103 protein-coding genes and 1 tRNA gene are annotated in these 115,343 nt (G+C 37.9%); 46 read left to right on the plus strand and 58 right to left on the minus strand.

Going from position 1 to position 115,343, the window contains the following annotated elements:
- The 9 genes from C3K47_RS14130 to infB form a co-directional block, all read left to right on the plus strand.
- On the plus strand, positions 1-1,548 hold a 1,548-nt coding region (locus C3K47_RS14130), incomplete at its 5' end, for an Ig-like domain-containing protein (protein ID WP_133159391.1).
- Between the two features lie 121 nt (positions 1,549-1,669).
- Positions 1,670-2,020 carry an aspartate 1-decarboxylase gene (gene panD / locus C3K47_RS14135; RefSeq protein WP_042481578.1) on the plus strand — a complete coding sequence of 117 codons (351 nt, stop codon included), beginning with the start codon at positions 1,670-1,672 and terminating at the stop codon, positions 2,018-2,020.
- A 4-nt stretch (positions 2,021-2,024) separates the two neighbouring features.
- Positions 2,025-3,047, plus strand: a complete 1,023-nt coding sequence (locus tag C3K47_RS14140; RefSeq protein WP_133159392.1) for a lysylphosphatidylglycerol synthase transmembrane domain-containing protein — start codon at positions 2,025-2,027, stop codon at positions 3,045-3,047.
- Positions 3,048-3,448: 401 nt separating this feature from the next.
- Positions 3,449-4,588: an acyl-CoA dehydrogenase gene (locus tag C3K47_RS14145; protein WP_103789808.1), complete on the plus strand. Its 1,140-nt coding sequence runs from the start codon at positions 3,449-3,451 to the stop codon at positions 4,586-4,588.
- A 240-nt stretch (positions 4,589-4,828) separates the two neighbouring features.
- Complete coding sequence (locus C3K47_RS14150) at positions 4,829-6,076, plus strand: peroxiredoxin family protein (protein WP_103789950.1); 1,248 nt, start codon at positions 4,829-4,831, stop codon at positions 6,074-6,076.
- A gap of 117 nt (positions 6,077-6,193) precedes the next feature.
- Entirely contained in the window at positions 6,194-8,344 is a 2,151-nt protein-coding gene (locus C3K47_RS14155; protein WP_103789809.1) for a M1 family metallopeptidase, read from the plus strand.
- A gap of 122 nt (positions 8,345-8,466) precedes the next feature.
- A complete protein-coding gene (locus C3K47_RS14160; RefSeq protein ID WP_103789810.1) occupies positions 8,467-8,931 on the plus strand; it encodes a ribosome maturation factor RimP in 465 nt (154 codons plus the stop codon).
- Positions 8,932-8,981: 50 nt separating this feature from the next.
- On the plus strand, positions 8,982-10,220 hold the full coding sequence (gene nusA, locus C3K47_RS14165) for a transcription termination factor NusA (RefSeq protein WP_103789811.1): 1,239 nt from the start codon (positions 8,982-8,984) through the stop codon (positions 10,218-10,220).
- 215 nt (positions 10,221-10,435) lie between these two features.
- On the plus strand, positions 10,436-13,582 hold the full coding sequence (gene infB, locus C3K47_RS19745; protein ID WP_103789812.1) for a translation initiation factor IF-2: 3,147 nt from the start codon (positions 10,436-10,438) through the stop codon (positions 13,580-13,582).
- An 88-nt stretch (positions 13,583-13,670) separates the two neighbouring features.
- Here infB and C3K47_RS14175 read toward each other — a convergent pair whose 3' ends face one another.
- The 3 genes from C3K47_RS14175 to C3K47_RS14185 are packed head-to-tail and all read right to left on the minus strand — an operon-like array spanning position 13,671 to position 16,331.
- The gene (locus C3K47_RS14175) at positions 13,671-14,408 is read right to left on the minus strand and encodes a DUF268 domain-containing protein (protein ID WP_207765308.1); all 738 of its coding nucleotides are present in this window, start codon (positions 14,406-14,408) and stop codon (positions 13,671-13,673) included.
- Positions 14,409-14,420: 12 nt separating this feature from the next.
- Positions 14,421-15,281 (minus strand): alpha-1,2-fucosyltransferase, encoded by an 861-nt coding sequence (locus C3K47_RS14180; protein ID WP_165784704.1) that lies wholly within the window; start codon positions 15,279-15,281, stop codon positions 14,421-14,423.
- Between the two features lie 30 nt (positions 15,282-15,311).
- Complete coding sequence (locus C3K47_RS14185; RefSeq protein WP_103789814.1) at positions 15,312-16,331, minus strand: glycosyltransferase family 2 protein; 1,020 nt, start codon at positions 16,329-16,331, stop codon at positions 15,312-15,314.
- Between the two features lie 65 nt (positions 16,332-16,396).
- Here C3K47_RS14185 and C3K47_RS14190 point away from each other — a divergent pair, with 65 nt between their 5' ends.
- Entirely contained in the window at positions 16,397-17,353 is a 957-nt protein-coding gene (locus C3K47_RS14190; RefSeq protein ID WP_165784705.1) for a glycosyltransferase family 2 protein, read from the plus strand.
- Between the two features lie 66 nt (positions 17,354-17,419).
- Here the strand turns inward: C3K47_RS14190 and C3K47_RS14195 are convergent, their stop codons facing one another.
- The 3 genes from C3K47_RS14195 to C3K47_RS14205 form a co-directional block, all read right to left on the minus strand.
- Complete coding sequence (locus C3K47_RS14195; protein ID WP_103789816.1) at positions 17,420-19,699, minus strand: glycosyltransferase; 2,280 nt, start codon at positions 19,697-19,699, stop codon at positions 17,420-17,422.
- 72 nt (positions 19,700-19,771) lie between these two features.
- Positions 19,772-20,716, minus strand: coding sequence for a glycosyltransferase (locus C3K47_RS14200; RefSeq protein ID WP_103789817.1), 945 nt, complete (start codon positions 20,714-20,716; stop codon positions 19,772-19,774).
- Between the two features lie 9 nt (positions 20,717-20,725).
- Entirely contained in the window at positions 20,726-22,561 is a 1,836-nt protein-coding gene (locus tag C3K47_RS14205; RefSeq protein WP_103789818.1) for an ABC transporter ATP-binding protein, read from the minus strand.
- A 275-nt stretch (positions 22,562-22,836) separates the two neighbouring features.
- Here C3K47_RS14205 and meaB point away from each other — a divergent pair, with 275 nt between their 5' ends.
- A complete protein-coding gene (meaB, locus tag C3K47_RS14210) occupies positions 22,837-23,745 on the plus strand; it encodes a methylmalonyl Co-A mutase-associated GTPase MeaB (protein WP_103789819.1) in 909 nt (302 codons plus the stop codon).
- 23 nt (positions 23,746-23,768) lie between these two features.
- On the opposite strand, the gene C3K47_RS14215 is transcribed toward meaB, so the two are convergent.
- Positions 23,769-25,058, minus strand: a complete 1,290-nt coding sequence (locus C3K47_RS14215; RefSeq protein ID WP_103789820.1) for an aminopeptidase P family protein — start codon at positions 25,056-25,058, stop codon at positions 23,769-23,771.
- A 156-nt stretch (positions 25,059-25,214) separates the two neighbouring features.
- Here C3K47_RS14215 and C3K47_RS14220 point away from each other — a divergent pair, with 156 nt between their 5' ends.
- The 8 genes from C3K47_RS14220 (at position 25,215) to C3K47_RS14250 (ending at position 33,561) form a co-directional block, all read left to right on the plus strand.
- On the plus strand, positions 25,215-26,471 hold the full coding sequence (locus C3K47_RS14220; RefSeq protein ID WP_103789821.1) for an OmpA family protein: 1,257 nt from the start codon (positions 25,215-25,217) through the stop codon (positions 26,469-26,471).
- A 76-nt stretch (positions 26,472-26,547) separates the two neighbouring features.
- Complete coding sequence (locus tag C3K47_RS19840) at positions 26,548-26,688, plus strand: DUF6728 family protein (RefSeq protein ID WP_317043035.1); 141 nt, start codon at positions 26,548-26,550, stop codon at positions 26,686-26,688.
- An 80-nt stretch (positions 26,689-26,768) separates the two neighbouring features.
- Positions 26,769-27,149, plus strand: coding sequence for a RidA family protein (locus tag C3K47_RS14225; protein ID WP_103789822.1), 381 nt, complete (start codon positions 26,769-26,771; stop codon positions 27,147-27,149).
- A 5-nt stretch (positions 27,150-27,154) separates the two neighbouring features.
- Positions 27,155-28,075 (plus strand): EamA family transporter, encoded by a 921-nt coding sequence (locus C3K47_RS14230; protein WP_103789823.1) that lies wholly within the window; start codon positions 27,155-27,157, stop codon positions 28,073-28,075.
- Between the two features lie 11 nt (positions 28,076-28,086).
- A complete protein-coding gene (gene recG / locus C3K47_RS14235) occupies positions 28,087-30,198 on the plus strand; it encodes an ATP-dependent DNA helicase RecG (RefSeq protein WP_103789824.1) in 2,112 nt (703 codons plus the stop codon).
- Positions 30,199-30,236: 38 nt separating this feature from the next.
- Positions 30,237-30,713 (plus strand): hypothetical protein, encoded by a 477-nt coding sequence (locus C3K47_RS14240; protein ID WP_103789825.1) that lies wholly within the window; start codon positions 30,237-30,239, stop codon positions 30,711-30,713.
- Between the two features lie 119 nt (positions 30,714-30,832).
- Positions 30,833-32,203 carry a M20/M25/M40 family metallo-hydrolase gene (locus tag C3K47_RS14245; RefSeq protein WP_103789826.1) on the plus strand — a complete coding sequence of 457 codons (1,371 nt, stop codon included), beginning with the start codon at positions 30,833-30,835 and terminating at the stop codon, positions 32,201-32,203.
- A 77-nt stretch (positions 32,204-32,280) separates the two neighbouring features.
- Positions 32,281-33,561, plus strand: a complete 1,281-nt coding sequence (locus C3K47_RS14250; protein ID WP_103789827.1) for an MFS transporter — start codon at positions 32,281-32,283, stop codon at positions 33,559-33,561.
- 15 nt (positions 33,562-33,576) lie between these two features.
- Here the strand turns inward: C3K47_RS14250 and C3K47_RS14255 are convergent, their stop codons facing one another.
- The 13 genes from C3K47_RS14255 to pyrH form a co-directional block, all read right to left on the minus strand.
- Positions 33,577-34,188, minus strand: a complete 612-nt coding sequence (locus C3K47_RS14255) for a DUF4136 domain-containing protein (RefSeq protein ID WP_103789828.1) — start codon at positions 34,186-34,188, stop codon at positions 33,577-33,579.
- 332 nt (positions 34,189-34,520) lie between these two features.
- Positions 34,521-35,141 (minus strand): response regulator, encoded by a 621-nt coding sequence (locus C3K47_RS14260; RefSeq protein ID WP_103789829.1) that lies wholly within the window; start codon positions 35,139-35,141, stop codon positions 34,521-34,523.
- Positions 35,142-35,152: 11 nt separating this feature from the next.
- Entirely contained in the window at positions 35,153-38,047 is a 2,895-nt protein-coding gene (locus tag C3K47_RS14265) for a sensor histidine kinase (RefSeq protein ID WP_103789830.1), read from the minus strand.
- A 164-nt stretch (positions 38,048-38,211) separates the two neighbouring features.
- On the minus strand, positions 38,212-39,966 hold the full coding sequence (locus C3K47_RS14270; protein ID WP_103789831.1) for an ABC transporter ATP-binding protein: 1,755 nt from the start codon (positions 39,964-39,966) through the stop codon (positions 38,212-38,214).
- Positions 39,967-40,106: 140 nt separating this feature from the next.
- Positions 40,107-40,982: a helix-turn-helix domain-containing protein gene (locus C3K47_RS14275; protein WP_243392558.1), complete on the minus strand. Its 876-nt coding sequence runs from the start codon at positions 40,980-40,982 to the stop codon at positions 40,107-40,109.
- Between the two features lie 94 nt (positions 40,983-41,076).
- Complete coding sequence (locus C3K47_RS14280; RefSeq protein ID WP_103789833.1) at positions 41,077-41,580, minus strand: YeeE/YedE family protein; 504 nt, start codon at positions 41,578-41,580, stop codon at positions 41,077-41,079.
- 1 nt (position 41,581) lies between these two features.
- Entirely contained in the window at positions 41,582-42,157 is a 576-nt protein-coding gene (locus C3K47_RS14285; protein WP_103789834.1) for a YeeE/YedE family protein, read from the minus strand.
- Between the two features lie 152 nt (positions 42,158-42,309).
- Entirely contained in the window at positions 42,310-43,719 is a 1,410-nt protein-coding gene (locus C3K47_RS14290) for an MBL fold metallo-hydrolase (RefSeq protein ID WP_103789835.1), read from the minus strand.
- 67 nt (positions 43,720-43,786) lie between these two features.
- Positions 43,787-44,419 (minus strand): methyltransferase domain-containing protein, encoded by a 633-nt coding sequence (locus tag C3K47_RS14295; protein ID WP_103789836.1) that lies wholly within the window; start codon positions 44,417-44,419, stop codon positions 43,787-43,789.
- Between the two features lie 2 nt (positions 44,420-44,421).
- A complete protein-coding gene (trxA, locus tag C3K47_RS14300) occupies positions 44,422-44,718 on the minus strand; it encodes a thioredoxin (protein WP_103789837.1) in 297 nt (98 codons plus the stop codon).
- 151 nt (positions 44,719-44,869) lie between these two features.
- Positions 44,870-45,664 (minus strand): sulfite exporter TauE/SafE family protein, encoded by a 795-nt coding sequence (locus C3K47_RS14305; protein ID WP_103789838.1) that lies wholly within the window; start codon positions 45,662-45,664, stop codon positions 44,870-44,872.
- Between the two features lie 197 nt (positions 45,665-45,861).
- Positions 45,862-46,425: a ribosome recycling factor gene (frr, locus tag C3K47_RS14310; protein WP_103789839.1), complete on the minus strand. Its 564-nt coding sequence runs from the start codon at positions 46,423-46,425 to the stop codon at positions 45,862-45,864.
- A 190-nt stretch (positions 46,426-46,615) separates the two neighbouring features.
- On the minus strand, positions 46,616-47,323 hold the full coding sequence (gene pyrH / locus C3K47_RS14315) for a UMP kinase (RefSeq protein WP_103789840.1): 708 nt from the start codon (positions 47,321-47,323) through the stop codon (positions 46,616-46,618).
- A gap of 183 nt (positions 47,324-47,506) precedes the next feature.
- Between pyrH and C3K47_RS14320 the strand changes: the two genes are divergently transcribed.
- The gene (locus C3K47_RS14320; RefSeq protein ID WP_103789841.1) at positions 47,507-47,749 is read left to right on the plus strand and encodes a type II toxin-antitoxin system Phd/YefM family antitoxin; all 243 of its coding nucleotides are present in this window, start codon (positions 47,507-47,509) and stop codon (positions 47,747-47,749) included.
- A gap of 7 nt (positions 47,750-47,756) precedes the next feature.
- Positions 47,757-48,011, plus strand: a complete 255-nt coding sequence (locus C3K47_RS14325) for a Txe/YoeB family addiction module toxin (protein WP_103789842.1) — start codon at positions 47,757-47,759, stop codon at positions 48,009-48,011.
- A 78-nt stretch (positions 48,012-48,089) separates the two neighbouring features.
- Here the strand turns inward: C3K47_RS14325 and tsf are convergent, their stop codons facing one another.
- The 4 genes from tsf to rplM all read right to left on the minus strand — a co-directional run bounded on the left by tsf (position 48,090) and on the right by rplM (position 50,748).
- The gene (tsf, locus tag C3K47_RS14330) at positions 48,090-48,932 is read right to left on the minus strand and encodes a translation elongation factor Ts (protein WP_103789843.1); all 843 of its coding nucleotides are present in this window, start codon (positions 48,930-48,932) and stop codon (positions 48,090-48,092) included.
- Positions 48,933-49,075: 143 nt separating this feature from the next.
- Entirely contained in the window at positions 49,076-49,888 is an 813-nt protein-coding gene (rpsB, locus tag C3K47_RS14335; protein ID WP_103789844.1) for a 30S ribosomal protein S2, read from the minus strand.
- Positions 49,889-49,909: 21 nt separating this feature from the next.
- Entirely contained in the window at positions 49,910-50,296 is a 387-nt protein-coding gene (rpsI, locus tag C3K47_RS14340; protein WP_103789845.1) for a 30S ribosomal protein S9, read from the minus strand.
- 11 nt (positions 50,297-50,307) lie between these two features.
- Positions 50,308-50,748 (minus strand): 50S ribosomal protein L13, encoded by a 441-nt coding sequence (rplM, locus tag C3K47_RS14345; protein ID WP_103789846.1) that lies wholly within the window; start codon positions 50,746-50,748, stop codon positions 50,308-50,310.
- A 261-nt stretch (positions 50,749-51,009) separates the two neighbouring features.
- On the opposite strand from rplM, the gene C3K47_RS14350 reads away from it, so the two are divergent.
- Positions 51,010-52,182 (plus strand): flavin monoamine oxidase family protein, encoded by a 1,173-nt coding sequence (locus tag C3K47_RS14350; RefSeq protein ID WP_103789847.1) that lies wholly within the window; start codon positions 51,010-51,012, stop codon positions 52,180-52,182.
- A 102-nt stretch (positions 52,183-52,284) separates the two neighbouring features.
- On the plus strand, positions 52,285-53,544 hold the full coding sequence (locus C3K47_RS14355) for a pyridoxal phosphate-dependent aminotransferase (protein ID WP_103789848.1): 1,260 nt from the start codon (positions 52,285-52,287) through the stop codon (positions 53,542-53,544).
- Between the two features lie 256 nt (positions 53,545-53,800).
- Here C3K47_RS14355 and C3K47_RS14360 read toward each other — a convergent pair whose 3' ends face one another.
- A complete protein-coding gene (locus C3K47_RS14360; RefSeq protein ID WP_103789849.1) occupies positions 53,801-54,517 on the minus strand; it encodes a hypothetical protein in 717 nt (238 codons plus the stop codon).
- Between the two features lie 162 nt (positions 54,518-54,679).
- Here C3K47_RS14360 and C3K47_RS14365 point away from each other — a divergent pair, with 162 nt between their 5' ends.
- Complete coding sequence (locus C3K47_RS14365; protein WP_103789850.1) at positions 54,680-55,393, plus strand: SAM-dependent methyltransferase; 714 nt, start codon at positions 54,680-54,682, stop codon at positions 55,391-55,393.
- A 31-nt stretch (positions 55,394-55,424) separates the two neighbouring features.
- Here C3K47_RS14365 and C3K47_RS19890 read toward each other — a convergent pair whose 3' ends face one another.
- From C3K47_RS19890 to C3K47_RS14400, 7 genes are all read right to left on the minus strand, one after another.
- Positions 55,425-55,511, minus strand: coding sequence for a type II toxin-antitoxin system HicA family toxin (locus tag C3K47_RS19890; RefSeq protein WP_394341689.1), 87 nt, complete (start codon positions 55,509-55,511; stop codon positions 55,425-55,427).
- A gap of 112 nt (positions 55,512-55,623) precedes the next feature.
- A complete protein-coding gene (locus C3K47_RS14375) occupies positions 55,624-55,851 on the minus strand; it encodes a type II toxin-antitoxin system HicB family antitoxin (protein ID WP_103789851.1) in 228 nt (75 codons plus the stop codon).
- 78 nt (positions 55,852-55,929) lie between these two features.
- Complete coding sequence (gene hflX / locus C3K47_RS14380) at positions 55,930-57,132, minus strand: GTPase HflX (RefSeq protein WP_103789852.1); 1,203 nt, start codon at positions 57,130-57,132, stop codon at positions 55,930-55,932.
- Positions 57,133-57,242: 110 nt separating this feature from the next.
- Positions 57,243-58,037 (minus strand): indole-3-glycerol phosphate synthase TrpC, encoded by a 795-nt coding sequence (gene trpC / locus C3K47_RS14385; protein ID WP_103789853.1) that lies wholly within the window; start codon positions 58,035-58,037, stop codon positions 57,243-57,245.
- A 15-nt stretch (positions 58,038-58,052) separates the two neighbouring features.
- Positions 58,053-58,622 carry an anthranilate synthase component II gene (locus C3K47_RS14390; protein ID WP_103789854.1) on the minus strand — a complete coding sequence of 190 codons (570 nt, stop codon included), beginning with the start codon at positions 58,620-58,622 and terminating at the stop codon, positions 58,053-58,055.
- 71 nt (positions 58,623-58,693) lie between these two features.
- Entirely contained in the window at positions 58,694-60,106 is a 1,413-nt protein-coding gene (locus C3K47_RS14395; protein WP_103789855.1) for an anthranilate synthase component I family protein, read from the minus strand.
- Positions 60,107-60,344: 238 nt separating this feature from the next.
- A complete protein-coding gene (locus C3K47_RS14400) occupies positions 60,345-60,788 on the minus strand; it encodes a cytochrome B (protein ID WP_103789856.1) in 444 nt (147 codons plus the stop codon).
- Positions 60,789-61,064: 276 nt separating this feature from the next.
- On the opposite strand from C3K47_RS14400, the gene C3K47_RS14405 reads away from it, so the two are divergent.
- Entirely contained in the window at positions 61,065-64,121 is a 3,057-nt protein-coding gene (locus C3K47_RS14405) for an amidohydrolase family protein (RefSeq protein WP_103789857.1), read from the plus strand.
- A gap of 12 nt (positions 64,122-64,133) precedes the next feature.
- A complete protein-coding gene (locus tag C3K47_RS14410; protein WP_103789858.1) occupies positions 64,134-65,411 on the plus strand; it encodes an amidohydrolase family protein in 1,278 nt (425 codons plus the stop codon).
- A 249-nt stretch (positions 65,412-65,660) separates the two neighbouring features.
- On the opposite strand, the gene C3K47_RS19580 is transcribed toward C3K47_RS14410, so the two are convergent.
- Positions 65,661-65,773, minus strand: a tRNA-Asp gene (locus C3K47_RS19580).
- A 163-nt stretch (positions 65,774-65,936) separates the two neighbouring features.
- On the opposite strand from C3K47_RS19580, the gene C3K47_RS14415 reads away from it, so the two are divergent.
- Together C3K47_RS14415 and C3K47_RS14420 are read left to right on the plus strand one after the other, a co-directional pair.
- The gene (locus C3K47_RS14415) at positions 65,937-66,419 is read left to right on the plus strand and encodes an Lrp/AsnC ligand binding domain-containing protein (RefSeq protein WP_103789859.1); all 483 of its coding nucleotides are present in this window, start codon (positions 65,937-65,939) and stop codon (positions 66,417-66,419) included.
- Positions 66,420-66,432: 13 nt separating this feature from the next.
- Complete coding sequence (locus C3K47_RS14420; RefSeq protein WP_103789860.1) at positions 66,433-66,702, plus strand: outer membrane protein assembly factor BamE; 270 nt, start codon at positions 66,433-66,435, stop codon at positions 66,700-66,702.
- Between the two features lie 101 nt (positions 66,703-66,803).
- Here C3K47_RS14420 and C3K47_RS14425 read toward each other — a convergent pair whose 3' ends face one another.
- The 4 genes from C3K47_RS14425 to C3K47_RS14440 all read right to left on the minus strand — a co-directional run bounded on the left by C3K47_RS14425 (position 66,804) and on the right by C3K47_RS14440 (position 72,672).
- Positions 66,804-67,307: an O-acetyl-ADP-ribose deacetylase gene (locus tag C3K47_RS14425; RefSeq protein ID WP_103789861.1), complete on the minus strand. Its 504-nt coding sequence runs from the start codon at positions 67,305-67,307 to the stop codon at positions 66,804-66,806.
- 38 nt (positions 67,308-67,345) lie between these two features.
- Positions 67,346-68,134: a CPBP family intramembrane glutamic endopeptidase gene (locus tag C3K47_RS14430; protein WP_103789862.1), complete on the minus strand. Its 789-nt coding sequence runs from the start codon at positions 68,132-68,134 to the stop codon at positions 67,346-67,348.
- Positions 68,135-68,264: 130 nt separating this feature from the next.
- Positions 68,265-69,302 carry a pyruvate dehydrogenase complex E1 component subunit beta gene (locus tag C3K47_RS14435; protein WP_262508183.1) on the minus strand — a complete coding sequence of 346 codons (1,038 nt, stop codon included), beginning with the start codon at positions 69,300-69,302 and terminating at the stop codon, positions 68,265-68,267.
- Positions 69,303-69,510: 208 nt separating this feature from the next.
- Positions 69,511-72,672, minus strand: coding sequence for an ATP-dependent DNA helicase (locus C3K47_RS14440; protein WP_103789864.1), 3,162 nt, complete (start codon positions 72,670-72,672; stop codon positions 69,511-69,513).
- Between the two features lie 161 nt (positions 72,673-72,833).
- On the opposite strand from C3K47_RS14440, the gene C3K47_RS14445 reads away from it, so the two are divergent.
- Positions 72,834-73,334, plus strand: coding sequence for a thioredoxin family protein (locus tag C3K47_RS14445; RefSeq protein ID WP_103789865.1), 501 nt, complete (start codon positions 72,834-72,836; stop codon positions 73,332-73,334).
- A 45-nt stretch (positions 73,335-73,379) separates the two neighbouring features.
- On the opposite strand, the gene C3K47_RS14450 is transcribed toward C3K47_RS14445, so the two are convergent.
- Both C3K47_RS14450 and C3K47_RS14455 read right to left on the minus strand, forming a co-directional pair.
- The gene (locus C3K47_RS14450; RefSeq protein ID WP_103789866.1) at positions 73,380-74,567 is read right to left on the minus strand and encodes a hypothetical protein; all 1,188 of its coding nucleotides are present in this window, start codon (positions 74,565-74,567) and stop codon (positions 73,380-73,382) included.
- Positions 74,568-74,700: 133 nt separating this feature from the next.
- A complete protein-coding gene (locus C3K47_RS14455) occupies positions 74,701-76,428 on the minus strand; it encodes a glycoside hydrolase family 3 protein (protein WP_103789867.1) in 1,728 nt (575 codons plus the stop codon).
- Between the two features lie 270 nt (positions 76,429-76,698).
- Between C3K47_RS14455 and C3K47_RS14460 the strand changes: the two genes are divergently transcribed.
- A complete protein-coding gene (locus C3K47_RS14460) occupies positions 76,699-77,301 on the plus strand; it encodes a porin family protein (RefSeq protein ID WP_103789868.1) in 603 nt (200 codons plus the stop codon).
- A gap of 65 nt (positions 77,302-77,366) precedes the next feature.
- Here the strand turns inward: C3K47_RS14460 and C3K47_RS14465 are convergent, their stop codons facing one another.
- Complete coding sequence (locus tag C3K47_RS14465) at positions 77,367-77,990, minus strand: hypothetical protein (protein WP_103789869.1); 624 nt, start codon at positions 77,988-77,990, stop codon at positions 77,367-77,369.
- Between the two features lie 235 nt (positions 77,991-78,225).
- Between C3K47_RS14465 and C3K47_RS14470 the strand changes: the two genes are divergently transcribed.
- A complete protein-coding gene (locus C3K47_RS14470; RefSeq protein ID WP_165784706.1) occupies positions 78,226-78,822 on the plus strand; it encodes a porin family protein in 597 nt (198 codons plus the stop codon).
- Between the two features lie 112 nt (positions 78,823-78,934).
- On the opposite strand, the gene C3K47_RS14475 is transcribed toward C3K47_RS14470, so the two are convergent.
- The 3 genes from C3K47_RS14475 to C3K47_RS14485 all read right to left on the minus strand — a co-directional run bounded on the left by C3K47_RS14475 (position 78,935) and on the right by C3K47_RS14485 (position 84,589).
- Positions 78,935-82,234 carry a vitamin B12-dependent ribonucleotide reductase gene (locus C3K47_RS14475; RefSeq protein WP_103789871.1) on the minus strand — a complete coding sequence of 1,100 codons (3,300 nt, stop codon included), beginning with the start codon at positions 82,232-82,234 and terminating at the stop codon, positions 78,935-78,937.
- A gap of 402 nt (positions 82,235-82,636) precedes the next feature.
- Positions 82,637-84,064 (minus strand): pyruvate kinase, encoded by a 1,428-nt coding sequence (gene pyk / locus C3K47_RS14480; protein ID WP_103789872.1) that lies wholly within the window; start codon positions 84,062-84,064, stop codon positions 82,637-82,639.
- A gap of 108 nt (positions 84,065-84,172) precedes the next feature.
- Entirely contained in the window at positions 84,173-84,589 is a 417-nt protein-coding gene (locus C3K47_RS14485) for an IPExxxVDY family protein (protein WP_103789873.1), read from the minus strand.
- Positions 84,590-84,725: 136 nt separating this feature from the next.
- On the opposite strand from C3K47_RS14485, the gene C3K47_RS14490 reads away from it, so the two are divergent.
- The 8 genes from C3K47_RS14490 to nadD all read left to right on the plus strand — a co-directional run bounded on the left by C3K47_RS14490 (position 84,726) and on the right by nadD (position 91,267).
- Positions 84,726-84,962 carry an acyl carrier protein gene (locus tag C3K47_RS14490; protein WP_014681634.1) on the plus strand — a complete coding sequence of 79 codons (237 nt, stop codon included), beginning with the start codon at positions 84,726-84,728 and terminating at the stop codon, positions 84,960-84,962.
- 24 nt (positions 84,963-84,986) lie between these two features.
- Positions 84,987-86,240, plus strand: coding sequence for a beta-ketoacyl-ACP synthase II (fabF, locus tag C3K47_RS14495; protein WP_103789874.1), 1,254 nt, complete (start codon positions 84,987-84,989; stop codon positions 86,238-86,240).
- Positions 86,241-86,336: 96 nt separating this feature from the next.
- Positions 86,337-87,065 (plus strand): ribonuclease III, encoded by a 729-nt coding sequence (gene rnc, locus C3K47_RS14500; protein ID WP_103789875.1) that lies wholly within the window; start codon positions 86,337-86,339, stop codon positions 87,063-87,065.
- Positions 87,066-87,210: 145 nt separating this feature from the next.
- On the plus strand, positions 87,211-87,969 hold the full coding sequence (locus C3K47_RS14505; protein ID WP_103789876.1) for a lysophospholipid acyltransferase family protein: 759 nt from the start codon (positions 87,211-87,213) through the stop codon (positions 87,967-87,969).
- 73 nt (positions 87,970-88,042) lie between these two features.
- Positions 88,043-88,939 carry a DMT family transporter gene (locus C3K47_RS14510; RefSeq protein ID WP_103789877.1) on the plus strand — a complete coding sequence of 299 codons (897 nt, stop codon included), beginning with the start codon at positions 88,043-88,045 and terminating at the stop codon, positions 88,937-88,939.
- A gap of 76 nt (positions 88,940-89,015) precedes the next feature.
- On the plus strand, positions 89,016-89,894 hold the full coding sequence (locus C3K47_RS14515; protein WP_243392559.1) for a YicC/YloC family endoribonuclease: 879 nt from the start codon (positions 89,016-89,018) through the stop codon (positions 89,892-89,894).
- A gap of 104 nt (positions 89,895-89,998) precedes the next feature.
- The gene (gene gmk, locus C3K47_RS14520) at positions 89,999-90,595 is read left to right on the plus strand and encodes a guanylate kinase (protein ID WP_103789879.1); all 597 of its coding nucleotides are present in this window, start codon (positions 89,999-90,001) and stop codon (positions 90,593-90,595) included.
- Between the two features lie 84 nt (positions 90,596-90,679).
- Entirely contained in the window at positions 90,680-91,267 is a 588-nt protein-coding gene (gene nadD, locus C3K47_RS14525; protein WP_103789880.1) for a nicotinate (nicotinamide) nucleotide adenylyltransferase, read from the plus strand.
- A gap of 7 nt (positions 91,268-91,274) precedes the next feature.
- On the opposite strand, the gene C3K47_RS14530 is transcribed toward nadD, so the two are convergent.
- The 5 genes from C3K47_RS14530 to C3K47_RS14550 all read right to left on the minus strand — a co-directional run bounded on the left by C3K47_RS14530 (position 91,275) and on the right by C3K47_RS14550 (position 95,835).
- Positions 91,275-92,099 carry a DUF1835 domain-containing protein gene (locus C3K47_RS14530; RefSeq protein WP_103789881.1) on the minus strand — a complete coding sequence of 275 codons (825 nt, stop codon included), beginning with the start codon at positions 92,097-92,099 and terminating at the stop codon, positions 91,275-91,277.
- 45 nt (positions 92,100-92,144) lie between these two features.
- Complete coding sequence (locus C3K47_RS14535; RefSeq protein ID WP_103789882.1) at positions 92,145-93,011, minus strand: glucosaminidase domain-containing protein; 867 nt, start codon at positions 93,009-93,011, stop codon at positions 92,145-92,147.
- A complete protein-coding gene (locus C3K47_RS14540; RefSeq protein ID WP_103789883.1) occupies positions 93,012-93,734 on the minus strand; it encodes a glucosaminidase domain-containing protein in 723 nt (240 codons plus the stop codon).
- A 158-nt stretch (positions 93,735-93,892) separates the two neighbouring features.
- Positions 93,893-94,528, minus strand: coding sequence for an O-methyltransferase (locus C3K47_RS14545; protein ID WP_103789884.1), 636 nt, complete (start codon positions 94,526-94,528; stop codon positions 93,893-93,895).
- Positions 94,529-94,602: 74 nt separating this feature from the next.
- Positions 94,603-95,835: a M16 family metallopeptidase gene (locus C3K47_RS14550; RefSeq protein WP_103789885.1), complete on the minus strand. Its 1,233-nt coding sequence runs from the start codon at positions 95,833-95,835 to the stop codon at positions 94,603-94,605.
- A 138-nt stretch (positions 95,836-95,973) separates the two neighbouring features.
- Here C3K47_RS14550 and hpt point away from each other — a divergent pair, with 138 nt between their 5' ends.
- Positions 95,974-96,507, plus strand: a complete 534-nt coding sequence (gene hpt / locus C3K47_RS14555) for a hypoxanthine phosphoribosyltransferase (RefSeq protein ID WP_103789886.1) — start codon at positions 95,974-95,976, stop codon at positions 96,505-96,507.
- 74 nt (positions 96,508-96,581) lie between these two features.
- Here the strand turns inward: hpt and C3K47_RS14560 are convergent, their stop codons facing one another.
- The 8 genes from C3K47_RS14560 to C3K47_RS14595 form a co-directional block, all read right to left on the minus strand.
- Positions 96,582-97,031 carry a hypothetical protein gene (locus C3K47_RS14560; RefSeq protein ID WP_133159393.1) on the minus strand — a complete coding sequence of 150 codons (450 nt, stop codon included), beginning with the start codon at positions 97,029-97,031 and terminating at the stop codon, positions 96,582-96,584.
- Positions 97,032-97,164: 133 nt separating this feature from the next.
- Positions 97,165-97,638 carry a hypothetical protein gene (locus tag C3K47_RS14565; RefSeq protein ID WP_103789888.1) on the minus strand — a complete coding sequence of 158 codons (474 nt, stop codon included), beginning with the start codon at positions 97,636-97,638 and terminating at the stop codon, positions 97,165-97,167.
- Between the two features lie 217 nt (positions 97,639-97,855).
- The gene (locus tag C3K47_RS14570) at positions 97,856-98,362 is read right to left on the minus strand and encodes a hypothetical protein (RefSeq protein ID WP_103789889.1); all 507 of its coding nucleotides are present in this window, start codon (positions 98,360-98,362) and stop codon (positions 97,856-97,858) included.
- Between the two features lie 115 nt (positions 98,363-98,477).
- Positions 98,478-100,097 (minus strand): S8 family peptidase, encoded by a 1,620-nt coding sequence (locus tag C3K47_RS14575; RefSeq protein WP_103789890.1) that lies wholly within the window; start codon positions 100,095-100,097, stop codon positions 98,478-98,480.
- A 165-nt stretch (positions 100,098-100,262) separates the two neighbouring features.
- A complete protein-coding gene (gene mfd, locus C3K47_RS14580; protein ID WP_103789891.1) occupies positions 100,263-103,643 on the minus strand; it encodes a transcription-repair coupling factor in 3,381 nt (1,126 codons plus the stop codon).
- A gap of 111 nt (positions 103,644-103,754) precedes the next feature.
- Positions 103,755-104,510, minus strand: coding sequence for a ParA family protein (locus C3K47_RS14585; RefSeq protein ID WP_103789892.1), 756 nt, complete (start codon positions 104,508-104,510; stop codon positions 103,755-103,757).
- A gap of 319 nt (positions 104,511-104,829) precedes the next feature.
- Positions 104,830-106,251: an L-serine ammonia-lyase gene (locus tag C3K47_RS14590; protein ID WP_103789893.1), complete on the minus strand. Its 1,422-nt coding sequence runs from the start codon at positions 106,249-106,251 to the stop codon at positions 104,830-104,832.
- A 118-nt stretch (positions 106,252-106,369) separates the two neighbouring features.
- Complete coding sequence (locus C3K47_RS14595; RefSeq protein WP_103789894.1) at positions 106,370-106,735, minus strand: hypothetical protein; 366 nt, start codon at positions 106,733-106,735, stop codon at positions 106,370-106,372.
- A 120-nt stretch (positions 106,736-106,855) separates the two neighbouring features.
- Here C3K47_RS14595 and C3K47_RS19585 point away from each other — a divergent pair, with 120 nt between their 5' ends.
- From C3K47_RS19585 to prfB, 5 genes are all read left to right on the plus strand, one after another.
- A complete protein-coding gene (locus C3K47_RS19585) occupies positions 106,856-107,062 on the plus strand; it encodes a hypothetical protein (protein WP_165784707.1) in 207 nt (68 codons plus the stop codon).
- A 452-nt stretch (positions 107,063-107,514) separates the two neighbouring features.
- Positions 107,515-108,609, plus strand: coding sequence for a Nif3-like dinuclear metal center hexameric protein (locus C3K47_RS14605; protein WP_103789896.1), 1,095 nt, complete (start codon positions 107,515-107,517; stop codon positions 108,607-108,609).
- A gap of 25 nt (positions 108,610-108,634) precedes the next feature.
- Positions 108,635-109,378: a zinc ribbon domain-containing protein gene (locus C3K47_RS14610; RefSeq protein ID WP_103789897.1), complete on the plus strand. Its 744-nt coding sequence runs from the start codon at positions 108,635-108,637 to the stop codon at positions 109,376-109,378.
- 137 nt (positions 109,379-109,515) lie between these two features.
- Entirely contained in the window at positions 109,516-110,991 is a 1,476-nt protein-coding gene (locus tag C3K47_RS14615) for a tetratricopeptide repeat protein (protein WP_103789898.1), read from the plus strand.
- Positions 110,992-111,012: 21 nt separating this feature from the next.
- Positions 111,013-112,090 (plus strand): peptide chain release factor 2 gene (prfB, locus tag C3K47_RS14620; RefSeq protein ID WP_114324636.1). Its coding sequence is split into 2 segments (ribosomal slippage): positions 111,013-111,072 and positions 111,074-112,090, totalling 1,077 coding nucleotides; the frame shifts between segments, so codons are not numbered across the junction.
- A 144-nt stretch (positions 112,091-112,234) separates the two neighbouring features.
- Here prfB and C3K47_RS14625 read toward each other — a convergent pair.
- Complete coding sequence (locus C3K47_RS14625; RefSeq protein WP_207765309.1) at positions 112,235-113,110, minus strand: transglutaminase-like domain-containing protein; 876 nt, start codon at positions 113,108-113,110, stop codon at positions 112,235-112,237.
- A gap of 107 nt (positions 113,111-113,217) precedes the next feature.
- Between C3K47_RS14625 and C3K47_RS14630 the strand changes: the two genes are divergently transcribed.
- The gene (locus C3K47_RS14630; RefSeq protein ID WP_103789900.1) at positions 113,218-114,003 is read left to right on the plus strand and encodes an O-methyltransferase; all 786 of its coding nucleotides are present in this window, start codon (positions 113,218-113,220) and stop codon (positions 114,001-114,003) included.
- An 8-nt stretch (positions 114,004-114,011) separates the two neighbouring features.
- On the opposite strand, the gene C3K47_RS14635 is transcribed toward C3K47_RS14630, so the two are convergent.
- Positions 114,012-115,328, minus strand: coding sequence for a threonine/serine exporter family protein (locus C3K47_RS14635; RefSeq protein ID WP_103789901.1), 1,317 nt, complete (start codon positions 115,326-115,328; stop codon positions 114,012-114,014).
- Positions 115,329-115,343 lie beyond the last annotated feature (15 nt).

The raw sequence follows: 115,343 nt of genomic DNA on the forward strand, positions 1-115,343 counted from the left end.
GTGGACGCTACGGGAGCGATCAGTGGTATGGCGCTCGGCACCAGCTATACGGTAACAGCGGATAATGGCAGCTGCAGTTCGGTGGCTTCGGCTTCGTTCAGCAATGCAGCGATGCTGACGGTACCAACGGTATCGTTCACCCATACAAAAGACGCTACCTGTTCGTCGGGTAATGACGGTAAGGCTACTTTAACAATAACAGGAGGTTCTTCTCTAACTGTATCATGGACAAAAGATGGAGGGCCAATTGTTGCGCCTAACTTGAATGCTTTAAGTGCTGGTGTTTATCAGGTAACTGTATCAAGTGCTTGTGGTTCAATAACTCGAAGTATTACTATTAATACAATAAATCGTACACCATTAGCTTCTAATGATAGCTTCACAGGTACGTCGGGTGTGGTAGTAAATGGTTCGGTTATTAGCAATGATTCTGATCCAGATGGGGACGCATTGACTTATACAGTTCAGGCAAATTCGAATTCTGGAACATTAGTAATGCAGACGAATGGAACCTTTGCTTATACTCCTGTTGCAGGATTTAGTGGAACAGTTATTTATAACTATACAGCATCTGATCCATGCGGGGCAAGTGCTACTGCAAGTCTTACTATTGTTATCAATCCACCAGCGGTTAATCGTGCTCCAGTTGCAGTAAATGATAATTACACCACAAATGAAGGAGTGGCTTTAATAGTTCAAGCTCCAGGAATTATGGTTAACGATACCGATTTGGATGGAAATGCCTTAACCGCTCAACTGGTTTCTACTACAACAAATGGCACGTTGGTCTTAAATGCAAATGGTTCATTTACTTACACTCCAAATGCTGGTTTCTATGGTAATGATAGCTTTACCTATAAAGTTTATGATGGTAGTTTAAGTAGCAATGTAGCAACAGTTGCAATTACAGTAAATCGTATAATTACGGATCTGGCTGTTACCAAAGTTTCGCAGGGCGTTAATGTAAAACGAAATGAAGTGTTTGAGTATCAAATTGTAGCCGAAAATAAAGGTACACATGATGCTACGGGTGTGAAAGTTGTTGATGTGTTTCCTTCTCAACTCGAATTAGTTGAGGTGGTAACAAACATAGAATCGGTTTCATTTAATCAATCGAATAAAACCCTTACCTGGAATGTAGGTAATTTGAGTGTAGGAAGTAGTCAAACCTTAATATTTAGGGCTAGATCAACTAAAGGAGGAACGGTTCAAAATTCAGCATTAATTGTAGGTAATCAGTATGATCCTATACAAGTGAATAATTTCGCAATCGACAAGCGTTTAATATTCGGCTTTATGATTCCGAATGTATTTACTCCTAATGGTGATGGTGTTAATGATTTCTTTGTGATTGATGGAATCACTGATTCTGAAAATTCACTATTCATTTACAATCGTTGGGGTAACGAGGTATATCATTCCTTAAACTATAAAAATGATTGGAATGGCTCTGAATTGCCTTCAGGAACATATTATTATGTATTAAAAGTTAAAGACAAAGTCGGTAGCAAGGAAAGCCTTGCAGGCTATGTTGAGATACTCAGGTAATAATTTGTATTAACAATTAAACCAAGAAAGGCTCCAATTAGGAGCCTTTCTTAGTTTATATACTGAACAATTGTTCATCCGTTTTATTCAACCAAATACATTTACTAATTTTGCCCCCCTTATGTTGATCCAAGTATTAAAGTCTAAGATACACCGGGTTAAAGTAACCCAGGCCGAATTGCATTATGTAGGTAGCATTACGATTGATGAAGATTTACTCGATGCTGCTAACATGATTGAAAATGAAAAGGTTCAGATTGTAAACATCAATAACGGTGAACGATTTGAAACCTATATTATTAAGGGAGAACGTGGAACCGGAACGGTTTGTTTAAATGGGCCTGCAGCCCGAAAAGTACAGGTGGGTGATATTGTGATTGTGATTTCATACGCAACCATGGATTTCGAAGAAGCCAAGAAGTATAAGCCAAACGTTATTTTCCCCGATCAGCAGAATCGATTAATCAAATAATCAATTGAATCAACGTATCAAATCTGTTTTGCAATACTCGCTGTTTATAGGCTTGGGTGTTGTAATGCTCTATCTGGCGTTCAGAGGCCAGAAGATCACTGAAATATTTTTAAAGCTCGAATCCGCTAATTTTTATTGGGTGGCCGTAGCCGCAGTTATTACCATGGCCTCCCATTTTGTTCGGGCCGTTCGATGGAATATGCTCATTGAGCCATTAGGACATCGGCCAAAGAACCTCAATACTTTCGCCGCGGTTTTAATTGGCTATGCAGCCAACTTTGCTTTTCCGCGCTTAGGGGAGGTGGCTCGTTGTGGCACCTTAACAAAAACGGATAATGTGCCAATGGATAAACTGATTGGAACTGTGATCGTGGAAAGGGTGGTTGATTTAATTTCTCTGGTAATTATACTGATTTTAACCGTTTTTCTTCAATTCAATAGAATCAGCAGTTTTGTTTATGATAATTTACTGAAAGGCATCATTACAAAACTCCTTGCTAACACCACAACGTTAATTGTGATCATTGTATTGATCATAGGTTTAACCTTTGCTGCATTTAAACTTTTTAGCAGATTCAAACAGGATATTTATCAATCCGCTATCGGTCAAAAAGTAATGGGATTGCTTGAAGGTATCGCCCATGGCTTAGCAAGTATTTCGAAGCTGCGCAATGTTTTTGGCTTCATATTTTATTCTGTTTTGCTTTGGACATTGTACCTGTTATCAACCTACACCATGTTTTTTGCCTTGGCTTCTACTGCAAACCTTACCTTGTTAACCGCCTTGTTCGTGTTAACGGTAGGAAGCTTAGGAATGGCAGCACCTGTTCAAGGTGGTTTGGGTGCATTTCATTGGATTGTATCTAAAGGATTGATTCTTTATGGCATTGCTGAATTGGATGGCTTAGCATATGCTACCATTTCTCACGGAACGCAAACCTTAATGGTAATAAGTTTTGGTGGACTTAGCTTTTTGTGGCTGATGCTCAAGCGTGATAACAAAGCTAAATTAAGTTCCATATTATAGTTCCATTGGTAATATGCGCTAAAACGCTAAGTATAGCCATCAATTATTGCCTTTAATATAATTTCGAAAGAAGAACTCAACCGTAAGATTGCTTTCTTCCAGTTTTTAGATGATAGGATAGCGTTTAATATTATACAACAACTTTAACTGGTTTAATCGACTAAATTAACCAGCGCCCGATAGTTATGCTATCGGGCATTTTTTTGGTTGAAAATGATTTTTTTAAAAGTTCAAACTAATGACTTTCTAAGCTTGCCTATTATTTATTTTGAAGTTTTCAAAGAAAATAGACTGTTTTTTGAAATAGTATATTTTTTTTGAATTTATTTTATAAGCGTGGCTTTTGTAATAGATTTGACCATCAATAACCTTATTTTAAAACCTTTAACCATACTGGTATTATGAATTTTCAACTTACTGAAGAACACTTGATGATACAAAAGGCTGCACGAGATTTTGCCCAAAATGAATTAAAGCCTGGAGTAATTGAACGTGATGAGCATCAAAAATTTCCTGCCGAACAAATTAAAAAACTGGGTGAACTTGGCTTTTTAGGTATGATGGTAGATCCTAAATACGGAGGCAGCGGCTTAGATGCGATTTCTTATGTGTTGGTAATGGAAGAACTTTCTAAAATTGATGCTTCGGCATCGGTGGTGGTTTCTGTTAATAATTCACTGGTATGCTACGGCCTGGAGAAGTACGGTAACGAAGAGCAAAAGCAAAAATATTTGGTTCCTCTTGCTACGGGGGAAGTTATCGGAGCTTTTTGCCTTTCAGAACCTGAAGCTGGTTCTGATGCAACTTCACAGCATACTACTGCAATTGACATGGGTGACCATTATTTATTGAACGGTACCAAAAACTGGATCACCAATGGTAATAATGCATCTATCTATCTGGTAATTGCTCAAACCGATGTTTCAAAAGGTCATAAAGGTATAAACGCGTTTATTGTTGAAAAAGGTATGCCGAGCTTTACGGTAGGTCCTAAAGAAAATAAATTAGGAATTCGTGGTTCCGATACTCATTCATTAATGTTTACTGATGTAAAGGTTCCTAAAGAAAACCGTATTGGTGAAGATGGTTTTGGGTTTAAGTTTGCCATGCAAACGTTAGAAGGCGGAAGAATTGGGATTGCCTCGCAGGCCTTAGGTATCGCTGCAGGGGCTTTTGAACTGGCCGTTCAATACGCCAAAGAGCGCAAGGCTTTTGGTAAGCCTATTGCTGATCACCAGGCTATACAGTTTAAGTTAGCTGATATGGCCACTGAGATTGAAGCTGCACGCATGTTATGTTTGAGAGCGGCGTGGTTGAAGGACCAAGGCCAACCATATGCTCAGGCAAGCGCTATGGCCAAATTATTTGCATCAGAAGTAGCTATGAAAACTACGGTTGAAGCCGTTCAGGTACACGGTGGCTACGGATTTGTAAAAGAGTACCATGTTGAGCGTTTGATGCGTGATGCGAAGATCACCCAAATTTATGAGGGAACTTCTGAAATTCAGCGCATTGTAATTGGTAGAGAAGTATTGAAATAGGTAAGACTGATTAAAACAGATTACATTCAATAAATTGGAGAAGCGGCTTTTTATGCCGCTTTTTTTATGATGTTTTTTAAACTTTTAAATTTTACAAATGTTTTATAGTAAATTGATAGATTGAGTAGGGATCTGTGATTATTTTTGCGAATAATTTAAAACTTCATTTAAAAACTTTTTGTATTAGTAGGTTTTATAGCTTTGGCCGCAATATTTATGATGGCTTCATCAAATTATAACATGAAATTTATAGGTTACTTATTTGTTTTAGGGACATTACTTTCTTCCTGCGTTAATAAGAACGTTACAATTATGCAGGAGGGTGTTTGGAGAACCACTCTTAGAACTGAATCGGGTCGCGAAATTCCGTTTAACTTCAACTTTAGCCACGGCAAAGATGATATGCCTTTTGTAGAAATTATGAATGGCGAGGAAAGACTGCGTGTTGATGATATTCGAATAACCAATGATTCTGTATTTATAAAAATGCCTTTTTTTGACTCGGAATTTAAAGGCCGTTTTGAAGGGGATTTAATTAAGGGGGAGTGGGTAAAGCATTTGGCTGATAAAGACGTGGCCATGAAATTTGTTGCTGAACCTGATACCTATTGGCGTTTTATCGAATCTAAGATCACTGCAAAAGAGAATGTTACCGGGCGTTGGTCAACTACATTTGTTGCCGATAAAGATACAACTGCAGCTATAGGTGAATTCGTTCAGCATGATAACAAATTAACGGGAACTTTTTTAACCACAACCGGTGATTACCGATATCTTGAAGGTACAGTTGCTGGCGATGAGTTTTATTTATCGTGCTTTGATGGAGGTCATGCTTACTTATTTACGGGAAGAATCGAAAATCAAAAGATCATAGAAGGCAAATTTTATTCGGGATTAAGTCATATTGAAAACTGGACGGCCATAAAAGATGAGAAAGCGACGCTTCCAGACGCCTATTCTTTGGCAAAGCTGAAGGAGGGTCAGAAAAGGCTCGATTTTGCTTACCCTGATTTGAATCGTCAAATAGTTTCATTGAAAGATCCTAAGTTTAAAGATAAGGTGATAGTGGTGCAATTGTTAGGCTCATGGTGCCCTAATTGTATGGATGAAACTAAGTTTCTTGCCGACTTTTATAAGCAGAACAAGAGCAAAGGGCTTGAAATAGTAGGATTGGCTTTTGAACGGACTTCAAATTTTGAACGTTCAAAAAATTCGGTAATGAAATTTAAAAATCGTTTTGATGTGCAATATGATCTGCTGATCACTAATAAAACCAGTGATTCGAAACAGCGAAATGAGGCACTTCCAATGCTTGATCATATAGTAGGTTTTCCAACTACTATAATTATTGGAAAAGATGGCGAGGTGAGAAAAATTCATACGGGCTTTAACGGGCCGGGTACAGGCAAACATTATGATGATTTCGTTAAAGAGTTTTCAACCTATATTAATGAATTGCTTGCCGAACAGGCTAAGCCCAATGCTTAAAAAATAACTATTTTATCAGCTCCCATCATTTTTCAATTAAACAACTTATACTTGTTCTTTTGGAGAATGATGGGAGCTTCATTTTACTGAAATCTAATTGAGCAAAAAACAAAACGTATGATCGGTAAGAAAATTACAATTTTAACAGTTACAGCTTTTATTTCATTAGCGGCGTGTTCGAGTACCAAGCCCATACAATTACCCGAATTGGTTATTAGTGCCAACTCCAATAAAACAATTGAAACTGCTGATTCATTACATCGTAATCGCCATTACTACGCAACTTACACCACAATAAATGATTTGCTTAACACCAAACTCGATTTAAAATTTGATTGGGACAGTGCTTTTGTAATGGGTAAAGCAGTGTTAAAATTCAAGCCTTATTTCTATGCCACCGATTCGTTAACCTTAAGTGCAAAAGGTTTTAGATTGAACGAAGTAGCTTTGGTCAAAGGGACCACTAAGCTGCCTTTAAAGTACACCTATGATGGCAAGCATATTTTTATTCAGTTGGATAAAACCTATAAACGGGATGAAGAATACAGTATTGCCGTTGATTATGTGGCTATGCCTAATAAACTGGTTGTAAAAGGGAGCGACGCTATAACTCAAGACAAGGGTTTGTATTTTATTAATAATGATGGAAAAGAGCCAAACAAGCCTAAACAGATCTGGAGTCAGGGCGAAACAGAGGCCAATTCATGTTGGTTTCCTACTATTGATGGGCCTCAGGAAAAGCATACCCAGGAAATTACCTTAACTGTGGATAAAGAATACCTGACCTTATCAAATGGTTTGATGATTAGCTCCACAGCTAATGCCGACGGAACCCGAACCGATGTTTGGAAACAGGATAAGCTGCATAGCACTTATCTTACCATGATTGCCATTGGTGATTTTGCGGTTACAAAAGATAAATGGCGCAATATTGAGGTTAACTATTATGTTGAGCCTGAATATGCAAAATATGCTAAACTGATATTTGGCAACACGCCTGAAATGATCGAGTTCTATTCAAAAAAATTAGGAGTTGATTATGCATGGGATAAATACTCGCAAATTGTAGTAAGGGATTTCGTTTCAGGTGCCATGGAAAATACAACAGCAACAGTGCATTACGACAAATTGCAGATGACCGATCGTGAGTATTTGGACGAAACACATGAGGATATTATATGCCATGAATTGTTGCACCATTGGTTTGGCGATTTGGTAACTGCCGAGTCTTGGCCAAATCTTCCGTTGAATGAATCATTTGCTACCTATGGTGAATATTTATGGTACGAGTATAAATATGGCAGAGCTGAAGCTGATATTAAAAGCCAGATGGATATGATGGCTTATTTAAGCTCTAAGGAAGATGCTTCAAAAAACCTTATCCGGTTTGATGTAGATGACCGCGAAAAAATGTTCGATTTGGTTTCTTACCAAAAGGGAGGACGTGTTTTACATATGCTGCGTAAATACGTAGGTGATGATGCCTTTTATGCTGCACTTAAATTGTATTTAACAGAGCATCGTTTTTCAACAGCTGAAATTCATGACCTGCGTATGGCTTTTGAAAAGGTAACCGGCGAGGATCTGAATTGGTTCTTTAATCAATGGTTCATGGCTGCCGGACATCCGGAGGTCAGTATTGCTACTACTTACAATGAAGCCAACAAACAAGTTGAGATCAATGTAGCGCAGCTTCAAAACCTTAGCAATGCTCCAATTTATAAACTTCCGATTGATGTTGATTTCTATAGCAACGGTAAAGTAGAACGTAAACGCATTATTATAAATCAAGCCTCGCAAAAGTTTATTTTCAGTTTTGATAAAAAGCCTGAGCTGGTAAATTTTGATGCCGAGAAAATGTTGCTGGGTTTAAAAAGAGAGACAAAAACACGTGAAGACTGGGTAAACCAGTTTAATATGGCTCCATTGTTTATGGATAAAGTAGAGGCTTTGTCATATTTAGAGTATTACAGTTCTTTTGAGGATGTTCAGGCGGTTATCAAAAAAGCGTTAACTGATAAAATTTGGGGTATCCGGATTTTCGCTTTGCAAAACCTTGCATCTGTTCCTCAAAGTGCACGCGAGCAATTTTACCCGATGGTGGTAAATGCTGCTAAAACGGACGAAAAATCTTATGTACGTGCTTCAGCTTTGGCCACCTTATCCGAAGTATATAAATCAAAAGACAACAAATCGGTTTATACAGAAATGTTAAAAGATAAATCTCCAATGGTAGAAGAATCAGCTAAGCTATTACTGCAGAAATAGTAAGATTTATGGTAAATCATTGAAATTAACACGGTTTGCAAGCGGAATAAATTTTATTATCTTTGCGGGGCAAAAGAGAAAAGAGGGGACAGAGTCCCCTCTTTTGTTTATTATTAAGTTAGATGAGTGCAGTAATTGACAGAGTAACCGCCTTAGTTGAAGAAAAAATTGCAGATACTGATTTGTTTATAGTTGACATTAAAATGTTGCCAAACAACAAGTTAATGATACTTATAGATGGAGATTCGGGTGTAGGCATCGACAAATGTGTGGGTATTAGCAGGCACGTTGGGTTTCATTTGGAAGAAGAGAATGTGATCGATCATGCTTATACCCTTGAAGTTTCTTCACCAGGTTTGGATTATCCATTAAAACTTCAGCGTCAGTTTGCCAAAAATATTGGGCGAACAGTAATGGTGAAAATGAACGACGGTGCAAAAAGAGAAGGAAAGCTGCTTGCATCATCAGAAAAGGCTGTCGTCATTGAAGAAACTGTTAAAGAAAAAGGCAAAAAGGCTGCTTTGGTTGAAAACGAAATTGGCTTTGACCAAATAACCGAAATTAAGGTAACAGTTAGTTTTAAGTAAAGAATAAGGAGCGATTTAATCATCATCCTAAAAAATAATAAGGTTTAAAAATGAGCAATATCAATTTGATTGACTCCTTTTCGGAGTTTAAGCAATTCAAGAACATTGACAGACCAACCATGATGAGTGTGCTGGAAGACGTTTTCCGCAGCATGTTGCGTCGTAAATACGGTACAGATGAAAACTGTGACGTGATTTTGAACACCGAAAACGGTGACCTTGAAATTTGGCGTACCCGTAAAGTTATGGAAGATGGGTTTTCTGAAGATGATGCTTTAGAAGTTGAACTTGCGGAAGCTAAATTAATTGACCCTGAACTTGAAGTAGGAGATGATGCCATTGAGCAAATCACTCTTGAAAGCTTTGGTCGACGCGCTATTTTGGCGGCTCGCCAAACCTTGGTTTCTCGTATCATGGAGCTCGAAAAAGACGATATCTACAAGAAATATAAAGATCGGGTAGGTGAAATTGTGGTAGGTGAGGTTTATCAGGTATGGAAAAAGGAAATTCTGGTACTTGATGAGGAAGGAAATGAATTACTGCTCCCTAAAACTGAGCAGATCCCTGCTGATTTCTACAAAAAAGGCGATAGCATCCGTGCAGTTGTTCTTAAAGTGGAAATGATCAACAATAATCCGAAAATTATCATTTCTCGTATTGCTCCGGCATTTTTACAACGTTTATTCGAACTCGAAGTTCCTGAGATCTTCGATGGCTTGATCAGCATTAAGAAAATTGTTCGTGAGCCTGGAGAGCGTGCAAAAGTGGCTGTTGAATCATTTGACGACCGTATTGACCCTGTAGGTGCCTGTGTGGGTATGAAAGGTTCTCGTATTCATGGTATTGTTCGCGAATTGCGCAACGAAAACATTGATGTGATTAACTATACCAACAATGCGTCACTTTATATAACCCGTGCTTTAAGTCCGGCTAAGATCACTTCGATTAAAATCAACGAGGATAAAAAACACGCCTCAGTTTTCTTAAAACCTGACCAGGTTTCTTTGGCAATTGGTAAAGGAGGACATAATATAAAATTGGCCGGAAAATTGACTGGTTATGATATTGATGTGTTCCGCGATGTTGAAGAGTTGGATGAGGAAGACGTTGATTTGGAAGAATTCTCAGATGAGATTGACGGATGGGTAATTGACGAATTGAAAGCCATTGGATGCGATAGCGCGAAGAGCGTATTAGCACTTTCGGTTGATGAATTAGTGAAACGTACAGATTTGGAAGAAGAAACAATAAAAGATGTTTTATCGATTCTTCGTTCGGAATTTGAATAATATATAAAAGCTTACAGCCTTTTACCAGGAAATAAAAGGCTGTAAGTATTAAATGCTCATTTGAGCTTGGTTGTTGTGATGATAACCTTTTGAAATTGCCTCTGTAAGTACAACATGCAATGATTTTTAATAAGTAAAACAGTTTTAAATTAAGCCGGATAGCGGTTAACTGATAACTTATAACTATTTTTACAGTCGAATTCTAAATATTAAGAATGTCAGAAGACAAACAATATCAATTATTTAAAGTTGCCAAGGAACTTAATATCGGTTTAAATACAGCCGTTGAACACCTTAACAAAAAAGGATATAAGGTGGATGGTAAACCTACCACAAAGATCAACGATGAGATGTATGATATTCTGCAGAAAGAGTTTCATATTGGTAAAGTTATTAAAGAAGAAGCTAAGCATATTCACGTAGGAAAAGTGCGCCGTGATGAAGTGTCGATCGATGAATCACTGCTTGAGAAACCTAAGATGAAGGATGAAGAGCCGGAAGAAATTTTAATTAAAAATGTTTCAATTTCACACCCGGTTTCAGATAAACCTAAATTAGAAGAACCAAAATCAATTACCGAAACTGAATCCCCAAGTTCTTTACCCGAAATTACTCCAATTAGTGCAGGCGAAGAAATTCCTGGTGTAAAAGTTATTGGTAAAATTGATTTGGATGCTTTAAATCCGAAGAAAAAAGCTCAGAAAGAAGAGCCTGTAGCTGAAAAAACTGTTGAACCAGCTCCTATTGTGGAAGAGAAAAAGGTAGAGAAGATTGAAAAGGTAGAAAAAGTTGAAATCGAGCCGGTTCAGACGCAAAAAACAGTTGAAGAAAAACCTGTTGAACAACTTAAACCGGAACAACCAGAAGTTCCTCAATCACCTGTGAAGGAAGAAAAGAAACCCATAGAAGCCTCAAAAGAATCAAAAGAGGAAGTAACACCTAAGGTTGTTGCGGAATCTCCTAGCGAGGGTGCTGATAAAGACAATGAAGTTATTCGTGCCCGCGCACAACGTTTGAGCGGACCTAACATCGTTGGTAAAATTCAATTACCGGTAGAGCGTAAAAGTCAGCCGGTTGCTTCGTCATCTGATAATGATCGCCATAAACGTAAGCGCAAACGTAAAGAATCGGGACCAAATCCTGTTCAGGGTGCGCAAGGCGGTGGTCAGGGACAAGGCCAAGGTCAAGGACAAGGTCAGGGTGGACAACGTCACCATGGTCCGGGCCAAGGACAAGGTCAGGGTGGACAACGCCACGGACAGGGTCAAGGTCAGGGACAAGGTGGACAGCGTCACGGACAAGGTCCAGGTCAAGGACAAGGCGGACAACGTCATGGGCAAGGTCAGGGTCATGGACAACCAGGCCAAGGTGGCGACAGACGCTTTGATAACAGAGGCCCTCGTCATGATAACCGAGGTGCTGGCCATCAACGTCCAGAAAAAGAAGAGGTTGACGAGAAAAAAGTTCAGGAACAAATTAAGCAGACACTTGCAAAATTAACCGGTGCTGGTAAGCAGAATAAATTTGCTGCCGGACGTAAACACCGCCGTCAGAAACGCGACGATTACGCGCAATCGATGGAAGAGAAAATGATGCAAGACGAACTGGAATCGAAAGTATTAAAGGTTACCGAGTTCGTAACGGCTAATGAATTGGCAAACATGATGGATGTGCCGGTTACCAAAGTAATTGGAACCTGTATGTCACTCGGTATGTTCGTTTCAATTAACCAGCGCTTGGATGCTGAAGCCCTTACGATCGTAGCTGACGAGTTCGGATATACGGTAGAGTTTGTATCTGTGGATGTTCAGGAAGAGATCGAGGAGGATGTTGACGATCCGGCAGATATGGTTGATCGTTCAGCAATCGTTACCGTAATGGGTCACGTTGACCATGGTAAAACCTCATTGCTTGACTTTATCCGTAAAGCTAACGTAATTGCCGGTGAGGCAGGAGGTATTACCCAGCACATTGGTGCTTACGAGGTTAAACTCGATAGCGGCAAAAAGATTACTTTCTTAGATACTCCTGGTCACGAAGCGTTTACCGCAATGCGTGCCCGTGGTGCTAAGATCACTGATATTGCAATTATTGTAATTGCGGCTGATGATGCGGTGATGCCTCAAACTGTTGAGGCCATTAACCATGCTCAGGCAGCAGGCGTTCCAATTGTATTTGCATTTAATAAAATAGATAGAGAAGGCGCTAATGCTGATCGTATACGTGAGCAATTGGCGGCTATGAATATTTTAGTTGAAGAATGGGGTGGTAAATATCAAACCCAGGAAATCTCAGCTAAAAAAGGCTTAAACATCGATCTATTACTTGAAAAAGTATTATTAGAAGCCGAAATCCTAGAATTGAAAGCTAATCCTAACCGCAGAGCAGTAGGTACTGTAATTGAGGCAGCGTTAGACAAAGGAAGAGGTATTGTAACAACTGTTCTTATCCAAACCGGAACGCTGAACGTTGGAGACCCAATTCTTGCGGGTTCACATTCAGGTAGGGTAAAAGCAATGTTCAATGAGCGTGGAGCGAAAGTTGATAAGGCTGGACCTTCATCGCCAGTGTTAGTGTTAGGTATGCAAGGAGCTCCTCAGGCCGGAGATAGGTTTATTGAGGCGAAGAGCGAGCAGGAGGCTAAAGAAATTGCCAACAAACGTACCCAGTTGCTTCGTGAGCAAGGTTTACGTACGCAGAAACACATCACATTGGATGAAATTGGACGTCGTTTGGCAATCGGTAACTTTAAAGAGCTTAACATTATCGTTAAAGGTGATGTGGATGGTTCGGTTGAAGCCTTGTCAGATTCATTATTGAAACTTTCAACTGAAGAAATTCAGGTTAATATTATCCATAAATCAGTGGGTCAGATCTCTGATTCCGATGTATTGCTGGCATCAGCCTCTGATGCAATCATCATCGGCTTCCAGGTTCGTCCTTCAGCAAGTGCCCGTAAATTGGCTGAGCAAGAGCAAATCGATATCCGCCCTTACTCAATTATTTACAAGGCTATTGAGGAAATCAAGCTTGCTATGGAAGGTATGCTTTCACCTGAAATTGAAGAGAAAATTGTGGCGAATGTTGAGATCCGCGAAACCTTTAAAATCACTAAAGTTGGAACCATTGCCGGATGTATGGTATTGGATGGAAAAATCCACCGTAATAACAAAATCCGCATAGTACGTGATGGTGTGGTAGTTCATAATGGTGAATTAGACTCTCTGAAACGCTTTAAAGATGACGTGAAAGAAGTTGCTACCGGTTATGAATGTGGTTTGAACATTAAAAACTATAATGATATCAAAGTAGGTGATATTGTTGAAGCTTACGAAGAAGTAGAAGTGAAACGTAAACTTTAATAGTTTAAGTCAGTTATAAAATTTGAAACGCCCGGTAATCAATTTACCGGGCGTTTCTGTTTTATAAAATGAAGTTTTTACCCTGGTTTTATTTTTTCTGAAACCAAAAGCACCCGCATCCGTAATTCTGTTTGGCAATTAATTCAGCATTCGGGAATTGCACTAATCCACCATCTTCTTCGTTTTCAGGAATTAAACTAAAGTCTTTTAACTCGAAATTTGAAAACGCCGCTATGATTTGATCCGGAGTATAGATTCTGTGGGCATTAAAACATATTTTGGCTTCGGCACCTGTAGGAACAACAATTAGCAGATTGCCACCTGGTTTTACAACTCTTGCGAGTTCTTTAAAAGCTTTTAAGTCTCCATCATAATCCAAAGGGTCTCCGTATCTGCCCAGGCCCACATGTTCAACTGTATGCATACATGACAAAGACTCTATAGAGTTAGATTCAAAATGAAGATTCGTTAAATCTGCTGATTTACATACTAACGAATCCAGCTCAAGAACTGCTGGTCTGTAATCATAAAATTCAACTGGCGTAAATGCCGATAACATACTGCAAAAATGCAATGTGGAAGAAATATCAACATGCACTTTGGGGTCAATTTTCTTTATAATTCGAACTGCCCAGGCCGGATGATAGATGTAATGCCGATCAAAATTGGTTTGACCGGTGTTGTCATACAAGCATGGTTGCAAATTCTCATTTGATAAATCAAACCTTATGGTTTTTGATTTGGCTAAACTTTGAAATTGTTTATAACTCTTATTAAATAAGGAATATTTTTTAGAAGGAAATAGCTTTTTGAGAGATATAGGCATATGTAATTGGGTTTATATTTTGATCCAGGAATCTAATATCAAGCCATGATACGTGTATTCCGGATTATTAGTCCATTTTTTAGGTGATATGATAATTTTGTTCGGATTTTGATTTAACCATGCTGCCCACCAGCTAAAACTACTGTTAGCGATTATATTATGTTTACAACGACTCATCAATTGCATGTCGACATAACTTTGTGCATTGGTATTGTTGTTTATAAACTTAAAGCCGTCTTCCTTTAAGGTTTCTTTGCACCATTCAATATCATTAGAAAAAACGAAGAAAACAGGATTTTCAATGGTTGTTTTTATAATTGATATTGCTGTTTGGTAGTATTCTAAAGTTGTAATATTTCCTAATAATGGATGGTTCACATAATCCCCCCTTCTAATGTGAATACTAACACTATTACATGATTCAATTTCTTGTAAAATGGCCTTATTCTCATCATCAAGTGGTTTGGTGAAGGTGAAGTCAGAAACAAGTGAATCTTTAATAGTTTCAAAGTATTTTTCACATTGCCAATAACCCCAAAAGTATCGAACACTTTTGTCGCCCTCTGAATAAATTTGCGGATCAAAGTTGAACTCTGTCTTCTCGTGATAATAAGCTTTTTTTAAACCTGAAATCCGTCTTAGTTTTCTATAGTACCAGTTATTATTTGAACCGTGTTTATCTAGTAATTTTGATTCGAAGTTACTTGCTTTTTTAAGTTGAATATAAAATACTTTATCCAACTCAAATCCATAATGAAGATCGTATGAATGGAAATCAGAAAGGTCGGCTTTAACATTGCTGTAGCATTCGCTAAGAGATTTATAAAAGGCATATTGAAACATCTGATTGCCCAGGCCCCCTAGAAATTTCACAATTTTAAGATTGCGGTGAAATAATAACATTTATGCTTGAAATGTATTTTTAATACTTTTTTTAATTAATCTGCGCAGTTGCTTTAAAGAGCAATGTTTAAACTCAAATAGTTCGGAGTATATAAATGAGGATAAAATATTCTTTTGTTTACTTTTCATCAGTACTTTAAACCAGTAATCTAATACCATTTTGTTAAAATGAACGGTATTATAGAGCCCTGCTTTGCTGTTTAATTGATGTGCTTTTACCAGAAAAGTGTGATAATCATTTAAGGAATATTCTGAAAAACTATTGGATGATAGTGCTGTATGTATATCATCATTGATTTGAGTACTGTCGAAATTCAATTTTTCTCTTCTATGCTTCAAAATAATTTTAACAAACACTTTTAATCGTTCAGATTTTGAATCTGAGCCAATTGAAATATTGTTGTTATGAATTCTATAAGAGATGAGGAACTTGTCCAAATTAGTTAAAGTGTGTTTTTCGCTAATCCGAGCCCAAAGATCATAATCTTCAGCTAATTCAAAAGAAGATGAAAAACGAAACTCTTTAGCAATGACTGTTCTGATCATCATTGTTGAGTTTACAAAGGTATTCTGGAAGAACAGCTTACTTTTTATCTCTGTGGCGTTGGTACATGTAAGAATTTTTCCTGTAGCCTGGCCGTTTTCATCAATAATAATTGCATGTCCTCCGCAACCTGCAAAGGCCTTATTATTGTCGAGAAAGTCACATTGAATGCTAATTCGATTTAAATCACAAACATCATCACTATCCAAAAAAGCAAGGTATTCTCCGAAGGCTTCACTTATCCCTTTGTTTCGTGTGTACGTAAGGCCTTTATTTAAGCCATTACTCAATAAACGTATTCTAATATCCTGAAAAGAATTGATAATTTCCAAACTGTTGTCAGTAGAACCATCATCAATAATTAAAAGCTCAAAGTTTGAAAAGGTTTGGTCAAGTATGCTTTTTATTGCTTGCCCCACATATGCAGCGCTGTTATAAACCGGAACTAAAATGGTAACTTTGGGCCTCTCTATCATTACGTTTTGTTATTCAAAGGCAAAATTATAAATATATACGCAGACTTCGCACAATGAACATCAATATGGAACCTTTAGTATCGGTCATTATTCCTTCATACAACTACGGTAATTTAATTTCAGAAACCATAAAAAATGTTTTAGCTCAATCTTACACAAATATTGAAATAATTGTTATTGATGATGGCTCATTGGATAATACTGCTAGTGTGGTGAGTGAGCTGATTGAATCTGATAACCGAATTAACTATTTCTATCAGGAAAATAAAGGCTTAAGTGCAGCTCGTAACCTGGGCATAAAATGCGCAAAAGGTGATTTTTGTTTGTTTTTAGATGCAGATGATCTCATATCTCCAGATAAAATAAAATTACATGTAGAACATTTTGATCAACAACCACACATAGATATTTCTTATAGCAGATTTTGGTATTTTAAAAATAATATAGAGGAGCGGTTTTCAACACTAAATCTCGAAACCTCGGAGTGGATGAAAGTACTTGATGGGGATTACAAAAATGTGTTCCCTGCTTTTCTGACTTCAAACAATATGGTTGTTCATTCAGCAGTTGTAAGAAAGAGCTTAATTGATAAAACAGGCTTCTTTAATACTGATATGAAATCTCTGGAGGATTGGGATTATTGGTTACGGTGTTTGTATAATGGGGCTTACATTAGTTTTCTGAATAACGAACAGGCTTATGTTTTAACCCGAGTTCATTCTATTAGTATGAGTACGAATAGAAGCAAAATGCACTACTATGAATATCTTTTACGATCTAATATTGAGGATAAAGTTTATTTAGAGTATTTAAATGAGAAATTTTATCCGAAGTATATGGAGGTAACGAAACCATTAGTGAAAAAAATCTATAAATATAGAATTCTCAGAAATGGCTTCTTTAACATAAATGATTTAAAGATTATTGCAAATAGAATAGGTGTTCCTAAATTAATACAAGTATACTTTAGCGCGTTTAATGAATGGATAAAACACCCTAAAGCCCTAATGACTAGAAGTTAAGGACTAAAAACAGGTTAATATCGACAAGGGTTATTAATTGCTTACCTTCAATTTGCTTATCGCTTTTTAAAGAATCAAATAATCCATCCATTTTAACGATTCCTTAACACTTTTAGGCGATTTATCTGCAATAGCCTCTTCAGCATTATTACGTAACTGATACCATAGATTGCTATCGCTATAAAGTCGAAGTGTTTGGGTAGCAAACTCTTCGGCGGTATGCGCCAAAAGAATTTCCTTATTATTGGTGAGATGCATTCCTTCTGCTCCAATTTCGGTTGTTACAATGGGTAGGGCGTATTCAAGACTTTGTCCTATTTTTCCCTTCATTCCAGCGCCATATCTCAATGGTGCAACAAATACTCTCGACTGGTTAAAGTAAGGAGTTACATCGGGAACATAACCTGTTACAATAACCCGTTCGTTGGCAAGAGAAAGTAATTCTTCAGGTGGATGGCTCCCTACTACATATAATTTTATATCTGCAGTTTGTTGCCATATTTTGGGCATAATTTCATGACAAAGCCATTTTACCGCATCTACATTCGGACGGTGTTTAAAACCTCCGATAAAAAGCAAATGCTGGCGGTCATCGAATCCCATTTCTAAAGATGAAGCATGCGTTGCATGAATATTAGGAACAACCTGTAGTGTAGAGATCCCTTTCTCCTGCAGAATAGTTTTTTCTTGTTCCGTAACGGTAACTGTAACATCAGCAATCTCAGCAAGTCGCAGTTCCATTTTTTTATAGCGCCTGGCTTTTCTTGCCGTTTTTCTATTTCCGCCAAGCAGTTCATTCTCTCTTTCAAAGCGGAGGTAATGAAGGTCTACGGTATCGTAAATCCATTTAATGCGAGGAAACTGCTCTTTAATAAAAATATATTTTCGGTTTATTTCAGGTCGGCAGGCCCAAACAAGGTTTACATACGGTAATATTGCTTTTAAGGATGTATGCAATTCCTTATGGCCAATGTGCTCGTATAAAACTTCAATAGATAAATCGTGTAGATGAGAATAATAAGGTTCTGTCTTATGACCTTTAGTTGGATAATAAATTATGTGATATCCTTTATCAAGAAATATTTTCAAAAGGTGAAATATCCGGTTTGCTCCCGACTCTTTATCAAATGCTGGAAGCGCGTTATCCATTACCAACAAAACAGGTTTTTTAATATACTTCCGTGCCGAATCATCTAATTGTTTTTGTTTTTGATGATTCTCTTCTAATTCGAGTTTCCATTTTTCCAGGAACTTAAAACGATTAACTGCCTGGTACGACTTGACATTGTTGGCCTTTATTTGTTTTCCAGAACTTACTCCCTCAAAGTGAATTAATTCTGACTGAGGTTGATAGATAACCTTTTTTCCAAGTTTATATTGAACAGAAAAACATAGATCGGTATCCTCATAGTAAGCAGGAGTGTAGCGATCGTCAAATCCTCCTAATTTTTCATAATCAGTGTTTCGAACAAGCAAGCTACAGCCTGAGCAATAATCAGTTTGACGCTGATAATTGTATTTTGGCGTATCCGGGTGATTATAGCGCCCATAATTAGAACCTGAAGCATCGGCAAATATCAACCCTCCGGCTTCCTGTAACAAACCATATGGATACAACAACTTAGAACCCACAATACCAATAGTTTCATCGGTTTCAATGGTTTTAACCAGGGATTCAAGCCAATTTGACAAAGTAATAGTATCATTGTTCAGGAAACATAAATAAGTTCCTTTTGCTGTAAGTGCAGCTTTCCTGCAAGATCTTAGAAAGCCCAGATTCTCTTCGTTACGAATATAATTTATCCCCTCGATGGCAGAGATGGTTTCTTGCGTCAGATCTGTTGAACAGTCGTCTATGACAATAAGCTCAATAGGGAATTTTTTTGAAAAATTCTCCTGAATGGAGATAAGGCAGTTAAGTGTAAATTTTAGCTGGTTATATACCGGTATAATGATACTTACCTTAGGTTTTTCTTCGGATACAAATCTTAAGGCAAAATGAGTATTGTTTATATTATTGAAGTTCTCTTTCTTATAAAAAGAACGTGTTCCTAGCAAGGTCAGCAACAACTCTTTAATACGAGCTTTTGTTGGGTTTGCCGGATTTTGATCCTTTTGCAGTGGGAAAAAAGATTGATTCAGACAGCTTTTATAAGGTTGGATCGTTTCTTTACGTAATAATAAAAGAGATATAAGTTCAATCAGAACTCGTGGAATCAGGTACTGCCAAAAACGAAAATGTAAAATATACCATTCACTTTTGCCATTTTCACGTTTCCTGAAATAAGTGGTACAAAGAGAAAGAGAAATTCGTTTGTTAAAATTGTCTAACAAAGGTTTCTTCATAAGTTATTAATATGGTTTGGTTTAAAATCCACTTGTGCCAAGGAGATTTAACAATTATTTGGTTAAAAAAGCTTAGTTCTTTGACAAGTATTTTTTTAAAGCCAAACAGAATATCGACAAAATGAAATACCGCGAAACTTTAGAGTTGTTCCTTCTTTCGGGGAAAAGCTCAGAGAAATTATCATTCAAAAACATGAATAGCTTCCAATGTATCCCCACTTTTTCTGTTTCGATAAATAATTCATTAAAAAGAGTAGTTATAAAACACTGCTTTTCTTTTTGAAGAAATTTATACTCCTGAAAAATTGTAAGCTGCGTTTTAATCAGTTCAAATTTTCGGTTTCTCCTCGAAAAATTCACCTGATTAATTTGTCTTTTTTCCCGTTGAATTAAAGACTCTGAATGAATACGGTAATAAGTTAAGGTCTCGTTTAAATAAAAATACTTATTATCATGTGCAGCAATAAATCCAAACCACCAATCGTAATAACCATCTTCAGGTAATGGAAACGCTTTTGAAAGAAGTTCCTTTCTGAATAAGCAAGTATGACCGGTAAGAGGATTGGCTAAAAGAAATGATTTGTAATTTAAGTTTTCAGGCAGTGTTTTTCTTCGTAACGTTTTGCCTAAACGATTGCCTCTTTCATCAATAAGCTCTGAGTTTGATCCAATTAATAAGTTATCGTTGATATTATTTAATAGTGTTTCAATTTTGTTTTCTTTCCAGATGTCGTCTTGGTCGCTTATGGCAATAAATTCACCGGAACAAAAACTAATTGCTTTCTCAAAATTTTTATTAAATCCCAGTTGCTCCTCATTTTTAATTAATCGGATTTGATTGTATTTATCTGCAAATCCGGTTAAAATATTCCAGGTATTATCTTTTGAGCAATCATCACAAATTACAACTTCAATATGATCATAGGTTTGATTTAAGATGCTGTTTAGCTGCTCTCCTATATATTTAGAACCATTGTACGTACACAATGCAATTGAAACTAGCGGTTTATTGTTCATTGTTATAGGTTATGCTTCCGTATTAAAAGATTGCATGTTGATCAGTTTATGGTATAAACCTTCTTTAGCAAGAAGTTCACTGTGTGAGCCTTGTTCAATTACCTGGCCTCGGTCCAAAACAATGATCTTGTCGGCATTTTGAATGGTACTTAGCCTGTGAGCAATTACCAGCGAAGTACGATTTTGCATCAACCTATTCAATGCATCCTGAACAAGTTTTTCAGATTCGGTATCCAGTGCCGAAGTTGCCTCATCAAGAAGCATAATAGGAGGATTGCTTAAAACTGCCCTGGCAATACATAAGCGCTGTCGCTGTCCACCGGAAAGCTTTGAGCCGCGGTCACCAATATTGGTTTGGTAACCATTTTCAGTTTCCATAATAAAATTATGGGCATTGGCAATTTTGGCCGCTTCCATTACTTCTTCCAAGGTGGTGTTTGGCTTACCAAAGGCTATGTTATTAAATATGCTATCGTTGAAAAGAACAGATTCTTGTGGAACCAATCCAATTTGGCTGCGTATAGAATCTAACTTCAAATCACGTATATCTGCACCATCGAAAATAATGTTTCCTTCTTTAACATCATAGAAACGCGGCAGAAGATCACAAATTGTAGTTTTTCCACTTCCGGATGGACCAACCAATGCCACCGTTTCACCTTTGTTTATATCAAAAGAAACCTTATTTAACACTGTTCTTTCAGCATAAGCAAAGTCAACATTCTTAATTTCAATTTTATTAGTAAAAATACCTGCCGAAACAGCTGTTGGCTTGTCAACAATCTGAGGCTTGGTATCTATTAGCTCCAACACTCGCTCACCGGCAGCTAAGCCCTGATTTATATAAGTAAACGCTTCGGAAATAGATTTAGCCGGGCGGGTAACTTGAGAGAAAGTGGCAATGTATCCGATAAATTGAGCAGCAGTTAAACCCGATTGCCCATTAGTGATCATGTAACCACCATAAAGTAATATGCCCGCAACAGTAACAATGCCTAAAAACTCCGAAATAGGTGAAGCCAATTGCTGGCGACGAATCATCGAATAGTTTACTTTTGAATAGTAATCGTTTTCTGCTTTGAATTTGTTTTTGATGTAAGGGATAGCATTGAATGCATTGATGATTTTTATGCCCGAAAGCGCTTCATCTAAAAAGCTGATCATATTCGAATAGCTCGATTGCAAGTTCAGCGCTTGTTTTTTAAGGCGTTTTACTAAAGCTGATATAATTAATCCCGAAACAGGAACTACCAAAATGGAGAACAAGGTAAGTTTTACCGATATGGTAAACATGAAAATAAAGAAGGCGATCAACTGCAATGGATCCCTGAAAATAACTTGCAGGGTACTTGTTACAGTGAATTGTACAACCTGGACATCTGAAGATACCTTTGAAATGATGTCTCCTTTACGCTCGTTGTTAAAATAACCCACGTTCATATTCATAACGTTGTTAAATACAGAAACACGTAAGTTCTGCATGGTATGAACACGAAGATCCTCCATGAACCGTTGCGAAAGGTATTTGAACAGGTTGCTTAAAAAAGCTGAGCAAACAATAATTAAGCTGACAAATTTCAGTGAACCATAAATACCATAAACGGCTTTTGAATGGTAGAAATAATAATAAAATAGGTCCTTAAAATAGGTAAACGACATGTGAAATTCAGGTTTGGCTGCAACCTGATGAATAGTATCTTCTGAAAACAACGCCTGTAGAAGAGGGATTAATAAGGCAAAGTTTAGGGTGCCAAAAACTACAGCTAATAAAGTAGTGAAGATATAGGGTATGGCAAATTGACCAATAGGTTTTGCAAAAGAAAGCAAACGTAAGTAAGTTTTCATTCTTGTCGAATTAGTTTTGTTTGTTGGCCAGTTTAAATGCCGGTTTGTAGTAAAAAAAGTATTGTATACATTGTACAGATGACGAATCGATCATTCTTCATCTATATTCTTTCTTCTTTCGTTGTAAGTGATAATTACTGCAGTTAATTTTGGCAGCATCTAAATCATAAAAGAATAAGGCTGCAAAGTTAGAAATTTAATGCAATCTGAGGGCGTTAATCAAACAAGATGAAGAACCTGATTATTATTTCTTACTTTGATTTATAATGCAGAGAATGGGACAAACAGACCTTTTGGAAAAAATGCGTGAGGGTGACTTTAGGTCACTGTCAAGAGTAATAAGTCTGGTAGAAAATGATACAAAGGATGCAGAGCAGTTATTGCTCCATCTTGATCTATCTCGAAAAGTACCTGTTATTGGAATAACAGGGCCTCCTGGGGCCGGGAAAAGTACTTTAGTAAACGGTCTTATAAGAGAAATAACTGAAAAGGGTAAAAGTGTAGGAGTGGTTGCAATTGATCCAACTTCCCCCTTTAATTATGGCTCATTACTGGGTGATCGTATTCGTATGGTAGAGCACTTCAACAATCAAAAAGTTTTTATTCGTTCTTTAGCTACAAGAGGATCATTGGGCGGCCTTTCGGCGAAAACTATCGAGATTGTGGATATTATGAAGGCCGCAGCGTTTGATTACATTATTGTTGAAACAGTAGGGGTTGGACAGTCGGAAGTTGAGATCGTAGGATTGGCTGATACCACACTTGTTGTTTTAGTACCTGAAGCAGGTGATGAAATTCAAACCATTAAATCGGGCTTAATGGAAATAGCTGATATTTTTGTGGTAAATAAAGCCGATCATATTGGAGCAGATGAATTTGTAGCTAATATTAAAAAACTACTTCATCAACGCCCCCCCGCGAGCTGGAATGTGCCGGTTTTAAAAACGGTAGCGGATAAGAAAGATGGGGTTGGGGAATTGTTTGCACGCATTGAGCAACATTATCCGATTTCTGACAACACTAAGAAGCCCTTTTTAATGGCCGAAAAAGCATTTAGACTTATTCAACACTACAAAATGAAGCATATCAATAAACAGACTTTACTTCAGGAAATTATACTCAAAATCAGGAATAATGATTTTAATCTTTACAGGTTCGTAAAGCAACAAACGACTTTGCTCTAAGTCGTTCGTTGTTCATATATTATTCAACTATTCATTAATTCTTCTATTTCTTCTATCTCAATCGGAATATTCTTCATTAAATCGATGTTCCCATCTTTAGTTATAAAAATGTCGTTTTCCAATCGGATACCTAGCTTTTCATCCGGGATATAAATTCCTGGTTCACAAGTTAAAATATTCCCAGCCTGAAAAGGAGTAAAGCGATTGCTAATATCATGAACATCAAGCCCAAGGTGATGTGACGTGCCATGCATGAAATATTTTTTGTAAGCTGGATTTTTACGATCCTGTTTCGCTACATCGTGTTTATCTAACAAACCAATGCTAATCAATTCACTGGTCATTATTTTTCCAACCTCCTCGTGATATTCATTCCATATTGTTCCGGCTGTAAGCATATTGCGGGCTCCTTTCAATACGTTCAATACTGCGGTATAAATAGCTTTTTGTCTGATTGAGAATCGCCCAATTACTGGAATGGAACGAGTAAGGTCGGCATTGTAATTTGCATAACAAGCTCCAAAGTCCATCAATATAATTTCCCCATCAGTACATACTTTATTGTTTTCATTATAGTGGAGACAACACGCGCTTTCACCCGAGGCTATTATTGGATTATATCCATGTCCCGTGGCCCTGTTTCTTATAAATTCATGAATTATTTCAGCTTCAATTTCATATTCAGTAACACCTGGTTTAGTGAAACTTAGTACTCTTTTAAAAGCCTTTTCGGTAATATCACAAGCTGTCTGGGTAAGTTGAACCTCAATATCCGATTTCACCATCCGCAATTGACACATAATTGGGGCGCTTCGGAGGTAGTTAAAATGAGGGCAGCGGTTTTTTAGTTCTTCGGCAAAACGAAGATCTCTGTAAGGAACCGTATGTACGTACCGATCATTTTCATTTGTGTTCAAATAAATATTTTCGGCGTGATAAACAATTGAAGGAAATAGTGTTTCAAAATCCTCAATCCAAAATATGGAACCAATTCCCGATGTCTCAGCGGCTTCTGCCTTTGTGTATTTATGCCCTTCCCAAATAGCTATATGTTCATTGGTTTTTCTTAAGAAAAGTACTTCCCTATAAATAGGATTAGGACAATCTGGAAAAATCAGCAGAATAGTTTGTTCCTGATCAATTCCACTTAAATAAAATAGATCAGCATTTTGTTTAAACGGAAAAGTTTGATCGCCACTTTGAGGAAACTCGTCATTAGAATTAAACAAAGCCAATGATTTTGGTTTTAAACTAGCCTTAAATCTTTTTCGATTTTCTTCAAATAGGCTGCTGTTTATTTTTGTATATTTCATAATGTTTACGGTAATATCTGTGAAGTATAACTAAGAGTTAAAACTGGAATGATTTTTGGCTAAATTATGTAATTAAGGAAAAAATTCTATATTTGCATAGCATTTACGCTTAATTCATTATTAAGAACAATATATCTAACTAATATTTGATCGACTATGAACAAATCTACTTTTAAGAAGATAGCAGCTATGACGCTGGTTGCAGCATTTAGCGGTCTATCGGCGTTTGCCCAAGATGGTGGCGCGAAAGTGTTTGGCGGGACCAAACAGTTCAGAACTTGGCAAATCGGAGTAAACGGCGGTGTAGCAGCACCTGTAGTTTTCTTAGGAGGCCATAATGACTACAACGAATGGGACGCTAACTTTGGTTACGGCCTGTACATTCAAAAACAATTAACCCACGCCTTTGGTTTAAAATTAGACTATCAGGGTGGTAAAGTTGCTGGTACCTATAACGGTTCTACCAATGGTCAAGCTTTTCCTGGCTTCAGCTCGTTTTCAACCACCATTAACTATGCTATTTCATTGCAAGGTCAGGTAGACCTGACTAGCTTGTTATGGAAACGTGACAGCAAAGTGGCATTGTATCTACAAACAGGTTACGGTTTAACCGGTTACAAACCTGATTCAGAAACCCGCACTGAGCAATTTATTCCGGTTGGAGCAGGTTTGAAATTCAAACTATCTGAAGGTATTGGCTTAGACTTAGGTTACACCATGAACTTCTTGGATGCTGACAATTTGGACAGAACTTGGTTTGGTCCAAGCAATGACAAGTGGTCATACGGTTATGCTGGTTTAAACTTTGCCCTAGGAGCTAAAGAAAAGAAAAACCTGGACTGGGTAAATCCATATGCTTTGATGTATGATGAGTTGAAAGACGATCAATTACGCAAAGAAGTGGAAGCGTTAAAATCACGTGTAGCGGCTAACGAAGGTGAAGTATCGAACATTAAGAAAGATTCTGACGGCGATGGCGTATCAGATGTATTTGATAAAGAGCCTAACACTCCAGCTGGTAACGTAGTAGACGGAGCCGGTCGTACGATCGTGTTCCCAACTCCTGCACCAGTAGCAGCGGCAGTTGAGCAAAGCAACACCATTCAGTTCGACTTCAACTCCGACAAATTACGTCCAGAGTCATCAGGTGCAATTGAAAGCATGGCTAACGAGTTAAAAGCATCAGGAGGTAAAATGTTGTTAGAAGGTCACGCTTCAGAAGAAGGTACCGAAGCTTACAACATGGACTTGTCAAAACGTCGTGCTGCTTCAGTGAAAAAAGCGTTAGTGAAAGCTGGCGTAAAATCAGGTAACATCACTACTAAAGGTTACGGCGAAACTCGTCCGGTAGCATCTAACGATACTGAAGAAGGTCGTCAGAAAAACCGTCGCGTTGAATTCAAAGTACAATAGTCGTAAGAGACATAAACGTATAAAAAGGGAGTCCCGTAGATAAACGGGACTCCCTTTTTTATATTTTTGTATTCTTATGTTGTACTTCTTTCGAAAAAAAGATCCAAACCGTCCAACTAACTTTAATATAAAAGTTATGCATTGGATAAACCGAATAGCTATTATCGTGTTTTTAGCAGGAGTTATTTATAAACTTATTGAGGCAATAATGAGATAACAATCTCCTGCATCAAAAGTCTAAATCAATTAATAGTTTATGGCTGTTTATGTCTTTATTAAATAAACCTATATAATTAAATGAAATCTATAGTAAAAACTGAAAATGCTCCGGCTCCAATTGGACCGTATAATCAGGCAGTGTGGGCAGGAAATATCCTTTTTGTTTCAGGTCAAATTGCCATTAATCCGGAGTCGAATCAAATCATAATGGATAATATTTCTTCGGAGACCCATCAGGTAATGAAAAATCTTGAAGCTATTTTAACAGAAGCTGGTCTGACATTTGAAAACGTGGTTAAAACAGGGATATTTCTAAAGAACATGTCGGATTTTGCTATTGTCAATGAGGTTTATGGAAGTTACTTTACGGGAAATTATCCTGCTCGTGAGACTGTTGAGGTTGCATGCCTTCCTAAAAATGTAAATGTAGAAATATCAGTTGTAGCTGTTAAATTTTAAAACGATTGGAGCAAAATCAATCAATAAAGTACTTTCTTGCTGGAACTGCATCACCGGTTATTTGGGGTTTCTTTGCTATAGCATTAAGAAACCTTAAACATTTTCCGGCTATACAGATTTTAGATTACAGGGTATTTACCTCTTTGTTGATCCTTTTTGTCTTTATCCTTTTATTTAGGAAACAAAAAATCAGATCTGACCTGGATCATTATAGAATCAAGGTTGCGGATAAAAGGCGATTTTGGTCACTTTTATTGATCTCCAGCATATTGTTAACGGGCAACTGGCTTTCGTTTATTTACGTTATAAATAATGTAAGTGTACAATCGGGGGCGTTTGCTTATATGGTTTGCCCATTATTAACAGCTATTGGAGGATTTGTGATTCTCGGTGAAGATTTAACAAAAATAAAGTGGATTGCAATTAGCATAAGCATTATTAGTGCCGCCATCTTAGGTTCGGGCCATCTAAGCGATGTACTCTGGTCGTTCTTTATTGCCGCGCTTTTTGCAGGTTATTTAATCATCCAGCGTAGCATTCAAGGATTTGACAAGTTAAATTTACTGGCTATTCAATTAATTATTGCCTGTTTATTTATTGTTCCGCTAGAGATAATTAACCCACATTCAGTGCCCAACAGCTTGAGTTTTTGGGTTAATATTGTAATTGTGGCAGTGCTTTTTACAATCATTCCTTTGTACCTCAGTTTGTATTCAATGATTAGGATCCCGGCCTCTACAGCGGGTATCCTAATTTATATTAATCCAATTATTGCATTTGCTGTAGCGTTTTTTTATTTCCATGAGGGTTTTACTCCACAGAAACTATTATCTTACAGTTTACTTACAGTGGCAGTTATGCTTTTCAATTGGGATTATATCAAAAAGCTTATTCCTCAAACAGCTTTGAAAAGTAAAATCAGTTAAGCGTATTTTAAGTGGAAAGAAAAAGCTTTTTTGATACACCGATAGAATTCTTGAAAGGAGTTGGTCCTTCAAAAGCGGATGTGCTTAAAAAGGAGTTGAAAATTTTTACTTATGGCGACTTAATCCAGCATTACCCTTTCAGATATATTGACAGGACCCGTTTTTATCGTATTAATGAAATTTCACCTGATTTACAATATATTCAATTAAGAGGGCAAATTGTTGAAAAACAAATTTTAGGTGATGTAAGAAAGAAGCGTTTAGTAGCTACATTAAAAGATGATAGGGGTGGCCATCTAGAACTTATTTGGTTTCAAGGAATAAAGTTTGTTGAAAAGAATATTCATATAGGTAAGGAATACATAGTTTTTGGCAAGCCTAATTTTTTTAATCTAAAACCCAGCTTACCTCATCCTGAGTTGGAACTGGTTGCAGAAGCAAAAAAAGAGTTTCAAACAGCCTTGCAGCCGGTGTATTCATCTACTGAAAAGCTAAAATTATTCTTTTTAGATAGCAAGGGTTTAATGAGACTTGTCTATACTGTTTTGCAGCAAGTCGCCCAGTATATTGAAGAGACTTTACCACCCGATATTGTAAATCAGTATAAGCTGTTATCAAAAAAAGAAGCTATAATTCAGATTCACTTTCCCACCGATCCGAAGCTATTGCAACGCGCCCAGGTTCGCTTAAAATTTGAAGAATTATTTTTCGTACAGCTTCGCCTTCTTTTTAATAAACAGGTTAAGAAAAGATTGCACAATGGCAATATGTTCTCAACGGTGGGCGATCTTTTTAATTCGTTTTATAAAAATCACCTCCCATTTGAGTTAACAAATGCTCAAAAAAGAGTTGTCAAAGAAATAAGGCAAGACACTTATTCAGGCCTGCAAATGAACAGACTGCTACAAGGAGATGTTGGAAGTGGAAAAACGGTGGTAGCATTGTTGATTATGTTGCTTGCCGCAGATAATGGATTTCAGTCGTGTATGATGGCTCCTACTGAAATTTTAGCAATACAGCACTATAACTCCCTTTGTTCGCTGCTAAAGCCCATGGGTATTGATGTAGGACTTTTAACTGGATCAACACGCAAAAAGCAAAGAGAGCATTTGCACGAAGCTTTAATGAGTGGCGAACTAAAACTGTTAGTTGGTACGCATGCCTTAATTGAGGATAAGGTTCAATTTCAGAACTTGGGGATGGTAATAATTGATGAGCAGCACCGTTTTGGTGTGGAGCAGAGAGCCAAATTATGGAAGAAAAATACAAAACCTCCTCATATACTGGTAATGACCGCCACTCCGATACCTCGAACCCTGGCGATGACACTCTATGGAGATTTGGATGTTTCTATAATTGATGAGCTTCCGGCTGGAAGAAAACCAATCTCTACGCTTCATAAATTTGAAAATCACCGCTTGCGATTATTTGGCTTTTTAAAAGAGGAAATTGCCAAAGGAAGGCAGGTTTACATAGTTTATCCTTTGATTGAGGAATCGGAAAAGATGGACTATCTGGACCTGATGAATGGATATGAACATATTGCCAAAACTTTTCCGGTACCAGAATACCGAGTAAGCATAGTGCATGGGAAAATGAAGGCCCAGGAAAAGGACATGGAAATGGAGCGGTTTAAAAGAGGTGAAACACATATAATGGTTGCCACTACCGTTATTGAAGTAGGTGTGAATGTTCCTAATGCAACGGTAATGGTAATTGAAAATGCCGAGCGATTTGGTCTTTCTCAACTGCACCAGTTACGGGGTAGGGTTGGTCGGGGGGCTGAACAGTCATATTGTATTTTAATGACCAGCCATAAACTATCTTCCGAAGCAAAAATTCGGCTTGATACGATGGTGCGAACAAATAACGGTTTTGAGATTTCGGAAGTGGATCTTAAGTTACGCGGACCAGGGGATATTGAGGGAACTCAACAAAGTGGGGTGTTGGATTTAAAGCTGGCAGACTTATCAAAAGATCAACAGCTATTAATTGAAGCAAGAAAAGTTGTTGAGCAAATTTTAGAAAATGACCCTTCTTTAATTCAAGAAAAAAACTTAAACTTACGCTTATATTTTAGAAATAAAGGAGTTAATGAAATTACCTGGGAAAAGATTTCGTAACTATTTATATATTTATCGCCTAATCAAACCAATTTTTTATGAAGAAGTTTTTACTTATTTTATCATTATTAGCAGTTTTTAAATCTGGGTTTTCACAGCAATCTTCGACCGTAATTCAACAATCAGAGCGTTGGTTTAAAGGACAAAATGCGTCATATGTGAAAAAACTTACTCCTACAAATTGCGAGAAGATGGACATTATCTGGGATAAAGCGGAACAAATTTATACAGAAGGAAAAGAATATATTCGTGTACCAGTAGATGCGATCTATAAAGCAACTGGTAAGCCTAGTAAAGAGGTTCCTCCAGCACCTCAAAGTAATTTATACCTGGTAAAATCCGAGGTTGACAGTACATTTGAGTGTCTATTTGTAAAAGTCCAGTCAAATCCTGTCAAGCATCAAAATATGATTACAGTTTTAGACGGTGTAAAAGGTGAGTTTTTGGTTAAACCTTTCGATGATATATTACCTTTACCAAAGGTTAACTGGTATTTTGAACAACCAAGAGAATAGATCTTTTAAAATATACTGAAACTTTAAGTGCCCGGAAGCTAAAAACTTTCCGGGTATTTTTATTTTAGTCAATTAATAATCTTGTTGCATATAATTCTTATCTGAAATATAAAAACCTAATGAAGAAAAGTTGTTTATTAGTTGCAATTGCTTGCTTTGCTATAAGTGCTAAAGCCTCCCATATTGATTCTGCAACTGTTAGCCGTATTTATGATGAAATACTTGAAAAAGGGAGGGTTTATGAAAATCTCCATTACTTATGTAAGAATATAGGCCCAAGATTAAGTGGTTCTACTAACGCCCAAAAAGCGGTTGATTGGACGAAATCGTTAATGGAATCGTATGCTTTCGACAAAGTTTATCTTCAGGAAGTGATGGTTCCTCATTGGGAACGGGGAGCAAAAGAGAAAGCATACTTCAAACTAAACAACAAAAAACAACTTGTTGCGGTTGCTGCATTAGGTGGGTCAGTTGGAGCGGAAATGGGAATTGAAGCTGAGGTAGTTGAGGTGTATAATTTTAATCAACTTAAAGAATTGGGTGAAGAAAAGCTAAGAGGGAAAATTGTGTTTTTTAATAGACCAATGAACCCGAAAGCCATAAGAACATTTAATGCTTACGGGGAGGCAGTAAATCAGCGGGTTCAAGGGGCAACGGAGGCTGCCAAATACGGGGCTATAGGAGTTGTAGTGAGGTCAATGACTACAAGGATAGATGAGTTTCCTCATACCGGTTCATTGCGGTATGATCAAAGTATAACACAGATTCCTGCAGTGGCAATTGCTACTAAGGATGCAAACTTGTTAAGTTCAGCGATTAAGGCCCAGCCCACAACTCGGTTTTATATGAAGCTGAATTGTAAAACATTACCAGATGTTGTTTCTTATAATGTTATTGGAGAGATAAAGGGTTCTGAGCGTCCTGAGCAAATTATTACTGTAGGAGGACATCTGGATTCTTGGGATTTAGCAGAAGGAGCGCATGATGATGGAGCAGGTACCATGCAGTCGGTTGAGGTTTTAAGGACACTGAAATCATTAGGAATTAAGCCAAAGCATACCATCAGGGTGGTTTTATTTATGAATGAAGAAAACGGATTAAGGGGAGGTTTGAAGTATGCTGAAAATGCTAAACTAACCGGCGAACAACATTTGGCTGCTATTGAGTCAGATTCCGGAGGCTTAACACCAAGGGGTTTTTCTATGGATGCTTCTGCAGCTATTGTTGAAAAGGTTTTATTATGGAAGCCGGTCTTTGATGGATTTGAATTGAATGAAATTGGCGGAGGGGGAGGATCAGGTGCTGACATCGGTCCTTTAAAACCATTAGGAACTGCATTATTCGGTTTTCGGCCTGATTCACAGCGTTATTTTGATTTTCATCATGCGGCTAATGATGTTTTTGAAAATGTGAACGAACGCGAGTTGAAACTTGGGGCAGCCGCAATGACATTATTAGTTTATTTGATTGACCAAAATGGACTAAATTAGAATATTTATAGATTGAAAGGATTGAATGTTTTAGATTTGCACTACTCTTCAATCCTTTCAGTTTTAATTTATTTGTCTTGTCTTCAGAAACCTTACCTCCTCAATTAAAGCCGGATGCATTTGCATCATTACGATTCCCTGAGTTTAGATTTTATTTAGGCATGCGTTTTTTCTTAACGTTTGCTCTTCAAATGAAAGCAGTAATTGTTGGCTGGTTTATTTATAGTATAACAAAAGATACATTGTCACTCGGCATGATTGGATTGGCGGAGGCTATTCCAGCTCTTTCAGTTGCTTTGTTTGGAGGGTATGTGGCCGATAGATCCGACAAACGGAAGCTTTTACTATTTGTATTATTTACTGTATTAATGGCAGCAACGGTATTATTGTTGGTTACGCTGCCTTCAATGCATAAATCGATTGATGCTCATATATTGATCGTTGTAATTTATTCGCTGGTATTTATAGATGGATTGGCAAGAGGTTTTTTTGCGCCCGCAGCGTTTTCGTTAATGGCTTCATTGGTCCCTAAAGAACTCTATCCAAATTCATCCTCATGGAACAGTTCGAGCTGGCAATTGGCTGCAGTAGCAGGACCGGCCGCTGGAGGATTAATTTATGGCTTTTACGGCATCACTGTTACCATGTCTATTGTTCTATTGCTAATCATTCTTTCCAGCATATGCATTTTGATGTTAAGTAGTAAACCTGTTGCTCAACTTGAAAAAAAAGAATCAATTCGGAGCAGCCTTATGGAAGGGATCAGATTTGTGTTTGGAACAAAAATGATGTTGGGGGCAATGGCCTTAGATATGTTCTCTGTATTTTTTGGTGGTGCGGTAGCCTTATTGCCAGTTTTTGCAAATGATATTTTAAAGATTGGCGCAGAAGGACTTGGTATTCTTAGAGCCGCTCCCTCAGCAGGAGCGGTAATTACCATGCTGATCATGACCCGTTATACGCCGGCGGTACGTCCTTGGCGAAACCTGATAATTGCTGTGCTAGGCTTTGGACTGTCCACGATCTTATTCGGGCTTTCAAAGAATTTTTATTTATCAATATTCTTTCTCTTTTTAATAGGAGCCTTTGATAGTATAAGTGTTATTATCCGATCAACAATTTTTCAATTACTTACGCCTGATCACATGAGAGGAAGGGTGTCGGCTGTGAATACAATGTTTATTGGGTCCTCCAATGAAATTGGCGCATTTGAATCAGGGGTTACCGCTAAATTAATGGGGTCTACTCCAATTGCAGTTGTTTTCGGTGGCACAATGACCATGTTAATTGTGGCGGGCACTTATTTGAAAACCCGAAAACTCTGGCCTTTAAAATTGTCGGGGCGAGATTTTATATAAAATCCGATTCTATCTTTAGGTTGATTTCTTCTTCTTTTTAGTAGCGGTAGTTTTCTTTTTAAAGGAATTAGGAGGCAGGTATTTTCCATTAGTTGGAAAATCAGTAAAGGCCTCTTTAAACATTGCATCAATCACCCGCTGAGAATCGCGGGTAAAGAATCGATCATAGCCTACGGCCACCCAAACCGGTTTATTTGTTTTTGGGTTGATTAACGCTAAAATAAGCACACCTTCCGGGCGATCATCATCAAGCCATTCGGTGCTTGAATTTTCAATAATTCCCTTTGGTAAATGAAATTGCGGACCATACCGAGCCAGGTTTGATTGTGTTTGAACTCCTCCAAGAAAGGTGAAAATCAATTGGCCTTTAAGTGCGTCAAAAGTTAAATGATGTTGGTAAAAATTGGTTTCAAATACTGCCTGTATATTGCTGTTGGCACTCTCGCGATTTATGGTATCTCGATTTACCAGTACTTTTCCGGGTCTAAACCGATAAGTTTTTATCGAAGAAAAATCGAATAAAGAATCGCGGAATATTTTTACTGTTTGTGCATTGGTGTTAGTAACGAGGAGGAGAAAAAGGAATAGGAAGAATGCTTTTCCTTTTACTAGAAGAGATACCATCATAGAGCAAGATTTAGAACCTATTTAAGTTATTCAAAAAATAAGTTCTTTCAAACAGTTTTAATTTTTCTAATAAAACTTATTTATACTATGCAATTAAGGCTTATACTTAAAAGGATGTTTTTGAATAGGTAATCCGGTTATTAGCGCTTTTCGCTTGAAATAGTATTCACAGGTAGATGTTATTCAAGTTGTTGTACTTTTAGAAAGAATAAATTTAAAGCTTCCCAATTGTTTTAGATAACCAAAAACGTTTTTATAAGTAGATGTTCAACAGTTCAAATTTAATGGGATAAGAGGACTCAGAAAATACTCCTATGGGAGTATTTTAGAAGTTATAACAAGCGACTTTTTTTCAATGCTTCGATCTTATTCTGAACTTCAAGTTTCGAATAGATATTACGCATATGCTTTTTGATTGTTAAATTACTTAGGTGTAGTTTATCAGCAATTTCTTTGTATGACAAGCCTGTTGCGGTAAACTCAAGAATCTCCCGCTCTCTTTGCGTTAGTAATTGCTCTGCAGTATCCGTTTCAATTGGTCGGTGAAATGATCCGATAACTTTTCGGGCTATATATGGACTCATCGGTGCACCTCCTTTTATTAAGTCGTTCAGGGCATTCAATATATCATCAATTCCACTATCCTTCAAGATGTATCCATCAGCTCCATTTTTAAGGGCTGAGAATATGCTGTCGTCATCGTCATGGATGCTGCATACCAAAAAACGGATATCAGGATATTTTTTCTTCAGTTCAGAAATTAACTGAATTCCGGTAATACCAGGCAAAGAAATATCGACAATTAGGATATCGGGGAGGTTGTCTTTAATATTAACAAGTGCATCTTCGCCTGATCGGTAAGTACATTGCCAATTAAATGACCCGGTTTGTTCTATTACCTGGCGCATTACATCTGCATAAGTTTTATTATCCTCAACAATTGAAATTTTCATACTCACTAAACTTAAAAAGGTATCTCAATTAATACAGTTGTTCCATTTTGATTTTTAAACTTGATTTTTCCACCAAGAGTGATAATGCGTTGCTGCATATTATGCAGACCATTTCCATCTTTTGATTCAGTATTGTTAAAACCAATGCCATTGTCCTGAATGCTAATTAGCAACATATTGCCAATTATATTTATAGTTAGCCGTACGTCTGGCGATTCAGAATGTTTTAAAACATTGTGCAGGGCCTCTTTTATGGTTAAATAAATATGTCTTCTTTTTTCGCCGTTTAAGATTACCTGGGGCACTCTTTCCGGTAGTATCGATTTAAAAGTAATAGGGCTGTTAGCAAACAGTTCCTCGGCTCTTCTGTGAATATAGCCCAGCAGATTTTCCAAAGAATCATTTTCACTACTTAAACTCCAGATCACCTCCCGCATTTTTTGTGATAATTGGCTAACATTGCTATGAATATTTTGAAGATCGGTAGCAACCACTTCTTCTTTTTCATGTTTGCGTTTTGCCATTTCGGCCATGATTCTAATGCCCGATAAACTAGCCCCTAGCTCATCATGAATATCAGCGCTAATCCGCTGTCGTTCCTGCTGAATGGCCAATTCTTTTTCGAAAAATAATTTTTGTTGTTTTAGTCTATTTAGGAAATATCTTCTTACTAAAAAGAGAATTATTAAGAGGGTCGATCCAATTTCAAGAATTAAATAGGGTGTTTTAAGCCACCATGGCTTTTCTATTAAAAATGAATACCGATTAACCGCACTTTCAAGATTCTCGGCCGTATTTACCGCCTTTGATTCCATTACATATTCCCCAGGCTTTAATGAAATAAAGCTGATGGGCTGATCGATACTGGAGGTATATTGCCAACTGCTGTCGTTAGCACCAATTAATCGATAACCTATATGGATTGATTGGGAATTACTATAAGCGGATGTTTGATAATAAAAGCGAATATTCGACTGAGTATAATGAAAATACAGCGAGTCAGTAGTTACTGTGTCTGATCCATTAACAATAGCATATTCCATTTTTATATTCGGATGACTTTTTCTTTGCTTGCTTTTGGGCAGTTCAAATATCCCCTCTGTTGTCGTCATCCAAATATTCCCTTTAACCTCATCAATATCCAATACATTGCCCGGACTAATATCTGGTAAAGAATAAGAGGCAACTATGCTTTCTTTTTCAGGATCGAAAACCTGGATACCATTAGAGCTGAGAAGACATATTTTATCATTTACTTGTTTTAAGTGAAGAATTGGTCCAGAGAAGATAAGGTTATTGTTTTTTATTGGGCGAATACCAGCGTTATTGTAAATAAGAAGTCCTTGTGCGAATGTTCCAATAAATATCTTGTCGGGATAAGACAAAAATGTATTAGAATTAATCTGCGTATTCTTAAAGGTTAATTTTTTTAGCTGATTGTTGTCGTATTCAAAAACACCGTCTTTAAAAGAACATAGTATTTTATGATTAAAGGAAGCATAGCTTACTGCCTTGCAGCGTTTAAATATCAATGAGTAAAACCCATCTGAGAACTCAATGGGTTTAATATTCGGTAGCTTTTTTTGTAAAATAGAACACTGATATTTATCCTGTCGATGAAGGATATCGGGAGTGGATACATTTAAAGATGTTGCCGTGGCTAGTAAAACAAAATCTTTACTAATAGCAAGGTCTTTGATCACGCCTAAAGCCGATAGCTGAGTTACTTTACAGTTATTTAAGTTGAACAAGAAAAGACCAATAGAACTGCACACAAATACAGAAGAATTATCATACTGAAAAATATTTTCAACCGCACCCACTCCGCTGGCAAGAGGCACTTTTGTGGTAATATGTTTAGTTAAATCCTTTACAAAGAAATCTCCGCGATGCGTTCCTATAAGTGTTTTGTTCGAAACGTTAAAAATGGTTCTTACAAAATCTCCTTTTTCCAGTGCTATTTTAGGGTCAATTTTTTTGAATTCATTAGCGTACTTAACTAAAAGACCTTCCTTTAAGCTACTAAACCATTGATTACCCTCATGGTCTGTAACCAGGTCTGTTAGGTTATAACCATCTATTTTAAGCTCCCTATTAAGCGTTCGACTTGACTTTTTAGAATTAAGCCACTGCTCGCCATTTCTGAAGCTTATGGTATTAATGAAATCATTTGCTTTTGTGGTGTCGATAAGCCTTAGCTTATTTCCTAAAAGCTTATATCGTAAGCAAATGGCTTTTGGGTTGATAAAAGCAAAAATAGTGTCGTTTGAGCTATCAGGATTAAATGTTACCAGATCAAATTTATCCCTGTTGAAGTTAAAGCAATAATTCAGTCGAGTAAGTTTATTGCCACCTTCATACAGATAGCAATACTGCCCTCCTGCAATTAGGATTTTATTGCCGACTTTGGTTATTGATCCAAACTTATTTGGACAAAGGAGGTATTTGGCTTTTTTCTTCTTAATGTCATAGGCAAAAAGACCTCTGTTTGATGTGGCAAGCAACAGGTCTTTCCAGATGATCATTCGGGGAAATGAAGTTTCTTTAGTATAATCAAATTGCCAAAGCAGGTTCATTTTCCCCTTTTCTATATAGAATATCTGCCCATTGAAATTGTGACACCAAATTCTTCCTTCACTGTCTTCAGTGAGATCGCTGACTGCTAATGCTGTTTGCTGATTATTGGAGTAATGCGTAAATGATTTTCCGTTAAAAGAACTTAATCCATAGTCATGTCCGATCCATAACAAACCTTGCTTGTCAACAAGTAAGTCATAAACTTCATTGGTGGGCAATCCTTTAATTTTACGCAATTCAATTGCCTGTGCATTCGAAGCAAAGGCAATACAACCCAGTAAAAGAGTAAGAATGAAAAATAAAGCCTTTCGACAATTAAAATTGGTCATTTAATAGCAACTAGGGGAGCGCAAATGGATAGATGTGCAATTAACTACATTTTATTTAAAGAATGAATTGAAATTAGATAGAGATGGAAATTTTAGCTTAAATGTAAAATATAAAAGCCCATGCAAATTTAGGCTGCATGGGCTTTTATATTTAATATCAATGGTTAATCTAGCACTTCTTCCCGTTCTCCTATTTGCTGTCTCCACATGGCGTAATAAAGACCTTTTTGCTCTAGTAATTCATGGTGTTGCCCCGCCTCTATGATCTTTCCTTTCTCTAAGACAAAGATTCTATCGGCATGCATAATGGTGCTTAAGCGGTGGGCAATAAGTATGGTAATATGTTCAGCCCTGTTAGATACTTCGCGAATTGTTTTGCCTATTTCTTCCTCGGTTAATGAATCCAGAGAAGAAGTGGCCTCGTCGAATACCAATAGATCAGGCCGACGTAATAGCGCCCTGGCTATTGATAAGCGTTGCTTTTCGCCTCCTGAAACTTTTACACCCCCTTCTCCAATTAAGGTGTCTAAACCCTTGTCGGCACGGGCAAGCAGCGTATGACAGGCTGCTTTCTGTAAAACGTCCATACATTCTTCGTCCGTGGCATGTGGGCGAACGAATTTCAGGTTCTCACGAATTGTTCCGGCGAAAAGTTGTGTTTCTTGAGTTACAAACCCAATCCGTTCACGTAACTCGTCTAAATCAATCTTGCTGCTATCTGTGTTATTGTATAAAATCCTTCCTTCCAGCGGTTGATATAAACCTACAAGCAGTTTTACCAGGGTTGATTTTCCGGCGCCCGATGGTCCTACAAAAGCAATGGTGTCGCCTTGCTCAACATCAAATGATATATCAGATATGGCGTTTCTGTTTGCGGATTGATGCTTGAAGGTTACTTCATTAAAATCAAGTTTTTGGATCTTTGCAAGATGAACAGGATGAGAAGGCTTTACATCTTTTTTGGTATTCAGAATTTCTTCAAAATTACCTAATGAAACTTCTGCTTCACGATAAATATTAATGATATTTCCTAGTTCTTGTAATGGTCCAAAAATGAAAAACGAATAGAACATTAAAGAGAAAAACTGCCCAATAGTAATTTGCTCTCTGAAGATTAAGTACATCATAAGAAAAATAATAGATGTACGGAGTAAATTTACTGTTGTACCTTGTATAAAGCTTAAGCTTCTTATGTATTTAACTTTTTTAAGTTCGAGGCCTAAAATTTTAACGGTTGTTCCGTTTAAGCGTTCAATTTCCTGATTGGCCAACCCAAGTGATTTAATCAATTCAATGTTCCTCAGCGATTCTGTCGTTGATCCCGCCAATGCTGTTGTTTCAGAAACAATTGTTTTTTGCATTTTTTTGATGCGTTTACTCAGCACTGAGCTCAAAAAACCCAGGATAGGTATAACCAATATGAACATTGGTGCAATAATCCAATGAACTTTAATGGCATAAACGGTTACGAAGATGATCCCGATGATTGAGGTAAACAGCACATTTATAAAGGTGGTTATCAGCTTTTCTACATCAGTTCGTACTTTTTGTAATTTTCCTAAAGTTTCACCACTACGCTGATCTTCAAATACCTGGTAAGGAAGCTCCAAAGAATGGGCTAATCCGTCACTATACATTTTTGCGCCCATTTTTTGGATGATCACATTAGCAAAATAGTCTTGAAAGTTTTTAGCCACCCGCGATACAAAGGCAACTCCTACTATTGCCAATAAGAAGAAGCCAACACTATTCAAAAATTGAGAGGTATTCCATTCTTTAAAATGAGGAACTGATTCATCAAGAAGCCTACCAAAAAAGTAGGGATCGAGCATTGAAAAGCCCTGGTTAATAGCAGCCAGCAATAAAGCCAGCAATAAAAGGCTTTTATAATTTTTAAGATAAGAGAAAAGTATCTTCATGCAAATGGTTGATTATTCAAAACAAAACTTACAGCATAAAATATTATTTAGGCCAAAAATGTTTTGCTTTTTTTAATTTGGAGATACAAAGGTAGAAAATTACGTGAAGTGACTGCCGTAAATATACTCAAATGGCAACCTTAGAGTTGTTGTTTTCTGAACTCATCGGGACTAACTCCGGTGTATTTTTTAAAGAAACGGCTAAAATAGGCATTGTCTTCAAAGTTCAAGTCCCAGGCAATTTCGCTGATGGTTTGGCCTGAGTTAACCAGCATTCGTTTGGCTTCTAACAGAATCCGATCCCGAATAATTTCTCCAGCTGATTTGCCTGTTGCGTTGGTTACTACGGAATTTAAATGATTAGGAGTGAGGAAAAGCAGTTCCGCATATTCTTTAGGCAATTTCTTCGATTTAAAGTGTACCTCGATCAATTTCTCAAAGTTTCGGAGTAATGTATAATTGTACTTGGTGGCCTCGGTTTGTTTTTCAGGTTGGCATGCTCTTGCCAACACCACTAACAGTTGTAATAACAAGGCCCGTAAGTAATCATTTTTAAAATCACCATCACTTTCGTGCTCTTGCTTTATATGTGCAAAAAGCGATAGAAGCGTTGGTTTAATTTCTTCCTTCGCCATAATTGTTGCCCGTTGGGTCATGGAGTTGAAGAAAGGAAAATCGTTTAAAAAATAGGGGTTATAACAAACGGCAGTGAAAAAGCTTTCATCAAAATTGATAAGGAAACCCTCAATGTCATGACTAAAACTCCAGGAATGAATTTGTCCTGGCGAAAGAAAAAACAATTGCCCTGCTTGCGCATCATAGGTTTTAAAATCTACCGTGTATTTACCAGTACCCGATGAAATATACATTAACTGGTAAAAGCTATGCCGATGAGGCATTACCAAAGCTTTATGGTGCTGAAGAAAAGTGCTCAGGCTGCATGCCATAAAATCTTTAGTACAGTTCTCTATTCCAAAGAAATTACAAATGCTGTAGGTGGGAATTCTTGTCGACACAGATCAAATTATTTAAACACGAATTAGGGCGAATGTACACTAATTACACTAATTGGGTTTAGTGTATTTTGTTCAATTCGAGAAATTAGTGTTCCTAATGAGGAAGTTTATCTCTAAGCAATCCATACACCCATGTTCCGGCAATTGCGCTCAATAAAGTAACAGTTATTACAAAAAAGCCACTGCCTATTTGAGCAAACAAAGGTCCCGGACAAGCGCCGGTTAAAGCCCAACCTAACCCAAATAGTAATCCACCAATAATTTGTCCTTTATTAAAGGTTTTTGGATGAAAGATCACTTTTTCGCCACTAATGGTTCTTATGTTAAAACGTTTAATTAACCATACGGAAATAACACCTACTATAACCGCTGACCCAATTACACCATACATATGAAATGATTGTAAACGGAACATTTCCTGAATACGAAACCATGAAACAATTTCGGCCTTAATGAACACGATTCCGAATAATACCCCGATTACCAGGTACTTAAGATTAGCGCTGAAGCCTTCAAATGTAGCTTGTTCGTTTGCCGCTTCGCATTCAACCGGATGTTCAATTGTAAATTCTTCTTGCTCTGAAATATTACTTATCATGTTAAAACAAATTGAAGATTTGCGGTAAAATCAACCAGGTCATTATAAAACCACCAAGCATAAATGCAATTGTAGCTACTAATGAAGGCCATTGAAGATTTGACAAGCCCATAATGGAATGGCCTGAAGTACATCCGCCGGCATATCGGGTTCCGAATCCAACTAAAAAACCTCCAAGTACAAAAAAGAAAAGACCTTTTAAGCTAAACAGGTTTTCGAAACTGAAAATATCAATTGGTAAAAGATGACTGAAATCTTTTACTCCGAGTTGCTGTAAATCAGCAACCGTTTGCGGATTTAGTTGAACAGGATTTGGGTTAGCCAAAAGAATACTGGCGATGAATCCGCCTATAGCAATGCCTGCAACAAAGAATAAGTTCCACACTTCCTTTTTCCAGTTATAGGTAAAAAAAGGAATTTTTGAAGGAAAACAGGCGGCACAGATGTGTCTTAATGAAGAACTTATGCCGAATGATTTGTTGCCAACCAACAGCAAAGCAGGAACAGTTAATCCAATTAATGGTCCGGCCAAATACCATGGCCAAGGCTGCTTGATGAAGTTTAAAACGGAGTCCATTAAAAATTAGTTTATTTCTTGCTAAAACTACAAAAAACAAAGTTTTGAAGTGTATGAAATGGAGCAGGATGGGCTAAATACTAATTTTACGAATTGATCGAATTGCACAAACATTCATGGAAAACGATCAATTCGTAAAAATTGGTGATTATCTATTTCTGAAGCTTGCTTTGGCAAACAAAATCAGTTTTTGGAATTTCAGTTTTTGCAAGAGCAGCAAAACCACCTGCCACTTCAGTAAAGTTGTTAAATCCACGTGCTTTTAAGATCGAAGCCGTGATCATTGAACGATAACCACCAGCACAGTGAATATAATAATGCGTTTTATGATTCAATGTAGGCATCCATTCATTAATTAAATCAAGTGGTTTATTATAAGCCTCTTCAACGTGCTCGGCGCGGTATTCACTTTCTTTACGCACATCAAAAACAACCGTTTCATCCTTTTTAAAACGATGAGTGAATTCTTCCGCAGAAATGCTATCAATGGTTTCTATGTCTTTACCTGCGTTTTTCCAAGCCTCAAAGCCACCAGCCAGATGACCCATAGTACTATCATACCCCACACGAGCCAAACGTGTTACCGCTTCCTCTTCCCGTCCAATATCAGTGATTAATAAAATTGGGTGTTTAAGGTCGGTTATTAGCGCACCAACCCATGCCGCAAATTGACCATCTAAGCCTATATTTATAGAGTTTGGAATAAAACCCTGTGCAAATTCAACAGGTTTACGTGTGTCCAAAATAAGGGCATCTTCGCCTTCTGCCGCGGCCTCAAACTCTTCGGGAGAAAATGCTTTGGCTCCCTGGCTTAAAACTTCATCAATGCTTTCATAACCTTTTTTATTTAAAAGGGCATTTTTAGGAAAATATTGAGGAGGAGGAGCAATGCCATCCAAAACTTCTTTAATGAACTGCTCTTTGCTAATGGTTCTTAAAGCATAGTTCACTTCCTTTTGATGGCCAAGAGTGTCCCAGGTTTCTTTACTCATGTTTTTGCCGCATGCCGAACCGGCACCATGCGCTGGGTAGATGATCAGGTCATCAGGCAAAGACATTACTTTATTTCTCAACGAATCATAAAGTAATCCTGCTAAATCTTCGCTAGTTAAGTCAGATTTCACTGCCAAGTCAGGACGGCCAACATCACCTATAAATAAGGTGTCACCGCTGAACAAGCAATGGTATTTTCCTGTTTCATCGATAAGTAAAAAGCAACTTGATTCTAAAGTATGGCCAGGAGTGTGTAATACTCGAATGGTTACATCTCCAATTTTGAACTCTTCGCCGTCTTTTGCGATGTGTGATTCAAAACCAGTTTCAGCAGTTGGTCCATACACAATGGTAGCTCCGGTTTTTTTTGCCAGATCAACGTGACCCGATACAAAGTCGGCATGGAAATGCGTTTCAAAAACGTATTTGATCGTTGCCCCTTCTTTTTCAGCCTTTGCAATATATGGTGCAACTTCTCTTAAAGGATCAATAATGGCTGCTTCGCCATTTGATTGTATATAATAAGCGCCCTGCGCTAAACATCCGGTATATATTTGTTCTACTTTCATGGTACCCCCTATCCCCCTAAAGGGAAAAATTTTTAATTGTTGTTGTTTTAATTGTTATAGCATTGTCCTAAAAGTCCCCTGAAGGGGATTTAGGGGTTAAGTTTATAAAAAGCTCTGAACCTGCACGAGGCTTTACGGAGTTATAACATTCAGTTGTGTTGTTTAGTTCGAAAAATGGGTGGAACAAGATTTTATACTCTTCTTTTGTTCCGCCAAATGGTGGTCCTGGCTGGTCGAAATTGCGGTTAAACAGCACTCCAACTAACTTTCCTCCGGGGGTCAAAAGATGTTGTGTCTTTTCAGCGTATTTTGCCCGTAATGAAGGATTTAAGGCGCAGAAAAAGGTTTGTTCAAGTATAATGTCATATTTCCCCGATAGCTCAAAGAAATCGCCAGTAATAATATTTAAGCCATTGTCTAGCCAGTGCGTAAGCTTACTTTTTAACTGATCAGTTAAGGTTGTTGAAATATCAATTAAGGTTACGTTTGAAAAACCTTGTTCAAGTAAATATTCAGCTTCGTAGGCGTTGCCACATCCTGGTATTAATATCGAAATTGACTTATTAGTTAACTGGTCGATATACGCCTTTAATGGAGGCGAAACTGTTCCTAAATCCCAACCAGTTTGATCTGTTTGATATCGATTATCCCAGTATCCGGCATTTAACGTTAAATCGGCAATTGAATGATCTTCTTTCATGACTAAACATGTGATTTAAGAATGTTTTCAAGCTGGCCTGCAGGTACAACTCCGGACTGCCGCCATATAATTTCGCCATTTTTAAACAAAATTAATGTAGGTACACCCAAAACATTGAACGCTGAAGCGGCAGAGGGATTCTTGTCGACATCAACTTTGATAATCGTTACCGACTCACCGATTTTTCCTTTTACCTCTTCTAATATTGGCGACATCATTTTACAAGGACCACACCAGGTTGCAAAAAAGTCGACCAACACTGGAGCGTCTGATTTAATTATTTCTGAGAACGTAGCCATAATTTTAGATTGAAATTGATTAGTTAATGCTGTACCTGGTTTAATCGCAGGTTTTTTTGATTTTTTTGGTCGCCTTTATTGTGTAAGGCGGCCATGGTTAGCCAGAAAATTAAATTAGCAAGACCCACCAGCAACAGTTTTTTCTTTGATCTCATCGTAAAAACAACTCTTTAATAATTATGAATGACCCCATGATCAATACAAACCAACCAAAGGCGGGTTTTAGCTTTTCATTGCTCACTTTTTTTGATAATGCACTGCCAATTAAGATACCTACTGCGGCAATTCCGAAGAATTTGAGCATAAAACCCCAATCTGAAGCCTGAATGCCTACGTGATTACTCAAAAAGCCAACAAAAGAATTGATAACAATAATTACCAACGATGTTCCAATGGCTTTTTTAATCGGCAAATTTGCCATGAGCACCAGTGCAGGAATGATCAAAAAGCCACCTCCGGCTCCAACTAATCCTGTCAATTCTCCTACAAACAATCCTTGGGCAATTAACAATGAACTTTCTGGGGAAACTGGTTTTTGTTCATCGCTGTATTTAGGTTTTTTGATCATTGAGAATGCCGCGAATAGCATGACAACTGCAAAAATGAGCAGCAAAAACAAGGATTTGCTCACCGTAATGTTTCCCATGATAAAAACCGTATCGGGGATCAGTTTTACCAGGAAACTGCGGGTAACAAATACTGAGATAACGGAAGGTATACCAAACAACATAACACTTCGCCAATCAACATTTCCTTGTTTAAGGTGACTGATGGAACCCACAGCACTTGTTAAACCCACAATAAAAAGTGAATAAGCGGTTGATTGAACGGTATCAATATTAAATAAGTACACAAGTATAGGAACCGTTAAAATGGAGCCTCCTCCGCCAATTAAGCCAAGGGTTAAGCCCATTATTATAGCACCTACGTATCCGATTATCTCCATTCTGTATTTATTGATTTAGGAGATGCAAATTTGTGGAATATTCGGGAGGGATAGCTTGACTATAAAAGTTGTTTTGTTGCACTTTTTACTGATGGGCTTTAATCTCGACAGGCTAAGTAGGGTTTAAGCCAAACAAAAAAGGATTCTCATTGAGAATCCTTTTTCAGCAGTTAAGTGCCTTATTTTGTTTGTTTTAATTAAACTGTTAGAATGTCTTTTTCCTTTACTTCTACAATTTTATCAATTTTAACAATATAAATGTCGGTTAATTTCTGAACCTCAGCTTCTCCACCTTTAATTTCATCTTCAGAAACGCCTTCTTTCGATAGCTTTTTGATTTTTTCGTTGGCATCTTTACGGATGTTACGAACCGTTACTTTTCCTTGTTCAGCTTCAGCTTTAACTTTTTTAACCAGGTCTTTACGGCGTTCTTCAGTTAATGGTGGTACATTAATACGAACTACTATACCGTCATTCTGAGGATTAAAACCCAAGTTTGCCTCCATGATCGCTTTCTCAATAGGAGAGATCATGGTTTTTTCCCATGGTTGAATAACAATGGTACGTGCATCAGGGGTATTAATATTTGCAACCTGGCTAATAGGAACAGGGCTTCCGTAGTAGTCAACGTGTACGCCATCAACCATTGAAGGCATCGCCTTACCGGCACGAATTTTTAATAACTCACTATCGGTATGCTCCACAGTTTTTTCCATGTGCTGTTTTGCATCATCCAATTGTTTTTTTATTAAGTCGTTCATATATTTTTAAGATATGTGATTTGTTATTTTAGATATGAGATTAAGATAGGAGAATTGAGATCTCGGTTTTAGTTCTAATTCTAAATCTTTTCAATCTAAATCTAAAAATTCATTAAGTAATTTCTAAATATGAGTTGTAAAGAAAAGACGAGTATTAGTCTCATCTCTCAAATCTAACTTCTCACGCCTATTATCCTTCTACAAGGGTGCCAATATGTTCGCCTAAGGCTATTTTCATAAAATTGCCAGGCTTGTTCATATCAAACACAATAATTGGCAATTTATTTTCCTGGCATAAGGTAAACGCAGTCATGTCCATAACATTCAGGTTTTTTTCATACACTTCACTGAATGTGATCTTCTCATAACGAACGGCATTAGGATCTTTTTCCGGATCGGCAGTATAAATACCATCAACACGAGTACCCTTTAACACCACGTCGGCTTCAATTTCAATGGCACGTAATGAAGCAGCTGTATCAGTAGTAAAGTAAGGGTTACCGGTTCCTGCACCAAAAATTACTACACGGCCTTTTTCTAAGTGACGAACTGCTCTGCGGCGGATAAATGGCTCACAAATTTGTTCCATTTTAATTGCCGAAAGTAAACGGGTTTTCATGCCATTTTTTTCCAAAGCATCTTGCAGCGCCATACTGTTAATTACAGTGGCTAACATGCCCATATAATCAGCTTGTACACGGTCCATGCCGCCTTTTTCAGCGTCCAGTCCACGGTGAATATTACCGCCGCCAATAACTATGGCCACTTCTACGCCCTTTTCGGCTACCTCTTTAATATCTTTTGCATATTGATTTACACGCTCAGGGTCGATACCGAAAGGCTTATTACCCATTAGAGACTCCCCGCTAAGTTTAAGTAGAATTCTTTTATAGTTCATTGGATGAGATAAAAACTGCGCAAAAATAGAAAAATTGTTTTAATGATGGGGGCAATAGCTAACATACGAAGGAAAATTTATAATAAAAGATTCAAAGGATACATGCAAAATAGTTGTCACCTATTTTGAGTCATTGTACAATAAGTTATACATTTATCTATTCTGGTCAATAATTAGAAAGATATGGGAATAACAACCTATTCAAATTTTCTGCAAAAACTGAAGTTGTTCCTGGATAAGGTATTAACAAACCATACTCCATTATTTGTAACCAGAGCTAACGGTGAAGAAGTGGTAGTGTTGTCAAAATTTGATTTCGACAGTATGCAGGAAACTTTTCATCTGTTAAAAAGCCCTAAAAATGCCTTAAGATTATTAAGGTCATTGAGGAGTACGAGAAAGGAATGGGCCAACAGCATGATTTGATAGAAGAATGAAGATTGTCTTTCTCAGTCACGGTTGGGAAGATTATTTGTACTGGCAAACTAGCGATAAAGCAATACTCAAAAAAGTCAATCCGCTTATAAAGGAAATTGAGCAAACTCCCTACGAAGGTGGCGGGAAGCCCGAACCATTGAAACATAGTTTAACCGGATGGTGGTCGAGGAGAATAACGCTTGAGCATCATTTGGTTTATAGAGTTAATGCTGATTCAATAATTGTCCTACAATGCAGGTGTCATTATTGATTTATCCACTTGATCCCTAAACAAATAAGCGGCTGCCTCTTTATCAGAAACAGCCGCTTTATATGTAGCTAAATTTAATTAACCAATAACAATGCGTTTGAACGCAGTTACAGTTAAGCCTTTTTTAACACCGTCTAACATTTGAGCGATGGTTTTAGAACTGTCTTTAACGAATTCTTGGTTCAATAAAGTAGATTCTTTGTAGAATTTGTTCAATTTACCTTGAGCAATTTTCTCAACCATTTCTTCAGGTTTACCTTCAGCACGGATTTGATCTTTAGCGATCTCTAATTCACGCTCGATAGTAGAAGCATCAACACCGTCTTTATCAACAGCGATTGGGCTCATAGCTGCAATTTGCATTGCAACGTCTTTACCAGCTTCAGTAATGTCAGCACCTGCAGCGCCAGCAAATACTACCAATACACCCATTTTACCGTTTGAGTGAATGTATGAAGTAACCGCTTCACCAGATACATTTTCGTAGCTAGCGATAACGATTTTCTCACCAATTTTACCGGTTAATTCAGTAATGGTTTCAGCAACAGTACGGCCATCAGCCAATTTAATTTGCTCTAATTCTTCGGTAGAAGCAGGATTGTTAGCAACTGCGGCAGCAATGATTGCATCGCCTAAGTTACGGAAGTCTTCTACTTTAGAAACCGGCTCAGTTTCGCAAGCTAAAGCAACTAATTTACCGTTAGAACCATCAGCAGATAGGTTAACTAAAACGATACCTTCAGCAGTAGCATTACCTGAACGGGCTGCAGAAACTTTTTGGCCTTTTTTACGTAACAAGTCGATGGCAGCTTCAAAATCACCGTTAGCTTCAGTTAAAGCTTTTTTGCAATCCATCATACCTGCGCCTGTTTGTAAACGTAATTTGTTTACGTCAGCAGCGCTAATTTGTACAGTTGACATATTTTTTTAATTTGAAAATTTTAAAATGAGAGAATTTGAAAATGAATCAAACTCGTTTTAACTAAATAATTACGGGTTACGAATTACGGATTACCAGGTTCAACCTGTAACTCGTAATCCGTAACCCGATAATTCAAAGAATATTATTCTGCAGATTCAGCAGCCTCTTCGCTCTTCTCAGCTTTTTTAGCTTTAGGAGCAGCGCCTTCAGCTTTTTCAGCTTTAGCAGCAGCGATTGCATCTTTATCTGATTCTTCTTCTTTTTCGCGTTTACGCTCTTCTAAACCTTCTTCAATTGCTTTGCAGATAACGCCAGTGATCAATGAAATTGATTTAGTAGCATCGTCATTCGCAGGAATTGGGAAGTCGATATTAGTAGGGTCAGAGTTAGTATCAACCATCGCGAAAGTAGGGATGTTCAATTTCAACGCTTCAGAAACAGCGATGTGCTCTTTTTTAACGTCGATTAAGAACAAAGCAGCAGGAAGACGGTTTAGGTCAGCAATACCGCCTAAAACTCTTTCTAACTTAACGCGATCGCGGCTGATCATTAACTTCTCTTTCTTCGACAAGTTGTCGTAAGTACCGTCTTTAGTCAATTTATCGATGTTAGTCATCTTTTTGATCGACTTACGAACAGTAGTGAAGTTAGTTAACATACCACCTAACCAACGCTCGGTTACGAAAGGCATGTTTACGCTCTGTGCTTGTGCAGCTACAATATCTTTTGCTTGTTTTTTAGTAGCTACGAATAATACTTTACGACCTGACTTAACAATTTGTTTAATTGCTGAAGCAGCTTCTTCAACTTTAACTAAAGTCTTGTTCAAATCGATGATGTGGATACCGTTTTTCTCCATGAAAATGTAAGGAGCCATTTTCGGATTCCACTTGCGGGTAAGGTGACCAAAGTGTACACCTGCGTCCAACAATTCGTTATATGAAGTTCTTGCCATGTTAGTGTTCCTCCGAAAATATTAACGTTTACTAAACTGGAATCTACGACGAGCTTTTCTGCGTCCTGGTTTCTTACGCTCAACCATACGTGAGTCACGGGTCATTAACCCTTTAGCACGTAATGCTGGTTTAACTTCAGGATCAAGCTCAACTAACGCTTTTGCAATGGCTAAACGAGTTGCTTCTGCTTGGCCAGTAATACCACCACCTTTAACGTTTACAAGGATATCGAATTTGCCAGCCTGATTTGAAGTTAAAATAGCCTGGTTAACGATGTATTGTAAAGGCAAAGTAGGGAAGTATACTTTGTAATCTTTGTCATTTACGGTAATGTTACCACTACCTTCTTTTAAGTAGATACGCGCAATTGCGGTCTTTCTTCTACCTGAGGTGTTTGTAGTTGCCATTCTCCTGGAAATTATTTAATGGTTTTTGGATTTTGAGCCGCATGCGGATGCTCGTTGCCGGCATATACATACAGGTTCTTAATTAACGCGTTTCCTAATTTGTTTTTAGGAAGCATACCACGTACTGCCTTTTCGATAACTGCAGTCGGGTGTTTAGCCATCAAATCTCTTGGAGAAATAAAGCGTTGACCACCTGGATAACCAGTGTAACGTACGTACTGTTTTTCAGTAAATTTGTTACCGGTCAATTTAACTTTGTCTGCATTGATAACAATTACGTTATCTCCACAGTCTACGTGCGGGGTGAAATCAGGCTTGTTTTTACCACGGATGATCATTGCGATCTTCGTTGACAAGCGCCCCAGGATCTCTGCGTTGGCGTCAATTACGACCCACTCCTTTTTAACAGTTTTACTGTTGGCAGAGACAGTTTTGTAACTTAACGTATTCACTTGTGAATAATTAATTGATTAATAATGATTTAATACTCTTTTCCCAAAATTTGGGACTGCAAAGATAGAGCAAATTTTATAACCATCAAATCTTTAGCTAATTATTTTATTTTCATTCGCTTTTGATGATTAAGATTGAGTAAATTTAAGAGCAAGCCACCCGAACTCATGAAATAAATTTACGCCAGCCACTCATCATTCATTTGCTTCTGCACCTTATTATTTCATGCGTTTAACTATCAACTTATAAAAATGTGATGCATGAAACGTCGTGATTTTATTATTCGCACAGGCATTACAGCCGCAGGGTTAATAATGGCTCCTAACCATGGTTTTCAGATTATAAGTAAAAAGAAGCCACGTGTTGTGATTTTAGGTGCCGGGTTAGCCGGCCTCACTGCTGCGCATGAACTACAAAAGGCTGGAGTGGATTATATAATTCTAGAAGCCAATGAGCGGTTTGGCGGCAGGATTTTCACAAAGTCTATCAATGGCGCACCAATTGACCTTGGTGGCGAGTGGATAGGTTTCTCTCATTTTGCATTGCGTAATTTATGCGATGAACTTAATCTAAAACTTACTAAGCATCATTTTAATACGCATTTAGCCATAAATGACAAATACTTTGCCCCTGGAAGTTGGAGATTGACGGAGGTTGAGAAACAACAAAATAATTTATTTTCAGGCTCCGGTCCTGTTTCGGTATTTAGCAGGCCAAATAATGAAATGGATTTTAAGATTGATGGTGGATCTTCTAAATTAATTCAACGTTTATCAAACCTCGGGTCAGCTTCTTCAAAAATAAAGTTGAATTCAAGAGTTGTCTCAGTTAGTAAGAATGAAGAAAACTATACAATTGCATGTAGTAATGGAAAGGTTTACCGGTCCACGGCGGTTATTTGCACTTTACCTGCCCCAGTCATCTCTAGCATAAAGTGGCGGCCGCAATTACCATCAGAGTTTATAGAAAGTTTACCAATATCAATTTATCAAACCACACTTAAAATTCCGGTTGCTTTTAATAAGGCCTATTGGAGAGATGATAATATGGAGCTCTTAACCGATAAGCTTTGTACGTATGCTTACCATACTTCTCAACAAAGGAGGGCAAATGTATTAACCTTCGCTGTTTCAGGGCAAAACGCAAAGGACATGCTTCGAATGGATCCATCGGCACGTATAAATCAAATAGTATCTACTTTAAAACCTGTTATCGGTAAAAACGTATTGAGTTCCATTAAGAGTGTTGACTATTATAAAGGGTTGGATGTATCAAGGATGTTTACATATGCGGTTTTGGATACCGATAATACTATAGAATGTCAATCGTTTGGACATTTATATTTCTGCGGAGATTATTTTACAAGCAGCAGAGGTTTTATGGAAGCTTCGGTACAAAGTGCAAAACAAACTATGGCTAAACTATTGAGCTAATGTTCGCTGAATGCCTTAACATTAAGTAACAAAAATGCCGTTTTGTAAATAGGCTGAGGGATAAAATGCTATCTTTGGCCGTTTCAAAACTTAACGTAAACCATGCTTGTTTCTAAATTAGCAGAGAACCTTATTGGTTCTGAAATATTAAAAATCGCAGCGCAGGTAAATGCAATGAAAGCAGCGGGCGCACAGGTAAGTAACCTTACTGTAGGCGATTTTGATCCTTCAATTTTTCCAATTCCTGAGTCTCTTCAGGAAGAGATTGCAAAAGCTTATATCGCTAAACACACTAACTACCCACCGGCAGATGGTGTTTTGTCGTTGCGTCAATCGGTTTCAGCATTTTTAAAAGAGCATTTGGGCTTAGAATACTCTGCAGAAAAAGAAATAATGATTGCTGGTGGTTCACGTCCGTTGATTTATTCAACCTACCTGGCTATTGTTGATCCAGGAGATAAAGTGATTTTCCCTATTCCATCATGGAACAACAATCATTATGCTTATTTAACACAAGCAAATGCAGTGATGTTAGATACCAAGCCTGAGCATAATTATATGCCTTCAGCAGCTGATATTGCTCCACATGTAAAAGGTGCGGTTTTATTAGCATTGTGTTCCCCATTAAATCCAACAGGTACCATGTTCTCTAAAAAGGATCTGGAAGAAATCTGTGATTTGGTAATTGCTGAGAATAAGTCGCGTAAAGAAGGTGAAAAGCCTTTATTCATTATGTTCGACCAAATGTATTGGATGTTAACCTTTGGCGAACATAAACACTACGATCCGGTTTCATTGCGTCCGGAACTAAAAGATTATGTTATCTATATTGATGGTAGTTCAAAAGCATTTGCAGCTACCGGTGTGCGTGTAGGATGGGGATTTGGACCGGAATCCGTGATCTCTAAAATGAAACCAATTGTTGGGCATATGGGAGCATGGGCCCCTAAAGCTGAGCAAGTTGCTACAGGTGTTTTCTTACAACAAAAAGAAAATGTAGAAAGCTATATGGCCAATTTCAAAGAGAAGGTTCAAAAGAGTTTGGCCGCTTTGCACAATGGATTTCAACAGTTAAAAGCTGAGGGCTTTGATGTTGATTCGATTGAACCAATGGGAGCTATTTATTTGACAGTTAAAGCAAACATGAAAGGCAAAACCACTCCAGAAGGCAAGGTTCTAAATACTGCATCTGAAGTAAACTTTTACCTTATCAAGGAAGCTGGAATGGCATTCGTTCCCTTCTCAGCCTTTGGTACTTCTGAAGATGATTTTTGGTTCCGTGCTTCAATTGGTGCAGCCTCATTAGCTGATATTGAAGCGGGCATCCCTCGTTTGAAATCCGCATTACAAAAACTGAAATAAAAATTGTCAGTTGATAATAAATTAAGGCGAAAGGAAGCTGTTCCTTTCGCCTTCTTTTTTAGTTTAAATCGAAATGTTTTTCAATTTTAATTCTCTGTATTTCAGTTGTTTGTCTGTATTATTAATTAAATGCGCGCATAATTTTTTAATAATAAGGAAAATATTTTCTAACATTACAGTTCCAAGTTTATAAACTGATATTGGAAACATAATGTATGAAGAGAGGACGTCCGGTTTACCCAAACCGGGCGTTTTTTTATGAGGCAGTTGAAATGTATTTGACCAGGCTCCGCTTTGCTATAGGTAGCAACGTTTCTTCAATTGGGAAAGTAAGCTCTGTTTCAATCGCATATACTGCTGGAATTGGTAAAGCTGTTCTATTTCTTATCAAATCAATTTTAATATTCTCGAGCGTATTGTAAAAGGTATTGGCATACGACATGACGTAGCTGGTATTAATTCCTCTCAACCGTTCAGTGGGGTTTTCAATTAATGTAATTCGATATTCATACACTTTGATGTCGTTGTAATTGCCATCACAAATGAACATATAACCGATATCGGTATTGATAGGTAACAAGCCTACAGGCTCTATGATTAATTGATCTTCAACAAACTCATAAATTTCCCTGCCTTCTATTAAGGTGTTGTCCATTTTTTCAATGGAAAAGGAGATAATGGATTCGATTTCCCGCATCAACTCATCATCGGTTATTAGCTTTTCATAGGTTAACTTTAAGTCGTCGGGACTAAAGTTAGCCAGTCGCTCCGGAAATGAATGTTTTATGAAATCCTTGTTTTCTTTAAAGTTTACCAGTTTTGTGTAATGATAAATAAGATCAGAGAAAGGAGGATAGAGTTTATTCTTTCTGAAATGTTGATTGATCTCCTGCAGATAGGATAATAAGGTGTATTTCTTTAGTTCAAAATCAATTCGACCTTCGGTAAACCAGTTTTCGCTTAGCGTTTTCATATGCTAAAGAATTGTTCTGCAACCCAACTTAACAAAGTTATTCTAACGGAGTATCAGGAAGATTTGCCCAATTGTTAATAACCCTGAAAACTATGTTTATTTTTGAGCCCAAAATCAGCCCGATTACTATATAAAATTTACTAAAAATTAAGGAGTCTTTCAATGGTATCTAAAGGAAAGCTGTTTCTCATTCCCTGTTCACTAGGTGATAATGTGATTGATCGTTCAATTGTTCCGGCCTTAAAACATACGATTTTACAGTTGGATGAGTTTATCGTTGAGAATGAGAAATCGGCGCGTAAGTTTTTGAAAGAAGTGGGAATTACTAAGCCTCAAAGTGAGTTAATCTTCCATGATTATGGAAAGCATGCTCGGGAAGGTGATCAAAACCGGTTTTTAAAGAGCCTTGAGCAAGGGAAGGACATTGGTTTGCTTTCAGAAGCAGGTTGCCCGGCCATTGCCGATCCGGGAAGTGATATTGTTGCATTGGCACATCAAAAAGGGATTAAAGTGGTTCCGTTTGTTGGTCCAAGTTCATTGCTGCTGGCACTTATGGGATCTGGATTTAACGGACAAGGATTTGCATTTCATGGGTATTTGCCCATTGATAAAGCTGAGCGCTCACGAAAGTTAAAGGATATTGAGAGCGTTTCGCAACGATTAAAACAAACACAATTGTTTATTGAAACGCCGTTTAGAAATAATCAGTTGTTAGATGACTTACTTAAAAGTTGCCAACCTGCAACAGAACTGTGTATTGCCTGTGATTTAACCTTGGATTCCGAATTTCTGAAAACAAAAACCATGGCTCAATGGAAAACTGAAAAACCGGATTTACATAAACGACCGGCGGTTTTTGTGTTGTATAAAAGGTAATTTAGAAAGTTTTAAGTGCAGCAATGATCAACTACAATTCTTCTTTAGAAATTCCTGCTTGTTTAAGGATAGAATAAAATGTTCCTTTGGGTAGGTCCCGATTGTGCATCGGTACAATAACTCTTCGTTTTTAATCAGGGTGGAAGAATAACCTTTTGTCCGTTCGAGAGTAAATCCCCTCCTCAAAAGTATTTTTATAATTTCCTTTGAGGTTAGGGAGGGGGTGTTGCTCATGCAGAAATTGTTAAGGAATATTCTAGTGTGTTTTCTTCCGTTGGGATAGTTTCTCCACTTTCTTTTAGAGCTTCAATATATAGCTCAATTGCTTCCTTTACATTTTCAATTGCCTCATCAATCGTTTCTCCATAAGAAATACAACCTGGCAAGGTAGGGGCAGTTACCGTATAACCTCCTTCTTGCTCCTTGTTTAATAATATTCTATAGGTCAGGCTTTTCATCTTAATTCACTTTGTATAAAAGTAATAAACCCAATCGAAATTAAATGATTGGGTTTATTGTTTTAACAAAGTTGCTCGTTATTCTTGCTGGTCATCTGATTCTACAACATAATCCATGTTGTACAATAAACCATCATATGGATATCTACTCAAATGAATCGCTTTGGCCTTTTCGTAGATCTCTTTCCGGAGGTTGTCAATATTCACCTTGTTTTGTGCCGAGATAAATATGGCCGGAGAATTATGTTTGGCCATCCAGGTACTTTTAAATTCATCAAGAGATAAGGTTGTATCACCTTCGCCTTTATACGCGTCAATTTTATTGAACACCGTGATCATTTCTTTATCACGAGCACCTAGTTCTTTAAGGGTCTCATTCACCGTGTTGATATGATCTTCAAAATTAGGATGTGAAATATCAGCTACGTGAATTAAAATATCCGCTTCGCGAACCTCTGCCAATGTCGATTTAAAACATTCGATCAAATGGTGAGGGAGTTTGCGGATAAATCCAACGGTATCTGAAAGTAAAAAAGGAAGATTCTGGATCACCATTTTACGAACAGTGGTATCAAGCGTAGCGAATAGTTTATTCTCGGCAAATACCTCCGACTTGGTCAACAAGTTCAAAATAGTTGATTTTCCTACGTTGGTGTAACCAACTAGCGCCACTCTTACCAATTCACCACGGTTTTTGCGCTGTGTAGCGTTTTGCTTATCAATTTTCTCCAGTTTCTCTTTTAGTAAAGCGATCTTGTCGAGAATGATACGACGGTCGGTTTCAATTTGTGATTCACCAGGTCCACGCATACCAATACCCCCGCGCTGACGCTCAAGGTGAGTCCACATGCGGGTAAGTCGAGGTAAAAGATATTGATATTGGGCTAGTTCTACTTGTGTTTTTGCCTGGGCAGTTTGCGCTCTGCTGGCAAAAATGTCGAGGATCATATTACTTCGGTCGAGGATCTTCACTTCTTTAAATTCTCTACCTAAGTTACGTAGTTGTGAAGGGGAAAGTTCATCATCAAAAATGACCATATCCGCTTCTTCAGCTTGCACGTATTCTATAATTTCCTGCAATTTACCCGTTCCTACAAAAGTTTTTGAGTCGGGGCGTTGCAGTTTTTGCATGAACATCTTAATGGTTTGGGCTCCTGCTGTTTCAGCTAAAAAGGCCAACTCATCGAGATACTCTCTTTCCTGTTCTTCGGTTTCATCAGGAGTGATGACACCTACTAAAACGGCTCTTTCCTGTTTTTTTGCTGTACTATAAGTTCCCATTCAATAATTTCAAGGGCGCAAATTTACGGAAAAAATATTTGGTCCATGGCTGATAGTCGATAGTCCATAGTTCTTTGTAAATGGTTTACTATTCTCTATGGACTATTGACTTAAGACAGGCTTTTAACTGATTCTATAAAACCTTTACATGTTTCTGCTGGGTTTACAGTTTTCATAAAGGTTTCTCCGATGAGGAATCCCCGATATCCAACATTTTTTAGATCGATAATGGTTTGCGGATTTGATAAAGCACTTTCCGATACTTTAACAAACTCATCTGGGATTAAGTCTGCTAAATCAAAGGATGTTTGAATATCGACATTAAAAGTAGCCAGGTTCCGGTTGTTAACTCCAATGGCATCGATATAAGGACTGATACTGCATAAGAGTTCTTGCTTGTCGTGAACCTCTAGCAAAACGCTCATTCCTAAACTTTGTGCAAAGGCACCTAATGATTTTAACTCTTCAGGAGAAAGGCAAGCAGATATCAACAAAATAACATCGGCTCCAATTGATTTAGCTTCCAATATTTGGTATTCGTCAATAATAAAGTCCTTGCGAAGAATGGGAACTTCATTTACCCTGCGAGCCTTAATTAGATTCTCGTTTGAGCCGTTAAAAAAATCGACATCAGTTAATATAGAAAGTACCGATGCTCCTGCATCAACATATCCTTTTGTAGTTTCAGCAACGTCGGCATCGGCATTTAAGATGCCTTTTGAAGGCGATTTTCTCTTAAATTCAGCGATCAGGCCAATTTTTTCGGTATTGGTTAATGCTTCTTTGAATGAATAACATTCTCGGTCAAAAAACTCGCTTTTCTCTAATAGTTCAATCGGAGTTTTGGCTTTGTTTTCAAGTATTTCCTCCCTTTTACGGGCAACAATTTTATCTAAAATGGTCATTTTTCAATTCTCAAATTAATTCTTAATCCAGTTTTCCAGCATGGTTCTGCCGTGTTCCGTTAATACTGATTCAGGGTGAAACTGAACTCCACGAACATCAAAGTCTCGGTGACGCATAGCCATAATGGTTCCATCTTCAGAAACTGCAGTTACTTCCAATTCAGCTGGTAAGCCCTCAGTGGCTACAGCCCATGAATGATAATGTCCGATATTTACTCCCTGTGGAACGTTTTTAAAGATCAACTCATTGCTGTCGGTTATTTTTACTGGCGAAGCAATTCCATGAAGGACTCTTGAAAGATTGAAAAGCTTGGCCCCAAAAGCCTCGCCAATAGCCTGATGACCAAGACACACACCCAAGATGGATTTCTTACCAGCGTAGGTTTTGATCAGTTGAGGCATTATACCCGCTTCTTCCGGCAAGCCAGGTCCCGGAGAAAGGATGATCTTATCGTATTGGTTTACATCTTCCAACGAAATTTTATCGTTTCTGAATACTGAAACTTCGCCAATTCCAATTTCCTCAACCAAATGAACCAGGTTGTAGGTAAACGAATCGTAATTATCTAGAATAAGGATTTTCATGATTAAAGTGATTACACGGATTTTAATGGTGATTACACCGAATACATTGATTTTTATAATGATTACACCGATTAAATCTCTTCGGCTAATTCGATGGCTTTTTTTAAGGCGGCCATCTTGTTGTAAACCTCCTGACGCTCGCTGGTTAATACTGAGTCGGCTACAACACCGGCTGCAGCTTGATAATTTAAGGTGTTGCTTTTACTCATAAAAGTACGGATCATAATGGCATGATTAAACTCGCCATTAAAGCCTAAAAAGCCAATGGCTCCACTGTAAAATCCACGTGATCCATGCTCATATTCATCGATCAACTGCATGGCCCGGTATTTAGGTGCACCTGATAATGTACCAGCTGGGAATGTGTCAGCCACTACTTTTAAAGGTTCGGTTTCGGGTTTTAGTTTTCCGGTAACTGCCGATACAAGGTGAATGACATGTGAGTAATACTGAATTTCGCAGAAGCGATCTACTTTAACCCGGTCGCAATGGCGACTTAAGTCGTTTCTTGCCAAATCAACCAGCATTACGTGTTCAGCGTTTTCTTTAGGGTCATTTTTTAGTTTTTCCGCTAATTCAGCATCAGCAGCATCATCACCGGTTCTTCTAAAAGTTCCGGCAATTGGATGGATCGAGGCTACACCGTTTTTAATCCCTAATTGAATTTCGGGGGAAGAACCAAATAGTTTAAAATTCCCATAATCAAAATAGAATAAATAGGGTGATGGGTTGATAGAGCGCAAGGCGCGGTATACATTAAAATCATCTCCCTGAAACTCCTGAGAAAAACTTCTAGAGATTTGAATCTGAAATATATCTCCCCGAAACACATTTTTCTGAGCCTTTTCTAACACTTTCAAGAATTCTTCATCGGTGAAATTGGATGTTTCGTGATTTAGGGCCTTGAAATGGTATTGTGGGAAATCTTTATTTCTGATCAGGTATTCTACTCGTTCAATTGTGGTATTACTTTGATGATCGGCGTAATTATGATTGAAAATATACAGCTCGTTCTTAAAGTGATTGATTGCGATAACTGTTTGATAAACATGGTAAAGCAATTCGGGGGTTTCTCGTTCAGGACGTTTGGTGTTATGAAGTTTAATGTCTTCGAAATGTTCAATCATTTCGTAGTTAAAATAGCCAAACAAACCATTGGTTATAAAATTGAACGAAAAATTATCATCATACTCAAAGCGTTTGCAAAACGAGGCGAGGCGATCCGTAATATTTTCTTCTACAGCAATGAGCTTTGAGGTTGATCCATCCGGAAATGATTCGGTATAAATACCATTCTCAATTTTAACTTCCGCCACCGGGTTACAGCAGATATACGACATACTGTTTTGGCGTGTATGATAATCGGAGCTTTCGAGCAATAAACTGTTTGGAAATTCATCGCGCAAACGAAGGTAAATGCTCACAGGGGTGGCTGTGTCGGCCAGTAGTTTTTTAAATGTTGTTTCAGACTTAAATGTTTTCATTGCTCATTTTCATTTTTAACTGTTCATGCTTGTCTTCAGGTGTTTGCGGATAGAGCATAAAAAAAGCTTGCCGCAGTGCGACAAGCTTCATAAAATCTTTTTCAGGGTTATTCGGTAAACACAAAATATAAAGCCAGGTCGCAATTAGTTATTGCAACGCCACCAGGCAAAAATATTTGTGTTTTTATTGTTCATGATTTCAAAAATGGAAAACGCAATTCAGCTTTCCAAATAAAATTTAAAATAACTTGGTGATAATGTTATACGGAGCAGCTGCTAAGCTCACCAAAATCAGCAATAACCCAAGGCCATAGAACACTGCAATTTTCTTATGCTTCTCAAATCCGATCTCTAACCGTTTCGCTTTTGAGTAGCCAATGGTAATCAAAACAATGGCAATTATCATCATTAATGCATGCTCAACGGTGAAGTAACGAATTACAGCATCTTTCATTGTGTTGGCTCCAAACTGAACTTTCGGACTAACGAAATACATTACAAAACCAATAACCATTTGAAGGTGAACAGAGATCAGCGTAAATAGATTAACCTTACGGTTGCCTTCGGTATAAAGTTTACTGCTATTGTTCCATGCACTAACGGCTTTAACTACAGAAATAATCAGTAGAATTAGCGCGATCCAGCGCAAAAAAGAATGAAGATGTAAAAGTCCTGTGTACATACTTGTTATTTTTTTTGTTGCCAAATATACGGTTTAGAATGAGAGATTAACAGAATGAGAGAGTGAGGGAATGAAAGAATTGTTATACGGTTAAACTGTTAAATAGATAGAAAACTATGTAATATTTTATTTCTTCATTCTATCATTCCTTCATTCAATCCTTAATTTATTATTCATTCCTCCACTCTTATATCGGCACGTATCTGAAAAGTGACAATCGCTAAGTCCAAATATTGTGTTGCTAATATTTACTTTAGGTTACATAAAAAATGTTATATGAAGAAAAGTTTACTATTTACACTTTTTCTGGTGAGTGGTTTTGGGGCTTATGCCCAGGAAACCTTTCCCGTTAATGGTGTTCACGACAAACGACCGGATCTATATGTATTTACTCATGCCACAATTGTAGTAAATGCTGAAACCGTTTTGCAGAATGCAACAATGGTGATTCGGGATAAGAAAATTGAATCGGTTGGGACCGCGGTACAAATACCACAAGGGGCCGTTGTTACCGATTTAAAAGGCAAGTTTATTTATCCGGCATTTATTGATGCTTTTACCTCATACGGGTTGCCCGAAATAAAAGTGGGAGGGCGCAACTTTAGAGCAACACCACAGTTTTTATCAAACAAAAAGGGAGCCTATAATTGGAATGAAGCAATTGTTCCTGAGTACGATGCAACGAAGTATTTTCAAGTTGACGAAAAAAAGGCGAATGATCTGCGAAAGCTTGGCTTTGGGTCAGTAAATGTTGTCAATCGCGATGGAATTGCCCGGGGAGCATCTGCTTTGGTAAATCTTGCCAATGGAAAAGAGAATGAAGCAATGCTAAGCGGACAAGCATCTTCTAATTATTCCTTTAACAAAGGAACTTCTTCGCAAGACTATCCAAGTGCACTAATGGGTTGTATAGCCTTGCTTCGTCAAACCTATTACGATGCTCGCTGGTACAAGGCAAATAATGGTAAAGTTGAATACAACATTTCATTAGATGAATTGAATAAACAGCAAAGTATTCCGCAGGTATTTGAAGTGGATAATGTACTAGATATTCTTAGAGCCGATAAAATAGGTGATGAGTTTGGTGTTCAGTACATTTTTAAATCAGGTGGAGATGAATACAAACGGTTGGATAAAGTGAAAGCAACTAACGGAGCGCTAATTGTGCCCTTAAACTTTCCAAAACCTTATGAGGTTGAAGATCCTTATGAAGCGATGCAGATCAATCTTTCGCAGCTCAAAAATTGGGAACTTGCACCTACCAACCCTGCACAGCTTGAAAAGGCAGGGATAAAATTCGCTATAACTTCTGCAGATGGACAAGATTTTTGGGACAACCTACGTAAAGCAATTGAGTTTGGGTTAAGTGAAAAACAGGCTTTGAAATCACTAACACAAGTGCCTGCTGAACTGCTAAAGGTTGATGATAAAGTAGGAAGCCTAAAAGCTGGAATGTATGCAAACTTTATTATTACATCTAGCGACCTGTTTAAAAAGGATAATTTGATTTTAGAGAATTGGGTTCAGGGACAGCGATTGGTCGTTACTGATGCTGGTCAAGCCGATTTGCGTGGCGTGTATGATCTTAAAATTGAAGGCGTACCATTGATCAAGCTAACTATCAACGGCAAAAACGCTTTCACCAATGAATACAGTGTTCAGGCAGATACAGTAAAAGCCAAGCCAGCTATTTCACGTTTAAATGATATGGTGAATCTCAATTTCACTTTAAAAAATGTACTTAAAGGAAATGTTGCTTTGTCGGGTTATATTTCCGGTAAAGAACCATTGCAGCTAAAGGGAACGGCGGTTTTGTCAGATGGTAATTCCGTTGCATGGGTTGCTGATTGGAAAGAGGCTGCCAAAGACGTTCAGAAAAAAGATGAAACGAAATCTGATCTGTCGTCAGGCACAGTAACCTATCCATTTATTGCTTTTGGCTTTAAAGATCAACCAAAGGCTGAAAAAATACTGATTAAAAATACTACAGTATGGACCAACGAAAAAGATGGGAAACTGGAAAATACAGATGTGTTGATTGATGCGGGAAAGATCATTCAGATCGGCAAAAAGCTTTCTGTTGCCGGAGCAAAGGAAATTGATGGTACAGGTAAGCATTTAACTGCAGGTATTATTGATGAACACTCGCATATTGCCATTTCAAGGGGGGTAAATGAGAGTGCCCAATCAGTAACTTCAGAGGTAAGAATCGGAGATGTGATCAATTCCGAAGATATCAATATCTACCGTCAATTAGCAGGAGGAGTAACAAGCTCACATCTTTTGCATGGTTCGGCAAACGCTATTGGTGGCCAAACTCAATTAATTAAACTTCGGTGGGGTAAATCGCCGGAAGAATTGAAGTTTGAGAATAGTGATGGCTTTATAAAGTTTGCTTTAGGCGAAAATGTGAAACAGTCAAACTGGGGTGAAAATCAACGAACACGTTTTCCTCAAACGCGTATGGGTGTTGAACAAGTGCTTGTAGATGCATTTCAAAGAGCGAAAGAGTATCAGAAACAACAGGATAGCTTTAATAAATCAAAGGCAGGGCTTGCCCCTCGTAAGGATCTGGAATTAGATGCTTTAGTTGAGATCTTAAACAAAAAGCGTTTTATCACCTGTCACTCCTATGTTCAGTCGGAAATTAATATGCTGATGCATGTGGCCGATTCAATGGGTTTTAAGGTGAATACCTTTACGCATATTTTGGAAGGTTATAAAGTGGCCGACAAAATGAAGGCTCACGGTGCAGCGGGTTCTACTTTCTCCGACTGGTGGGCTTATAAAATGGAAGTGAAAGATGCTATTCCGTATAACGGTGCCATAATGCATAGCACGGGTTTATTGGTAGCGTTTAACTCGGATGATGCTGAAATGGCCCGTCGTTTAAATCAGGAGGCAGCCAAAGCCGTTAAATATGGAAATGTTTCGGAAGAAGAAGCCTGGAAATTTGTTACGCTAAATCCGGCTAAGATGCTGCATATTGATAATAGGGTAGGAAGTATTAAAGTAGGTAAAGATGCCGATGTGGTATTGTGGAGCAATAATCCACTTTCGGTTTATGCCAAAGCCGAGAAAACGATCGTTGACGGTATTGTTTATTTTGATATCGAGCAGGATAAGCAAATGCAAGCTGATGTTAAGGCGGAACGCGCTCGTTTAATTCAAAAGATGATCGACGCAAAAACAAAAGGAGAGAAGACACAAAAACCTATGCGCGAACAAGCATTCGATTACCATTGCGATTCGGAATATCATTTTGGCGGAGCTGAAGCAGACACTGATTATAATTATCGCTACGGTTTAGAGCACAAGGAAAATCAACATTAAAAGTATTGAGCAATGAAAAGAAAATATATATCAATCATATTACTTGCTTTGGGTAGTTTATCTGCCCGGGCCCAAACACCCGTACCCGCACCGAAACAGAGTAAAACCATTGTTATCGTTGGAGCCACACTACATATTGGAAATGGAACAGTTGTAAACAATGGATCGCTGGTTTTAGAAAACGGTAAAATAACTTCGGTTGGAACAGGTATAAGTGTTCCTGCCAATGCAACTGTTATCGACGGTAAAGGAAAAGATGTTTATCCTGGTCTGATAGCTCCAAACACTACTTTAGGTTTAGTAGAAGTAGAGGCTGTTAGGTCAACCAACGACGATACAGAAGTTGGAAGCATTAACCCTAATGTGCGGGCGCTGATCTCCTATAACTCTGACTCCGAAGTTCCATCAACAGTTCGTTCAAATGGAGTTTTATTGGCCGAAGTGGTGCCGCAGGGTGGCTTAATTTCAGGCACCTCGTCAGTGGTTCAGCTCGATGCCTGGAATTGGGAAGATGCAGCCTATGCAGCCGATAATGTTGTGCATTTAAACTGGCCTGCAATGATGAATACTGCCGGTGGAGCGCCGGCTGACCAGCAAAAAGAACAACGTGAAAAATCACTTCAATTATTATCGTCTTATTTTTCACAGGCACAGGCTTATGCACAATTAGCAACTCCGACTGTTAAAAATCTCAAGTTCGAAGCCATGAAGGGTGTGTTTAACGGATCGAAGAGATTATTCATTTCGGCAAACTCGGCCAAGGAAATTCTGGCGGCAGTGAATTTTGCACGATCATATAAAATTACTCCCGTAATTGTTGGAGCAGAGGAGGCTTATCTGCTGTTGCCTTTTTTAAAAGAGAATAATGTGCAGGTTCTGATCGAAAGAGTTCATTCGTTGCCGGGTAGAGAAGATAGTGATATTGATCAACCCTATAAATTGGCTAAACAGTTGAATGATGCCGGTATCTTATATGGATTAAGTCTAGAGGGATTTTGGCAACAGCGCAATTTGCCTTTTATGGCTGGTACAACAGTAGCTTATGGCGTTGATAAAGAAAAAGCACTTTCAACTATTACACTAAATACTGCCAAAATTTTAGGAATTGATAAAATTACCGGAAGTATTGAGGTTGGCAAAGATGCGAACATATTAATAGTTGAGGGTGATTTATTGGATATGAAGGATAGCGCTGTGGAGCAGGCATTTATCCAGGGCCGCGAAATTGATTTGAACAATAAACAAAAACAGTTAATGCATAAGTTTTCGGATAAGTACAGTATGAAATAAGGTTAGAATAGCTATTTAGACAGCGTTAAACGTAACTGTTTAACGCTGTTTTTGTTTTATGTGTATTCAATAAGTTTTAACAGCTTGGCAGTTTTAAGATATTTTTTTTAAGAAAAACATAATTTTTATTGCGGAAATAAAATAAAAATTGCTACAATAGTAGATTATTTGCAAAAGGCTTATAAAACTAAAAACCCTGCCGGGGAGACAGGGTGTTTTAGTACCAATCAATAAACCTTATGAAGTTTGCTGTAGGGGAAGGAGTCGAACCTTCACGGAGCGGTTAGCCAAGCAAAGCTTGATTTTCCGGACTCTCCGCCACCGAGACAAGGAGGTGTGTCTGCCAATTTCACCACCCTACATTATGTTTAAGAACTTCGGCTTTGAGTTTTTTTAATTTCTTTGCCTTTGTTGTTGATACAAATATAGAGCAAACACTAATTCGTTGCAAATTTTTTATGAAAAAAGTTTAAAATTTATTATATTCACAAATAAGTATTAGATTTGGTATTAAAATAAAAATTTATGTTTGAAAAGAAGCTCCAAATTTTACAAGTTGATAAACTCGATTTACAGATCTTGTCGATGTTAATGAATGATGCCACAATTCCTTATACCGATATTGCAAAAGAGTTAATCATCTCAGGAGGTACCGTACACGTACGTATGAAAAAACTACAGGAGATGGGCATTGTAACCGGTTCAAACCTGGTTGTAAACCCCCAGCGCATCGGCTTCGATGTATGCGCGTTCCTGGGAATCTTTCTTGAAAAAGGTTCGCAATACCACGATGCTGTTAATCAGTTGAGTCAGGTAAAAGAAATTGTAGAGTTACACTACACTACGGGATTATATAGTATGTTCGCCAAAATTATCTGTCGCGATACTGCTCACCTTCGCGAAGTATTAAATGAAAAAATCCAGGTAATCTCAGGAATTCAACGAACTGAAACATTTATTTCGTTAGAAGAAAGTATCAAACGTCAAATTACATTACTTGACAACTAAACCTCTTTAACGAATGAATCGAATTAGTGCTCTTTTACTATTTGCCGTTACCATTAGTGCCTGCAGCGAAAAGAAGGGAAGTGAACGGGATTTTCAGGCAATTAAGCAAGGTATGACCAAGGAAGAGGTTATTAAGCTTGTTGGAAAACCTGAAAAAGAAACCAATTTGGTAATGGTTGAAATGTGGAAATATCCTGTAGATCACAAAGTAATTGTGATAAACAGTGATACCGTTGTGCAGGTTCTGGATGACAGGCCGGTAGATTCTTTAAAACACGAGTAGCGAATTAGCTATTAAAATAATAATGAGCCCGATTTCTTCGGGCTTTTTTTTGGAATTCTTCTATTTCTTGGTCCCAGTTAAATAGTGCTTTCGATTATATTTCAATCTGAATTAAGTAATTCGGAATAAAGCAAAAAGTTCTCCTCATCAAAGCATACAAAAAGCACTTTTTCGGGCTTAGCGTTTTTGGCTAAAAAAGCTTTAACGGCATTAACGGCAATTTGGGCAGCTTCTTGTTTGGGATAACCATAAATACCAGTGCTGATATTGGGAAACGCAATGCTGTTTAGATTATGATTTAGAGCGAGCGTTAAAGAGTTGTGATAACAGTTGGAAAGCAGTTCGGGTTCGTTGGCGTCCCCGCCCCGCCATATTGGTCCAACCGTGTGAATAACATAGCGAGCAGGTAAATTATAGCCATGGGTCAATTTTGCCTCACCGGTTTTACAGCCGTTCAAGCTCATGCATTCATCCAACAGTTTTGGGCCGGCGGCACGGTGTATGGCTCCATCTACCCCGCCTCCGCCTAACAGTGAGTGGTTAGCAGCATTCACTATCACATCGATCATTAGCTTGGTGATATCCCCTTTTATTAACTCAATCATGTTTAATCTTAAAGTTGATTGAAATCCGCTTACTCAACTTAGTTTAATAGCGCTAGCTTTTTGTCTAACAATTTCAAACTAATTAATAAGACGAATAAAGATACCGCTAAGAGGCTGAAATAAAGCGTATTGTTGTTTATGATTTGATAAAATGAATCAGCGTTTTCAAGCGATGGTATTTTTGAAAATGAAAAGCCTATAAAGTTATTCAGGAAATGAACCAATATTGTAAGGCGTAAGTCATTAGTCCGATAGTAGAGCCAGCCCATTAATAAACCTAAGACAAAGGCGCCAATTGATTGAACGGGGTTGAAATGTATCAGCCCAAATATAAAAGCTGAAGAGAAAATTGCTTTTTGAGCCGAGTAATTTTCAAGCAAGCCTTTCAATATTATTCCTCTGAAAATGATCTCTTCGAGTATGGGTGCAGCAATGCATATGGTTAAAAACCCAACTACTGGAGTTTCAAGCATTTCTTTGGTGGCAGTACCGGCAAAATCGGGGAGTGAAAGAAAGGCATGTAAAGGATCGGTTGCAATTATGCTGGTTATTGTGGCTAAAATGATAATTAGGATAGTGGTCATTGAAGCTTTTGGATACAAAAAAAATGTCTTGTCAAAAGTTTTCCTCCAATCAGCACGACAATATAAAATGATAATACCAGTATGCAGTAACAGGTAGTTGGCGGACATTAACCAAGCTTTAGGTTCGGAGTCGGTAAAATACATTACAATTATCAGTGGAATGGATGTAATGATGGCGATGCCCACATAAAAAAGTAGAAAAAAAAAGACTTGTTTAAGAGTTTGAGGATAGGTGTTTGGCATAGGTTTGAGGTTATAGCAGCTATTGTTAGTTTTAATTGAGGACAATAAACAAAATTTATCGAAACCATCAAAAAATAAAAAAGCCTCTGAAATAAATCAGAGGCTTATATTGTGTGGATAAATTGGATGCTTATTTATTAAGATACAATACTTCTTTTACGGCTTTAACTGTTTTAGCCACATTTGGAAGAGCTTCTGCAATTAAAGTCGGTGCATATGGAAGCGGTACATCCGCACATGCAACACGTAAAACCGGAGCATCTAAATAGTCAAATGCACTTTTTTGTACGTGGAAGGCGATATCTGTTGAGATTGAGGCTAAAGGCCATGCTTCTTCAACAATAACCATTCTATTAGTTTTCTTAACTGAATCGATCAGGGTTGGGTAGTCGATTGGACGAACAGTACGTAAATCGATTACTTCAACACTAATTCCTTCTTTCTCCAATTCTTCAACAGCGGCATAAACCACTTTCATCATTTTGCCGAAAGAGATTAGCGTAACATCGTTACCTTCTTTAACAATATGCGCTTTGCCGATAGGTAAATAATATTCTTCTTCGGGAACCTGACCTTTATCGCCGTACATTACTTCCGATTCCATAAAGATTACAGGATCTGGATCTAATATGGATGATTTTAATAAACCTTTAGCATCGTAAGGATTTGATGGAACAACCACCTTTAAGCCTGGGCAGTTTGCATACCAGTTCTCAAAGTTTTGTGAGTGCTGTGCTCCTAATTGTCCGGCGTTACCTGTTGGTCCGCGGAAAACCATTGGAATTGAATACTGACCGCCGCTCATTGAGTACATTTTAGCTGCAGCATTGATCACCTGGTCAATGGCAACCAATGAGAAGTTGAAAGTCATGAACTCAACGATAGGCTTAAGGCCATTCATTGCAGCGCCAACACCAATGCCGGCAAATCCTAATTCTGCAATCGGGGTGTCGATTATACGTTTTGCGCCGAATTCAGCTAACATACCCTGGCTCACTTTGTAAGCACCGTTGTATTCAGCTACTTCTTCGCCCATTAAAAATATGGTTTCGTCTTTGCGCATTTCTTCGTTCATTGCTTCACGAAGCGCTTCGCGGAATTGAATTTCTCTCATTTGTTTTGTGTTTGTTAAACCTAAACCAGAGGTTGTAGTAAAAGCGAGGCAAATATATTAATTGCTTGCTATATTTTGGTATATGGCTACTAAATTATCAATAAAGTGTTTAATGAGCTATTAATCGGATAATGACTCTCCAAATGAATCAGGTTGATATGATTCAAATGTCTTATGTTGTCCGCCTGAGCGCAGTCGAAGGCCTGTAGCCAAAACGTTTCGACTGGGCTCAGCGTGACGATCGCTAACTATAGTTGAAGACTTACTCCTTTTCTTCTTCCTCAATCAAAATATCCTGTTGTTCAAAATTACTGCGAACGAAATTACACCAATGGCAATCTTCTTTACCACAACCTTGGGTAAACTCATGATTCAAAATTTTTGCATAGGTCGAAGTTATTTGCTGACGTACAATTTCAATATCATCAGGAGTGATCACTACTTTTTCTTTATGATATTCATTTTCGTTTACCGGCTCTACAAAGTCAAATTCAGTACTCACCACCTCCCAATCGTTGCTTTTATCACTGTCGACTAATATTTTATAGAACACCGCCTGACGCCAATAGTCGCCACCATTAGGATTTTTCTCATCAGGGCGTTTGAATTTATCTTTTGCGTTTTTGTACTTACCGGTTTTGTAATCCACGACATTCGCCTGCTTCCCGTTAAACTCGATCTTATCCAAATTACCTTTAATTGGCACCTGTTCAACGGTTACATTTTTAATGCTTCGTTCCGTTACGGCCACTTTATTCCATGAGTTTACATATTTCAGATAATATGGTGGAATGATCTTCTTGCCATATTCCATTCGCAGCTTAAATTGCTCCTTGGTAAACGACTCGCGGTTGCGATGCATGAACCAGGAGAACTGATCAAACAGATAGTTTTCATCCGGGAACTCATCGTTTTCACGCATTCGTATGTATAGTTTGTTCAGCGCCCAGTGAATGGCCAAACCAAAAGTGGCACTCGGACTTTTACCGGCAGGCACACGAATAAGATTTTGGAAGTAAAAGCGTAATGGGCAATCGAGGTAACTACTCAAATGGGTAACACTAAGGGTGTATTTTTGAAGCAGCAGATCAAGGTAGTTTTTATCAATCAACTCGATCTTAGGTTTGTCATCCTCACTAAACTGGGTGAAAATAAACTCGAACATCACATCATCAGCTAGCTGTTTACGCTGGATATTGATGCCTGATTCTTGTCGCATCTCAAAAATAAACTGCGAATGTTCCTGCTCTTTGCCTTTCTTATCTTCCGAAGCATATGAAACAAACAGTGAATGTTTAGCACGCGTTAAGGCCACATAAAACAACCTGCGTGACTCTTCCAGCTCGTTCCCTTCGGAAATTTTAGTAGTTATTGTATCAGGGTATTTAAAGTTGCGGGTGCCACCGTTTTTCTTGGTAATGTCCCAAATCTTTTTGGTAGTGCCCATTACAAAAACATATTCAAACTCTAATCCTTTGGAACCATGCGAAGTCATAAAGTTAACTCCGCGTTCAGCAAACAGCGTTTTATTTAAATCGATGGAAATTCCATTCAACTTCATCAGATCAATCAGATCAACGAACTGCTGTAAGGTTAAGTCTGTTTTCTTCCGATTTTCTTCTTTTAAAAAGTCGAACAAACTGGTAAGTACTTCCATATACCAGTTGCGTTCTTTCGAATGCATGATATATTTCAGGATCCCGGCTCTTAGAATGATCTTTTCGAACAATTCCTGCAACGTCAGGTTTTGGGATTCTTTGACCCAAAATTCGAGGTCCTGGCTTAGTTGTTTTATTTCGGTGGAAGTTTGAGCGTCAAAAAGTGTTAACCGTTTCGGATTGGCTAATTCCGATATCCATTTGCGGATTGAGGTTTTCCCAAACACAACATCTGACTCCTTGCTGTTTACCGAATAGTTCTTTCTGAATACCTCCACACTGATCTTAGCCGTTTCAATTGGTGGGATATTGAAGAAATCATAATGCATGATTTCGAACAAGAGCTCATCACCACTATAAGGCGTATCGATTTCCATTGCCAGGTATCGCAAAATATTGATGATATTCTCAACAAATGGCAACGTTAAAAGGTCAATCTTACGTTTGGTATTAACCGCTATGTTTTTTACCGAGAGGTATTTGATCAGCTCTTCAACCTGGCTGTGGTTACGGTAAATAACGGCAATCTCTTCAGCTGCAACTCCCGATTGAATCAAACTCACTATTTGATTGGCAATGCCCACAATCTCATGATCTATGTTGGCATATTCGATGATCTCCGGTAAAGTGGTTAATTGGCTAAGCGAAGCGTTTGATGCTTTCAGGTGTTTATCGAGATTTAATGCTTTTGTTAATCGCTCGTTATTGTTGTTGATCAGCTCGCGAGAAGCATCGAGGATGGCTTGCGTTGAGCGATAATTCTCTGTTAGAACAATCGTCTTTAAATCATTTTTATAAGTAAAAGCAAAATCCAGAATATTGCTCATGTTGGCTCCCTGGAAACGGAAAATCGATTGATCATCATCGCCCACCACAAAAATGTCGGGTTTCTGACGGTCGTCAATTAACATTTGGATCAGCTCATTTTGGGCACCACTGGTATCCTGGTATTCATCAACCAACAGGTATTGAAACTGTTCCTGGTAACGAGCTAAAAGGTTACTGTCGGATTTAAATGCGTTGAGCACCCAAATGATCATGTCGTCGAAGTCATAACGGTTTCGCGCCCGCATTTTGGCCTGGTATTTAGGATATTCCGCCAATGCAGCCCTGAAGGTTTCCATTTTCTTTACTTCTTCATCAATTTTTACCGGATTTGGGTCCCCGGCATTGAATTGTTTATATTTCTTCTTATAGAAAAAGCCTTCTTTGGTTGGTAGATCCTCTATATAATCATCTATAGCCTTATTAATCGTTTCAGGTTTCCAGTCTTCCTTTTTGATCAAACTGAAAAGATTTTTTAAACGATCGCGCTCAAAGTAAACCTCACCGGTAAATCGTTTTAAAGGATTATCGTTACCAATCTCATCAATTAGTTCTTTCAAAAGTTCAGCTTGCTCGAGGTCAGAAATAGGGTCGAGATTGATCTTTCCAAAATACTCCAGGTTGTCCTGGATAACCTCGTTACAAAAAGAGTGGAAGGTGTAAATATTAACGCGGTAGGCATCCGGTCCTATAAAATCGACCAAACGTTTACGCATATTGATAGCGCCAGCTTCCGTAAAGGTTAAGCACAAAATGTTACGGGCATCGGTATCAGTGTCTGTCAGAATTTTACCAATACGGGCAGCTAAAATTTGCGTTTTACCCGTTCCTGGTCCAGCCACCACTAAAACAGGTCCGTCGATGGTTTCAACAGCTTCACGTTGTTTTGCGTTTAATTTAGCTAGGGCTTCGGTAAACTGAGCGGTATAATTGGATGTCATTTGAATGGCTGAAATTTAATCTTCGAAAATATTAATAATTCCGATGAACAAGTTCACTAATTAATGGTTTAGTAAATATTAAAGTTTGACCAAATGCTGTAAAAAAGCAGATAATTAAAACGGTATTTAATCTTAATTTTAAGAACCATCAATAAGTTATTATGAAGAAGAAACTTTTATTTATTGTGTGTTTGTTAATAAGCACCGCGTCATTGGTTAGCGCCCAGGAAGCCCCTAAAATTTATCATCCCGAGGCCAATGCAAAAGAAGAAATGAAAGCAGCTATTGCCAGGGCCAAAAAAGAGGGCAAGCATGTACTATTGCAAATTGGCGGTAACTGGTGCAGTTGGTGTTTGCGCTTTAATAAAACGGTAACGGAGGACAAGCAGCTCGATTCGGCTTTAAATGCCAATTATGTTATCTATCACCTCAATTATAGTAAAGAAAATAAAAACGAAGAGATACTTGCAGAACTTGGATATCCACAGCGGTTTGGGTTTCCGGTTTTTGTGATTTTAGATAGCAAAGGTAACCGGTTAAATACGCAAAATAGTGCGTATTTGGAACAGGATAAAGGTTACAGCAAAGCAAAGGTACTGGAGTTCTTTACACAGTGGGGGCCCAAAGCACTTGATCCGAAATCCTATCCAAAAGAAAAATAATGAATAAAAAAAACCGGAAGCATCTTCCGGTTTTTTTATTCATTATTACTTTTTAGCGTTGGTTAAGGGATTGGTGGCAGCTGCCGATTCTTCGGGTCGTTTGCCGGTTCTTAACTGCATCAGTTTATTCAATAGATCGTACCAAAATGGAGCTCCTAATGAAAGGGCCAAAGCCGTAATAACATAGCCGGCAATTCTGCTTAAAAAACAACCTATTTTACACTGCCAGATGGCCCATTGGGTTGTTGCAGTGCAGTTGCATTTTGCAGTTCCTCTTCCAATGCTTAATACATTATTAGCAGAGTCTAAGTCAGATTTTAATAGTTTTTTGGCTTCATCAACCAATGCTGTTGAATGAGCAATAATTATCGAATCGGCTTTATCTGTTAATTTCTCATCAATAACAATTGAATCACGGGTAATTCTTTTATAAACATGCAGATCATTTTGCTGGGCCTGCTGTTGGAAGTTCTCGGCCAGTTCTACCATCTTATTGCGGGCATCTTTATCTTTTGAGAGCTTCTGCGTGATCTTAATGCTATCAACGTTAAATATAACAGCGATCAGCAAACCTATTGCCATCAGTACAATTTGAATATGGCGCTTATACCAGGTAGATGCCCTTTCCATGGTATCGTTAAACCATGTTTCAAGATTTAATTTAAATTTATCGAGGTTATATTCCGAGTCGTCAAGCAAACCTTTTAAGAACACCAGCGTTTCGGGATCAATGTTCACTTCTGCATAACTGTTGTTTTTAATCTTAAAATTGATCTTACCTGTTTCCAATACCTTTTTTATTCGATCCATAGCGTTCTCGCCATTCTCGTTTTCCTTCAGCATATCAATAATTACTTTGGAAAAGTTTTGGGCGGTAATATAACCCGGCTTGTCGTGCCAGGTATCTTCGGCAAGGTATTTTATAAGCGGATGTTTGTAGAATAAACCCGATAACTTGTGTTTGTAACCCTCAACGATCTTATCTTTTGGAGCCAGCGCCGGTGGCAATAGTAATGCGAAAAAGCTTCTTAACCGATCATAATATCGTACCCAAAATGCTTTGTTGCCATTATTGGAATCACTTAGCATCCGGATAATGGCTCGCTCAAGTATTTTGGCTCTAAAGCTTAACCAGGTAGAAATGATTTCCTGTAAAACCGTGGCTAGTAAACTGTATAAGAGATAGATGAAAACAAGGCCGATGACCACGTTCAAAACAACGGAACCAAACATGTTCAGATAGGTTTTATGTTAGACAATAGGATTTAGTTCAGCTAAAAATACAATAAAGTTTCCAGATGACAGTCTCCAGTCGGCGGTCACCAGTAAGCTTACTGCCGACTGCAGGCTGGGGACTGAGTAACGTCTACAATCCTTGCCCTTCTTTAAATGTAGGGTTAATAGTAACTGGCAGTTTCCCTGTGGTAGTAAGCTGGTGTAAAATAACTTTGGCGGCTGCTTGCTCGGTGTATTTCGAATCTTCATAAAACACCCAAAGTCCATTGCTTTTTTCTATGCCCGGCAATCCGGCTATGGTATAGGCATTGGCCATTACACTTATATAAGCCTTTCCGCTTTGTACCAATGCAGTTATTAAGCTGAATACGCTTGAATTATAATCGAGTACACTGCGAGGGCGAGGTCTTTTGTCGTGTATGCCGATAATTACCTTATCGAAGTTTTTGAGTTGAGAGCAGATGTTATCCACTGTTTTTTGGTCGGCATCTTTCGCAACCGAAATGCATGCAGCAGGTATTGTCGCACTCAGGCCTTGTTGAAATAGGGTGTTTTCACCAGTTCCTAACGATAAGATCAATACTTTATCCTTGACTTTAACAATACTGTCAGTCGGTTTAACTAAGGTAGTAGCGGCAGCTTCGGCTAATTTTGTGTTTAGTACTATAGCATCATCGGGGTTGAGATCTTGTGTCAGATTGGGAATGTATACGGGTTGGTAATGATTCAGCCCTAACCAATATTTGGCTGCCAAAACTTTTTTGCAGCGTTCATTTATTTCTTTTCTACTTATTTTGTTTTTTCTGATGGCCTTTTGAACGGCTTTGATTGATTCGGGAAGGTTTTCCACCATTTCAAGCATATCGTTTCCAGCCATTGCCGCCATTACGGCGGCTTCGCCTTTAGGGTGATATTTAACCACTCCTTTCATATTCATTGCATCGGTAAACACTAAACCTTTAAAGCCGATGCTATCTTTTAAAATTGCAGTTACAATTGGTTTCGAAAGGGTAGAAGGTAAGTTTTTCGTGCTATCCAATGATGGAATATTCATATGGGCAACCATCACACCTCCAATACCTGATTGTATTAATTGCCTGAATGGATACATCTCCAGCGTATCCAACCGTTCTCGGGTGAAATTTAATTGCGGCAGATCATAATGCGAATCGGTTTCGGTATCTCCATGACCTGGAAAATGCTTAGCAGTGGCCAGTAGTCCACCGTCTTGCATGCCTTTCATAAAAGCGATGCCTTTCCGGGCAACATTGTATTTGTTTTCGCCAAAGGAACGGAAGTTAATCACTGGATTCTTGATGTTATTGTTTACGTCCACTACCGGGGCAAAGTTCATCTGTATGCCCGCCCGCTTAAACTGTGCAGCCATTTGTTGTCCCATTTCATAAATAAGCTCATTATTTTGAATAGCGCCTAAGGTCATCTGGAAAGGATAAGAAACGGTGCTATCCAATCGCATTCCCAACCCCCATTCCCCATCGGTGGTAACCAATGCCGGAATTTTTAATCCAGCCTGAATATTATTCAATGACAAGGCATTTCTTACAGGTCCACCCTGAAAGGTAATAATTCCTCCTGCCTGATATTTTTGAATTAATTGGGTAATCGAATCTTGTTTTTCCTTGGATTGATTTGAATATATGGGGACAATAAACAACTGAGCTATACGCTCTTTGCGCTTCATCTTCTTAAAGACCGAATCAACCCATTTAGGTTTAGATTCAATAACCGAGATCACTCCTTTTTTTTCGGAAATTACTGCGGTTTGCGCATTAGCAAATGATATTGATAAAATCGCTATAAGAATAAGACTAAAACAGCTTTTATTAGTATACGTCATTATTAAGTAAGGTCTTTCTAAGTTTGTTTTGGTAATCCAAACAAATATAAGAGTTGACACAGCTTTCGTATTTTAAGTAATGCCAAATTTTCTTTATTCTAATTGCATTCATATGAATTCCTCGTGTCTTTTGTGTGGTGAAGTATACAAGTTTTATAAACTGCCGGCTTTAAAAATGTGGACTCAGATCGTTACAGGGCCAAAATAGCTCCTGAATTAACCCTAGGTATATATTTTGTATAAAGGCTCAATAAATTGTACAAAATAAGTATGAAGAAAATATGGATAGCGGCCGGAGCAATTCTGCTGGCATCAAATTTTTGTATGGCTCAGGTAAAACCCGATAATAAAGTGGGCGTTTTACTGGCAGGTGGTTTAGGCTCTCTTTATCCTCAACAGCAAGATGCTAGTTTTAGCAATACGTATGATCCCGGTTTTGCTTTGAACATTATCACCTATTATCGTTATTATTTTACTAATAGTATAGCTATTGAACCTGGCGTGGGCTATTTAGCTAATGGTTGGAAAGAGAACTTTACTGTAGGAACCGCAGGTGCTCAGGTGAGTTATGAGATAAAAAACTCTTATCTCAATATTCCGGTTACAGTCCAGTATGTTTTCAATAAGGTTACTATTGGTGCCGGTCCTGAGATCAACTATTTGTTTAGAACCAATAGCGACCGATATACTAAAGACAATTTTAATGAGTTTAATTTTGGCTTAACCGGTAGCGTGGATTATAAGTTTTCATATTTTCGGTTTGGGCTTAACTACAAATTGGGCTTAGGACAAGTTTATAAAGCAGAGAACAATGTTTTTGAAAAAAATGCTCAAAGTCAGAGTGTGATGCTTAGCTTTAGGTATGAACTATAGCATTAAAAGCAATAAAAAAACCGGGCTTTTAACCCGGTTTTTGCTTTTAAACCTTTTTGCTAGATCTAATTACTTTCGTCTTCACAACTTGGTATTGTAAAGCAGTTAACATATTTACCCCAATTGTTTCCAGGGAAATCACTATCGCCACCCCATGCTGTTTCGGCTTTTTCACAATCTTTTAACGCCTCTGCATGTGTTAAGATACATATGCAAGGGCAGTTTGCAAATTTTTCGATTGGGAATTTTTCAATCCAACAACGTACACCGCAGTCAGGATGTTCAGTAGCTACACCCCATTCAGTTTTATCAAATTGTCCGGGAATTGCACCGCCTTTAGTGCTGGGCACCTTATTGCAAGGGCCAACATAAGTATGCGTTGTGCCAAGGCTCCACCCTTCTTTAGTAACAGAATATTGCACATACAGGTAGTTAGCATCCCTGAAAATTCTAATGGTACCAATTAATTTGTCTTGAGGGTTGTTTTTCGGATTGCCTGCGTAAAGTGGGTACTCCACAGGTTCGGCACAAGGAGATATCGCATCTTCTCCTGTTACATCTTTGTAATTCGAACAGTTGATAGCCTTGGGTTTTTGCTTAATCTCTTCTGAAGATTTTTGACAACTGTACATTCCTGCGGTCAATGCACCGCCAATAGCCATTACGGCTAGCAAAGCTTTTACTTTCATAGAGCGTAAAAAATTTAGATTGCTTTGAATTAGTTAATAAACAGTTGTAATTAACAAATTGAATGACAAATTCTTTACAATTGGTTTAGAGCTTATAGTAAAGGTTATTTAGTTCTTTGTTGTGTTAAAAAATCTTCAACATAGTATGATTTTGTCAACAATTGGTTACACTGAACTTTATAGTACTGGTTCGGCTTTTGCTAATTTTTATCAAATAAAAACTAAAAACAACCAGATGAAAAAATTACTTATCATAGTTGTCGCTATTTGCTCATCACTTTCTGTAAAAGCACAAAAGTTTGATTTTGGAATTAAGGGAGGTGTAAATTTTGCAAATGCAAGCGATATTAAATTTTCAGGCAGTTTGAGTGAATCTTACAAACAAACAGCCGACGGAGTTACTGGATATCATTTAGGTGTTTGGGCTGAATTGGGTAGTTCCTCAATATCTTTCCAACCTGAGTTGTTATATTCCAATAAAGGATTTAAAACGACTAATGAAATGGGTGAAGAAGCGGAAGTTAAATTAAACTATTTAGATATTCCACTACTTGTCAAATTCAAACCTATTTCACCCTTGCATTTGGTAGCAGGGCCGCAGGTATCTCTCCAATTGGCCGATAAAATTAGTGGTCCGAGTGATTTTACCAGTGTATTAACTGCCGATAACTTTAAAAATGGAGATTGGGGAGCCATTGTAGGGGCGGGTATTACCTTGTCTAATATCCAGATTGATGCGCGTTATGTGTGGGGGTTAAGTAAAGTAACGAGTGACAACCTGGAGTTTAAGAATAAAATGTTCCAGATTTCACTGGCGTATAGATTGTTTTAATTAGAATGATCTATATTTTAAAAATTTCAATAAAACGGAAACATCCGGGGTCTCTCACCTCCCCGGATGTTTTCATTTTAACCTATGTTTACGCTCGTAGGTTCTGTTTAGTTTAACTGCAACCCAAAGAGTTTCCGCAGTTAAGGCATTTATAGCAAGTGCCTGATCTTACGGTAATATGGCCGCAAACGTTGCAGGCAGGAGCATCTGACTGTACGCCTCCACTTATATCAATAGTTTTATATTTTACATTAGAATCAATTTGCTTTGTGGAAACAGTTTCCATTTCAAACTGGTTACTTGTATCCGTGTTAACATCCTCATCGCTCATTTCCGGATTATTTAAGTGCACATTTTTCTGGGTAATTACATGCACTAAATCTGCGCGATTGAGGTATTCGTACCCTAGCAAACGGAAGATGTAATCAATTATTGAAGTAGAACTCTTAATATTTTCATGTCCACCTACCATTCCCGAAGGCTCAAAGCGAGTGAATGTGAATTTATCCACAAATTCTTCCAGCGGAACACCATATTGTAAACCAATCGAAACAGCAATTGCAAAACAGTTCATCAATGAACGGAATGAAGCCCCTTCTTTATGCATGTCCACAAAGATCTCACCTACGGTTCCATCCTGGTATTCTCCGGTTCTAACAAAAACGGTTTGACCACCCACAGTTGCTTTCTGCGTAAATCCTCTTCGCTTTTGCGGTAAGCGTTTCCGCTCAACAATGCTCGAAAGCTGACGTTTGAAAACGGTGTCTTCTGATTTGTTTAAGATATGAATGGCCGCCTCCAGTACTTGTTCAGGTGATAGTTCCTGAATTTTAAGTTCGGCTGCTTTGCCTAAGGCATCTTCAACAATATCAATTTTTTCATCTTCCTTAACGTCTGATTTGGTAGATAAAGGCTGAGATAATTTACAACCATCTCGATATAATGCGTTCGCCTTTAATCCCAATTCCCAACTTAAACGATAGCAATCTTTAATTTGCTCCTCAGTAGCTTCGTTAGGTAAGTTAATCGTTTTAGATATTGCCCCAGATAAGAATGGCTGCGCTGCCGACATCATTCGGATGTGACCATGTGCATGTATATAGCGCTGACCAATATTTCCGCATTTATTAGCACAATCAAAAATAGGGTAGTGCTCTTTTTTCAAATAAGGAGCTCCCTCAATTGTCATGGTGCCGCAAACATAGTCGTTTGCTTTACTTATCTCTTGATTGCTAAATCCTAATGCTTTCAATAAGTTAAACGAGGCATCGCTGTATTGTTCGGCTTTAAAACCTAAACGGCGCAGGCACTCTTCTCCTAAGGTCCACACATTAAAGGCAAAACCAATTTCAAAAGCCGAAAGGATCGCTTTATCTAAGCTTTCTAAATCATCTTGAGTAAAGCCTTTTGCTGTTAAGGTTTCAAAATTAATATGAGGCGCATTTTTTATAGAGCCTGTTCCTTTTGCGTAGTTTACAATACTTTCGATCTCATGAGGATTATAGCCGAGGTTTTTTAATGCAGCTGGAATAGCTTGATTGATGATCTTGAAATAACCGCCGCCAGAAAGTTTTTTAAATTTCACCAGGGCAAAATCTGGCTCAATGCCGGTTGTGTCACAATCCATCACCAAACCAATGGTTCCTGTTGGTGCAATAACTGTGGTTTGCGCATTACGATATCCGAACTTTTCACCCAATTCAACGGCCTTATCCCATGCATTGCAAGCAGCTGATAATAAATAATCAGGGCAGAATTTAGGATCGATTCCCGAAGGTGCAATTTGTAAACCTTCGTAAGCATCAACCGTATTATAAGCCGCATACCGGTGGTTGCGCATAACACGCATCATGTGCTGCTTATTTTTGTCAAACTCTTTAAATGGTCCTAAATGTTCGGCCATCTCAGCAGAGGTAGCGTAAGCAATACCGGTCATGATAGCGGTTATAGACCCTCCAATGGCACGAGCTTTTTCACTATCGTATGGGATACCCGCTACCATTAGCATTGAACCCAGGTTCGCATAGCCCAGGCCCAACGTACGGTAGTCGTATGAAAGTTTTGCAACTTCTTTGGATGGGAATTGGGCCATTAATACCGAAATTTCAAGTACAATGGTCCAAAGCCGACAAATATGTTCAAAGCCTTTTACATCAAATGTTAATGTGTTCGGGTTAAAGAAATGCTGTAAATTAATTGAAGCTAAATTACATGCAGTATTATCCAAAAACATGTATTCAGAACAAGGGTTTGAGGCGTTGATACGGCCGCCTTCCGGACAGGTATGCCATTCATTAATGGTGGTGTCATATTGTACGCCCGGATCGGCACAAGCCCATGCGGCATAAGCAATTTTATCCCAAAGTTTTTCGGCATCAATACGGCCTACGGTTTTACCTGAGGTACGGCCACGCATTTCCCATTCTTTGCCTTCTTTTAAAACCTTAAAGAACGCATTCGGTATGCGAACAGAATTATTTGAATTCTGCCCTGCTACGGTTTGATACGCTTCACCTTCATAATGAGAAGAATAGCCCGCTGCTATCAATGCAGCAACTTTCTTTTCTTCTTCAACTTTCCAGTCAATAAACTGAACAATTTCAGGGTGGTCCAGATCAAGGCAAACCATTTTAGCTGCCCTTCGTGTTGTTCCGCCCGATTTTATTGCTCCAGCGGCTCTGTCACCAATTTTTAAAAATGACATTAAACCCGATGAATTTCCTCCACCTGAAAGCTTTTCGTTTTCGCCCCTTAATTTTGAATAGTTGGTGCCAACTCCTGATCCGTATTTAAAAATGCGAGCTTCACGAACCCAAAGGTCCATAATACCACCATCGTTTACCAAATCGTCCTCAACTGATAAGATAAAACACGCATGAGGTTGCGGCCTTTCGTACGCCGAAGTTGATTTTGTTACCTTTTCAGTTGCCGGGTCTACATAGTAATGACCTTGCGGAGAGCCTGTAATGCCATATGATGAGTGCAATCCGGTATTGAACCATTGCGGCGAATTAGGCGCTGCCATTTGTGCTGTAATGGTGTAGGCTAATTCGTCATAAAAAATCTGAGCGTCATTTGCACTGGCAAAATATCCGTATTTAACGCCCCATTCTTTCCAACAATTTGCCATGCGGTGTGCTACCTGCTTGATCGAGTTTTCGGCGCCTAAGGTTCCGTCTTCTTGCGGAACTCCGGCTCTTCTGAAATATTTTTGTGCTAAAATATCAGTAGCCACCTGCGACCATGATTCAGGTACTTCAACATTATGCATTTCGAAAACAGCATCTCCGGCCGGATTTCTAATAATGGATGAACGGCGTTCATACTTAAACTGGTCGAAGGGACTTGAATTAGGCAATGTAAAATGCCTTTCAACTTTTAACCCTTTTACGGGAGCTGTGTTCTTTTTCATAGTTAATTTTATTACGTCAAAAGTAGGTTTCAATCAGTGACTAAAAAATGATAATTGTCAGCCAGCATAAGTATGAAGTGTGGGTATTAATAAAAGTCTGATAATTAAATAGTTATTCTCTTGAATTATGCTGATAGAGATAACTGTTTTGTTATACTCAACCTAATAGCTGTTGAGTTATAATTGATTACCGAGTTAATACCGGAGAGCGATGAATTAAATTTAAGAAGCAGTGGAAAAAAATGAGGCTTCCAGTTTTCCACAGCAGCTGAAATTGCAGGCAAAATTGCCTTGATAAATTCATTTAGCGGAGCAAAAAAATGGATAGAGAATGTGGAAAACTTAAAACAAAAAACGCGACCTTTTTGAAGTCGCGTTTTGGTAAAAAAATTAATATAATTTTTAGGCGATACTAACTTTAAGAGTGTTAGTTCTTCCTTTTTCGGTAATAGGGGTTGAAGCTGTGTTGATGATCACATCTCCTTCATTTACAAAGCCTTGTTCTTTTAAAATGTTATTAACCTCTTTAATGGTATTGTCGGTAGTTTCAAATTTATCATAATAAAACACCTTTACACCCCAAATCAACCCAATGCTATTCATCAAATCACGGTTTGCAGTAAACACGTAGGTACGTGCTTTAGGGCGTTGACTTGCAATTTGGTAAGCAGAATAGCCCGACCAGCTCATAGAGATGATCGCTTCAGCATTTGTTTTTTCTGCAAGATAAACGGCTGAATTACAAACTGAATCAGCCAGGAAAGTTTCCGGATGTTCCTCAATTTGAGAATCATTATAATAAGGATACATACCTGCTTCAATGTTACGAATGATCTTACTCATCGATTCTATAACAATTACCGGATATGTACCTACCGAGGTTTCATTACTTAGCATTACGGCATCTGCACCGTCTAAAACCGAGTTTGCAACGTCATTAGCCTCAGCGCGTGTTGGACGAGGGTTGGTAACCATTGAGTCCATCATTTGTGTGGCAATAATTACCGGTTTAGCTAAGGTTGTACACTTTTTAACGATTTGCTTTTGCAATAATGGAACTTCTTCCATTGGCATTTCAACACCCAAATCGCCACGGGCAACCATTACACCATCAGTTACATCAATAATTGAATCGATATTCTCAATAGCTTCAGGCTTTTCAATTTTGGCAATTACTTTTGCAATGCTGCCTTGTTGAGCAATAATTTTTTTAAGGTCGATGATATCTTGTGCTTCACGAACAAATGATAGCCCGATCCACTCAATATTGTTTTTTAACGCAAAGTCAAGATCTTCACGGTCTTTATCTGTTAAGCTAGGTGTACTGGTTTTAGTAAACGGCAGGTTAACTCCTTTTTTTGATGAAAGAACACCACTGTACAGAACCTCCGCTTTAACAGTATCAATTTTATTGGTTTCCAAAACACGCATCTGCATTTTTCCGTCATCCAATAAAAAAACTTCGCCCGCATTAACGTCTTTTGGGAAGGCAGTATAAGTAATGTAGATTGAATTTTTATCACCTAATTTAGGTGTAGTAACAATGTTTACCACATCACCGGTCTCAAAGGCAACGCCATTATTTTCCATATCTCCGATACGGATTTTTGGTCCCTGCAAGTCGGCAAGTATTCCTACGTTAAATTTATATTCTTTGTTGATTTCGCGGATGAGGTCGATGGTGAATTGGTGTTCTTCGTGTTTGCCGTGTGAGAAGTTAATACGACAAACATTTAAGCCGGCTTTTATCATTTCAATCAGCACTTCCTTTTTTGCGGAGGCCGGTCCAAGAGTAGCCACAATCTTGGTTCTGTTATGTAATTCTTTCATATAAAGTTTTCGAGTTTGCGTGGCAAAAATACAATTTGTTTCTGATACTCTATAAGTTAGTGTTAACTATACATAAAGCGCTGTATTTCAATAAAGTTCGTTTCATCGCTAAAAGAGCAGATTTTCTTTTGATTTTAACTTATTTGCATCAACAAAAAAAGCGGTCTGCGTGATACTGATTTTGTTAATTTTTGCAATTAAGGCATCTTTTTCATTCTGATAATTTAGGTTCTGAATGAGTAAGAAGAAGTCGATTTCCTTGCGTTCGGGAATTAAATAACCTTCAGTTCCTTTGTTGGTAATCAAGTAAAAATCCTGTTCACCTTCTTCAAAATGTTGGTGGTAGCGGGAAAAATAAATTTCTTCGTTTTGCTTATTCATTAAAATAATATCGTCCGTTTTTGTTAAATTGAACGACAATTCTTTATTGAGAAACCAGCAAAAACGATAATCCCTTGTCGGGGCCGAAATTCCGATAAGGGTGAAATCGAAATCAAAGGAGACTTTTAATACTTTTTTATTCAAACGTTAATATACTTAAAGCAAAGTTATTCAAATACGCGCTTACTTACCACAACGAAAAAAAGTTTTGAATAGTTCCTGTAATTTACTTTTATTTGCAGAAAATTTTAAAAAAATAACCTTTTAAACACAAAAAATTATGTCAGATATTGCATCAAGAGTAAAAGCGATTATCGTTGAGAAATTAGGTGTTGACGAAAACGAAGTGACACCTGAAGCAAGTTTTACTAATGATTTAGGTGCCGATTCGCTTGATACAGTTGAGCTTATCATGGAATTCGAGAAAGAATTTAACGTAGCTATTCCTGACGAGCAAGCTGAGCAGATTGCTACAGTTGGTCAGGCAATCGCTTACCTTGAAAAAAACGTTAAATAAGAAAATTCATCTTAAAAGTATTTAATGCAACTTAAACGTGTTGTTGTAACAGGGCTAGGTGCACTTACACCGTTGGGCAATACCGTTCCGGAATACTGGAATGGCTTGGTTAATGGTGTGAGTGGCGCAGCCATGATTACTAAATTCGATACCGAAAAGTTTAAGACGAAGTTCGCCTGTGAGGTAAAGAATTTCAATCCGGAAGATTTTATGGATAAAAAGGAGGCCCGCAAGGTTGATCCTTTTGTTCAGTACGCCATTGCTGCTACACACGAAGCTGTTGTTGACTCAGGTGCTAACTTCGAAGAACTCAATACCGATCGTATTGGGGTTATTTGGGGTGCTGGTATCGGTGGCTTGAAAACTTTTCTTGATGAAATTTCATCATTCGCTAAAGGTGACGGAACTCCGCGCTACAATCCATTCTTCATCCCTAAGATGATTATTGACATTGCAGCCGGCCATATTTCAATTAAATATGGCTTAAGAGGTCCTAACTTCGCAACTGTTTCGGCTTGTGCTTCTTCTAACAATGCTATCATTGATGCCTTTAACTACATTCGTTTAGGCAAAGCTGATATGTTTATAACAGGAGGCTCTGAGGCAATTATTAATGAAGCCGGTATCGGTGGATTTAATGCTATGCATGCTCTTTCAACCCGTAACGATTCTCCTGAAACCGCCTCTCGTCCGTTCGATCTTGATCGTGATGGTTTTGTGGCTGGTGAAGGTGCAGGAGCGTTGATTTTGGAAGATTTGGAACATGCTAAAAAACGCGGAGCTAAAATTTATGCTGAAATTGTAGGTGGCGGTATGAGTGCTGATGCAAACCACATCACAGCTCCTCACCCTGAAGGTTTGGGTGCTCGCAACGTTATGGTTGCTGCACTTGAAGATGCAGGTATGACAGTTGATGATATTGATTACATCAACGTGCATGGTACCTCAACTCCACTAGGTGATATCAGCGAAACTACTGCTATTGTAAATTTGTTTGGAGAAAATGCCTATAAGTTGAACATCAGTTCAACAAAATCAATGACAGGTCACTTATTGGGTGCAGCAGGTGCTGTTGAAGCAATTGCATCAATTATGGCTGTTGTCAATGATATTGTTCCTCCTACAATTAATCACTTTACCGACGATCCGGCTATCGATCCTCAATTAAACCTTACATTTAATAAGCCGCAGAAACGTGTTATTCGTGCTGCCTTATCAAATACATTTGGTTTTGGCGGTCATAATACCTCGGTAATTTTCAAGAAATTTGAAGAATAGTACCCAAAATATGTTACAGGTTTATATGCAAAGCAATGTTTTGCTTAAACCTGTAACTTATTTACTTCCCTTTATATCCATTAATTAAATACAAGGATGCCCGCATTGCGATTATACAGGCTGTATCTTTCCCGTGAGAGAAATTACGTAAGAGCTTTGAATAATATGCTGGGTTTTGTCCCCGATAATTTAACCTTGTATAAACTGGCTTTTCGTCATAAGTCAGTTGCTCCCCAACTTAAAGAAGGTTTAAAAAACAGCAATGAACGGCTTGAGTTTTTAGGCGACGCGGTTTTGGGCGCAGTGGTGGGAGAGTTGTTGTTTAAAAAATATCCATTCCGCGACGAGGGCTTTTTAACCGAAATGCGCTCAAAGATTGTAAACCGAAATCACCTGAATCAATTGGCCCGAAAAATTGGTATTGGCGATTTAATGGATTACGATACACGGATGATCAATAATCCGGCAAAGCAAGGTTCACTAATGGGTGATGCTTTTGAAGCGTTAATTGGTGCCATTTATCTTGATAAAGGTTATTCTTTTACGAAGAAGTTCATCCTTTCCCGCATCATCAAAGCTCATGTTGATATTGATGCATTGGAGCAAACCGAAACCAATTTTAAAAGCAAGCTTATTGAATGGTGCCAACGGCATGGTAAAGAGGTTTTATTCGAACTAATGCCGAATGAGGAAGGAAGTAAGTCAAAATTGTTTACGGTTAAAGTTTTTGTTGATAACGATGAGTGTGGAATTGGTCAGGACTTTACCAAGAAAAATGCTGAGAAAATTGCTGCAGAGCGTGCCTGTGAGTTACTAAGTATCTAGTTAAAGGCTATCGATTAAATGCTCAATTAATAATTTCCTAATCAAAATCAGCTACCTCGTAGGGAGGTTAAAATCCACTACCTTTCTTGGAAATCTAAAATCAAATGATGTTCTTGCGTTTTCTTGTTTAGTATATTTGGATGTTATGCGTAAGGTATTGGCTATTCTGCAGTTGGTGGTTGGTTTGTTGGCTTTTATTGCAGCTATGCTGATCGTATTGCCATTTATTGTCATCGCTTTTCTGGTTTTTCCAGGAAAAACCGGCAGTGATATTTCCTTCTTTTTTTTGCGTTTTTGGGCAGCTTCAGCCTCATTTTTCACATTAATTTTTTATAAAACTTATAACAAAGCCAAGGCTCCAACTGGCAAGGCTTATGTATACGTAGTAAATCATGGTTCTTACCTTGACTCTCTTGCTGTTGTTTTGGGAATATCTCAGTCATTTAAGCCTTTGGGAAAAATTGAGATGACCAAAATTCCGGTGTTTGGGGTTATTTATAAACGATTAGTAGTTTTAATCGATCGCAGCAGTAAAGAAAGCCGCCAAAAATGTGTTGACGAATTAAAGAAAGAACTGGCGAAGGGAATGTCTGTTTTAATTTTTCCGGAAGGAACCATGAATAAAACGGATAAACCCTTAACCGATTTTTATGATGGTGCTTTTAGAATAGCAATTGAAACTCAAACTCCAATAGCTCCAATAGTATTAGTCAATTCAAAAGAACTATTGCCACGAACAAATCCCCTAGCTATTAAACCGGGGCTTATAAAGGTAGTGTACGCCGATGTAATTGAAACGACGGGATTGACCCTTGATGATCTGCCTTTATTAAAGGATCGGGCCTTTCTGGAAATGGAGCAATTGTTAATTGCTCATCAGTCTTCTGTCGTAAAACTTACATAATTAATCAATTTACATCCCCTTTAATAAATTTCATTTTCGCATCTTCGGGCTGCATTAAGTAGTACAGATCTTTATGAATAAAACCATTCAGGTTCATGCAGCTTTATTTTTGGTAGCGTTAATTTACGGTGCCACATTTACCATTGCTAAAGAAGTAATGCCTGCCTATATAGCTCCTTATGGATTAATTGTGATTCGGGTTTGGGGAGCTGCCTTGCTTTTTATTTTAATGGGCTGGTTTTCAAAATTACCTTCAGTTAAAATTGAGCCTAAGGATTATAAGTTGATGTTTATATCGGCTTTTACAGGTGTTGGAGCAAATATGCTTTTATTTTTTCAGGGTCTATCATTAACCACGCCAATAAAGGCATCGGTTGAAATGGTATGCACACCCTTGTTCGTAGCATTGCTGGCGTTTTGGGTTTTAAAAGAAAAGGTAACCAATTTAAAAATAGGCGGATTGATTTTGGGTTTGTCGGGAGCGGTTTTAATGATTGTGTGGCCTCATTTTTCATTGTCAGGAGGCACTGCCTTTGGAGATGTATGTGTGATTCTCAATGCGATCATTTTTGCCTATTACCTGATTGTGGCTAAGCCCTTAATTATTAAATATCAGGCTATATCAGTAGTTAAGTGGACGTTTATTATTGGAGCTGCTCTAGTTTTTCCCTTTGGAATAGGCGATCTATTAAAGGTTTCCTGGGCACAAATACCGTTGAACATTTGGGGGGCAATAGTTTTTATTGTGGTTTGTACCACATTTTTAACTTACCTGTTAAACGGATGGGCTCTAAAATATGTGAATTCGTCGGTGGTAGGGGCCTATATCTATTTACAGCCAGTTTTAGCTTCTATCATTGCCATTGGTTTGGGGAAAGATGAAATAACCATTCAAAAACTTATTTTTGCCACCATGATATTTACCGGTGTTTACCTGGTAAGTTTTAAACCTAAAGCAGCTATTGCCTAGATTTTCTATCTTTACGCTGCATTTTCGTAAATTCAGTTTTATGGCAATTGATTTTGCCAACTAACATCAATAACATATGTTGAAATCCATGACCGGTTTTGGTATTGCCAGTACAGAAACTGACAAAGCTAAAATCACCGTTGAAATAAAATCGTTAAACAGCAAATTTTTAGAACTTACCTTAAAACTTCCTAAAGCGTATTCTGATAAAGAATTATTGATTAGAAACGATTGTAATCGCTTAATTGAACGTGGTAAAGTAAATCTTATCATATCAATTGAATATAATGCAGGGGCAGAGCGAAAACCGGTAAGTATAAATCAGCAACTTTTAAAGGCTTATTATGAGCAGTTGGAGTTGGGCGCAAAAGCCCTAAACGCTAAAACAGATGATTTATTTACGCTGGCGCTTCAAATGCCGGAGGTTATTAAGCCAGATGAACAAGCTGTTGACGAAGATGAATGGAAAGCTGTTTATTCCACATTTGAGACCTCCATATCTGCTTTCAATAATTTCAGGTCTACTGAAGGTGCCGAACTGGAGAAAGATCTTATCCAACGAATAAAAAATATATTACAGCTTTTAACAAAGGTGGAAATCGCTGAACCTAATCGGATGCCAATTGTACGAGACCGTATTAATAAATACCTCGAAGATGCTGTCGGAATAGAAAATATGGATCAAAATCGATTAGAGCAAGAACTGGTGTATTACATTGAAAAATTTGATATCACTGAAGAAAAAGTTCGATTAAAAAGCCACTGTGATTATTTTATTGCAACCCTTTCAGAAAAAGATGCCGGAGGTAAAAAGCTTGGGTTTATTAGCCAGGAAATTGGCCGTGAAATCAATACAATGGGTTCAAAGGCCAACGACGCTAATATTCAGAAATTGGTGGTGGAGATGAAAGATGAACTGGAGAAAATAAAGGAACAATTGTTAAATGTATTATAGTTAATTGCGGGTTTAAGGGTACGGGTTTTAAAGAGATTAAGTTTGAACATTAATGCATTCTTTGAACCCACAATTCGCAACTCGCAAATTCGTAATTAATCAAAATGTCTGGTAAACTCATTATATTTTCGGCACCATCAGGGGCCGGTAAAACAACTATAGTAAAGGATTTGCTTACTAAATTTCCTGAATTACAATTCTCAATTTCGGCAACCACCCGTGATCGGAGGGGAGAAGAACAGAACGGAAAAGATTATTACTTCATTAGCAAGGAAGAGTTTTTGCACCGTGTGGCCAACCATGAGTTTGTGGAGTTTGAGGAGGTTTATAACGGTACTATTTACGGAACACTGAGAGCCGAAATAGAACGAATTTGGGCTGAAGGTAAGCACGTGATCTTTGATGTTGACGTTGTTGGAGGATTACGTTTAAAACGTAAATATCCTGAACAAGCGATAGCCGTTTTTGTCCAGCCACCTTCAGTTGAGGTTTTGAAGGAGCGCTTGGCCGGAAGAGGAACAGATAGCCCTGATAAGCTTGCAGAACGTTATGCTAAAGCTGAAAAGGAATTGGCTTATGCCCCACAGTTCGATGTTATTTTAGAAAACTATGAACTTGAAACCGCTTGTGATGAGGCGGAGGTTTTTGTAAAGTATTTCCTTAAGGATAAAATGAAGTTTGGTAAGCGGGATGTAAAGTAGTCTAAGACGATGGTTTTTTGTCTATAGAATGAAGTTCAAATCTCTATCCACTAAAGTCTATCAGCTATTGACCAAATCGAAATAATGAAAATCGGATTGTTTTTTGGTTCTTTTAACCCGATACACATTGGGCATTTGGTAATTGCCAATTACATGGCTAATTATACCGATTTGGATAGAGTTTGGTTGGTGGTTTCTCCGCATAATCCGCTCAAAGAGGCCTCCGATCTTATTCATGTGCACGATCGGCTTGAAATGGCTAAACTGGCAACTGAAGATGCCGATCGTATTGAGGTTTCGGATGTTGAATTGAAATTGCCACGTCCATCTTATACCATCGATACTCTTACTTTTTTAGCCGAAAAATATCCCCAACATGAATTTTGTTTGATCATGGGGGCGGATAACTTGCGATCGATTAAAAAGTGGAAAAACTACGAAATGTTACTTCGTATGTATAAAGTTTTTGTTTATCCAAGACCCGGCATTGATGTGAACGAATGGAATAACCTTCCTTCCATTACCATCACCAATACCCCTTTAATGGAAATTTCGTCAACATTTGTTCGTAAAGCAATTGTTGAACGTAAAAGTGTAAAGTACTTTGTGCCTGAATTGGTTTTAGATTTTATAGAGAAAAAAGGTTTATATCGAAAAGCAAAAACAGTTTAAATTGCTTTTATTTCGCCTCATTTAAACCTAAAGCTATAGCGCCTGCATCTGTTAATGAAAGCCCGTAAATCCAGTTTTTAGCTTGCAAAGCGTTGATGTAATTAACCACCTGCAAATCGCCAAATCCATAGATGCTTTCAGTTTCCCAAAATCGATGAAGCAAATCAATTTCCGAATTCACTCCTTTGTAAATCACTTCTAAAAGGCGTCTTTCTACACGATTGATTTCATTATCGCCACTAAGTCGAGCTAAATGAGCTTCAAAAACCTTGTCGAAAAATTTGAAATTGGCCGGAGCCGACTGAATTAATTGTTGTAGGGTAGCAATATCATTAATTGTATATGCCTTCCAAACCTTACTTCCAAAAGTTAAATCCGATGTCTGAAGTTCAATTCTGTTTTCAAAAAAGTCTTTTAGTTGTTGATTATTAATATTGCTAAAGCCAAAAAAGAATTCTTCAGCGGAGTTTTGCTGAGGTTGAACCCAGTTTATTTTTGTATGGGAAAGATCGAATTGATTTAAACGGTGCAATATATAAACCATATTGGCCTGGCAGAATAAATCGAATTCAAACCAAAGATTTATCTCCTTGTATTTAAACGGCTGGGCTATTTTATAGAGTTTTTCTACTACTTGATGTCGGTATTCTTTTTCCGGAACCTGGTAAGTTGTTGAAATATAGTTCGTTCGCTGATTCCAGAAATCTTCTTCATTAGATGCACTAACAGGCCCTTCAATTAGGCACTCGCGCCAAATCATTACATCGCCATCAAAAAAGCAACGTTTGAAATTGGGGAGAAGCGCATCACCGTTTAGCACATGAAGAATCATCTTAATAGGAATATAATGCCGCGTTTAATAAATGGTTTACTAAATCTATTTAGAAATCTTTAGTAGTTGTCCAACTGCTATTGAATACGATTCAAGGTTGTTCCAGGTTACGATATTCTCAACTTTTGTATTGAATTTTTTTGCAATTCCATATAAGGTATCGCCTGCCTTAACTCTGTAAAATCCGGCAGGTACAACTTCTTCATTATCTGATTGAGTGCTTTTTGAAGCAATTTTTCCTTCCTCGTTAACCGGTTTCTGTTCAAAATACAAACTACCTCTGTCCCCAGAAGAGGCAACTGGATCTTTCGAAGCGCTTTTATCAAACTTATAAAGTTCGTAACGTTCTATCACTTCAATTAACTTAGGCCCGTATTGAGGATTTGTGGCATATCCGGCAGTCTTTAAACCGTTAGCCCATCCCTGGTAATCTGTACGTTCGAGCTTAAATAAACCAGCATACCGGGGACGTTTTAAGAATTCTGAATGATCGCGAAAAGAGCCTTCTGCGTGAGGATATTTTCTAAAACATTCATTTGGTCGGTCGTCATCTTTGTGGTAGGTTGGGCCTTGCCAATCGCTGGTGCATTTAATGCCAAAGTGGTTGTTGGCGCTGGTTGCCAAATCACTATTGCCACTTGATGATTCAAATATGGCCTGCGCTAATGTTATACTAGCTGGAATGCCCGTACGGTGCATTTCGTCAATAGCTACCTGTTTATACTTATTGATATATTGTTGAGTGCTGCTTGATTTAGCATATGTTGTAGTAGCAGGAGCTTTCTTATTTCCTGAATTGGATGCCGAAATGCTTTGGCTGCTGTTGTTTGGTAAGGTTACGTTCTTTTTTGCCGAGCAGGCTACAAAAGAATACGCTATAATGCAAAGAGTAAGAGTTTTCCAGCTGTTCATTTATTTAACTCGTAAGCGTTGACCGGGTTTGATTTTCACCGAATGCAACGAATTTAATGATTTAAGTTTACTTACTGTTGTTTTGTATTTTTTTGCCACAGTTGATAATGATTCACCTTTTTTAACCTTGTGATATACAGGCTTAATTTCTGAAACTACCGGTTGATTTTCAGGTTCATCCACAATGGAAGCGGTTATTGCTGACAAACTATCCGATACAAGTATTACCGGTTGTTCTTTGCAAATTTCTCCATCCCAATTATAAAGCTGATTACGTTGGATACATTTAATCAAATCAGAAGCATATCGTTTGCTAGCTGCGTAACCTGAACGTTGCAGGCCCTTAGCCCAACCTTTATAGTCGCAGGGATCGAGTTTAAAAAGAGAAGCATAGTTCTTTCGGCCCGTTAAAAAATTCGAGCGGTCCAAATACGCTGCTTCCACACTTTCATATTTTCTGAAATTACCAAAGCGTTCGCCTTGCCAAGACCTGCCTGCCTTTACCCCGAAATGATTATTGGCCTGTTTTGCAAGTTTAGATTTACCTGCACCACACTCCATTATGGCTTGGGCAAGAGTAATACTTGCCGGAATTCCGGTTTTTTTCATTTCGGAAACAGCCATTTCGCCGTATTTTTCGGCGTATAATTTTTCCGGATTATTTTGGGCCGAAACATAAAAATTGATGAATAGCAACAAGGTTGCTAAATAGAATTTATTCATTTTTAGTTTGGGTTAACGGTTTGGTTTTTGATTCAGTTTATTTTACTATAAAGAACTATTTTTTACAATTAAAATGCAACTGAATTTTTGCCAAGTCATCAACTACGCTAAAGTTGATTGGTTAAATTAATAGTATAAACGAAAGTTTATCAATATTCTTATTTCTTCCTTATCAGCATTATTCCATCCCTTATTGGAAGTAATACATTTTCAACGCGGTCATCGTTTTGAACCTTTTCATTAAATAACATAATAACCCTAGTGTCCTTATCAGGGGTTTCATCCGTAACTTTTCCGCTCCACAAAACGTTATCGGCGAAAATATACCCTCCAGGTTTTACCTTATCAAACACAAGGTCATAATAGGTTCCGTTATTCTTCTTATCCGCATCAATAAAAACCAGGTCGAATTCCTCGTCAATGCTCGGAATAAGTTCTACAGCATTTCCAATACGATAGTCAATTTTATCGTCTACGCCTGCTTTTTCAAAGAATGACCGCACAAATGGTTCCAGCTCTTCATTAATGTCGATGGTTGTCAACGTTCCCTCTTTGTCAAGTCCTTCAGCCAAACAAATGGCCGAATAACCAGTATACGTTCCAATCTCCAGAATGCGCTTAGGTTTTATCATCTTACTTAACATACTTAAAGTACGTCCTTGGAAATGACCTGAAAGCATGCGAGGCAGCAATATTTTTAAGTGCGTTTCACGGTTAAGTATATTCAAAATTTCAGGCTCAAGGTCCGTATGGGCTTCAACGTAACTATTTATTTTTTTATTGATGATATCCATTATTAATTTGAGTTACAGATTAGGTGAAGCGAATTCTTTTATGGCCTAGCGTTCATAATCTGAAATAATTAAATTTATTCTGAAGGTACAAATGTAAGCATGCTTAGCTGCTCTGGACTGAAATTTTCATTCGCGATTTCAAGAATATCGTTGGCTGAAACGCTGTCAATTTTATTAAAAATTTCCGGTAAGCTATCCACTTTGCCATAATCCAAAAGACTTTTTGTCATTGCAATAATTACCGAAATTCGCGATTCCTCAGCCAACGCAATTTGCCCTTTGAATCGTTGTTTGGCCTGATGCAATTGCATGGTACTTAATTGATTTTCTCGTAGTTTTTTCAATTCCTTATGTACCAGCTTTATACATCTGGATGCTTTTCCATCATCGGTTCCGAAATAAATGCTAAACATGCCAGTATCTGTCATTGGAACAAAGCTCGATTCAATTGTATAACAAGCACCAAAGCGCTCACGTATCTCCAGGTTTAGTCTTGAGCTCATGCCTGGGCCACCAAGAAGGTTGTTTAAAAGCAACATGCCTGTTTTTTTATCATGGTTTAGATTATATGATCGTCCACCAATAATGCAATGTGTTTGTATACAGTTTTTTTCTTTCTGATCAACTTTTGCCAGGTAACCGTTAGCCTCCGTCCTATGTTTTGTTTGATTATTTTCAGGAATGATGCCCAGGTATTTATCGGCGAGTTTTTGAAGCTTTTTCTCCGGAATATTGCCGTAAACACCTAAAACAATTTCATGTGTATTATAATTTGCTGCAATAAAACTGAGAATGTCACTTTGCTTAAATGCTTTGATAGATTCCGGCGTGCCTAAGATATTGTTACCTAGCGCATGATCATTAAATACAATTTCATCAAATTCATCTTGAATATGCTCCTCGGGGGTATCCTTGTATGAATCGAGTTCATCCAATACTACACCTTTTTCTTTTTCTAATTCATTTTGAGGAAAAACAGAATTAAAAGTAATATCGGTTAGCAGGTCAAGTGCTCGTTCTAAATGTTCATTCAAGAAAGATGCATGAATGCAGGTTTGCTCCTTTGTAGTATAGGCATTCAAATCGGCCCCAACAACCTCCAGGCGGTTTAGAATTTGGTAGGTATTGCGCTTTCGGGTACCTTTAAACAGTAAATGTTCGATAAAGTGAGCTAAGCCTATGGCCTCGTTTGTTTCATCACGTGAACCGGCGTTAATTACAAGGCACATATGCATAATGCCTGATTCTTGTGCTGGTTTATGTAAAACTCTAATCCCGTTTTTGAGTGTCAGTAAACTATATTCCATTTGAACCGACAAAGATACTGATTTAGTTGACGTTAGCAGAGAAACAACGGTTTGCTGTTTTAAATATTATTTAGGTACTTAACCATAATTTTTGCCGTTTATTTTTTAACTTAATAATCTTCAATACAACTGAATCTTATGAACATCAGCTTACATGATAAACGTTTTGAACCATACATTAAAGAAGTGGCTATTCAAAACCGAATTAGCGCTATAGCCGAGCAGCTGAGCGATGATTATAGAGGGAAACGGCCCTTATTTATTTCGATGTTGAACGGAGCATTTTGGTTCACGGCTGATCTATTAAAAAGCTTTACAGGTGATTGTGAAATTAGCTTTGTGAAATACAGGTCATACCAAGGATTGCAAAGTTCGGGTGAAGTAATGCAAAGTTTGGGAATTGATGTGGATATTAAAGATCGGGATGTGGTTATTTTGGAAGATATTATCGATACCGGTAGAACCTTAAGCGTTTTTCTTGAAATTTTAATGCAACACCAACCCGGAAGTGTTAAAATTGCCACTCTCTTAATAAAACCTGAAACTTTACAGTTTCCCCTTGTACCTGATTATGTAGGTTTTGAGATTCCGAATGATTTTATAGTAGGCTACGGATTGGATTATGATGGGTTAGGTAGAAATCTCCGGAATTTGTATGTTTTAGAAAAATAGTTCCGACAGTTAGCTGAAGCTGCCGGAACTCCCCATAATTAATCGTCCATCCAGGATTCTCAAAAGGCATTTTTTTAGGTACTTTTTGATTTATGAAGGGTAATAGTTACTTCTATTCTTTGGGTTGATGATATCGATGCTTTTTCTTTCCAAATAAGTTTTCCATCCTCAAATTCCACTTCGGCCTCATATAAACCGGTACCCAGGCCGTATCTGAATGAATTTATGCTATCGTAACTGATCTCATACGTATCTGACTCTCCGTCTGATGTAAATACAAGTCGATCTTCATAAAACGTAATTACAAATTCTTCTTCTTCAAATTCAGCGCTTCCACTCGCATCCTCGTCTAATTTGTCATTCTCATATTGTTTGATATCAACATTTTCGACTGACCATTTTCCTAATAATTTGGCTTGAAGTTCTTTTCCTGTGTCAGGAACAGGAGGTGTTGGGTCATCTTTTTTACATGAATTAAATGCAAAAGCTTGCAACAAAAAAAATAGCAAAATCAATGGCCTCATTGATTTTGAGGAGAGCGAAACATTAACCATAATAGAGAGCGTTAAAATCTTTATTATAAGTTAATGATTTTTTATGTTACAAACTAAGCTTTAATCATTATTTATAATTGAGTTTTATTTGAGAATGAATCGATTATATTTTTTGAGAAACAATCGTAGTAACATCTTTATAGTTAATACCATCTTCAGTATATTCTTCTGTGGCAATCCAGGTCATTTTATCATTATCAAATGACACAGTAGCTTTTACTAAACCGCCGTCATCATTATGAAACTCAAAAGTATCCTTGCTTGTACTGTAGTCAATTGGATAACTTGCACTGCCTAACCCAGGGATCGTAATTATAACAGATGTATCTGTAAATTCTACTGTGTATTGCGATGCGGAATAATCATCATTTTCTTCGTCAACCAGTTCATTGTTTTCATAGTATTTGGTATTTATTGTTAAAACTTTCCATTTACCCTTTACTTTTTCCTTAACAGTGGGAGCAGGATCGTCATCATTGCTTTTTTTACAAGAGGCAGGCGCTAATAAAAAAACAATGGTGAAAATAAGTAAAACAGCTGCCTGGAGCTTTTTACTTGTAGAAGAGATAGAAAGCATAAGATGTAGATTAAAATAGTTTAGTTAGTAACATAAGTTAAAACCATGTGCATGGCTTTATAAACAGGTAGGTGTGCTTAGATTAAGTATGGAAAATCAGTTCCGACAGATCTTGAACTGTCGGAACTCCCCATAATTAAAAAGTCCATCCAGGTACTTCAAAAGGCAAATTTTTAGCATTAATTCTTTTGTGGTTTACTTGCTTATGATCATATGATCAGATCTTCTCTAAGAAAAATGTAGTCACCACTTTATAGATAACCCCTTCATCTGTATAATCTTCCGTGGTAATCCAAGTCATTTCATCATCTTCTATGATCACCGTATTTTCCCTTATCATATCGCCATTTTCAAGGTTAAATACAAAAGCTTTTTGCGAGCCGATGGCATAAGCTGTAGTGTAGTCAACAGGATAAATATACTCTGAGCCAGGGGCGGTTACTTTAACTTCGGTTTCAGCAAATCTTACAAGATAATCTACAGTCGAAAAATCCTGGTTTATTTCGTTTACCAGCTGAACGTTTTCATACTCATGTTTTTCAAAGTATTTGGTGTTAGAAGAAATAACTTTCCATGTACCTTTAGCTTCATCTTTTACTGCAACAGGGGCAGGAGGATTATCGCTGGTGGTAGAACAGGAGTTTGTCAGGATTAATAGGTTGAGGGTGAAAAAAAGTAAATAAGCCACCTGGAGCTTTCTACTTTTGAGAGAGATAGAGAGCATAAGTTGTAGATTAGTATATTATTAAATATACGTTATTTAAATGAGGTTTTCATAAAAGCCAAAGGCCGCTAAAAATTTTTAGCGGCCTTTTTCAAATAAAAATTATTGAAATAAGTTATTTTTTTGCCTTTTTAGTTTGAGTATCGGCTAGTTTAACTGCGTTATAAAGGTTAGCAACACCGGCAGTAATAGAAAGATCTGCAAATTTTACTTTCTGTTTATTTTCTGATCCCGGGCTTACAACTTCCAGATCGGGAAACTTATCAACCGAATTTAAGATGATGTTTTTAACTTCAACAGCGGTTAATTGTGGATAATAAGAACGAATTACAGCGGCTATCCCAGCAACAACCGGCGATGCCATACTTGTTCCACTATTTGATTTATATTTCGAAAATGGAATAGTTGAGTAAATATCCACTCCTGGGGCAAACACATCAACCGAGTTTTTGCCATAATTAGAGAAACCTGCAACGGATTGATCTCCACCTTTCCAAGATAATGCGCCAACTTCAATCCAGTTGGCTGCACTTCCGCCGGCAATAAAATTACGGTTAGGGAAATTTCCGGTTGTATCATTGTTGTTTGCATCGTTTCCAGCGGCATGAACTAATAATACATCTTTTGATGCTGCATATTTCACAGCCTCGTCAACCGTATTTTTGTCGTAGTTATACAATTTTCCAAAGCTCATATTAATAACCCTGGCGCCATTGTCAACGGCATATCTGATAGCGTTTGCTACGTCTTTATCGCGTTCGTCACCGTTAGGAACCGCTCTCACCGCCATTATTTGTACATGATCGGCAACTCCGTTCATACCGATTCCGTTATTTCTGGCTGCAGCAATAATTCCCGAAACGTGGCTGCCATGCCCAGCATCAGGACCTGTTACATCATTATTTCCATAAAAGCGCTCACTGGCGTTAGCAGGATCATCTCCTACAATAGCCCGTTCATTGGCTGTTGTGTTTAATCCGTAATCAAGCTTGCCTTTCAGGTCGTCAACGGCCTCTTCCAGTTTTTCAATCTGATCATCCAAATCAGGGCAGTCGTTGGCAATAAGCATTTGCTTCATGTTTGCTGCTAATTTGTTGATCTTCTCATCGCCCGTATTTACTTTTTCAAGCGTAGGAATATCCAATTTTTCAGCCTTTAACTGCATTTTTAATGCATTGTTGATTTTTCTCAACTGGCTTAAAAAACCGGTATAACTTTCATATCGTTGTTGGGTCTCTGAAAGTTCTTTATTGAAATCTTTCTTCAGTTTTAAGTATTGCTGGTAATCAGGCTTTTTTTCTACCTCAGCTGTAGGAGGGGTATCTTTATATTTTGCCTCAAGCGGCGTATATAAACGAGTTAACTCCATCGACTCATGGTTAATATTTCTGCCGTCTTTGCCTCCAATAAAGTTCCATCCATACACATCATCGATGTAACCATTCTTATCATCATCAATTCCGTTGCCGGCAATTTCCTTTTTATTTTTCCAAAGGATTGGCTTTAAATCTTCGTGCGTGGTATCAACACCCCCATCAATTACAGCTACTATAACTGTTTGAAACTTACGGCCTTTTAATAGCTCTTGATATGTTTTGTTGGTACTAACTCCTTGAATATGATCGGTTTTTGGATCGAGGTTAAACCAATTGTCGGGGGCTTTTGTTGAAGTTTGCGCAAATACTGCCGAACCTGAAAGTAAGAGCAGTAAAGAAAATGAAAGACTCTTGTTCATAATTAATAATTAAAGCGAATAATTTAGGGTTACTATTGATTTAGGCTTTCTACTTTTTATAATAAGAAATTGGTTAAGCAAATAACTATAAAACGAAAATAATTCTACGCTATTACTATGTATTATTTGTGTGGCAGTTTTATGGGTAAATGGTGGTCTTTTAACTTAGGCCACCTCGATTCCGGCTAATTCATTTAGTGTATCTATTGCCTGCTGGATGTGTTGAATATTATCAACTGTAATAGAAAGCGTGTTTTTTCCCTCTTTCAATCGGCTGTTACGTTGATGCGTTTGAACATAATGAAGCACCTTGGTAAAGCTTTCTGATTCGAAATAAGGCGACTGTTGGTTAGAAATGAAAAAGCCACGAAGGGTTTTATTTTTAACCATCAGTTTTTCAAAACCGATCTCTTTAGCGAGCCATTGTAGTCGCATTGTGTTCAATAATTCTTTAACCTGACGAGGTAATGGGCCAAAACGATCATTTAGCTGGGTGGCAAAAGCGTTTAGCTGGGTTTCATTTTCAATCCGGCTTAATTCGTTGTACAAGTTATATCGCTCTTGAATACTGCTTACATACTCATCCGGAATTAATAACTCCATATCAGTATCGATAGTGGTAAAGTTTACAAACGGCCTGGGCTTTTCATCTTTAAACAGGTCACTGAATTCTTCTTCTTTCAGCTCCTGAATAGCTTCGTCCAAAATCTTGTGATACATTTCATAGCCAATCTCGGCAATAAATCCACTTTGTTCTGAGCCTAATAAATTTCCAGCACCGCGAATATCCAGGTCTCGCATAGCCACATTAAATCCGCTTCCTAAATCAGAGAACTCTTCAATTGCACTTAATCGTTTCCGAGCTTCAGGGGTTAATACCGACAATGGTGGACTTAAAAGATAGCAAAAGGCTTTTTTATTCGAACGGCCTACACGACCACGCATTTGGTGCAAATCGCTCAAGCCAAAATTATGGGCCTGATTTATTAGAATAGTGTTAGCATTTGATATATCCAGCCCTGCTTCAATAATGGTTGTGGCAACTAAAACATCATATCTGCCTTCAATAAAGTCGCTCATCACGTCTTCTAATTCATCCCCTTCCATTTGTCCGTGACCCACACACACTTTAACACCGGGACATAATTTGCGAATTAAACCCGCTACATCATGAATATCACTAACACGGTTGTGTACAAAGAAAACTTGTCCTCCACGTTCGGTTTCAAATTCAACAGCCTCTTTAATCACTTTTTCATTGAACACATGCAGTTCGGTAACTACAGGTTGACGATTTGGGGGCGGTGTGCTGATAATTGAAAGGTCGCGAGCGCCCATTAAAGAGAAATGCAACGTACGCGGAATGGGAGTGGCTGTAAGTGTTAGTGTATCCACATTTACACGAAATGACTTAAGTTTTTCCTTTACCGTAACACCAAACTTTTGCTCCTCATCAATAATTAATAAGCCTAGATCTTTGAATTTTATGTCTTTGCTTACCAGCCTGTGAGTACCGATAATAATATCAACCTTACCTTCTTCGAGGTTCTTTAATGTATCCTTTATTTGCTTGGCTGATTTAAAACGGTTTACATAATCAATTGTGCAGGGGAAGTCTTTTAAGCGTTCGCGAAAAGTGCGGAAATGCTGTGAGGCAAGAATAGTGGTTGGCACCAAAACGGCCACCTGCTTACTATCGGTAACGGCTTTGAATGCCGCTCTAATGGCTACTTCTGTTTTTCCAAAGCCTACATCGCCACAAATCAACCGATCCATAGGATGTGGAGCTTCCATGTCTTTCTTAAGATCGGCAGTAGCTTTTTCCTGATCAGGGGTATCTTCATAAATGAACGAAGCTTCCAGCTCATTCTGAAGGTAAGTATCTGGCATAAAGGCATGTCCTTCTTTGGCTTTACGCTGTGCGTAAAGTTTTATCAGGTCACGGGCTATGTCTTTAACTTTTTTTTTAGTGTTTTTTTTTAACTTATCCCAGGCATCTGTTCCCAGCTTATTCAGTTTTGGCTGCGTGCCTTCCTTACCGGTATATTTTGAGATGCGGTTAAGCGAATTAATGTTTACATAAAGCAAATCATTATCTGCATAAACCAACCGGATTGATTCCTGGATCTGCCCGTTAACTTCAATCTTTTGAAGGCCGGCGTATTTACCAATCCCGTGATCAATATGAGTTACAAAATCACCCGGTTTAAGTTCTCTCAGTTCTTTTAAAGTGATTGATTGCGACTGCGTATAAGTTTTACGCGACTTGTATTTATAATAGCGATCGAAAATCTGATGATCCGTATAACATGCAACTTTTAGTTCCCGGTCGATAAAACCTTCATGAATAGAAAGATGGATGGGAGTGAATGGCGTTTCATTACTTGTAGTCTTGGCCTCTTTTTCTTTAGGCAAATCGGCAAAGATGGCGTAAAGTCGCTCTATCTGTTTGGCACTATCAGCAAAAATGAAGTTCTGAATATCTTCAGCAATGTTTTCATTTAAATTATGCTGAAGGAGTGTAAAGTCTTTATTGAATGAAGGCTGCGGACGAAGGTCAAAGTGAAAAGTCTCTGTAGCCTCATACGTGAATTGCTTTCCAAATTCAATTACTGAAAACCTGTCGATATTCCGTTTGGTGTCTTTACTCTCTTCGAAAAGATATTTTGGATCCATCCATTCGGAATGCATGGCTTTTTCATCGTCGGGTAAGCCTTTGTAAAGTTCTTTGGCTTTCTTAACACCTTTTTCAATGATTTCATAGGTGAAGGTGACATCTTTAAACCATAGAACAGAGTTTTCTTCTATATAATCAAGAAATGAAGTGTTGTTATCAGTAAGTAATTTCGATTGAACATTAGGAACAATAGTGATCCACTCCATTTTTGAAACCGAAAGCTGATCCTCGGGGTCAAAAGTTCTAATGGATTCTATTTCATCACCAAAAAATTCTACACGATAGGGGAGGTCATGCGAAAAAGAGAAAATATCTACAATTCCTCCTCTTACTGAATATTGCCCGGCTTCATACACAAAATCAACACGTTCAAAAGCATATTCATGTAAAAACTCATTAATAAACTCAATGCTAAGTTTATCACCGGTTTTAATATCGAGGGTGTTTTTCTCCAGTGTTTCACGGCTGATCACTTTTTCGGCGAGTGCCTCAGGATAAGTAACCACCATTTTTGAGGCGTTGGTTTTCGATTTAATTTCATTCAACACCTCCGCACGAAGCAAAACATTCCCTGAATCGGGCTGAATAAATTCAAAAGGTTTGCGATACGAAGCAGGAAAAATCAATCCATTACGACCGCTCAAGCTTTCCAGGTCATTTAAAAAATAAATGGCTTCTTCGTAAGTAGGCAGCACAAAAACAAAAGGTTGTTCTGTTTGAGTACGCAAAGCGTTTACCAACATGGCGTCTGAAGAACCTACGAGTCCTTTCAGGTGCACCCGTTGCTGGCTAAGTTGTAAATCTGAGGCCAGTTGTTGGATACGGCTGTCGTTTTGGTATATGGAAAGAATTTCTTGTATTGTTTGCATCACAGTGATTGCAAAGATAATAGAATGTTTTTAACAAGAATTAGGATGTATGCTATCGACTTTGACGATTGTTTCTGTGAATTAGGGAATTAATCTATCTATTTGGAGAAATTAGTGTTTCTTCTTTGATTCTGTTCTGGTTTGAAATTCTTTCCAAAGAGCGGTATAGGCTTTAGAAGATTTGGATTTAGGGGCGAATGCAGGTAATGGAGCACGGAAAATACCCATTTTTTCTACTTCGGATGAATAATTAATACTGGAATTTAAAAGGTGGGGGTTGTTCTGGTATTCATCGATGATATCCTTATGCATATTTTTTCTGAGGTCGACCATTGAAAAGAATGGGATGATCTTTTTCTTATCTAAATCGTTGTCTTCAAAATATTCCGAAACCGTTTCAAAAGCTCTAATTGAAAGTGTTGTAGGAATCATGGGAAGAAGAATGTAATCGGCAGCGGCAAAAATGTTTTCAGATAAGATCGAAAAGCCCGGGGGAGAATCGATAAATACATAATCGTAATCGCCGTTCAATTCGTGGAGTGTATTTTTTAACCTCTTTTTCGAAGATTTCATGTCATCTAAAATGATATCCAGGTTTCTTGTCGAAAGGTCAGCAGGTAAAATATCCAGTTTTTCGTAGTGCGATGATTTAATGGCATCTTCGATTTCCGACTTATTGCCCATTAATTTCTTGATACCGCCTTTCACTTTCGCTTTCACCTGGTAGTAAAAAGTTGTTGATGCCTGCGGATCAAGGTCCCATAATAAGGTTTTATGTCCTTGGTTTGATGCCAGATAAGCCAGATTAACAGCAGTCGCGGTTTTGCCAACACCTCCTTTAAGATTATAGATAGCAATGGTTTTCATTTAGTAGCACTAATTATTACGAATTAAAGAAGCACGAATTATAGTTAATTAAACGAATTGCACTAATAATCCTGTTTTACAATTTACAACTTTAAGTTAACTACTTTCCTATATAAACAAGAATTGCACAAATCTTCGTCATGATTGGTGCAATTAGTATAATTCGTGAATTTGTGTCTTTTACAGTTAGGCAAATTCCCCCGAATATTTACAGCCAATCCACTTATAACTTAAAATGAAATACATCTTTATATAAACAATAATTGCACAAATCTTTATCATGATTTGTGCAATTAGTATAGTTCGTGAAAATAGTGTCTTAACACTCTGGCAAATTCACCGGAATATTTACAGCTAAACCACCTTCTGCTGTTTCTTTGTATTTGTCATTCATATCACGAGCGGTATCCCACATCGATTTAATTACTGCATCTAAACTTACTTTGGCCGATTTAGGATCACTTTCTAATGCAATATTTGAAGCGGTTATAGCTTTGATAGCGCCCATAGAGTTACGCTCAATACACGGAATTTGAACCAAGCCGCCAATAGGATCACAGGTTAAGCCCAGATGATGCTCCATAGCAATTTCGGCTGCCATTAGCACCTGCTCTACGCTGCCGCCCATACATTCCGCCAATCCTGCTGCCGCCATTGCCGATGATACACCAATTTCGGCCTGACAACCGCCCATGGCTGCTGAAATAGTTGCATTCTTTTTGAAAATAGTGCCAATTTCACCTGCTGTTAAAATAAAACGAATCACTTTTTCCTCATCAAAGCCATCTACAAAGCACCATGCGTACATTAGTACTGCTGGAATAACCCCTGAAGCACCGTTGGTAGGAGCGGTGATGATACGACCAAAAGAAGCATTCTCTTCATTAACGGCAAGTGCAAAGCAACTGATCCATTTATTGATAGAGGTAAAGCTTTTATCCGAAGCTTTTACAGCACGAATCCATTCGTCTACAGTGCCACAATGTCGACCAGCCAGCAATTTTTCATTCATTTCTGAGGCCCTGCGTTTCACATTTAAGCCCCCGGGAAGAATGCCGGTTTTGTTCACCCCCCTAAAAATACAGTCCTTGATCTCACTCCAGATGTACAAAGCCTGTTGGTTTATTTCTTCTTTACTTCGCCAAGCCTGCTCATTAACCATTACCAAATCGGCAACACGAAGGTTAAGTTTTGCGCAATTCTCAGCTATGGTTATTGCATGATGGCATGGGTAAGGTGTAACTATGGCGTTTTGAGTGATGGTGTTTTCGTTTTCAGTGGCCACAAAGCCGCCACCTACAGAGTAATATTTACGGTTGATTAACTGACCGTTTTCAAACACAGCAATAAACTCGATTCCGTTAGCATGGAAGGGCAGGCTTTTGTTGTATTCAAAGATCAGGTCTTTGTTGTAATCAAAGGCAAGTGAATGAATGCCTCCCAGTAAAATAGTTTTACTCGATTTTATAGACTCTACCTTTTCAGGTATGGTATCGGTATTAATTTGGGTATAATCTTCTCCTGCTAGTCCCATTAAAACGGCTACATCAGTTCCGTGACCATGGCCGGTTTTTGCCAATGAACCATATAAACGAACGATGATCTGGCTTATGTTTGAAATGGGTTGCAGTTGTTTGGCTTCATTAAGAAAAAGTTCAGCAGCTTTCCATGGTCCCATAGTATGAGAGCTGGAAGGGCCAATACCCACCTTAATGATTTCGAATGCACTTATCGACTCCATTAGAATATTGATTTAGATTTAAATTGGTGGGCGCAAGTTAGGATTAATTACGGGTATTGGCATTGATATGGAACAAAAAAAGCAGCCGATTGGGCTGCTTAACTATTTGATGTTACTTTTATGATTCTGGAAAAACCGGAGGATAACAGCAACTTCTTATTGTTGGACAAGGGCACGATGCTTCCATGAATTCATAATTTACTTCACTTGTCTTCTCTTCTTGGCTATTGCTAACTCCAGTTGCAATTAAGTTTAAAAACTTGACTTTTTCCTTAGTTTCTTTTTTTTCTACTTCGCCAATGCTAAATAGGATCCTAATTTCATCTACTTTTTCATCAGCAAGAAGTGCTTCAATGTCTGCACGGCTAAATTTTACCGAATTTGGTAAATCAAATTGATCAAGTTTTCGATCAGGTTTCCCAAATTCTTTTCTATACTTTTCTGCTAAATCTTTGGCTTCTTTTGGAGTGATTTTTTTACTCATAATAAATGTTAAAAATTAATTGATGTTTTGTTGATATATGATTTTTTAGGTATTAAAAAACTGACAATTAAGTAGATTGAGGAAATTATGAAAACAACACTTATCCGATAAAAGAGGTAAATGGATTCTAGAAAAGTCATGCTAAACTTTAATCGAGGGTTTAAAAAGATGGATAAACAAATCAGTAGTATTGATTCGATGATGATTGTAATACAAAATAAGTTTTTAAATAAAATAGTGCTCCTGGATTTAGTGCTAAATAGCGTGTTGTTTATAACATTAAGACTTAAAATTATAGAAGTAAACGAAAATGCAGCTTTTGAATAACTTGTTTCAAGAAGCATACTTTTATTAACAAGCGTTTCAATGGTAAAAAAGCTAATTGCTATTAATGCAATATAATTTAAAGTGTGCTTTCGCGAGGAGAAGTATCCCCAACGTTTGTATATATATAATAATAGTAAAAAAGACAGGATGCCTTCTAAATTGTAGATTATTATATTATTGCCGAAGCTTAGCATGAACAACGTATCAAGCATTTTAAGAATGGCTAATAAGAAGAAATACCATAAAACAGGTTTATAGTTTTCTTCGGCTCTATTATAATTAATAAAGGAAATAAGTAAAACAGGAAGTAGGTAAAGCCCAAAAATGTCAATATTTGCCACATAATTCATAGGTATTGTAACTATTTTTACCAAGGTATATTTTTTAATGATAAAAACTACAATAGGTCTTGAAAACCTGTTATGCATTTTGAACAAGCAATCCATTCTTGAATGACTTTAAATGACCTTAGTATCTTTTTAGAACAACTAGCCCCATTAGCCTACCAGGAAGACTATGACAATGCGGGACTAATTGTAGGCAACCCTCAGCAGGAAATTTCTAAAGCATTAATCAGTCTCGACTGTACAGAGGCTGTTGTTGATGAAGCGATTGCTGCAGGTGCTAATCTTATAATCTCACATCATCCTATCGTGTTTAAAGGGATGAAACGTTTTAATGGTAATTCATATGTAGAACGGGTAGTGATGAAAGCCATTAAACATGATATTGCTTTGTATGCTATTCACACCAATTTAGACAGTGTTTCAGATGGGGTGAATGCAAAGATCTGTGATAAATTAGGACTTGTTAACCGATCTATTTTATCTCCCAAACAAGGTAAATTAAAGAAACTGGTTACTTTTTGTCCAACTGCTCAAGCCGATGACGTTCGTAATGCATTGTTTTCTGCAGGGGCTGGTCATATCGGAAACTACAGCGAGTGTAGCTTCAACTCGGATGGGACTGGAACTTTCAAAGGAGACAGCTCAACAAATCCATTTGCAGGAACTCCCGGAGAACTTCAGTTAGAGGCCGAGCTGCGGATTGAAACTATATTTCCGTCGCATTTAGAAGGGAAAGTAATTTCAGCATTATTAAAAGCGCATCCTTATGAAGAAGTTGCCTATGATATTTACGCTTTAAACAATTCCTTTTCAACGGTAGGTTCAGGTATGGTAGCCGAGCTGGAAGAAGCAATGAACACCCTTGATTTTCTTGCTCAGTTAAAACAAACTATGGGGGCGGGTGTGGTTAAGTACACTGATATAGTAAAATCCAAGGTGAAGAAAATAGCTGTTTGTGGTGGTGCCGGAGGTTTTTTACTTAAAGATGCTATAAGGGCAGGAGCCGATGTTTTTGTTACCGCCGATTATAAATACCACGAGTTTTTTGATGCTGATGGCAAAATAGTAATTGCCGATATCGGGCATTTTGAAAGTGAGCAATTTACATCAGAATTATTGCTTGAAAAATTGTCAGAAAAATTCCCTACCTTTGCCGTTCTGTTAAGCAGGGTAAAAACAAACCCGGTTAACTATCTGTAACAAATCCAAATTTTGTTTCGCATACATGGAAGCAACAGTAGAACAAAAACTTCAAGCCCTTTGGGATTTACAAACCATTCACTCTAAAGTTGATAAAATTCGTACTCTTCGCGGAGAACTTCCTATGGAGGTTAATGATCTGGAAGATGAGGTAGCTGGTTTAGAAACCCGTATCAATAAGTTGAAACGTGAGTTAGACGATCTGGAAGACACTATCGTAAACCGTAAAAATAATATCAAGGATTCACAAACGCTGATTAAAAAATATGAAGGTCAGCAGAATAATGTGAAAAACAACCGTGAGTTTGACGCATTGAGCAAAGAAATTGAGCTTCAAACACTTGATATTCAGGTTAACGAAAAACGTATTCGTGAACATCAGGCTGATATCCAGGGTAAAAAAGTTGCTTTAGACGGAGCCGTGGCTATTTCTGACGAGCGTAAAAAAGACCTTTCCCTTAAAAAGGAAGAGTTGGATAATATCACAGCTGAAACTCAAAAAGAGGAAGATGTTTTGCTTGACAAAGCAAGCCAACAAGAAGTTAAAATTGAAGATCGTCTTTTAACGGCCTATAAGAAGTTAAGATCTAACTTTAAAAACGGCCTAGCTGTAGTTACTATTTCGCGTGACTCTTGTTCAGGTTGTTTTAACAAAATTCCGCCTCAGCGTCAGGCTGATATTCGTCAGCGCAAAAAGATTATCGTTTGCGAACACTGCGGACGTATTATTGTTGACGAAGGCTTTACTTTGGAAGAAGTATCCATCTAGTTTCTAGATCAATAAAAATAAAAAATGCCCCCGCCTTAAATCGGGGGCGTTTTGTTGTTAAATACTTTGGAAATAGCTTTCCGCTATTATTTTTTATCCTCTACCTTTGTCGCTTTCGAATTTCGCTTTGATATTTTATGAAGAAATTCTTTGCTGTAGTCTTTTTTTTGCTTGCTTTTGCTGGGTCATCCAAAGCTAATTTTGATTTTAATGCTAATTGTACTGAAGCCTATAAATTAATTTTGGCTTTGAAATTAGATCAGGCTAAAACATTGATCGAAAAAGAAAAAAAAAGTCATCCGGCCAATTCAATTATCAGTTTACTCGAAAACTATGTTGACTTTTATACCATTTTCACTACTGAGAATGAAAGCGATTTCGATCGATTGAAATCAAAAAAGTCGGCACGATTACGACGTATTGAAAAAGATGATGAACGTTCCCCATATTATCTTTTTTGCCAGGCGGAGATTAATATTCAATGGGCGTTGACCCGAGCACGTTTTGGAGAGTACTACACTGCCGCATTGGAAATTAACCGTGCTTATGGTTATTTGAAAGAGAATGCAACTAAATTTCCTCAGTTTTGGCCCAATAATAAAAATTTAGGTATTCTTAATATTGTATTGGGAAATGCTCCTTCGGGTCTTCGAACGGTTTTAAACACATTTGGCATTAATGCTGATATTAAAACTGGAGTAAATATGATGGAGCAAGCTTTAACTCAATTGCCTGCTTCAGATTATTCATTCTTCTACGATGAAACCGCCTTATATTTAAGTTATGTTTTAAACGATATTGTTGGCGATGAAAATGCCTATGCAAAAACATTGAAGTATTTGAAGCCAATAAGTGACAGTTGCCTGCTTAAGAGTTTTGTTCAAGGGTATATTTGTATGAAAACGGCGCATAATAACGAGGCCATATCAATATTTAGTGCCCGGCCTTCCGGAGGTAGTTATGCTCCTTTTAAGCATATTGAATATTTACTGGCTACGGCCAAACTTAACCGGATGGATGATGATGCGAACCTTTTCTTTCAAAAATACCTGACAAATTATAAAGGATCTTTTAATATCAAAGATTCGTATATGCGATTGGCTTGGTGTGGATTGCTGGAAGGGGATCTAAAGAAGTATCAGCAAAATATGACTTTGGTTAAATCGAAAGGATTTGATTATAACGATAAGGATAAGCATGCTTTAAAGGAGGCGGAGCAAGGAGTTCCGGATTTGTATTTATTGGGAGCCCGATTACTGTACGATGGGGGGTATTATGACAGGGCATTAAATGTTTTAAAATCCAAAAAGATTACTGAGCAAATTTCGGAGAAAGATAAATTAGAATACAGCTATCGGATGGGTAGGATATTTGACGGAATGAAAGATTACGATAAAGCTATTCAATATTATACTCAAACTATAAATTGGGGTAGTGGAAGGCAATGGTATTTTGCAGCAAATTCATCACTGAGCTTGGGTAAGATCTATGAAAATCAAAAGAATTTTGCCAAGGCCAAACAATACTATCAGTTATGTCTCGATATGAAGGGGCATGAATATAAGAATGGAATTGACGCTAAAGCAAAAGCGGGTATAAAGCGACTTAAATAAGAATATCAGCATATATCAGTTATGACAATTGAACAAATAAAAGATTTAAGGGATAGAGTAGCGTCCCTGAGGAGGCATCTTTGACATCGACAATAAACTGTCGGAAATTGCCAATGAGCAGGAGTTAACACTTGGTCCAAACTTTTGGGACGAACCAAAGGAAGCCGAGAAGATACTTCATGATATTAAAAGTAAAAAAGTATGGACTGATGCTTTTGCGCAAGTAAATGCATCAGCAGAAGATACTTATGTGCTGTTTGATTTTTACAAAGAGGGCGATGTAAGTGAGCAGGAGATGCAGCAACAGTTTGATACTTCAATAAACGTAGTTGAAGAACTGGAATTTAAGAATATGCTGAGTGGTGAAGAAGATCAAATGAATGCCGTTCTTAAAATAAATGCCGGAGCTGGTGGTACAGAAAGCTGCGATTGGGCTGAGATGCTTATGCGTATGTACATTATGTGGGGCGAAAAGCATAAGTACAAGGTTAAGGAAATTGATTATCAGCCTGGCGATGTTGCCGGAATAACCTCCTGTACCCTTGAGTTTGAAGGTGATTTTACCTATGGTTACTTAAAGGGCGAGAACGGAGTGCATCGTTTGGTTCGTATTTCACCTTTCGATTCAAATGCCAAACGTCATACCTCATTTGCTTCAGTGTATGTTTATCCGCTGGTTGATGATTCAATTACCATAGAAATTAATCCGGCTGATGTTTCCTGGGATACTTTCCGAGCGGGAGGTAAGGGCGGACAAAATGTTAACAAGGTAGAAACCGCTGTTCGATTAAAACACGCTCCATCCGGTATCATTATCGAATGTCAGCAAGAACGCTCACAACTACAGAATAAAGAAAAGGCATTGAAAATGCTTAAGTCGCAGTTGTATGAGCTGGAACTACGTAAGCAAAATGCTGCTAAAGCACTTGTTGAAGGCGGTAAGAAAAAAATAGAATGGGGTTCACAGATTCGAAATTATGTGTTCCATCCATATAAATTAGTAAAAGATCTCCGTACCGGTACTGAAACATCCAATGTTCAGGCGGTAATGGATGGTGAGTTGGATGAATTTATTAAAGCTTATTTAATGGAGTTTTAATTAGATATGAGATGTGAGATGTGAGATTTGGGATTTGAGATATGAGATATGAGTTTCATGACATGGAATAGCCTCCACTTGGTCTGACAGGTTATAAAAAATGTTAAATCTCAATACTCAAATCTCAATACTCAGATCTAATTTTTAATGACTTTCTAAAACTTGCAGCAGTTCCTCAAGCTCCTCTACCTTATCTAAATACCCCAGCTTGTTATATGCACTGATCAAATTTCGTAAAACCCGTTTTACAATTTCCACGTTAGCACATGGTTGGTAGTATTCATCCCGCTGTTCAATTTTTAATTGCTTTAAGAAGAAATCTACGTCTTTACGCCCGAAAATAAATCCTTTGTTGAAGGGGTTAATGTAAAATATTACACCATTTATTGCTTCAAATCCAGGCAGAATGGCTTCATTTTCGTCTACATACGCTAAAATAAAATGCTGCGGAAGGTTAACTCCATAAATAGGTATGTCGAGTTTTTGGGCAATAAGTGAATATATAATTGCCAGGGATATCTGGTTACCTTTCTTGCTTTCGAGTACCAGGTTGATGTATGAGTTTTGTGGATCCTGATGATTTACGGTATTGCCGCTAAATCCATGGATGTGGAAGAAAACATGGTTAAGCACCTTAACTTTCTCTAATGGACTCATGTCATAGCCCAATTGCAGCCAGGCATCCCTTTTAATGTCTTCAATTTGATTGTGAATGCGCTGTTCATCTAAATCGGGATATTGATATTTGTTTATTGTAATAACACCCGACAGCAGATCAAATGCACCCCCTAAAATCCATAATTCCAACTCTCGTTTAACTTCATCGAACTGAATCTTATGAACAATATTTTCAATACGTTCCTGCAAGATCACATCCAATGATTGTTGCCAAACATCTTCGAGATAAGTTATAATCTCGGGGCCAAAAGAAACCAGTTTGTTTTTAATGTGTTCAAATACTTCTTGATCGGGGTCATCTAACAATTTTACTAACGACTTCAATTCATTTCTATCAATCATAAATATCTTCTCCTTCCAAAACAATCAGGTGCAACTTGCTTATATTAGTTGAGCAGGAGTCATTAGTTTAACCAGCTCAGTTTGCTTTAATTTTTTATTTTTGATCTATGTTTAACAGTACACCATACAAATCCTATGTCAAACATCTGCTAACAGCCAATACGCTGCACGGCACACATTCGCCATTTGTATATAACTTAATTAATAATGTTATATACGATAAATCGGCTCAGGATGTTTACGATGAAATTGAAAATCAACGTAAAAAACTGCTTGCAGATGAACGTGTTATCACCATTACCGATTTAGGTGCAGGTTCTCTGTATAGCAATAATAAACAAAAAAAGGTTAAAGAGGTTGCAGATAAGGCATTAAAGGGGCCGAAATGGGCACAACTTATCCATCGATTGGCGAAATGGCGCCAGCCTAAACAAATACTTGAGTTAGGCACTTGTCTCGGAATTACCACCTCTTATCTTGCTAAAGCAAATACTAATACACCTGTTATTTCAATTGAAGGATGTCCGCAAACGGCTGCAATTGCCCGCCAGTCTATTGATTCATTAAACATTAATAATGTTTCGGTAAAAGTTGGCAATTTTGATGATTTGCTGCCTGAAGAGGTGAAAATATCGGAGCAAATGGCTTTTGTATATTTTGATGGTAATCATCGAAAAGATGCTACCCTAAACTATTTTTATGCCTGCCTTGAAAAAGCCGATGATGACAGTCTGTTTATTTTTGATGATATTCACTGGTCGAAGGGAATGGAAGAGGCTTGGGAAGAAATTAAAAATCATCCAAGAGTTACGGTTACAATTGATCTATATTCGATAGGACTGGTGTTTTTCAAGAAAGGCCAGGAAAAAGAACATTTCAGAATCAAATACTAAAACAATTGTCATAGCTGTTTATGTTTCATTGCCATTTCAATTCGCCTTTGCTTCGCTTTAGATGAGAAATAACGATCTATGATATTGGGGATCGTCACTCCTAAAGCAATGCAAAGAAGTGTTAACACAAACTCTACCCCCGGAGAAAATATTTGTAACAGAGCCTTTAATTTTTGGTCATTATCATGGGCCTCAGTAAAAGAGAATACACTCATCATTGATGTATATGCCAGCACTCCAGGCACCATCGGGATTACCGGTGGAATGGAAATTACGTGACCAGGCGTATGTACTTTGTGTACCCAGTAAATAGCACAGGTGCTCGAAAGCAACGCTCCTGCAAGGGAAGCAAGGGGCAGGTTAACGCCAAAATCAAGTCGCAATACATTTCTTGTTAAAACCGCAATTGCGCCTCCAAGGGCACAAAGCCACAGAGCACGCAATGGCACATTGAATAAGACTGCAAATCCAGTGGCCGCCAAAGCGCCGGCAAAAATAATGACCAGTTTGTTGTGTGCAGGTGGCGTAAGTGGGTGAGGTTTTATGCCGAGCAACTCCATAGCCACGATCATTCCTAAAGCAATAGAAGCAATACACAATATCGTTACGATAGCCCGTGTAGTGCCTACTATAGTAAAATCATCAATTATGTCGTCGAGTGAGTTAATCATTGGAACACCAGGAACCAAAAATAAAACAGCTCCGGCAATGGCATCTTGAGGAGTAGCTGTCCAATTAGTAAATAAAGTGATGGCACCTGCAATAAGAGAGCTCGTTAAAGCAACCGTAGCGATAGTTAAATAAGTATTGATGTGTTTTTTGTGTAGTTCTTGCCTTAAAAACAGTCCGGTAGCTGCTGCAAAGGAAGCAATAAGGTTTGCTGCCCAATCTCCTCCGAACAAGGTGCAAAATCCACCGCAAGCCATCCCAACTGCAAGGATGATCAACCAGCGTGGATAACTGTGTTTTTTGCCTGAAATTTGATTAAGCTCTTTTTCATAATGCTCAAGCGAATATCCTTTTTCGAGCGCTTTCCAGGTAAGTCGACTGATGCCATCAACGGTGGTCATATTCACCCCATGGCCTTTCATTTTCCTGAACTTAGTAATGGAATTGGAGCCATCACTGATAGTCATCATCAGCGTGGTTAACGTAATATGCATGTGAAGCTTGCTGCTGGAAATGCCAAAATGAAGAGCAATTCGCTTTACATTTCGATCAATGCGGTTACTGTCTGAACCGCTTTGCATTAAGAGTAGTCCTGTCTTTAAAAGTAGATCTAACTTTTTTTCTAATACAGCCGCTTCTAGTGCTTCATTATGCATAACCACTATGTTTTG

The sequence above is a fragment of the Solitalea longa genome (assembly GCF_002920915.1).
Lineage (GTDB): Bacteria > Bacteroidota > Bacteroidia > Sphingobacteriales > Sphingobacteriaceae > Solitalea > Solitalea longa.

Bases quoted from the DNA above. Each gene is read 5' to 3' on its own strand.
- nusA (WP_103789811.1), top strand. From the start codon at position 8,982: ATGAGCAATATCAATTTGATTGACTCCTTTTCGGAGTTTAAGCAATTC.
- C3K47_RS14390 (WP_103789854.1), bottom strand. From the start codon at position 58,622: ATGAAAATCCTTATTCTAGATAATTACGATTCGTTTACCTACAACCTG.
- mfd (WP_103789891.1), bottom strand. From the start codon at position 103,643: ATGCAAACAATACAAGAAATTCTTTCCATATACCAAAACGACAGCCGT.
- C3K47_RS14395 (WP_103789855.1), bottom strand. From the start codon at position 60,106: ATGAAAACATTTAAGTCTGAAACAACATTTAAAAAACTACTGGCCGAC.
- C3K47_RS14200 (WP_103789817.1), bottom strand. From the start codon at position 20,716: ATGAACAATAAACCGCTAGTTTCAATTGCATTGTGTACGTACAATGGT.
- hpt (WP_103789886.1), top strand. From the start codon at position 95,974: ATGAACATCAGCTTACATGATAAACGTTTTGAACCATACATTAAAGAA.
- C3K47_RS14225 (WP_103789822.1), top strand. From the start codon at position 26,769: ATGAAATCTATAGTAAAAACTGAAAATGCTCCGGCTCCAATTGGACCG.
- panD (WP_042481578.1), top strand. From the start codon at position 1,670: ATGTTGATCCAAGTATTAAAGTCTAAGATACACCGGGTTAAAGTAACC.
- C3K47_RS14375 (WP_103789851.1), bottom strand. From the start codon at position 55,851: ATGAAAAGCCTGACCTATAGAATATTATTAAACAAGGAGCAAGAAGGA.
- pyrH (WP_103789840.1), bottom strand. From the start codon at position 47,323: ATGAACTATAAAAGAATTCTACTTAAACTTAGCGGGGAGTCTCTAATG.
- C3K47_RS14185 (WP_103789814.1), bottom strand. From the start codon at position 16,331: ATGATAGAGAGGCCCAAAGTTACCATTTTAGTTCCGGTTTATAACAGC.
- rnc (WP_103789875.1), top strand. From the start codon at position 86,337: ATGCCCGCATTGCGATTATACAGGCTGTATCTTTCCCGTGAGAGAAAT.
- C3K47_RS14205 (WP_103789818.1), bottom strand. From the start codon at position 22,561: ATGAAAACTTACTTACGTTTGCTTTCTTTTGCAAAACCTATTGGTCAA.
- C3K47_RS14355 (WP_103789848.1), top strand. From the start codon at position 52,285: ATGCTTGTTTCTAAATTAGCAGAGAACCTTATTGGTTCTGAAATATTA.
- infB (WP_103789812.1), top strand. From the start codon at position 10,436: ATGTCAGAAGACAAACAATATCAATTATTTAAAGTTGCCAAGGAACTT.
- C3K47_RS14490 (WP_014681634.1), top strand. From the start codon at position 84,726: ATGTCAGATATTGCATCAAGAGTAAAAGCGATTATCGTTGAGAAATTA.
- C3K47_RS14550 (WP_103789885.1), bottom strand. From the start codon at position 95,835: ATGGAATATAGTTTACTGACACTCAAAAACGGGATTAGAGTTTTACAT.
- C3K47_RS14260 (WP_103789829.1), bottom strand. From the start codon at position 35,141: ATGAAAATTTCAATTGTTGAGGATAATAAAACTTATGCAGATGTAATG.
- C3K47_RS14535 (WP_103789882.1), bottom strand. From the start codon at position 93,011: ATGAACAGCTGGAAAACTCTTACTCTTTGCATTATAGCGTATTCTTTT.
- pyk (WP_103789872.1), bottom strand. From the start codon at position 84,064: ATGAAAGAATTACATAACAGAACCAAGATTGTGGCTACTCTTGGACCG.
- C3K47_RS14245 (WP_103789826.1), top strand. From the start codon at position 30,833: ATGAAGAAAAGTTGTTTATTAGTTGCAATTGCTTGCTTTGCTATAAGT.
- C3K47_RS14175 (WP_207765308.1), bottom strand. From the start codon at position 14,408: ATGCCTATATCTCTCAAAAAGCTATTTCCTTCTAAAAAATATTCCTTA.
- fabF (WP_103789874.1), top strand. From the start codon at position 84,987: ATGCAACTTAAACGTGTTGTTGTAACAGGGCTAGGTGCACTTACACCG.
- C3K47_RS14615 (WP_103789898.1), top strand. From the start codon at position 109,516: ATGAAGAAATTCTTTGCTGTAGTCTTTTTTTTGCTTGCTTTTGCTGGG.
- C3K47_RS14635 (WP_103789901.1), bottom strand. From the start codon at position 115,328: ATGCATAATGAAGCACTAGAAGCGGCTGTATTAGAAAAAAAGTTAGAT.
- C3K47_RS14610 (WP_103789897.1), top strand. From the start codon at position 108,635: ATGGAAGCAACAGTAGAACAAAAACTTCAAGCCCTTTGGGATTTACAA.
- C3K47_RS14215 (WP_103789820.1), bottom strand. From the start codon at position 25,058: ATGAAATATACAAAAATAAACAGCAGCCTATTTGAAGAAAATCGAAAA.
- C3K47_RS14285 (WP_103789834.1), bottom strand. From the start codon at position 42,157: ATGGACTCCGTTTTAAACTTCATCAAGCAGCCTTGGCCATGGTATTTG.
- trxA (WP_103789837.1), bottom strand. From the start codon at position 44,718: ATGGCTACGTTCTCAGAAATAATTAAATCAGACGCTCCAGTGTTGGTC.
- C3K47_RS14325 (WP_103789842.1), top strand. From the start codon at position 47,757: ATGAAGATTGTCTTTCTCAGTCACGGTTGGGAAGATTATTTGTACTGG.
- C3K47_RS14545 (WP_103789884.1), bottom strand. From the start codon at position 94,528: ATGGATATCATCAATAAAAAAATAAATAGTTACGTTGAAGCCCATACG.
- C3K47_RS19840 (WP_317043035.1), top strand. From the start codon at position 26,548: ATGTTGTACTTCTTTCGAAAAAAAGATCCAAACCGTCCAACTAACTTT.
- C3K47_RS14405 (WP_103789857.1), top strand. From the start codon at position 61,065: ATGAAGAAAAGTTTACTATTTACACTTTTTCTGGTGAGTGGTTTTGGG.
- C3K47_RS14415 (WP_103789859.1), top strand. From the start codon at position 65,937: ATGTTTGAAAAGAAGCTCCAAATTTTACAAGTTGATAAACTCGATTTA.
- C3K47_RS14155 (WP_103789809.1), top strand. From the start codon at position 6,194: ATGATCGGTAAGAAAATTACAATTTTAACAGTTACAGCTTTTATTTCA.
- C3K47_RS14560 (WP_133159393.1), bottom strand. From the start codon at position 97,031: ATGAGGCCATTGATTTTGCTATTTTTTTTGTTGCAAGCTTTTGCATTT.
- C3K47_RS14255 (WP_103789828.1), bottom strand. From the start codon at position 34,188: ATGATGGTATCTCTTCTAGTAAAAGGAAAAGCATTCTTCCTATTCCTT.
- C3K47_RS14305 (WP_103789838.1), bottom strand. From the start codon at position 45,664: ATGGAGATAATCGGATACGTAGGTGCTATAATAATGGGCTTAACCCTT.
- C3K47_RS14505 (WP_103789876.1), top strand. From the start codon at position 87,211: ATGCGTAAGGTATTGGCTATTCTGCAGTTGGTGGTTGGTTTGTTGGCT.
- C3K47_RS14240 (WP_103789825.1), top strand. From the start codon at position 30,237: ATGAAGAAGTTTTTACTTATTTTATCATTATTAGCAGTTTTTAAATCT.
- tsf (WP_103789843.1), bottom strand. From the start codon at position 48,932: ATGTCAACTGTACAAATTAGCGCTGCTGACGTAAACAAATTACGTTTA.
- C3K47_RS14425 (WP_103789861.1), bottom strand. From the start codon at position 67,307: ATGATTGAGTTAATAAAAGGGGATATCACCAAGCTAATGATCGATGTG.
- frr (WP_103789839.1), bottom strand. From the start codon at position 46,425: ATGAACGACTTAATAAAAAAACAATTGGATGATGCAAAACAGCACATG.
- C3K47_RS14445 (WP_103789865.1), top strand. From the start codon at position 72,834: ATGAAGAAGAAACTTTTATTTATTGTGTGTTTGTTAATAAGCACCGCG.
- C3K47_RS14220 (WP_103789821.1), top strand. From the start codon at position 25,215: ATGAACAAATCTACTTTTAAGAAGATAGCAGCTATGACGCTGGTTGCA.
- C3K47_RS14145 (WP_103789808.1), top strand. From the start codon at position 3,449: ATGAATTTTCAACTTACTGAAGAACACTTGATGATACAAAAGGCTGCA.
- C3K47_RS14455 (WP_103789867.1), bottom strand. From the start codon at position 76,428: ATGACGTATACTAATAAAAGCTGTTTTAGTCTTATTCTTATAGCGATT.
- C3K47_RS14365 (WP_103789850.1), top strand. From the start codon at position 54,680: ATGGTATCTAAAGGAAAGCTGTTTCTCATTCCCTGTTCACTAGGTGAT.
- C3K47_RS14265 (WP_103789830.1), bottom strand. From the start codon at position 38,047: ATGACCAATTTTAATTGTCGAAAGGCTTTATTTTTCATTCTTACTCTT.
- rpsB (WP_103789844.1), bottom strand. From the start codon at position 49,888: ATGGCAAGAACTTCATATAACGAATTGTTGGACGCAGGTGTACACTTT.
- C3K47_RS14565 (WP_103789888.1), bottom strand. From the start codon at position 97,638: ATGCTTTCTATCTCTTCTACAAGTAAAAAGCTCCAGGCAGCTGTTTTA.
- C3K47_RS14540 (WP_103789883.1), bottom strand. From the start codon at position 93,734: ATGAATAAATTCTATTTAGCAACCTTGTTGCTATTCATCAATTTTTAT.
- C3K47_RS14515 (WP_243392559.1), top strand. From the start codon at position 89,016: ATGTTGAAATCCATGACCGGTTTTGGTATTGCCAGTACAGAAACTGAC.
- C3K47_RS14195 (WP_103789816.1), bottom strand. From the start codon at position 19,699: ATGAAGAAACCTTTGTTAGACAATTTTAACAAACGAATTTCTCTTTCT.
- C3K47_RS14460 (WP_103789868.1), top strand. From the start codon at position 76,699: ATGAAGAAAATATGGATAGCGGCCGGAGCAATTCTGCTGGCATCAAAT.
- C3K47_RS14430 (WP_103789862.1), bottom strand. From the start codon at position 68,134: ATGCCAAACACCTATCCTCAAACTCTTAAACAAGTCTTTTTTTTTCTA.
- C3K47_RS14270 (WP_103789831.1), bottom strand. From the start codon at position 39,966: ATGAAGATACTTTTCTCTTATCTTAAAAATTATAAAAGCCTTTTATTG.
- C3K47_RS14280 (WP_103789833.1), bottom strand. From the start codon at position 41,580: ATGATAAGTAATATTTCAGAGCAAGAAGAATTTACAATTGAACATCCG.
- C3K47_RS14360 (WP_103789849.1), bottom strand. From the start codon at position 54,517: ATGAAAACGCTAAGCGAAAACTGGTTTACCGAAGGTCGAATTGATTTT.
- C3K47_RS14630 (WP_103789900.1), top strand. From the start codon at position 113,218: ATGTTTAACAGTACACCATACAAATCCTATGTCAAACATCTGCTAACA.
- C3K47_RS14585 (WP_103789892.1), bottom strand. From the start codon at position 104,510: ATGAAAACCATTGCTATCTATAATCTTAAAGGAGGTGTTGGCAAAACC.
- C3K47_RS14410 (WP_103789858.1), top strand. From the start codon at position 64,134: ATGAAAAGAAAATATATATCAATCATATTACTTGCTTTGGGTAGTTTA.
- C3K47_RS14510 (WP_103789877.1), top strand. From the start codon at position 88,043: ATGAATAAAACCATTCAGGTTCATGCAGCTTTATTTTTGGTAGCGTTA.
- C3K47_RS19585 (WP_165784707.1), top strand. From the start codon at position 106,856: ATGGATTCTAGAAAAGTCATGCTAAACTTTAATCGAGGGTTTAAAAAG.
- meaB (WP_103789819.1), top strand. From the start codon at position 22,837: ATGGGACAAACAGACCTTTTGGAAAAAATGCGTGAGGGTGACTTTAGG.
- nadD (WP_103789880.1), top strand. From the start codon at position 90,680: ATGAAAATCGGATTGTTTTTTGGTTCTTTTAACCCGATACACATTGGG.
- C3K47_RS14160 (WP_103789810.1), top strand. From the start codon at position 8,467: ATGAGTGCAGTAATTGACAGAGTAACCGCCTTAGTTGAAGAAAAAATT.
- C3K47_RS14575 (WP_103789890.1), bottom strand. From the start codon at position 100,097: ATGAACAAGAGTCTTTCATTTTCTTTACTGCTCTTACTTTCAGGTTCG.
- C3K47_RS14625 (WP_207765309.1), bottom strand. From the start codon at position 113,110: ATGATTGATAGAAATGAATTGAAGTCGTTAGTAAAATTGTTAGATGAC.
- C3K47_RS14465 (WP_103789869.1), bottom strand. From the start codon at position 77,990: ATGAAAGTAAAAGCTTTGCTAGCCGTAATGGCTATTGGCGGTGCATTG.
- C3K47_RS14320 (WP_103789841.1), top strand. From the start codon at position 47,507: ATGGGAATAACAACCTATTCAAATTTTCTGCAAAAACTGAAGTTGTTC.
- C3K47_RS14290 (WP_103789835.1), bottom strand. From the start codon at position 43,719: ATGAAAGTAGAACAAATATATACCGGATGTTTAGCGCAGGGCGCTTAT.
- C3K47_RS14350 (WP_103789847.1), top strand. From the start codon at position 51,010: ATGAAACGTCGTGATTTTATTATTCGCACAGGCATTACAGCCGCAGGG.
- trpC (WP_103789853.1), bottom strand. From the start codon at position 58,037: ATGACCATTTTAGATAAAATTGTTGCCCGTAAAAGGGAGGAAATACTT.
- C3K47_RS14530 (WP_103789881.1), bottom strand. From the start codon at position 92,099: ATGATTCTTCATGTGCTAAACGGTGATGCGCTTCTCCCCAATTTCAAA.
- rpsI (WP_103789845.1), bottom strand. From the start codon at position 50,296: ATGGCAACTACAAACACCTCAGGTAGAAGAAAGACCGCAATTGCGCGT.
- C3K47_RS14475 (WP_103789871.1), bottom strand. From the start codon at position 82,234: ATGAAAAAGAACACAGCTCCCGTAAAAGGGTTAAAAGTTGAAAGGCAT.
- C3K47_RS14570 (WP_103789889.1), bottom strand. From the start codon at position 98,362: ATGCTCTCTATCTCTCTCAAAAGTAGAAAGCTCCAGGTGGCTTATTTA.
- C3K47_RS14440 (WP_103789864.1), bottom strand. From the start codon at position 72,672: ATGACATCCAATTATACCGCTCAGTTTACCGAAGCCCTAGCTAAATTA.
- C3K47_RS14605 (WP_103789896.1), top strand. From the start codon at position 107,515: ATGACTTTAAATGACCTTAGTATCTTTTTAGAACAACTAGCCCCATTA.
- C3K47_RS14450 (WP_103789866.1), bottom strand. From the start codon at position 74,567: ATGTTTGGTTCCGTTGTTTTGAACGTGGTCATCGGCCTTGTTTTCATC.
- hflX (WP_103789852.1), bottom strand. From the start codon at position 57,132: ATGGGAACTTATAGTACAGCAAAAAAACAGGAAAGAGCCGTTTTAGTA.
- C3K47_RS14190 (WP_165784705.1), top strand. From the start codon at position 16,397: ATGGAACCTTTAGTATCGGTCATTATTCCTTCATACAACTACGGTAAT.
- C3K47_RS14595 (WP_103789894.1), bottom strand. From the start codon at position 106,735: ATGAGTAAAAAAATCACTCCAAAAGAAGCCAAAGATTTAGCAGAAAAG.
- C3K47_RS14150 (WP_103789950.1), top strand. From the start codon at position 4,829: ATGAAATTTATAGGTTACTTATTTGTTTTAGGGACATTACTTTCTTCC.
- C3K47_RS14295 (WP_103789836.1), bottom strand. From the start codon at position 44,419: ATGAAAGAAGATCATTCAATTGCCGATTTAACGTTAAATGCCGGATAC.
- C3K47_RS14470 (WP_165784706.1), top strand. From the start codon at position 78,226: ATGAAAAAATTACTTATCATAGTTGTCGCTATTTGCTCATCACTTTCT.
- C3K47_RS14400 (WP_103789856.1), bottom strand. From the start codon at position 60,788: ATGTACACAGGACTTTTACATCTTCATTCTTTTTTGCGCTGGATCGCG.
- gmk (WP_103789879.1), top strand. From the start codon at position 89,999: ATGTCTGGTAAACTCATTATATTTTCGGCACCATCAGGGGCCGGTAAA.
- C3K47_RS14420 (WP_103789860.1), top strand. From the start codon at position 66,433: ATGAATCGAATTAGTGCTCTTTTACTATTTGCCGTTACCATTAGTGCC.
- C3K47_RS14590 (WP_103789893.1), bottom strand. From the start codon at position 106,251: ATGGAGTCGATAAGTGCATTCGAAATCATTAAGGTGGGTATTGGCCCT.